Genomic DNA, 84,545 nt, shown 5'->3' on the forward strand with positions numbered 1-84,545 from the left:
GACCGGGAACCGGAACTCGCCGCCGTCGGTGGTGGCGGACGCGATCGGGAAGGCGGTGACCGCCGCGAAGCCGAAGACCCGCTACGCGATGGGCTTCGGCGCCAAGCCCTTGATTACGGCCCGCAGCCTTCTCGGTGACCGCCAGTTCGACGCTGTGATCAGCCGGGCGATCGGGCTGCCGCGCAGCTGAGGGCCTGCGAGCCCGGTCCGTCAACCGTTAGAGGTGCGCATCCCTGACCTCCGGCGGAGTGGCGCCCTGGAGGACCCAGCGGTTGCCATCCGGATCGGCGAAGTGGGCAAACAACACGCCACCCATGTCCTGGACGTCGCTGATGTCCGCGCCCCGGCGGAGGAGTTCGTCGCGCGTGGCGCCCATGTCCGGCACCACCAGCTGCAACCCCTCCAGGCTACCCGGCTGCATGGCTGTCATACCGGTGCCGATAACGATGGACGCGGCCGAACCCGGAGGCGTCAGCTGGACCACCCTCATTCCGGGAACGTGCTCCACATCGTGGTCGAGCACGAAGCCGAGCTTCTCCGTATAAAAGGACTTTGCCCTGTCCACATCGGACACGGGTACCTGCACAACCTCAAGGCGCATCTCCATTGGCCCACAGTACCTTTCGTTACTCCATGCTTCGGGCTGTGACCTCGCATCTCACCCCTGTCGGTGATGCTGCGCGGATCGGTTGGGCGCAAATGTCAGACCCTACTCCTAGTCTGAAAGTGTTCGGAAGAGGAGGGGCCGGCATTGGTTCCGCGAAGGAGGGGCAGCATGGAGGTTCAGCCGTTCGTCACTGACGACGAGGCGTGGGTTCCAGCTGTCGAGTTCACGGACCGGGAGGATTCGCTCCTGGCCGGGACGCTGAGCTTCCCGGCTCCTGCCTTCCTGACCGCCGATGGTGCGATCCGCGTGGTCCAGTCGGCTGACAGGCTGATCGCCTGGGCTACGGGCATGAAGCATGGCGCGCTTGCCCGGGTTGAGGAAGCTGTTGCGGAAGTGTAAGCGGCAACTTTAAACTGACCGGAGTCGGAAAATCTGAGTGACCGTTCGCGGCAAGGTTTTGACCCGTGGCGGCAAGCATTTTTGAACAGCATTTGGCCTCCTTTGGTGGGCTCGCGTGCCGGGGATTCCCTTGTCCATCCCCTCGTGTCGTTACGGGGAGAGCCCCTTCCTTCCGCGGTGAAATGGCGATGTCGATCGTCTGTATTTCACCCGTTATGGGAAGGAGGGGGCTCGTTGTGAAGTCTCCAGGAGAGTTCATGGAAATTTTAGCTGCTTATGATTTGACCCGGTCGTACCGGGATGCCGCGAAGATCTGCGGCGTTTCGCACAACACGGTTCGCTCTTATGTGAAAGCCCGCCAGGAAGGTGCGCAGGCGCCGGTGGCCCGGCAGCGCGGTCGGATGACCGACCCGTTCCTGCCGCAGATGATTTCCTGGGTGGAGCAGTCCCGCGGGAAGATCCGCGGCGATGTCGTGCATGAGAAGCTCCTGGCTTTGGGTTTCACCGGGTGTGAGCGCACGACCAGGACTACGCTGGCTGCATTGAAGGCGAAATACCGGGCCCGGAACGTGCGCGTGCACCGGCCCTGGACGCCCGAGCCGGGTCTCTGGCTTCAGTATGACTACGGCGACGGGCCCGTCGTTGATGGGGTGAAGACCGTGCTGTTCGTGGCCTGGTTGGCCTTCTCCCGGTTCCGGATCGTGATCGCTTTGCGGGACAAGACGATGCCGAGCGTCTTCGCCGCCCTGGACCGGTCGTTCCGCCTGGTCGGCGGGGTCACGACCTACGTACTCACGGATAACGAGAAGACCGTCACGATCGAGCACATCGCCGGGATCCCCGTGCGGAACGCGCAGATTGTGGCGTTTTCCAGGCATTATTCGACGTCCATGCAGACGTGCATCCCGGCCGACCCTGCCTCCAAGGGCGGGGTGGAGAACGCGGTTAAGATCGCCAAAGCCGACCTCGTCCCCAAAGAGACGAACCTGCTGCCCGAGTACGGGTCCTTCGCCGAGCTGGAAGCGGCGTGTGAGGCGTTCATGGAGGAGGTGAATTCGCGGGTGCACCGGGCCACGCTGGAGGTCCCCAAGGACATGCTCCGGGTTCTCGAACGCCCCCGCTTGCACCCGGTCCCGGAAACCCCGGTGACAGCAAGTTTCGGCCAGACCCGCCAGGTCCCGCCGAACATGCCCATGATCACGTTCGAACAGTCCCGGTACTCCGTCCCACACATCCTGATGGGTGAAATGGTGTGGGTGCGCGGGACCGAGACCGAGGTCGTCATCGTCCATGTCGGGGTTACCGGCCCGGTCGAGGTTGCACGGCACAAACTCACCCGCCCAGGCACTCCGGCGATCATTGACGCCCATTTCCCGCCGGCCCCAGCCGGGGCCCTGGAACGGGTCATCCGCCCGACCAACAAGGCCGAGGAAGATTTCCTGGCCCTCGGCGCCGGCGCAGCGCTCTGGCTCAAGGAAGCCGCCGCGGCCGGGACCGGGAAGATCCGGCACAAAATGGATCGTGCCGTCACCCTCGCCAAGGTCCTGGGCACCGACGAGGTCGACAAGGGCCTCGGTTCCGCCGCGGTGCATCAGCGCTTCACCCACGAGGACCTGCTCTCCATCATCAATACCGCCGGCGGTAAAAACCACACAACCAGCACCCGCACCGTCACCGACCAAGGCCAATGGCTCAGCCAGGGCACCAGCGGCTGGGCCAACTTCGGCACCGCCGCGCCTGCCACCACCGCGCCTGACACCACCAGTGATGAAGACTTTGAAGGAGCCACCGAATGAGCGCGACAGCCCTTGCCCCCAGCTCGCTATCGGACCCGGCGGTCGAGAACGTGATCGGGTTGATGCGCACGACCCGGATGCCGCACGCCCGCGCCGTCGTCGCCGACGTCTTGGCGACCGCGAAAGCCCAGCGTTGGGACCCGACAGAGGTCGTGCGCGTCCTGCTGGAGGCCGAAGCCACAGGCCGGAACGCCTCGATGCTGGCCACCCGCCGCAAGCGCGCAGGCTTTCCCTCCGGGAAGATCTTCGATGTCTGGGACGAGGCCCTTTCCACCCTCCCGGCGGCGACAACATCGTTCCTGCGAACGCTGGAGTGGGTGCGGCGGCGGGAGAACCTGATTGCCTGCGGGCCCTCCGGCACGGGCAAGACCCTGCTGCTGGAGTCCTTGGGCCAGCAGGCCATCGATCAGGGCATGTCCGTGTCCTGGCTGAGCATGGAGGACCTCGGCGCTCTCGTGCGCCGGCACCGGATCGATGACAGCGTCAACAAAGCCATCACCCGCGCCACGAGCGTGGATTTGATTTGCGTCGATGACATCGGCCTTTTGCCGGTGTCGGCGGACGCGGCCGAGGGCTTCTACCGGGTTGTCGAGGCCTCCTACGAGAAGCGCTCTCTGGCGATCAGCTCCAATATCCACCCGTCCGGGTTCGATGAGCTCATGCCCAAAACCATTGCCACCGCGACCGTGGACCGGCTCCTCCACCACGCCCACCTCTGCCAAACCAGCGGCGAGTCCGTCCGGCTCATGCAAGCCCAAAACGGGAAAGGAACCTGCCCCATGAGCTAACCCAAAACCCCGGTCAGGCGCCCCGCCAACCCGGCACGCCCGGGGCGCCTGACCCTGTCCAAAAATACTTGCCGTGCCCGGTCAATCACCTGCCGCCAGCGGGCAGACCAACATGCCGCGTCCGGTCATTTCTAAGTTGCTGTTGACAGGAAGAAGCTCCCATGCGGCAGGAGAACCAGCCGCTACGGTTTGGCGGTGACGAGGCCCATGCGCTTGCTGTCACCGAAGTGTCGACTGCCTGTGCCCTCTCGGAGGGCACGGCTGCGCGCTTGCTCAATGATGCGGCGGAGCTGACCACGTCCTTTTGGGAGGTCCTTGAAGCCTTGGAGGCCGGCGAAATTTCCGACGCGCATGCCCGGATCATTGTCGAACAAGCCCGCTCCCTCCCTGACGGGAATGCTGAAGGGTTTGCATCGATTGCGCTACGGCGCACGCGGACCCGGCGCGGACGCAGGCGCACTCCCGCTGAATTGCGCGCCTGTCTGCGGCGGTTGCGCGAACAGCTTCACCCTGAAAGCCTCGCGGCCCGCAAGGAGGCGGCCCGGCGTGAGCGCGGCGTGTGGTTCAGGGCCGAGCCGGACGGCATGTGCACGCTCACGGCGTTCCTCACCGCGGAGGTTGGAATGGCGATCTATGGCGGACTCGATCGTGATGCACGGCTGGCCAGCGCGCGGGCCGCGGAGCTCAGGGACATTCCGGGGCACAGCGCTGCTACTGTTCCCGGCCCTGCACCTGGAACCGGCACTGCTGCGGATCCGCCTACGCTGTCGGAGATTCGCGCCGAGGCGTTGGCTTACCGCCTCTTAGGGGGTCCTGAACTGGGCGGGCCTGACAAGCTTTTTGGTGGCCCAGACGGGGTGGAATCAGGGGTGTTCCGCCCTGAGATTGTCGTGACTATTCCGGTCGGACAGGTTATGGGCGGCACCCCCGATTCCGACGGCGGTGCCGCATCCGCTGAACCTGAACTTGGAACGGCTGAACTCGAAGGTTATGGCCCTCTTGATGCTGCAACGGCCCGGCATTTGGCGGCCCTGGCACCTACTTGGCACCTGCTCTTCACGGACAGTACTACCGGGCAGGCATTGGGCGTGGGGCGCCGGGCATATCGTCCGCCGAAGGCGCTGCGCCGGTATCTGCAGTGCCGCGACGGGACCTGCCGGTTTCCGGGATGCACCCGCCGGGCCAGTGTCTGCGAGCCCCACCATACCATCGAGTGGCAGGACGGCGGGACTACCGACCCCGGCAACCTGGCAATGCTCTGCCGCAGGCACCACGCGCTGAAGTCCATCGGTGCGTGGAGCTACAGACACTCTTCAACCTCCGGGGACCTTGAGTGGCGCTCACCGCTGGGCAGGAAGTACACCACAGAACCAGCGGACCTCGGAAAAGTCCTGTATCCGCTCCAACAGCCAGAGCCACCGCCGTTTTAGGCACAACTATGCAGGCCTCGGACTTGCGCCGCTCCGGTTCCGAGGCGGCCGCCTTGCTGGCCGCGCTACCCGTCCTCGTCAGGCGCGAGGAACTTCATCAGCGTCTCCATGAGATGGAGTGTCTTCCGGCCCGGGTCAAGGAGGGACTGGATCCGGAGGCCGTCCATCATTGCCATGACCATGGTGACTTTGTCATCCGCGCTGAGTTCCTCGCTGTCCTGTGCGGTGGCGAGCCGTGTGCTGGTGAAGTGGTCGCGCATCTTCTCGCGGCGTGCAATGAAGAACTCATGCGCAGGGTGGCTTGGATTGGTTGCGGCGATGGTGATAGCCAACCAGTTCCGTTGCTGGTCCGGATGGGCAAACTCGTCCTTGAGGATGGTGGACAGTACCTGTTCCCTGGGGACCTTTGATTCGATGATGCGGCGTGCGGTTTCCGAATCGTCGGCATCGCGCTGCGCGAGGGCGGCCAGGAGAAGTTCATCTTTGGTGGCAAAATGGCGGAGCAAGGCCGCGTGCGTCACGTTCGCCCGGGCAGCGATATCCCTCAGGGAGGCCCGTTCGTAGCCGTGCTCGGCGAAACTTGCTGACGCTGCCCTGACGATCTCGGCCCGGCGGGCAGGAGTTGTTGCGTATGGGCCGCGGCGTCGTGTGACGGCCTTTTTCCCAATCTCTCGCTCGGCAGTGGTGCTCACGGACATCGTCTCTTTTCTTCGCTTGGTCTTTTCTTCCCTGGCTATTGCCAATTGTAACCACCGTGGCTACTATTTCTCGAAGAGTAACCACGGTGGTTACTATTTACGTGGTTTCGACACAGCTGTCGTCCGAGCGTCTGCGGTGCTGCGGACGGGAGCCATCCAATTAAGGAGTCATAGGTGACTACGAACGAACACGAGGCTTCTGGCTTCGCTGGCGGCATTGCGGCCGCCCAGCCGGTGCCCGGCAACCAAAATCCCGGCGAAGCTTCCGACGGCGTTTCGACCGTCCCTGAGGAACCCCAGACACCGGTGAGCCGGGGGTACGTTTTCTGGCTGATGCTCGCCAGCTTCGGGGCATCAATGGCGATGATGGTGCCACTCTCCTACGGCATCGCGGTCCGAATCAGCGAACTCGCCCCAGGGCAGGAAGAGGTTCTGGGCTACATCACCGGCACCGCGCAGCTGATCTACCTTGTCATCAGCCCGTTGATCGGGATCTGGAGCGACCGCACCCGATCGCGGTTTGGCCGGCGCACACCCTTCATCTTCCTGGGCACGGCGATCGGCCTGACCGGCCTGATCGTGATGGGATCAGCGCCGAACCTGCTGATCGTGGGCGCCGGCTGGGTGCTGGGCATGTCGGGATGGTCTATTTCCGGCGGCGCGATCCAGAACCTGATGGCTGACAAGCTGCCCGAGCAACAGCGAGGAAAAGTTTCCGCACTCACGGGGCTGATGACCCAGATCGCCCCCGTGCTGGGCATTGGAGTGGCCTACGCAGTCTCGTCCAACACCCTGCTGGTGTTTGTTGTTCCGGGTGTGATCGGGGCCGTGCTCCTGGCATTGTTCCCGATGATCAAGCCTGAGGGAAGCTCCAAGGACCTTGCCGTTACCTCCCAAGTGACTGCAAAATCCGTGGTCACCAGCTACGGCTTCAACGTCCGTAAGTACCCGGACTTCGCCTGGAACTGGTTGGGCCGGTTCGTGTTCTTTATGGGCCTGTACTTCAACACCACTTTTGGCACCTTTTTCTACGCCCAGCGCCTCGAGCTCCCTGTGCGGGAGGTCGCCGGTGTCGTCGCAACGATCGGCATGCTCGGCGTCGTTGCAGCCGCCGGGGGCGCGCTGCTGGGCGGGTTCCTGTCGGACAAGCTTAAGCGCCGCCGCCTGTTCGTGCTTATCGCGGCCGTTCTCTTCGTCGCGGGCGCAGTAGCCGAGGCCTTTGCCTGGTCCCTGCCCCAGCTGATCATCGGTGCCGTCCTCATGCAGACTGCCATCGCCGTCTTCGCAACAGTCGACCAGGCCATCATTTTTGCCATCCTGCCGAACCGTACCGAAACCGGGCGGTACATGGCGGTCGTGGCCTTCGCGCAGAAAATCCCCAGCGCCGTCGCCCCGCTCATCGCGTCCCTTGTCATCACCCTGGGAGCCGTCGGTGCAGAGAAGAATTACACGCTCCTCTACCTCACCGGTGCCGTCCTTGCCCTGCTGGGCGGGGCAGTGATCGCGCTCAAGGTCAAGGCAGTCCGCTAGGCGCTGTGCACCAATTCAAGGAAGAAGGACCACACATGGGCGGAGTGCCCTACGATCTGACCGTTGACAGTGGCGGGGACCAGTTCCCCGTCGCGGGGCCCGCCCCCAGGCTGTCGTGGAAATCCACTGCTGGCGCCGAGTTTGAGCTCGAGGCGCTCATCGACGGGGTACTGCAGCAGTCCGCCACAACCACGGCCCACCTGTACGTTCCGTGGCCCTGGGAGCCGTTGCGCAGCCGGCAGCGGGTGCAGTGGCGGGCCAGGGTCACGGGAATCAATGCCGGATGGTCTGACTGGTTTGCGTTCGAAGTCGGACTCCTCGACCCGGACTGGACCGCCTCGTGGATCTCCCCAGTGGAGAACGATGATCCTGGTTACGGTCGACGCCCTTCGCATATCCTGGCCACTCACTTCGAGCTGCCGGGCGCCGTGAAGTCAGCCAGGCTCTACGCCACGGCACTGGGCCTCTACACAGCGGCGGTGAATGGCGAACGGACGGGCACCGCCGAACTGTCCCCCGGGTCGACGTCGTACGACCGCACGCTCTACGCGCAGGCCTTCGACGTGACATCCTCGCTGAGGCCTGGACGCAACCGGGTGGACATTGAATTATCTGACGGCTGGTATCGCGGCCAGGTGGGCGCCTTCCGGCTGCCGGCCGGCTGGGGCACCACCCTGGGAGCGCGTGCTGAACTGCACATCGAGCTCAACGACGGAACCCGCCAGGTTATCCTCACGGACGGAACCTGGACGAGCACACCCTCGACGACGACCCGCGCCGACCTGATGGACGGGCAAAGCGTTGATTTCGGCAAGCATGATGAACCACGGGTAGAAGTACTCGTGGACCAGGTCGAGGCGCCACCGATCGAATGGTCGCCGGCACCACCGGTACGAGTCATTGACTCCCGTCCGCCGGAACAGATTGACGAGGTCAGGCCGGGCGTGTGGGTGGCCGACTTCGGCCAGAACGCGTCCGGGTGGATCCGGCTCGAGGACCTCGGACCAGAGGGCACGCGCACAGTGATCGAGTACGGCGAACACGTAGGCCCGGACGGGGACCTCTCAACCGCCCACCTCGATTCCCGCCGCCCCGGCGAGCGGGCAATAACTTTCTCGCAGCGCGATGAAGTGACTGCAGGACCCGCCGCAGCAGTCTTCGAGCCCCGCCACACCGTCCACGGCTTCCAGTACGCCCGGATTAGCCGTCTCGGCGCCGCTTTGGATCCGTCCACGCTGACCATGCAGGTGGTTCACACCGACCTGCGCCTTACCGGCGAATTCTCCTGCAGCAACGAGGACCTCAACCGCCTGCACCGCATCGGGGAACGGAGCTTCCTCGGAAACGCCGTGGATGTGCCGACCGACTGCCCCACCCGTGAGCGGTTGGCGTGGACGGGCGATTACCAGGTGTTCATCTCCACCGCCACGAGACTGCGGGACGTGCTCGGATTCAGCCGGAAGTGGCTGCGGTCAGTCCGCGACGACCAGCTCGAGGACGGCCGCATCGCCAACTTTTCCCCCGACGGCCGCCGCATCAAGAACAACCTGGATGAACAGTTCGCGATGATGACCGGCTCCGCCGGGTGGGGAGATGCGATTGTCACCGTCCCCTGGGCACTTTACGAAGAATACGGGGATGAAGCGGTGCTCGCCGAGAACTGGGACGCCATGGACCGGTGGGTACAATGGGCCCTCGACAAGGCACGCACCACCCGCCACCACGCCCGCGCCCAGACCCCAACCGAGCCCTTCGAGGAGTACCTGTGGGACGGCACCTTCCACTGGGGGGAATGGACCGAGCCGAAGAAGCGCGACGCCGACGGGAAACTAATCGACCCCGTCCAGGACAACCCGATGGCCTGGTTCATGGAAGACAAGGGCGAGGTGGGCACGGCCTACCTTCACCGCTCCGCGTCAATACTTTCCCGGGCAGCCCACGTCCTGGGCCGCACCGACGACGCGGCAAAGTATGCAATCATCGCCGATTCCGTCCGCCAGGCGTGGCAAGCTGCCTACGTTCTCGAGGACGGCACTACTGCCACGGACAGCCAGGCCAGCTACGTCCGGGCGCTCTCGTTCGGCCTCCTCCCGGAAGATGCCCGCGTGCCAGCCGTGAACCGGCTTGTCGAGCTGATCCGGCAGGCAGGCACACATCTGGGGACAGGCTTCCTTTCCACGGGGGACCTCCTGCCGGTTCTCGTTGAGGCCGGGCGGGAGGACGTCGCGTACGAGCTGCTCCTGCAGCGCAGCGCGCCGTCGTGGCTGTACATGGTGGACAGGGGCGCCACCTCCATCTGGGAATCCTGGGAAGGCATCGACCGCGAGGGCAACGCCCACGACTCCCTGAACCACTACAGCAAGGGCACTGTCCTCCGGTTCCTTCACGAATATACGCTCGGCCTGCGGCAGGATCCGGGGTCGGTGGCATGGCAGTCCATCGTCATTGCTCCAACCCCTGGCGCGGACTTGACCTGGGCGGGCGGGTCGCACGAGACACCCAACGGAACCATCAAGGTCCACTGGCAGCTCGATGGCGGAGAACTCCGGATCGACGCCTATATCCCGGCTGAAACAAAAGCCCGAATCGTTTTCCCCGACGGAACCGAATACTCCGCCGGCCCGGGCAGATACCGGGCGGCAAGAGCCGTCCCTTCCGCCAACACCCACCTAACCTACGCAACCTAGAGGACCACATGACTACTTTTCCCGACGGCTTCCTGTGGGGCGCCGCAACTGCCGGCCACCAGATTGAAGGCAACAACGTCAACAGCGACTGGTGGGCACGCGAGCTCACCATGCCGGGCATGGAGCTCTCCGGCGACGCCTGCGACAGCTACCACCGCTACCGCGAGGACATCGCCCTCCTCGCCGACGCCGGCCTGACCTCCTACCGGTTCAGCCTCGAGTGGTCCCGGATCGAACCGGTCCCCGGACACTTTTCCAAGGCCGAGCTTGCCCACTACCGCCGGATGATTGAGTACTGCTTCGAGCGGAACGTCACGCCCGTGGTTACGCTGCAGCACTTCACCACACCTCAGTGGTTTGCGAACGACGGCGGCTTTCTGGCTTCGGATGCGTCCGAAAAGTTCCAGCGCTACGTCACCGCTGCCACGGAAATCCTGGACGGGGTGGAATGGGTGGTCACCATGAACGAACCCAATATGCAGGCGGCCATCATGACCGCCATGCGCCGCATGCAGCAGAACCAGAGTGCCCAGTGGCAGAGCCCCACTGTCGAGGCCGAAGGGGAGAAGAAGCAGACGCACAGCGACTTCCTCACCTACGCGGATCCCGAAATCGGGCGCACCTTCACTGCCATCCACCGTGCCGCCCGTGACATTGTCCGGGCACGTACCAACGCCAAGGTCGGTTGGACCATTGCCGCCGGCGCACTCACTCCGGCGCCCGGCGGGGAGGAAAAACTCCTTGAGATCCGGTACGGCAAAGAGGACGTCTACTGGGAGGGGAGCCGTGGCGACGACTTCGTCGGCGTCCAGGCCTACTCCAGCCAGGAAGTGGACGCCAACGGCCTCGTCCCGCACCCGCCGCACCCCGACAACACGCTAGTGGGTACCGCGTACCGCCCGGACGCGCTCAGCATGGCTGTCCGCCACGCCTGGGACGTGACCGATGGTGTTCCGGTCCTCGTCACCGAAAACGGCATTGCCACCGCTGATGACGAACAAAGGATCCGATACACCACCGAAGCACTCGTCGGCCTCCACGACACCATCGCTGAGGGCATCGACGTGCGTGGCTACCTGCACTGGTCACTCCTGGACAACTTCGAGTGGGGACACTGGGAGCCCACGTTCGGTCTGATCGCCGTCGACAGGGACACCTTCGTCCGGACTGCGAAGCCGAGCCTTGCCTGGCTGGGCGGCGTGGCCCAACACAACGCACTGAACGCCAGGGTCCTCTCATGACAACGGCTTTCGCCGACGTCTCCGCCGCGCCCCTCGCTGAGCTCCTGTCCCTGGCCGGCCGGAAGGCGGTGGTCACGGGCGGTGCGCAGGGGCTCGGCAAGGCCATCGCCCTCCGGCTGGCAGAAGCGGGCGCGGACGTCCTCATCGGCGACATCAACGCCGAAAGGGCGCAGGCCGCGGCCGACGAAATCAGCGAACGCTTTCCCGTGCGGGCGCTCGGCGTCGCCATGGACGTCTCAGGCTCCGAATCCGTCCGCGCCGCCGCTTCAGCCGCAGCCACGGAGTTCGGTGGAATCGATATTTGGGTGAACAACGCGGGTGTCTTCCCCAGCGTTCCGGTCCTGGAAACACCGGATGACACCTGGGAGCAGGTTTTCGCGGTGAACACCCGTGGTGTCTTCAACGGTTCCAGGGAAGCCGCCCGGCATATGGCCGGTGCCAACCGGGGCGGAGTCATCATCAACATCGTCTCCACCGCCGCATTCAGCGGGACAGCGACCGGGCTCTGCGCTTACGTCGGATCCAAGCACGCCGTCCGCGGCATGACAAAGCAGATGGCCCTTGAGTTCGCCCCCCTCGGGATCCGCGTCCTCGGGGTAGCACCCACCTTCGTGCCCACCGAAGGCAACATGGCCGCGGCAGCCGCGCATCCGCCCAGCGAATCGGGAACGGCGATGGCCGTCATGACCAACAGCCTCATCGGCCGGATGGGCACCCCGGACGACATCGCGCGCGTTGTCCTCTTCTGCGCGAGCGACCTCTCCACGATCATGACCGGAAGCACCCTCCTGGCCGACGCCGGGCAGACCATCTGAGCCTCAGGAGGTGCCGCCGGTAGGGCACTCAACCGAAAGCGTTAGCCCCGTCAGGCCAGGCGCTCGCCGGTGACAACGGCCAGGTGGTCCAGGAGCGCGTTCTGGAACCGCTCGTCGCGGGCTGCGTGATGCGGCTTCTCGCGGGTCTGGTGAAACCAGTAGCCGCCGCTGGTGAGCGCCGCCGGGTCATCGCTGGTGGCGAGCCACTCCTGGGTCAGGTGGCCAAGTCGCAGGTCATCGGGCGCCCCCGCGCCGCCCATGCGGGTGGGCACCCAGCCGGGATCGACGGTGTTGCTGAGGACGTCCGGCCATAAACGGGCGACGGCGGTTGCCAGAGCTGTGAGGTAGAGCTTGCTGTCCGAGTAGCTCACCTTTCCCGTGCCCGCTTCGAGCCTGCTGAGATCGGCGTGTCCGCCGCGGTGCATCCCGCTGCTGAGGTAGACCAGCCTCTGCGGGCGTTCGATGAGCGCGGTGAGGAGATACGGGGCCACAACATTCACCTGGAAGATGTCCGGGCTGTGCAGGACTCCCGCGTTGTGAACGACGGCATCCACGCGGCCGATCTCGTTGACTTGCCGGGCGATATCGCGCGTCTGTTCCAGGTCCGCCAGGTCCCCCACCACGGCTTCGGCGCCGCCGTCCACCAGATCCTGGACGGCATACAGCCGGACGGTGCTCCGTGCATGGACAACAACATCGTGCCCGCTCTCCAGAAGGGTCCGGGCAGTGGCCCGTCCCAGCCCGTCAACGGAGCCAGTGACAAAAACACGCATGCCTACACCCTATCGGTCGGGTCGGTGATACTTGTATACATCTATACAAGTATGATCAGTGCCGGAGGTCGAACATGACTGATTTACCGGCACGGAATACCGGCGCACATTTTGTTTACGCGGAACTCAAGCGGCAGATCCTCAGCCTTGAGCTGAAGCCGGGGGAGCGGATTTTTGAGCCTGCAATGGCTTCCTCCTTGAGAGTGAGCCGTACGCCGCTGCGCGAGGCCATCAGGCGGCTCATCTCAGAGAACCTCCTGGAGCAGCAGCCCACCGGGGGTGTCCTGGTGCCCAGCCTGGACGAGGCAGCCATTTCAGAGTTGTACGAGGTCCGGGCGGCCATGGAGTCGTTAATGGCACGGAACGCCTGCATCAAGGCCACGCCTTCTGACATCGAAGCGCTCCGAGGCATCCTTGCACGTAACGCTGCAGTGGTGGAATTCGCCGATGACGCAATGCGGCAGGGCATGGCGCTTCACAGCAGGCTCGCGGAGATTGCCGGAAATTCCTGGGCCCGCCGTTTCCATGACCAAGTGTCAAACCACATGGAGCGGTACCGGCACTTCACCAACAGCACCCAGGAACGGCGCGACCAAGCCCTGGTCCAGCACCGGGCATTGGTGGACGCCGTGGCCGCAGGCGATCCGGACAACGCTGCGAAGATAGCTTTCGAGCACGTCATGGGCGCCCGTGATGCCGCGGTGCGTGCCATTTCGGGCAGCCGCCTGGGCATCTCATGATCGGCGAACTTGGACGCCGCACAACAACTTCCCTCCTGGTCCATTCCGCGCTGATCCAGGCCGTGACCTTCCTGGTCCGGCCCGCGGCCACCTACCGTGCGCTTGAACTGGACGTTCCCGGGTTTGCCCTGGGCCTTCTGGCTGCCAGCTATGCTGTTTTTCCCTTGCTGCTCGCGGTCCCGACGGGCGGCCTGGTGGACCGCTTGGGTGAGCGCCGCCTGATGGCCATCGGGTCCGCCATCGTTCTTGCCTGTTCTGCTTTCCTGCTGCTGTGGGGCTCGTCAATCGTCACCTTGGTGATCGGAACCGCGCTGCTGGGTGCGGGACAACTCGCATGCGTTGTTGGGCAGCAGGCCGTGGTGGCCAACAACGCTGCCCCAGCCCGCATGGACGCAGCCTTCGGTTACCTGACTTTCGCCGCCTCCCTGGGCCAGGCCCTCGGACCCCTGGCGATCTCTTTCGTGGGTGGTGCCTCCATTCGCCCCGACACGCAGGCGATCTTCTTCCTGTCGACGTGCATGAGCCTGGCACTCTTCGTGACCACGTTTGGTGTGGCAGCACATGTCAGCGGCGCGAAAAGGAAGGCAATTGCAGTTGACGGCAAGACCGGCAACGCACTCTCACTGCTCAGGACCCCTGGCGTCGCCCGCGCATTGGCCACCAGCGCCACCGTGCTTGCCGTGGTGGACCTGACCATGGTGTACCTCCCGGCGCTCGGATCCGAACGCGGGCTTACTGCGGCAACAGTGGGGGCCATGCTCACTGTCCGTGCAGTGTTTTCCATGGTTTCGCGGATCATGCTGGGCCGGGTGTCCCGCAAGCTGGGCCGCATGAGGCTCCTGGTGCTGAGCCTCGCACTGTCCACCGTCGCCTTGGCCGTGGCGGCGGTTCCCATGCCGGCTTGGCTGTTGTTTGTTGTGATGGCCGTTCTCGGGCTGGGGCTTGGCATCGGCCAGCCGCTGACCATGTCCTGGCTTTCGGCGCAGGCCCCCGCGGGGCAGCGCGGACGGGCGTTGGCCCTTAGGCTCGCGGGGAACCGGGTGGGCCAGGTGGTCCTGCCGAGTGCCATTGGGGTGGTTGCGGCAGGGCTTGGTGCCGGGGGTGTTTTCCTTGCTTCAGCCGTGGTGGTGGGCGGGACACTGCTGCTGCTCCGCGGCGTGAAGTTGGACTAAGGCGTGCACTCGGACTAGCTACGGCAGCCGGCCCGGCCGCAGCAGCGAAGGCAGCCCGGCCTGCCCAGGATCCAACGGAACAGGGCTGACCAGTACCGCCGGGCCGCGGTGCAGGTTACCGCTGGTGAGTGCCCGGCAGCGGATGCCGCCCCTGCCCCTCATAGCGGCGTGGGCTCCCGGCGCCAACACCTCGTTCATCCAGGCGCACGGATGAGCGGGCCGCCCGCCGTGGAACTCCACTACGGAATCCCCGGACTCCAGCGCGAAGTCCTGGCGCAGCAGCGGAGCCAGGTGGGCCCCGCGCAGGATCACGTTCCGCCGGGTGGCCAAGGGATCAAACGGCCCGGTCTCCAGTTCCGCGGCCATGGCTTCGAGGGCCTCGACGGCGAACAGAGTCACCGCAGCATCCATGTGCGCCGCCTTGCCGAAAAAGCGGTCGCCCACAATGCCCTTCCCGGCTATCACCTCCGCCGTTTCGGCATCCGTAGTTGGCACGTCCGCTGCGCCGTCCTTAGCCCGGCCAAAATAGGCGTGCGCAGGCGAGACCAGCAGGTGCAGGATCTCGACGTCGTACCTATAGGTCTCGGTCATGCCGCCTAGGCACCAACGTAAGCCGCGAGGTGCTTACCGGTGAGGGTGGAGGCGGCAGCCACAAGGTCAGCGGGCGTACCCTCGAAAACGATCCGCCCGCCGTCGTGCCCGGCTCCCGGCCCGAGGTCGACGATCCAGTCGGCGTGCGCCATCACGGCCTGGTGGTGCTCGATGACAATCACGGACTTGCCCGAATCAACCAGCCGGTCCAGCAGGCCCAGCAGGTTCTCCACATCCGCCAGGTGCAGGCCGGTGGTGGGTTCATCCAGGACGTAGACGTCGCCCTTTTCGGCCATCTGGGTGGCGAGCTTGAGGCGCTGGCGCTCGCCGCCCGAGAGTGTGGTGAGCGGCTGGCCGAGGCTGAGGTAACCCAGGCCCACATCTTCGAGCCGCGCAAGGATGGCCCGCGCCGCCGGGGTCTTGGCCTCGCCCTCGGCGAAGAAGGCAGCTGCCTCCGTCACGGACATCGCCAGCACGTCCGCGATGTTCTGGCCTCCCAGCGTGTACTCCAGCACCGAAGCCTGGAAGCGGCGGCCCTCGCAGTCCTCACACGGTGACTCCACGGTGGCCATCACGCCCAGCTCGGTGAAGATGACACCGGCACCGTTGCAGGTGGGGCAGGCACCCTCCGAGTTCGAACTGAACAGCGCCGGCTTTACCCCATTGGCCTTCGCGAACGCCTTGCGGATGGGCTCCAGCAGGCCCGTGTAAGTGGCCGGGTTGCTGCGGCGGGACCCGCGGATGGCGCCCTGGTCGATCACCACCACACCCTCGCGCTTTGCGACGGAACCGTGGATGAGGGAGCTCTTGCCCGAGCCGGCCACCCCGGTGACCACCGTGAGGACACCGAGGGGGATGTCGACGTCGACACCCTGCAGGTTGTGCGTCGAGGCACCGCGGACTTCCATTGCGCCTGAGGCCTTCCGGACTGCAGCCTTCAGGGCCGCGCGGTCTTCCAGGTGCCGGCCGGTGATGGTGTCGCTGCTCCGCAGCCCCTCGACGGTGCCCTCAAAGCAGACGGTTCCGCCCTTGGTGCCGGCCCCGGGACCAAGATCGACGACGTGGTCGGCGATGGCAATCGTCTCAGGCTTGTGCTCCACCACGAGCACGGTGTTGCCCTTGTCCCGCAGCTGGAGCAGCAGCTGGTTCATCCGCTCGATATCGTGCGGGTGGAGCCCAATGGTGGGTTCATCGAAGACGTACGTGACGTCGGTGAGCGAGGACCCGAGGTGCCGGATCATCTTGGTGCGCTGGGCCTCGCCGCCGGACAGCGTGCCGGCCGGCCGGTCGAGGCTGAGGTAGCCCAGCCCGATGTCGGAGAACGAGTCGAGCAGGTGCTGGAGGCCTTTGAGCAGGGGAGCCACCGAGGGGTCCTTGAGGTCGCGCACCCACCCGGCGAGGTCGCTGATCTGCATTTGGCACAGCTCGGCGATGTTCTTGCCGTTGATCTTGGAGGACAGGGCCTGCCGGGTCAGCCGGGTCCCTTCGCAGTCCGGGCAGGTCTGGAAGGTGACGGCACGCTCCACGAAGCGGCGCACGTGCGGCTGCATCGCCTCGGGGTCCTTGGACAGCATCGACTTCTGGATTTTGGGGATGATGCCCTCGAAGGTCAGGTTGACACCCTCCACCTTGATCTTCGTGGGCTCGGCGTACAGCATCGTGTCCAGCTGCTTCTTGGTGAATTTGGCGATCGGCTTGTCCATTGGCAGGCCCATGCCTTCGAACAGCCGCCCGTACCAGCCGTCCATGGAGTAGCCCGGGACAATTAGCGCGCCCTCGTTGAGGGACTTTTCGTCGTCGTACAGGGCTGTGCGGTCAATATCGCTGACTGCACCCATGCCCTCGCAGCGCGGGCACATGCCGCCGAGGTAGACGGCCTGCTGGACCACGGCTTTTTCCACCCGGCCGTCACTCTTCTCCGTGGACATCACACCGCTGGCCTTGCGGGTGGGCACGTTGAAGGAGTAGGCCGTGGGCGGGCCGACGTAGGGGGTGCCGAGCCGGCTGAAGAGGATGCGCAGCATGGCGTTCGCGTCGGTGGCGGTGCCCACGGTGGAGCGCGGGTTCGCGCCCATCCGCTCCTGGTCCACGATGATCGCGGTGGTCAGGCCTTCCAGGAAGTCCACCTCGGGGCGGGCCAGTGAGGGCATAAAGCCCTGGACGAACGCGCTGTAGGTCTCGTTGATCATGCGCTGCGACTCCGCGGCGATGGTGGCGAAGACCAGGGAGCTCTTGCCGGAGCCGGACACACCCGTAAAGACTGTCAGCCGGCGCTTGGGCAGCTCAACGCTGACGTCCTTGAGGTTGTTTTCCCGCGCGCCCTGGACGCGGATCAGGTCGTGGGTGTCGGCGACGTGCAGCCCGTTCGCCCGGGGATCGGTGTTCGTGGCGGTACTGGTGTCCGTGCTCATCGGGTCTCCATCTGTTGGGTTCCAATCCTCCCAGCTCAGGGCTGCTGGTTGATGCGGACGGTGTTGCCTGCGGGGTCGCGGAAGGCGCAGTCGCGGATGCCGTAGGGCTGGTCGACGGGTTCCTGGACGACGTCGGCCCCGGTCGCCTCCACTCTGGCGAACGCGGCGTCCACGTCCGGAGCGGACAGGATGACGGTTGCGAAGGTGCCCTTCGCCATCATTTCCGCGATGGTGCGGCGTTCGTCGTCGGTGATGCCCGGGTCCACCGCCGGCGGGTGCAGGACGATGGAAACGTCGGGCTGGCCAGCCGGGCCCACCGTAATCCAGCGCATGGTCCCGCGGCCTACGTCGTTGCGGACCTCGAAGCCCAGGGCGTCGCGGTAGAACGCCAAAGAGGCGTCGGGATTGGTGTGCGGAAGGAAACTTGAGCTGATGGTGATGTCCATGGCAGTCATGCTAGTAGCGGCTCGGGCGCGGGCGCTTCTCGATTCCTGACCGGTCTGGTGACCTGTTTTGCCACGCACGCCGGGATGCCCGCCGTCGATGCCGCGGCTTCCTGTTTATAGACGCTTGGGGGCATCCCCACGAGCTCGGTGAAGCGCGTGCTGAAGGTGCCCAGGGAGGAACAGCCGACGGCGAAGCACACCTCCGTCACGGAAAGGTCACCGCGGCGCAGCAGGGCCATGGCCCGTTCGATGCGGCGGGTCATGAGGTAGCTGTAGGGCGATTCCTGGTAGGCGAGCCTGAACCTGCGGCTGAGGTGCCCGGCTGACATGTGGACGCCCCGGGCGAGGGATTCGACGTCCAGCGGTTGTGCATACTCCCGGTCGATGCGGTCCTTGACGCGGCGGAGATCCCGGAGCTCACGCAGGCGGGCGTCGGAGATGGGGCTGGTGGTCACCTTTCAGATGGTGCTACGCCCCGGCGGAGTTGTCCAGAGTTGCGGACCCGGCCGAAACAGCACAATGCCGGGCAGGGAACGCTTTCGCGGACCCTGCCCGGCACGGGCGCAAGCTGGCGCCCTGGTTAGGAAGCGGATTCCTGCGCCTGGAGTTCCTGCACGTCCCCGGTGAGGACGGTCAGCTCGACGCCGGCGGGCCGTTCCGCGGTGCTGCTGATGCGTACCGCGGAACCGGTATGGGCTGATTCGAGCACTGACTCCATGACCTCAAGGACATGGAAGGCCAGGGTGCCGCCCGCGCGGGGCTCGGCGCCTTCCGGGGTGGCGGCAAGGTCCGCGATGCCGAAGCCGCGTCCGGAGTCGACGTATCCCGCGGACGCCGGGAGGGTTTCCCAGCCGTCGGCGCCCAGGGAGAACAGCTGGACCTCGCCATCAAAGTGGTTCGGGTCCGGCACCACGAGCGATCCGCGTTCACCGTGGATCTCGATGTTCGGGGACTTGGACTTGACGGCGTCGAAGCTCATCAAAAGGGTGGAAAGCGCACCCGAGGCGTGGGTCAGGACGCCGGTGACGTGCGAGTCGATGGCAACGGGGACCTTTTCGCCCTGCCGGGGTCCGGAACCGATGGTTCGTTCATTGCGGGTGTGGCTCGCTGTGCCCATCACCGAGACGACCGGGCCCAGCAGGGTCACCAGGGCGGTGACGTAGTAGGGGCCCATGTCCAGGAGCGGGCCGCCGCCGGGCTGGTAGTAGAAGTCCGGATTCGGGTGCCAGCGCTCGTGGCCTGGTGTCACCATGGTGGCGGAGGCGGAAATGGGGGCGCCGATCAGCCCGTCGTCGATCGCCTTGCGGGCGGTCTGGATGCCGGTGCCAAGTACCGTGTCAGGCGCACAGCCAACGACGACGCCTGCCTGGCGCGCTGCGTCCAGCACCTCGCGTGCCTCGGCAGTTGTTGCGGCGAGGGGTTTCTCGCCGTATACGCTTTTGCCCGCGGCGACGGCCTTCAGTGCCACCTCGCCGTGCGCGGCCGGGATGGTGAGGTTCAGGACCAACTCGATGTCGTCCGCCGCCAGGAGCTCGTCCACCGAGACGGCGCGGACGCCGTCGTATTGCTCCGCCACCGCCTGGGCCCGCGCCGGGTCCAGGTCCGCTACCGCTACAAGCTCGATGTCCTCAAGCTTCCGGAAACTGGCCAGGTACTGCGCGATGATGGCTCCGCAGCCGACAATTCCTACTTTCAACGGCTTGCCCACAGCAGGCCCCTTTCGATGATGGTGCGGACGTTGGTGTCCTGGAGGATTTCGACCCGGTGGCCGGGGGTGGCGACGAAGATGCGGCCCTTGCCCCATTGGCGGGTCCAGATGGCGGGGGAGGTGACTTCGCGGTTCCATGGGTCCCATTCCCGGACCTTTTGGGTGGTGGTGGCGAGGACGTCGATGTAGTCGTCGGAGAGGACCCAGTACTGTTCGGTGACCAGGTCGAAGTCCTTGATGCCGTGGGTGATGGGGTGTTCCGCGGCTGCGGGCAGCATGTTCACGGTGTAGGGCACGTAGTTGTCCGACTGCTCGCCGATGCACTCGTCCGGGTGCTTGCCGGGGTGGCAGGCGAACTGGCCGCCGATCAGGTGGAGGTAGTCGGAGTTGTTGCGGTAGGAATCGGCGATCCCGCCGTGCCAGCCGGCCAGGCCGGTGCCGTTTTCCACCGCCGTCCGCAGCCCGGCGAACTCGTCCTTTTCGATGGTGGTCATGGTCATGCACTGCATGATCAGGTCCACGCCTGCCATGTAATCGGCATCGGCGTACACCTTGGGGGACTCCTCGACGCGGACGTCGTAGCCGTTGTCCTTGAGGTAGGGAATGAACAGTTCGGTGGCCTCGTACGGCTGGTGGCCGTCCCAGCCGCCGCGGACCACCAGGGCATTCTTGCGATCTGTCATTAAGGAGTTCCTTTGTTTATCCACCGGCACGCTGAGGGCCGGCGGGAGGATTGGGTCAGCGGCTGGCGAACGCGGCGTCGAAAGCCGCTGCGGGCGGGGCAATCCGGGCGAGCTCCTGGACCATGGCCAGCGCCTGGGGTGCACCGATGAGCCTGTCCATTCCGGCGTCCTCCCATTCGATGCTGGTGGGGCCGTCGTAGCCGATGGCGTTCAAGGTCCTGAAGATCCGGTTCCACTGCACGTCGCCGTGGCCTGCCGTGACGAAGTCCCAGCCGCGGCGGGGATCCGCCCACGCGAGGTGTGAGCCCAGCCGTCCGTTGCGGCCATCGAGCTGGCGGACGGATTCCTTCACGTGGACGTGGAGGATGTGTTCGGCGAAGTCCTGCAGGAACATCACGGGGTCCAGGTCCTGCCAGATGAAGTGGGAGGGGTCGAAGTTCAGCCCGAAGCTCCTGCGGTGCCCGATGGCTTCCAGGGTGCGTTTGGTGGTCCAGTAGTCGTAGGCGATTTCGGAGGGGTGGACCTCCAAGGCGAACCGGACATCCTGTTCCTCGAAGACGTCAAGGATGGGGTTCCAGCGGTCCGCGAAGTCCCGGTAGCCGGCGTCGATCATTGACTCGGGGGCGGGCGGGAACATGGCGACGGCCTTCCAGATGGACGACCCGGTGAACCCCGTGACGGTCTTGACGCCGAGGCGGGCAGCGGCCCGTGCCGTGTCCTTCATCGACTCGGCGGCCCGGGCGCGGACTCCCTCCGGATCGCCGTTGCCCCAGATTTCCGCGGACAGGATGCCCTGGTGGCGTTCATCGATGGGATCGTCGCACACGGCCTGGCCGGTGAGGTGGTTGGCGATGGCGAAGACCTGGAGGTTGTTCTTTTCCAGGATGTCCAGCCGGCCCTGGAGGTAGTTGTCGTCCTCCGCAGCCCGGCGCGGGTCCAGGTGGTCGCCCCAGCAGGCGATTTCCAGCCCGTCGAAGCCCCACTCGCCGGCGAGCCGGGCCACCTCCTCGAACGGCAAGTCGGCCCACTGGCCGGTAAAAAGCGTGATGGGTCGTGTCATAGGTGTTCCTTCTCCTGTATTCACGGTCCTAAACGTTTTGCCACTGGCTGGAGTTGGCGGCGCTGGACTCCACGGCTGCCAGGACGCGCTGGACCTGCAGGGCATCGGCGAAGGACGGTTCCGGCTGCCGGCCTTCTCCGATGGCCGTGACGAGGTCCACCACCTGGTGGGTGAAGCCGTGTTCGTACCCCAGCCCGTGGCCCGTGGGCCACCAGTTCCCCACGTACGGGTGCTCGGGTTCAGTGACGAAGATCTTGCGGAAGCCGGCGTCGTGGGATTCGGCTGCGTCATAGAAGGACAGGACGTTCATGTCCTCGAAGTCGAAGGACAGCGACCCCTTGCTTCCGTTGACCTCCAGGCGCATGGCGTTCTTACGGCCCAGCGCGTAGCGGGTTGCCTCGAAAACGCCCACCGCGCCCGCGGAGGCTGCACCGCCGTCGAACTTTGAGTCTTCAAAGCGGGCACTGAAGATGGCAGCATCGTCCACTGTGACGCTGCCGCGGGGAGTGTCGCTGCTGAGGTCGCCGTGCCCGCCCAGGCCCACGAGGTCTCCGGCGAGAGGACGCTCCGGGACGAACGTTTCGAGCAGTGCCGAGACTCCGGCGATGTTCTGCCCGGTTACCCATTGGGCGGCATCGATGCTGTGCGCTCCGATATCGCCCAGGGAGCCGGACCCGGACTTGCTCTTGTCCAGCCGCCAGGTCATGGGGGCATTCCCGTCCGAGAGCCAGTCCTGCAGATATTGTGCGCGGACGTGCCGGATGTCGCCGAGCCGGCCCTGTTCCACAAAGCGTTTGGCCAGTGCCAGGGCGGGGGTGCGCCGGTAGCTGAAGCCGCACATCGAGGCTATGCCCTGCTTGGCGGCGGTTTCCGCCGCAAGGGCCATCCTCTCTGCTTCCTCCACGGAATTGGCCAGCGGCTTTTCGCACAGCACATGCTTGCCGGCCTCCAGGGCGGCGATGGCAATTTCGGCGTGGGTATCGCCCGGCGTGCAGATATCGATCAGGTCGATGTCGTCCCGTTCGACCAGGCACCGCCAGTCTGTCTCCACCGACTCCCAGCCGAGCTTGTCCGCGGCGGCCCGGACGCCGTCGGCATTCCTTCCGGCCACCGCGGCCAGCTGGGGCTGAAGCGGCAGATCAAAGAACCGCGGTGCGGTGCGCCAGGCGTGGGAGTGGGCCGCACCCATAAAGGCATACCCCACCATGCCCACGCGCAGGGGTTTGGATCCGGTCATGAAAGTTCCTTTCTACTTGCTGAAGCCAGCGGTGAGGCCGGCCAGCAGCTGGCGGCGCGCGACGACGTAAATCACCAGAAGGGGGAGCGTGGCCAGGACCACGGAGGCCAGGATGGCGGGGATGTTGACGCTGAACTCTCCCTGGAAAGTCCAGAGCGACAGCGGCAGGACCCTGGTGGCGGGGCTTTGCGTCAGGATCAGCGGGAAGAGGAAGCCGTTCCAGACATGCAGGGCGTTATAGATACCCACAGTGATGACGGCCGGTTTGGTCATGGGGAGGACGAGCCGCCACATCATGGCCCAGTCCGAGCAGCCATCCAGCCGCATCGATTCGAACAACTCGTTCGGGACATCGCGCATGAAGTTGGACAGGATGAGCACGCTGACCGGGATGGCAAACGCCACGGACGGCAGGATCAGGGCGAGCAGGGTGTCATACAGGTGCGCCCGGGTGATCATCCAGTAGATGGGGATGATGGTGGCGTGGAGCGGGATGGCCAGGCCGAGTAGGAACAGGTTGTTCGTCATGGACAGGAACCGGCCCCTGCCGCGGACGATTGCGTAGGCGGCCATAAAGGACACCAGCAGGGCCGGAAGCACCGTGCCAAGCGTGACGATCAGGCTGTTGGTGAAGTAGCGGACAAAATTGTTCTCCAGTACCAGCTTGTAGTTGTCCAGCGTCGGCTCCGTTGACGGAAGCATCGGGTTGGACGTAAAAAAGCCTGCCTGGTTCTTGAAGCTGGTAATCACCACGTAGTAGATCGGGACGATGATGATCGCGAGCCAGAGCCAACCTCCCAGGCCGCCCAAAAGGTTCGGACGCAGCCGTCCCGGCCCCTTGGTGCGGGTGACAGGTGCTGCTGCGACGCGGCTGGCGGCCGGGGAAGGCGGAACCGGGAGTTGTGTTGTGGACGCCATCAGGCACCTTCCAATTGGCTTGCATTACGGTTTTTGCCGCCCAGGCGCTGCAGCAACAAAGCCAGTCCGAGGCCGATGACAACGAGCATCACGCCCAGGGCGCTCGCGGCTCCCATGTCGTTGGCCTTGAACCCCGTCAGGTACATATGCAGCGGGAGCAGCCGGGTGCTGTAACCGGGGCCTCCGCCGGTAAGCACAAAGATGAGGTCGAAGTACGCCAGGCTTCCTACCACCATCAGGGTGGACGACGTGATGATCGTGTACTTCAGCTGGGGCAGCGTGATGCTCCAGAACTGCCGGAACCGTCCGGCGCCGTCGATTTCTGCTGCCTCATAGAGCGACGCCGGGATCTGCCTCACGCCGCCCTGGTAAATCAGCGTGTGGAAGGGGACAAACTGCCAGGCGATGACGAAGACCACCACGAACAGCACCAGGTCCGAATTCCCGAGCCAGTCCTGGGCCAGGGCAGGAAGCCCGAACCCCGGGCCCAGGCCGAAGTTCGGATCCAGCAGGGCCTTGAAGGCGATGGCAACTGCGGCGGAGGAGAGCAGCAGGGGCAGGAAGTAGAGTACGGCCAGGGCGGCACGGTATTTTTGGGCGCCCGCCGTGAAGACGCCCAGGAGCAGGCTGACCGGCGCCTGGACGATGAACGAGAAGAACATGATCTTGGCCGTCACTACCAAGGCGTTGCCTGTCACGGGATCGGTCAGGACCGTGGTCCAGCTGGACAGTCCGTCCAGTTTGATTTCGCCCAGGCCGTTCCAGCTGGTGAAGCTCAGGAAGACCACCCCGATGAGCGGGACCACCGCAAATACGAGGAAGAAGATCAGCGCCGGAGCGGCCAGCCACCCCGAGGGGCCCGCGTCGCGGACCCCTCGGCCAGCAGTAACTGGAGATGCCACGGTTCCTACTTCCCCACCGTGGCGTTCATCATGGTGATGAACTGTTCCGGGGTGATCTTCTTCAGGAAGATCTGGTCCAGGTTGGAGAGCATCGCATCACCCTGCGCCGGGCTCAGTGCCTGGTCCCAGGAGAGCGTGAAGCTGGGGGCGTTCTTGGCCAGCCCGTAGACGAACGTCAGGAAATCCTTGTCCGGCGAGGCTTCGAGTTTGCTTTCGATGCCTTGGACAACCGGCACCGCGCCGGAGTTGATCAGGGCATCGGTGTTGGCATCGGTGAACATCCCGTCCTTGACGTAGTCCAGGGCGGCCTTCTTCTGGGCGTCCGTAGCTTTGGCGGAGATGGACCAAAAGTTGGACGGGTTGCCCACAACGTTCGCGGGATCACCCTTGCCGCCGGACACCGTGGGGAACGTGGTGTAGCCCAGTTTGCCGCTCTTGACGAAGTCCGCAGCATCCTTCTTCATGCCCTGGTAGATCCAGCCGCCCTGCAGGATCATGGCTGACTTGCCCGTGTACATGAGAGCCTGGTCAGCGTTGCTGTCCGCTGCAATGGATGAGAAGCCGTTGATGAATCCGCCGGCGTCAACAAGCTCCTGGATCTTGGTCAGTGCCTCTTTTACTGCCGGGTCTGACCAGGCGCCGGGCTTATTGGCCGCAATGTTGGCGAAGACCTCCGGTCCGCCGATGCGCTCCACAAGGTACTCAAGCCACATCAGGTCCGGCCACTTTGACTGCCCGCCGAGCGAGAACGGGGCGATGCCGACGTCCTTGAATTTCGGCACGAGGGCCATCAGTTCGTCCCAGGTCTTGGGAGGCTGCGCGCCCGCCTTGTCGAAGGCTTCCTTGTTGTAATAGAGGACCACCGGCTGCACGTTGTTGTTCGGCAGGGCGTAGGTTTTGCCGTCCACCTCGCCGTTCTTCAATACAGAGGGAAGGTAGCGGTCCTTGACCTCCGGGTTGTCCTTCAGGAAACCGGACAGGTCGTCCACCTGACCGGCGTCCACGTACGACTTCAGTACGCCGCCGCCCCAGCCGTAGATGAAGGTGGGGCCTTCGCCGGCACCGACGGCGGTGCGGACCTTGGTTTTGTAAGCATCGTTGGCGAAGAAGTCGAGCTTGATCGACTTGTCCGGATTTGCCTGGTTCCAGTCGTCCACGGACTTCTGCAGGACCGGCTGATTGCCGCCGGTAAGGCCCCACATGGTGGCCGCGTCACTGCTCACGTTTGAACCGGCAGGACCTGCAGAACCGCAGGCGGCCAGGCTGATTGCCACTCCCGCAGCGGAAATTGCCATGGCTGCCGAGCGCAACTTTCGAATGTTCATTTCGCTTCCGTTCATCCTCCGGGCTCAACGCTGGGTCCCGGTAACGTGTAACGCGGGCATGCACTTCGGCTTCGAAGCAGATGCCCGCATCAATTCGGTTCTGGGCCGCACTGGCAAAGTTCGAAACTTTTCGAAAAGCTTGCGACCGGTGAAGCAAATCTAACGGTGAGGCGCATCACAGTCAAGGGGTCATTCTTGCGATATTGGTGTTGAAACTACTGGACCGTTGACGCCGGTGCTCTGTTAGATGCAGTATTGGACCTATCGAAACATTTCGAAAGACAGGACTGACCCTTGGCTACAAATGTGCGGCCGGAAAAAACCACCCTGGCAGCTGTTGCCCTGCAGGCCGGGGTTTCAACGCCCACGGTTTCCAAAGTGGTGAACGGCCGGGAGGACGTGGCGCCTGAAACCCGCGCCAGGGTCCTTGCCGCGCTTGAACAGGCCGGGTACCAGTCGCCCCTGCAGCGCCGCACCGCAACGAAGACCAGCACTGTCGTGGAGGTGGTGGTGGACGTGCTCACCGCCGCCTACACCGTTGAAGTTCTTGACGGCATTTTGCAGTTCGCCGCGAAAGCAGGCGTTGAAGTCCTCATCAGCGCCACCGGGCCGGCCGCATCGGGCATGGCTTCCACCGCGCAAAGCCCTGAGCGGCGTGCCCAGCGGATGGTGGACGAGGGCAGGGCGGGAATGATTGTGGTGACATCAGCCTTCGGCGAGGCGCAACTGCAGGCGTTCCGGCGCCGCAAGCTGCCCGTCGTCGTGATCGACCCGCTCAACCCGCCCCCGGCGGACGTGGTCAGCGTCGGTGCCACCAACTGGGCAGGCGGCAAGTCCGCAACCGAACACCTGCTGGAACTCGGGCACCGGCGCATCGCCTACATCGGCGGCATCGAACAGGCTGAATGCAACCAGGCGCGGCTGCACGGCTATATGGCCGCCCTGACGGCACACGGCGTCCCGGTGGATCCCCAGTACATCGTTTCCGGCGGCAGGTTCCGCCGCGACAGCGGAACCGCGGGGCTGCAGGCCCTGCTCAAACTTGACCAGCGGCCAACGGCCATCTTTGCCGCGAGCGACAGCATCGCGCTGGGTGTCCTGGGCGAAGCAGCCCGCCAGGGAGTCAGGATCCCCGAGCAGCTGAGCCTCATTGGGTTCGACGGCACAATCCAGGGCGAGGAGTCGGTCCCGGCCCTCACCTCAGTGTCCCAGCCGCTCGAGGAAATGGGCCGGACCGCATTGCGGTCATTGCTCCGCCAGGCCCGCGGCGAGGTCCTGGATTCCCGCCGCGTTGAGCTGGCCACGCAGGTGATCGTCCGCGACTCCACCGCACCGCCCGCGGCTTGAGCCCGGCCTTTCGAAAGGAACATCGATGTCATCCACAACCAGTCCCAACGGTGAGCTGACCGTCCTTCGAGCGGGGGACTACGAGGCAACTGTTGCGAGCGTGGGGGCGGGGCTGGTGACCTTGTCCTTCCGGGGAACGGACCTTGTCCTGCCGTTCCCGCCGGAGGAACTTCCCCCGGCCTATGCCGGAAAGGTCCTCATGCCCTGGCCGAACCGGGTGGCCGGCGGCGCCTACAGCTTTGGCGGGCAGCGTTTTGAACTGCCGGTGAACGAGGCGGGCACCGGCAGCGCGTTGCACGGGCTCGCGCTGTGGAACGCCTGGCAGGTTGAGCGGCGCTCGGACGCCGAGGTAGTGCTGACGCACCTGCTGCACGGCGAACCCGGGTACCCCTTCCAGCTCGCGCTGACGGCCCGTTACGCCTTGGACGGGGAGAGCGGCTTGTCCATTGAGCTCGGCGCCAGGAACCAGGGAGCCGCCTCCGCCCCTTATGGCTGCGGCTCGCACCCCTACATCACCATAGGCGGAGAGGACATCTCCACGTGTGAGCTGACCTTCCGCGCGGGCAAGGTTCTGATGACGGATGAAAAACTCCAGCCCACCGAGCTCCGGGACATCGCGGGCACGGAGTTCGATTTCTCCCAGGCCCGCCTACTGGCTGCGCAGCAACTCGACCACGCCTTCACTGCCCTCCCCGACGGGACATGGGACGTCACGCTCCGGCACCCTGCCCTGCAGCTCTCGGCGGTAGTGGAATCAACGGGTACGGATGCGCCCTGGCTGCAGCTCTACTCAGGGGAGCTGCGGGGCCGGAAAGGGCTCGCTGTTGAGCCCATGACCTGCCCGCCCGATGCCTTCAATTCCGGCCAGGACCTGGTTGTCCTGGCGCCGGGACAGTCACACTCGCTAGCCTGCAGGATCCACGCTGTGCAGGGCTGAAGGCGGCAGCCGCAGAGGTGGAGTTAACCGCCCCTTTCGGCAGGTATGATTATCCCGCCGACCAACAAACGAGGTCCTCGCCCTCCCGGGCTCGAGTCAACGGTTTGTCCGGCACAACCAACCTTCAAAACCCTCATCACCCCTGCCCGGCTACGGCCGGCAGACATCCCTGAAAGGACACCATGGAACTGCTGTGGGAAATCGCCGGCTGGGCCGGCGCGGCTGCGATCCTCAGCGCCTACCTCGCCGTCTCCATGGGCTGGCTGAAGGCCGGCAAAGGTTTCCAGACTGCAAACCTGTTCGGCGCCGTCGCCTTCATCATCAACGGCACTGTCCACGAGGCCTGGCCTTCTGTGGTGACCAACGTGGCCTGGTTCCTGATCTCCGCCGTCGCCCTTTTCCGCATGCGCTCAGCGGCTCCCCAGCCAGTGGTGCCGGCTGAGGAGCCGCAGGTTCAATTCCCCGGCGTCCCGGACACCACCGGCCAGCTTGCCGTTGTGGAGGTCCTTACCGGTTCCGTTTATAGTGACGCAGACGTGCACCGGGCGCCCACGGACTGCGCGACGGTGGTCAGGCCGGCTGGGGTGCCCTGCTGACCACGGCGTCATTTGCCTGAGTGTTACGCAGCTGTGCCTGGCGGCCCAGCCAGCGTGCGCTCTCCTTGGGTGTCCGTTCCTGGGTCTCCCGGTTCACCGCGATGAGGCCGAACTTTGGTCCGTAGCCGAACACCCACTCGTAGTTGTCCAGGGCTGTCCACGCGATGTAGCCGCGGACGTCGATGCCGTCCGCCAGGCAGGACGCCACGCAATCTACGGCGACGCGGAGGTACTCCACCCGCTGCGTGTCGTCCTCGGTGGCCAGGCCGTTTTCGGTGACGATCACCGGGATGCCGGCAATGCGGTGCGCTTCCCGGATGGTCACTTCGAGGGCCTGGGGGTAGATTTCCTCGCCCATCTGGTTCGTTGCGACGCCGTCCGGGGCCGGCGCATGCCCGTCCGGGCCATAGACTGTCCGGCCGTAGGTCTGGATCCCCACAAAGTCATCACCGCGGGATGCCTCCAGGAAGCGTTCGTTGACGCCGCGGCGGACCTGGTCAGCAAGTTCCGCCCCGCCGTCGATGGACTGGATGTCCGAGTTGGCAAGGGTCCAGCCGACCAGCAAGTCCGGCCGGTGCGCCTTGATGGCTGCGGTGCCGGCGCGGTGCGCCGCCAGCTTGACGTTGAAGCCGGCGTCCGTGGAGCAGAACTGGAACGGCGCCACCGTGCTGGCCTCCACCCCCAGCCGTTCGGCGGCTGCAGCCCACACGGGTACGGAGCCGCGGTTCTCCGGCGCCTCGCCGCCGATCCCAAAGGACTCCAGCAGCCATGGCAGATTCGGTTCGTTGAGCGTGCAGGCCACACCGATGAGGTCGCCCAGGTGCGCCATCACCCGGTCGCAGTATCGAGCAAAGAGCTCCGCCGTCCGGGGGCCTTCCCAGCCGCCGAGGGCGAGTAGCCAGCGCGGGGACGTGAAGTGGTGGAACGTGACCACAGGCGTGAGGCCGTGCTCATGGCACGCCTCCAGCATCCGGCGGTAATGGTTGAGTTCGGCTTGCGAGAAGAGCCCCTCCTCCGGCTCGATACGCGCCCACTCGATCGAAAAGCGGTAGCTGGTGAAACCCAGGCCCGCGATCAGGGCGATGTCCTCGCGGTAGCGGTGGTAGTGGTCCACGGCATCACCTGACGGTTCTGAGAACATGCTGCCCGGGAGGTGCTCGAGGAACCAGGTGTCGCTGTTGACGTTGCTCCCCTCCACCTGGTGGCCTGCGCTCGCGACGCCCCAGAGGAAGTCCTGCGGGAATGCTGATGCGGTGGTCATGTGGTTCCTTTCGGTTCAGCGCCGGCAAACGGCGCACGGGGCCTCTCTGCCCTGGCTTTCCATCCTTGCCCGCCGCGTGACCGGGGCCACAATACTTTTTCAATGAATGACATTCTCGTGTGAGTGCCCAGCGCTACCGGCTGATGCTTGGAAGGAGCCGGCCAGCAGCCAGCCCCCACAATCGTTCTCCTCCGTTGTCACATCAGAATGCAAAGGCGCACCATATGAAACTTCTGCACTCCACCGCCCGTGCGGGCTCCGCCGTTCTGGCCGGGGCGCTCCTGCTGGGATCGCTTACCGCCTGCGGCGGCGGTTCCGGCCAGGCCGCCGCCAAAGTGGATACCAGCACCCTGACACTCGCCATTGACAGCGACTCGGCATCCTTCGGCTTTGACCCGCTGCGCGTCTCAGCTGCGCAGCGCCAGTTCTTCGAGGGCCTCTACGAAAGCCTGATGACGCTTCAGCCGGACGGCTCGGCAGGCCCGGGCCTGGCCAAGGAGTTCAGCTACAACGCGGACAACACCGTCCTGACGCTGACACTCAAGGACGGCGTCACCTTTACGGACGGGTCCACGCTCGACGCCGAACTGGTCAAGCAAAACCTGGACCGCCGCTCCGATCCCGCCCTCAGCGCCTACTCCGCCGTCACCAAGGGCGGCGCACAGGAAATCACCTCCGTCGACGTGGTCAGCCCCACCCAGGTGGCCCTGACCTTCGCCAAGCCGCAGCCCGGCTTCGAAAAGAACCTGGCCTCCACCACCGGCATGATCGTCGGCAAGAACGGCGTCACGGACAGCGCGAGCCTCGCTGCCACCCCGGCGGGCTCTGGTCCCTACACCCTGGATCCTTCCACCGTGAAGGGCAACAAGTACGTCCTGGTGAAGAACGAAAAGAGCCCGGAGGCCGCAAAGTTCGCCTTCGACAAAGTCATTTTCAGCGTGGTCCAGGACCCCCAGGCCCGGGCAAACGCGCTGGTGTCCGGCCAGGCTGACGTGGCCATGCTGACCTCTTCCACCGTTGACTTCGCCAAGTCCAAGGGTGTGGGCGTGTCCCAGATCGGCGGCACCGTCAACACCATGATTTCCTTCGACAAGATCGGCAAGACCGCCCCTGCGTTCGCTGAAGAGAAGGCCCGGCAGGCCATCCAGTACGCCATCAACCGCCAGGCCCTGGTGGACGCACTGCACAAGGGAGACATCCCCGCCTGGAACGCGCTGCCCAAGGACTCCGCAGGCTTCACCAAGGACCTTGAGACCAGGTTCGCCTACAACCCGGACAAGGCCAAGAGCCTGCTGGCTGAAGCGGGCTACCCCAACGGTTTCGAGTTCACCATCATCGCCAGCGCCCAAACCCAGACGGACCTGCAGGCAGTCCAGAAGGACCTCGCCGCCGTCGGCATCACCATGAACGTCAAGATGTCCTCCTCCACGGATGAAGCCTTCGCCGCCGTCGCCACCACCCCCCTCGGCTACGCACCCCTGAACTGGGACAACCCCGTCGGTGTGATGTACGGGGCAATCCTCAACGGCTTCACCAACGTGCAGAAGGCCACCGACGAGCAGCTCAGCGCCGCCACCGGCGAGCTGGCCGCCGCCAAGGACGACGCCGCCGTCAAGGCAGCAGCCACCAAGCTGAACACCCGCCTAATGGAATCCGGCTGGATGATCCCGCTGTACGAGGCACTCACCAACCAGGGCTACAACACCAAGAAGGTGGCCCCGGTGGAGTTCGCCGGCACCAACGCCTACCCGCTCCTCTCGTCCTACAAGCCGGCCAGCTAATTCCCGCACCTGCCGGGCGGGCACTCCCCAACAGGAGGGCCCGCCCGGCAAGGCCTGACCGATGGAGGTCACCATGGCACTATTCATCACCAAGCGCCTGCTGATGGCACTGGCCACCGTGCTGGTGGTTGCGGTGCTGGCATTCCTGCTGGTGCACGCAATGCCCGGCAGCCCCGGCGCCGTGTCCCTCGGGGCAGGCGCCACCCAGGAAGCCATTGATGAGGTCAACCAGCGGCTCGGCTGGAACGATCCCCTCCTGGTGCAGTTCATCAGCTGGCTCGGTGCCGCAGTCCAGGGCGACTTCGGAATTTCGCTCATTGACGGCCGCTCCGTCAGCGCAGACCTGGCCGGCAGGCTTCCGGTCACCGCGTCCCTCGCTGCCGGAGCCACCCTGCTCAGCGCCGTTCTCGGTATTGCGCTCGGCGTCACCGCAGCCGTCCGCGGCGGCATGATGGACCGCGTCATCGGCGGTGTCTGCGGCATGGCGGTGGCACTCCCGGCCTTCTGGATCGGCATCATTTTTGTTTACCTCCTGGCAGTCCAGTCCTCCGTTTTCCCCGCCACCGGCTACGTCCCGTTCGAGGTCTCGCCGCAGGATTGGGCGCTGTCCCTGGCGCTGCCGGTGATCACCCTGGCCGTGGGCGGGGCGGCGTTCATCGCCCGCCAGACCCGCGCTTCCATGCTCGAGGCGCTGCAGCAGGAACACATCCGGACGCTCCGGGCCACGGCTACCCCCACCTGGAAGATCCTGTATGTGCACGCCCTGCGTTACGCCAGCCTCCCCATCGTGGCCGGCATCGCGCTTCAGTTCATCCAGCTCTTCGGCGGTTCAGTCATCGCCGAGCAGTTGTTCGCCATGCCGGGCCTGGGCCAGGCCGTCCAGAACTCCGTCAGCACCCATGACGCCCCGTCCGTGCAGGGCGTGGTGGTGATCGCCACCGTGGTGGTGGTCGCCGTGAACCTGGTGCTGGAACTCGCCACCAAGTTCCTCGACCCGAAGTTGCGTGCCTCATGATCCCCAACGTTGCCCCCGCACCTGCAGACTCAGCGGAGCCGACGGCGGCTGCCGTCCTTCCCAAGGCATCCCGCCAAAGCGCGGTGAAGAAATTCTCCGGCAGCAAACTGTTCAGTTCACCGGCCAGCGTCGCCGGGGTTATCTGGCTGGCCGCGCTGGTGGCCGCCTCGCTGACCGCGCCACTGTGGCTGCCGTTCAGGACCGAGGACCAGGATTTCACAGCCGTTCTGTCCGGACCCACCGCCGCCCACTGGCTCGGCACCGACGAACTCGGCCGCGACATCCTCAGCCGCATCTTCGCTTCAGCAGCCGGCACGCTGGGGACGTCCATGATCACGGTGATTGTCGCCGTCGGGCTCGGAACCCTCCTGGCGATGCTGGCGGCAGCCGCCGGTGCCCGCGTGGAGAACGTCATCAGCCGCGTCACCGAAATCATGATGTCGCTGCCCGGCACTGTCATCATCCTGGCCGTCATCGGTGCCGTGGGAACCAACATCCCGCTGATCATGGCGATCCTCGGCGTACTCATTTCCGCAGGGATGTACCGGGTGATGCTGGGCCAGGCCAAGTCCCTGCAGTCCCAGCTGTACGTGGATGCAGCCAAGGTGGACGGCGTCAGCACGGTGGGCATCAGCCTGCGGCATGTGCTGCCCGGACTGACGAACACTATCGTGGTGCAGTCGGCCCTGATCTTCGCCGTTGGCATGCTCATCCAGGCCGGCCTGGCATTTATCGGTTTTGGTCCGCCCATTCCCGAACCAAGCTGGGGCGGCATGATCCAGGGCGCCTCCCAGCATGTTTACGACGCACCCTGGCTGATGGTCCCCACCGGCGCCGTGCTGGCATTGACGGTCCTGGCCGCCAACGCCATTGGCAACGCCCTCGGCAAGTCACCCAATGCCACCGCCTCGCACCTGCCGTCGGCTGCAGCACGCCGCCAGCGGACCACGTCCGTGAAAAAAGCCGTGGCCGCGAATGCCGCCGCTGCTCCGTCTGCCGACGCTTCGGCCCGGAAGGACACGCTAAGCGTCCGCAACCTCTCCGTTGGCGTGGACTCCGCGGGAGCAGGCAATGGCGTCCGCCTGGTCACCGATGTCTCCTTCGACGTCGAACCGGGCACCGTGCTGGGCCTGGTGGGTGAGTCCGGTTGCGGCAAAACCATGACCGCGCTGTCCCTCCTGGGCCTGCTGCCATCCGGGGTTTCCGTGACCGGCGGGCAGATCCTCTGGAACGGCAGGAACCTGGCCGCGGCAACCGAAAAGGACATGGAAGGCATCCGCGGACGCGAGGTCGCGCTCATCTCGCAGGAACCCATGCGCGCCCTGGACCCGATGTTCACCGTTGGTTACCAGCTCATCTCCGCCATCCGGCGGCTCCGGGGGATGGGCAGGGCTGAGGCGAAGGTTGAAGCCCTGAGCCTGCTGGAAAAGGTGGGCATCGTGGATGCCGAACGCATCCTGAAGACCTACCCGCACCAGATCAGCGGCGGCATGGCCCAGCGTGTTGCCATCGCCCTGGCGCTCTCCGGCCGTCCCCGCCTGCTCGTGGCGGACGAACCCACCACGGCGCTGGACGTCACCGTGCAGGCCGAGATCCTGTCGCTGCTGCGCAGCCTGGTGAAGGACACCGGCATGTCGGTGGTGATGGTGACCCACGATCTTGGTGTGGTGGCCGATCTTTGCGACCAGGTGGCCGTGATGTACGCCGGCGAGGTGGTGGAAAACGGCCGGACAGACAGCATCCTGGACAATCCCCGCCACCCCTACACCCTCGCCCTGCTGGCCGCGGACCCCCACGCCAACCACGCCGCTGACATGCCCGAGCGCCTCGCCACCATCAACGGCCAGGTTCCCCAGCCCAAGGACTGGCCCAGCACCTGCCGCTTCGCCGCCCGCTGCCAGTTCGCCGGCTCCGCCTGCCTGGTCCCCATCCCGCTGCTTCCCTCCGGAACCGCTGACGGTGTGGTGCGCTGCGTCAAAGCGGACGAACTCGCCGTCGAAGGCCTGGACTGGGTGGCCACCGACGTACCCAGCCACCACGTCCTCAACCTCGTTGAAGCCCGAACTGCTGAACACAGGACTGTTGAAAAGGATCACGCATGAGCACCGCAACCTCGATCCGCCCGGAAGCACCGCTGCCCGCTGCCGCCCAGCCGCTGCTGGAGGTCAAGGACTTAGTGGTCCGCTATGGGCGCGGGCGCAAGGCAGCCGCCGCTCCCGCCGCCGTCGACCGCGTCAGCTTCAGCATCGCCCCCGGTGAGACGGTGGGGCTGGTGGGGGAGTCCGGCTCGGGCAAGTCGACCATCGGCAAAGCCATCCTGGGCCTGCAGAAGGTCGCGGGCGGTTCCGTCACCTACCAGGGCAAGGACATTACGTCCGCCGGCGCGGCCCAGCGCAGGGCGTTGGGCGGGGAACTGCGGGCCGTCTTCCAGGACCCCAATTCCTCCCTGAACCCCCGCAACACCGTCGGCTCCTCACTCGCGGAGCCGCTCCGGCTCCGCGGCGTGGGTGCGGCCGTCGCCCGGCAGCGCGCAGGGGACATGCTGGAACGCGTGGGCCTGCCCCGGGATGCCGTGGACCGGTATCCCAGCCAGTTCTCCGGCGGCCAGCGCCAGCGCATCTCGGTTGCCCGTGCCCTCATCTGCGACCCGAAACTGGTGGTCTGCGATGAAGCCGTGAGCGCCTTGGACCTCTCAACCCAGGCCCAGGTGCTGAATCTCCTGGCCGACCTGCGTGACGAGCGGAGCCTGGGCTACCTGTTTATCGCCCACGACATCGCCGTAGTCCAGTTCCTGGCGCAGCGCGTGGTGGTGCTCTACCGCGGGCAGGTGATGGAAAGCGGACCTGCCGCCGCCGTTACCGAAAACCCCAAGCACCCCTTCACCCAGGCCCTCGTGGCGGCGTCCCCCGTGCCGCGGCCCGCGGAGCAGGCGGCGCGCCGGCAGGCCCGGGAGTCCCTCGGCGTCCGGACGGGGGCGGCCGCCACCCCCGGTCCCGGCGGCTGCCCCTTCCGGCTCCGCTGCCCGCTGGCTACGGACCTCTGCGCCGCCGAACGCCCCGCCCTTCGTACTGTGGGCGGGTCCGACGTCGCCTGCCATTACGCTACATAACCTTTCAACTCTTGCCCCTCCCCGCCGTCGATTTCCGGCGGCCAAAACGAAATGGACTCCCACCACATGCCACTGGCACCCTGGCTCGCCGCCATGATCACCCCTGCCGAAGACTTCGACGGCGCCCCGCTCCTGCGCAAGGAATTCCAGTTGGCGGAGGGACACGGCGCCGTGGCCAAGGCCACCCTGCGCGCCACCGCCTTCGGTGTCTACGAGGCACTGATCAATGGGGTTCCGGTGGGCGAGGATGTGTTGAGCCCCGGGTGGAGCTCCTATGAATGGCGGCTCCGCTACCGCAGCTACGACGTCACACACCTGGTGCAGCCGTCATCAGTGATCGGCGTATCGCTGGGCAACGGCTGGTATCGCGGACGCCTGGCATGGCACGGCATGTCCAACCTCTATGGGGACCAGCTGGGTTTCTTCGGGCAGCTGGACATCGAGTTCGAGGACGGGCATGTCCAGGTCATCGGCTCGGATTCCTCCTGGCAGTCCGGCCCCTCACCCACAATCGCGAACGACCTCTACGACGGCCAGACCATCGACGCCCGCCGGCACCAGCCCGGCTGGACCGAACCGGATTTCGACGGCGTCGGCTGGACAGGCGTCCGCGAGCTAAAGTTCGACGCCGGCCGGTTGGCAGAGCCGGTGGGCCCGCCCGTGGTGCGTGCCGGCGTCGTCAAGCCTGTAAAGGTTTTCACCTCACCCAGCGGCAAGACCTTGGTGGATTTCGGCCAGAACCTGGTGGGCTGGCTGCGGTTCACAGTGCAGGGAGAAGCAGGTGCTGTGATCACCCTGCGCCACGCCGAGGTGTTGGAGGACGGCGAGCTGGGCGTCCGGCCGCTCCGGTCCGCTAAGGCCACGGACACCTTTATCCTGTCCGGCGCGGAGGATTTCTTTGAGCCGACCAAGACCTTCCACGGCTTCCGCTACGCCGAGGTTTCCGGCTGGCCCGGCACCTTCACCGAGGATTCGCTCGAGGCTGTTGTGGTGCACTCCGAACTGGAGCGCACCGGCACCTTCGAGTGCTCCAGCGAGCTAGTCAACCAGCTGCACCGCAACGTTGTCTGGGGGCTGCGGGGCAACTTCCTGGACCTGCCCACGGACTGCCCGCAGCGGGACGAGCGGCTCGGCTGGACCGGTGACATCGCGGTTTTCGCACCTACAGCAGCCTTCCTGTACGACGTCAAAGGCTTCCTTCAGGACTGGCTTCTGGACCTTGCTGCCGAACAAAAAGCGGCTGACGGACTGGTGCCCATCACCGTTCCGGACGCGCTGAAGTACTGCCCCCAGCCTGCCGAATTCCCGTCGCCGGAGTCATCCGCGCTGTGGAGCGAAGCCTCCGTCTGGGTGCCGTGGGCGCTGTGGGAAGCCTACGGCGATGACACGGTCCTGAGGAACCAGTACGAATCGATGACCTCACACACCCGGCGGGTGGAAGGCCTGCTGTCTCCCACCGGCCTCTGGGACCAGGGCTTCCAGTTCGGCGACTGGCTGGACCCGGACGCCGATCCGGACAAGCCCTGGGACGCAAAGGCGGACACCGGCGTGGTGGCCACCACCTGTATGTTCCGCACCGCTTCCATCACCGCCGAAGCAGCAAGGCTGCTGGGACACCTCGAGGACGCCGAGTACTTCGAGCAGCTGGCGGCAAGGGTCCAGGCCTCGTTCCTGGAGCACTATGTGGGTGCCGACGGCACCATCCGCAGTGACTGCACCACTGTCTATGCGCTCGCTATTGCATTCGGCATCCTTCCCAGCACCGAGCACATCGACTTCGCGGGCGAACGCCTCGCCGAGCTGGTCCGGAAGAACAACTACCGCGTGTCCACGGGTTTCGCGGGCACCCCGTTCATCACCGGCGCCCTCACGGACACCGGCCACAGCCAAGAGGCCTACCGCCTGCTGCTGGAAGAAGGCTGCCCGTCCTGGCTCTACCCGGTGACCATGGGCGCCACCACCGTGTGGGAACGCTGGGACTCGATGCTGCCGGACGGCACCATCAACCCGGGCGAGATGACCAGCTTTAACCACTACGCCCTGGGCGCTGTGGCCGACTGGCTGCACAGGAGTGTTGGCGGCGTCAGCCCGGCGGCGCCGGGGTACAGCAAGGTCCGGATCGCGCCTGTCCCGGGCGAAGGCATCGACTGGGCCAAGACCTCGCTAAAGACGCCGCACGGAACCGTCCGCGTGGAGTGGAAGCTCGACGACGGCGCCCTCCACCTTGAGGCGACCGTACCTCAGGGAGTGGAGGCCGACGTCGTACTTCCGGGCGGTGAGCGCCGGAGCGTCAGCGGCGGGACGTACCAGTTCACCTCGCCTGCCGCGCTGGCCGTCCCGGCAGGGGCGTAGGGGCTTTGGCAGCCATGACGGAGGGACCGGGGGAACTGCTGATCGTAGACAACGACTTCGGCGGCGACCCTGACGGACTCGTCTCCCTGGCACATATCCTGTTGCGCCGCGGCCCGGAAGCCAGCGTCCTGGTGACCACGTCACCGCTGGACCCGGGGCTGGCTGAAACGGCAGGTGCTGACCCTGCGGCGACAGCCAGTCACGGGCTCCACCTCGCTGAGCACCTGGTGGAGCTGATGGGGCTGAACGATGTGCGGGTGATCCCGGGCGCGGAGGCCACCGGGACCACTACCGGGCAGCTCAACCCTGCAGCCCGCGCAATTGCCGGCGAGTCCGCAGGCTTCGAGAGGACCACGGTTCTTTGCGGGGGACCACTGACAAACGTCGCTGCTGCCCTTCGTCTGGACCCTTCACTTGCCGGCAGGGCAACCCTGGTCTGGGTGGGCGGGACTTTGGTTGACGCGGGCCGGGGAGAATACAACTCCCAGACCGATCCTGCAGCAGCCGCGGAAGTCCAGGCGTCCGGCATGCCGCTTGTCCGGATCCCTTGCGAGGAGTACACCCGAATGAGCGTTTCGGTGGACGCAGTCAAGAATGACCTGGCTGCCGCATCCGCCGTCGGCTCATGGCTGGCGGAGCGGCTCCTGGACGTGCCGCCCTTTGTGCAACTGGGGGCCACGCTGATTCTCGGCGATAGCGTTTTGGTGCCGTTTGTTCCCGCCTTCGATGCGCTTGCCCCAGGGGTTGCCGCGGGAACAGTAGTGCATCACCACGTCAATCCTGCCCGGTTGTGGGGCGACCTTATCCAGGGGCTGGCGGGACGAGCCGGTTAGTCCATACCTGCTGCAGGCACAGCGGATTTTGGCCTCTGGATCGTGTTGTTGCCGCATGGTACTTTGACCCTCTTACGTCGCTTACCGGAAGCGATCCAGGAGGAGGCCAGCTCATGAGTGATACCAATTCCGCCGGAACGAACGCGGACGTCGTGGACATCCTGACCAGCGACCACAAGGACATGGTCGCATTGATCGGTCAGATCAAAAGCACGCAGGATGGCACCGCGCGCAGGGACCTTGCGGACACCCTGATTGCCGAAGTCATGCGCCATGCCGTCGCGGAGGAAATGTACGTCTATCCCGCCATTGAGGACCACGTGCCCAACGGAAAAGAAGAGGTGGAGCACGACAAGAAGGAGCACGACGACATCGTCAAGCTGATGAAGCGGCTGGAAAAGGTTGATTCCTCCGACCGGGAGTTTATGGAACTCGTGGGTGAGCTTGAGGGACAGCTGACCCATCACGCCAACGACGAGGAGAGCGAACAGTTTCCAAAGCTCCGCCTGCACATTCCCCGTGAAAAACTCGTTGATTTGGGGCAGAAAGTAGAGAAAGCGAAAAAGCTGGCACCCACCCGGCCGCACCCCAGCGCCCCGCATTCGGAGCTGTTCCACAAGACGGTGGGACCGGGCGTTGGCATGGTGGACCGGCTCCTGGACAAGCTCACTCATCGTCAGACAGGCTCGAAGGACCACTGACAGGCTACTTATGACTTCCGGGCGGGTTGCCTTGGTGGCGGGGCCAGCCGCGCATAAGTTGGCAGGAGTTCTTTGTATACCAGCCGACACCAGGAGGGGTCATGAGCGACGGCGCCATGGACAGCACCAGCCCAACGAACAGGCCGGCAGCGGCCGCGCAGCAGCAGGCAGCGTCAAAGGCCGGCCACGCCGACCGGATTGATGACGACGGCGGCCGCCCCGCCAAGTGGCGCATCATCGGGCCCGGCCTGGTGGTCGCCGCCACCGGCGTGGGCGCTGCTGACATGGTGGCCACTTTGGTGGCGGGCTCCCGGTACGGTTACGGCCTGTTCTGGGCTGTCATCGTTGGCGTGGTCCTGAAGATCATCCTCGTTGAAGGCGCCGGACGCTACACGCTGGCAACCGGAAAAACGATCTTCGAGGGTTGGCGTTCCCTCGGCAAGTGGACCACCTGGTACTTCGGGCCCTACATCATGATCTGGGGCTTCGTCTACGGAGCCACTGCCATGTCCTCCGCCGCCCTGCCACTCGCGGCCGTGTTCCCGGTCCTGCCGCTGTGGGCGTGGGCCATCCTGATGGGTCTGGCCGGTTTCGCGATGGTGTGGTGGGGCAAGTACGCCACCTTCGAGAAGATCACGGCCGTGCTGGTGGGCATGATGTTCGTGACCGTAGTGGGCCTGGCCATCATTGCCGCGCCAAACATTCCGGAAATGCTCACCGGCCTGATCCCGATGATTCCCTCGACCGACGGCGGCATCTTCTACACGCTCGCCCTGGCCGGCGGTGTGGGTGGAACCATCACGCTCGCCGCCTATGGATACTGGCTCCGCGAAAAGGGCTGGTACACCCCCAAGTGGATGAAGGTCATGCGGATCGACAACTCCATGGCCTACGTCATGACCGGGATCTTCGTGATCGCCATGCTCATCGTGGGTGCCGAGGTGGTCCGCTCCGCCGGTGTTTCCCTCAGCGCAAGCGATGAAGGGCTGCTGGATCTCTATGACGTCCTGAAAGCGGAGTACGGCGACGTGGTGGGAACGGGGTTCCTCGTCGGTTTCTGGGCCGCATCGTTCTCCTCCATCATCGGCGTCTGGAATGGCGTTTCCCTGATGTTCGCCGACTTCTGGGGCAATATGCGCGGCAAGGAATCCGGACACCCCGATACCCGGGTGGGCGGCAAATACTTCAAGTTCTACATTCTGTGGCTCACGTTCCCGCCCATGATCCTCTTCGCCCTGGGCCAGCCCATCGGCCTGATCCTGCTCTACGGTGCTTTGGGTTCACTGTTTATGCCGTTCCTGGCACTGACCCTGCTCGGCCTGCTCAACGGCAGGCGGATCCCCAAGGCCTGGGCCAACAAGCTGCACTCCAACATTGCGCTGGGAGTGTGCGCCCTGCTGTTTGTCGTCCTGGGCATCCGCCAGTTCTGGACTTCCCTTTCGCCGCTCTTCGGCGGGTAGGGAAGGCGGGGCAGTGCAAGGGCGTTGCCGGAGAAGCCGCATCGAGTGAGAGAGCGTTGCCGGAATAGCCGCATCGAGTGAGAGAGCGTCACCCCTCGGAGTGGGTCCGGACGTCCGGGCTGACCTCCGCGTGGTGGCCCAGGTTCCTGGACACCGCACGTGCCGTCGCCCGGACCGCCGGAGCGAGCACGTTGGGCGGGGTGGAACCATCGGGCACCACGATCGACAAGGCTGCCACCACGGAACCCTGTGCGTCGAACACCGGCGACGCCACGGATACGGTCTTTGACGGGTACGAGCGCCGGATCATGGCTATCCCTGTCCGGCGGACATCGGACAGGGTGCGGCGCAGCTGGCCTTCCGGCATGTTCTCCACCCCGGGTTCACTCTCCGGCGGCTTCCGCAGGGTGGCTTCCTGGAACTGCTGGTCGGCGCCCGCCAGCAGCACCAGCCCAACGGCGGTGGACCGCAGCGGGGCGCGCCCGCCCACCCGGTACGCCACTTCCGTTGCGTCCTTCGAGGAAAGCCGTTCAATCAGCACCGCCTCCTCATTATCACGCACGGCCAGCAGGACGTGATGGCGGGTCACTTCGAAAAGGTCCTCGAGGTAGGGCAGCGCGATCTCACGCACGCCGTGGCCCCGCGGCGACAGTGAGGCGACTTCCCACAAGCGAACCCCCACGACGTAGCGGCCGTCGTCGAGCCGTTCCAGTGCGCCCCAGGCAACCAGCCGGGCTATCAGGCGCAGGGCTGTGGGCGCCGGCATCCCTGCATGGCGTGCGAGCTCGGACAGGGTCAGTGCCCGACGGCGGTCGGAAAAGACTGCGAGCAGGCTCAGCGCCCGGTCGATGACAGGTTCGCCCTGCTTGGGCCGCTTCCCGCGGGCGGGAGTGCTGTCGGTGTCCGGGGTGACAGTCATGGCGAAGGGTCCTTGTGCCGTTGGGGGTTTCGGACGGGAGTCCGTGAGCTGGAACACAATATCATTCCAACCAATGAAAGATGGCTGTGGAAGGCTTGCTGCCGGAAACGAAGCTGGAATCTCAGTTGTCCCACGTTCAGGAGCCTCCTGCATGACCTCCATCAGTCTCGACGCCGACGTCGGGGAAACACTTCCGGCCCCGTACGCGCCAACCCGGCTTCGCGTGGAGCACCTCCGGGAGGCCATGGGTATTACCAGTACGGCGCCGCGGCTCAGCTGGACTCCGCCGGCGGGCGCCATCTCGCAGGTTGCCTACCGGATCACGGCCAGCAACGGCTGGGACACCGGCCGGGTCGAGTCTGCCGACCACATCCTGGTGCCGTATGCCGGCCCGGCGCTGGAGTCGCGCAGCGGGTTCGAGTGGCGGGTGCGGACCTGGACAACGAACGCGGACAGCGCGGAAACACAAAGCGCCTGGTCCGAGGCGATGGCTGTGGAGCTCGGACTCCTGCACACCGCCGACTGGACAGCGCAGTGGATCGGCCCCGACGAACAGGTTGTCCCGGCTCCGGGAGAACGCCCCGGTTACGCCCTGGACAAGGCTTTCAGCCTGGACGCAGCCCCTGAATCCGCCCGTGCCTACGCCACCGCCCACGGCATCTACGAGCTGTTCCTCAACGGACAGCGGATCGGCGACCAGCAGCTCACCCCCGGCTCCACCAGCTACAACACCCGCCTGCAGGTACAGGCGTACGACATCGCGGCGCTGCTCCGCCCCGGCATCAACACCCTCCGGGCCGTCCTCACCGACGGTTGGTACCGAGGCACCTTCGGGTACACGCGCGACGCCGATATGTACGGCACCCGCACCGCCCTCCTGGTGCAGCTGGAGATACTGTCCGCGGGCAGCAGGACGGTTATCGGCACCGATGAGTCCTGGCTGGTATCGCCAACGGAGATCCTCACCGCCGACCTGATGGCCGGGCAGCGGGTGGACTTCCGGCGGCCGGGCAACGCGGCAGCAAACGGAAGCGGCGTACAGCACGCGAGGGCCGCCGTCGTCCGCAACGGCAGCTACGAAACCCTGACCGGCCCGGTGGCGCCGCCCACCCGGATCGTCGAAGAGCTGACGCCGGTATCCGTCACCCGGCTCAGCAGCGGTCATCAGGTGGTGGACTTCGGCCAGAACATCCACGGCTGGGTGCGCCTCACCAGGCTTGGCGCGCCGGGAGAGACGGTCACGCTCGCCTACGGCGAGGCGCTGGATTCCGGCGGCGACGTGGGCCAGGACCATCTGCGGCCGCACGATTTCCGCAACCCCGGCCAGTTCCTGGCAGCGGGGCAGGTTGACGAGGTGTCGGCGTCGGGCGCTCCGGGGGAAGTGTTTGAACCGCGGCACACCACCCACGGCTTCCAGTACGTCTCCGTGCAGGGCCTCTCCCCGGATCTGACGGCGGAGGACATCACTGCCTGCCTGGTCCAGACCGACCTGGAGCCCCTGGGCACCTTCACCTGCAGCGATGAGCGCCTGAACAAACTCCACGACATTGTGCAGTGGAGCTTCCGGGACAACGCCTGCGAAGTTCCCACCGACTGCCCGCAGCGGGAAAAGGCGGGCTGGACCGGGGACTGGCAGCTGTTTATACCCACTGCTGCATATCTCTTCGACGTTGCAGGGTTCTCCCGGAAGTGGCTCAACGATGTCCGGGCTGACCAATGGGCGAACGGCGTCGTCGCCAATATCTCGCCGTCGCCCGGTCCGGACGCCACTTCTGTGGACTTCATGGCCTTCGTTAACGGCTCCGCCGGCTGGGGCGACGCCATCGTGATGGTGCCCTGGGAGCTGTACCTGGCCACCGGCGACGCCGGAGTCCTCGCCGAGAACTGGGAAGCGATGAAGCGCTGGCTGGACTTTGTCCGGACCACCGCAGAGTCCCGCCGGCACCCGGACCGTGCGGCCGCCAGCCAGGTTCCAGCTCCGCACGAACAGTACCTCTGGGACACCAGTTTCCACTGGGGCGAATGGATGGAACCGGACGGCCCTGAGCCGGACCTGTTCGCCGCCCGTTCCGCAGACCACGGCATTGTGGCCACCGCCTACTACCGGAACACCACGGCCCTGATGGCGAAGATTGCGCGGGTTCTGGGCCACGTGGAGGAAGCCGCCGCGCTCGCCGGACTCTCCGAGAACGTCCGGCAGGCCTGGGAAAGGGAATACCTGGACCCGGCCGGACACGTCACCCAGCCCAGCCAGGCCAACTGCGTCCGCGCGCTCGCGTTCAACCTTGCCGGTCCCGGGCAGCGCGCCGCCGTCACCGCCCAACTGGTCTCGCTGATCAGGGCGGCCGGCACCCACGTGGGGACCGGCTTCCTGGCCACGCCCTACCTGCTGCCCGTCCTCGCCGACAACGGCGAACCGGACCTGGCCTACGAGCTGCTGATGCAGGACTCGGAACCTTCCTGGCTGGTGATGGTGGACCGCGGCGCAACCACCATGTGGGAGCTGTGGAACGGCATCGATGCCGGGGGCAGCCCGCACCAGTCCCTGAACCACTACAGCAAGGGCGCCGTGGTGTCCTTCCTGCACCGCTACACTGCAGGACTGAGGCAGGCTCCCGGGAGCGCAGGCTACGAGAGGATCATCATCGAGCCGCGCCCCGGCGCCGGGCTAACGTCCGCGGCCACCTCGCATCAGGGACCTCACGGCCTGATTGAGGTGGAGTGGACAGCGTGCGACGGCGGGCTGCAGCTTCGCGCCACCGTCCCCTTCGGCACCACCGCCGAAGTCCGGCTCCCTGGCCAGCCTGCCGTCGCCGCCGGACCCGGAAAGCATCACTTCACCGCCACCGGCGGAACCCACGCAACACCCGAGCTTGCAAGGAGCGCACCATGAGTGTCAACGAAGCCACCGCCTACGAAACCGAACCCCTCGACCCCGCCCGGCCAGGGGGTGTGGACGTACCCCCGTTCCCCGTCTTCGACGCTCCGGGCGTCCCGCAGGAGGTCTCGGACGCTTCCGCGGTGCACCGCGAAGTCACCTATGCGCGGGCTATCGGGTTCCGCCCACTCAAGATGGACATCTGGCTTCCGCGGCAGGCGATGGGACCGGTGCCGCTGGTGGTGTGGGTCCACGGCGGTGCCTTCCAGCTGGGTGACCGCCGGGAGCTGCCGCCCACCTTTGCGCCGGACTCGGTGTTCCGCCTGCTGAACGAGGCAGGAATTGCCTGCGCCACCGTGGACTACCGGCATTGCCTGGAGGCGCCCTTCCCGGCACAGCTGCATGACCTGAAGGCGGCAGTCCGCTACCTGCGGGAATTCGCAGGGCAGCTCGGCATCGATCCGGAACGGTTTGGCGCCTGGGGTGAATCCGCGGGCGGCCACCTCGTGGCATTGCTGGGCCTGACCGGAAGCAGGGAGGACCTGCACGGCGGGCTCGGGGCGCAGGGGCACTCAAGCGGCATCAGCGCCGTCGTCGATTTCTACGGCGTCTCCTCGCTCGTGGACATCCCGCCCATGAACACTCCGGAGGGCCTGTTCCCGCCGGCCTTGACTGCCGCCGTTCCGGCGGGGATGCCGATGCAGCCGGAATACATGCTGGTGGGTGGCTCAGACGATCCGGTTCTCCTGGCCGCGGCTAGCCCGGTCAGTTACGTGACCGCCGGTGCACCGCCGTTCCTGCTGATCCACGGCGACAGGGACGGCCTGGTGCCGCATTCGCAGACCGACATCCTGGCAGCCGCGCTTGCGGACGCTGGAGTGGCGCACGAGGTGGTCACCATCAAAGGCGCGGACCACTGCTTCTTCGGCGCGGAGGACCAGCTGGATGCCATCCTCGCGGCCGCCGTCGGCTTTTTCACAGAGAAGCTCCGGCCATGACAGCCCGGCGGCAGGAGCCACCCGCTCCTGCCGATGACGTAGCGCTGGCGCCCGATGCCGGATTCGCCGAGTACTTGGCGGCACCGGAGGGTCCGGACGCACCATCCGGACAGGTGGGCCCGGACGTTCCCATCCGCACTGTCACCACTGAGGGCCGGCATGGTCCGGTGGCCATCCGAATCTACGGGGAGCCGGCCGCCACGGCTGGAGCGGCGCTGGTGTGGCTTCACGGCGGGGGCTTTGTCAGCGGCAGTGTAGACATGCCGGAGTCGGACTACCTGGGCCGGGTGCTGGCCTCCTTGGGGACCCCGGTGCTGTCGGTCGATTATCGGCTGGCGCGCGACGGCGTGCACTTCCCGGTGCCCCACGAGGACGCATTGACCGGGTGGTTCTGGGCCCGCAGGAATGCCTCGCGGCTGGGCCTGGATCCGGAACTGCTGTGCCTTGGCGGAGCGGGCGCTGGCGGAAACCTGGCCGTGGGTGCCGCACTGTACCTGACCGACGCCGGAAAGCCGCTCCCCGCGAAGCTCCTGCTGGCCTATCCCTTCCTCCACGCCGAGTTGCCCGCTCCTGCGGGCGGGCTGGATGAAGATGTGATGGCCACGCTGCCCAGGCATCTCCGTTTCACGCTTGAAGACTGTCTACGGAATGCCGAGAACTATGTGGGCGGGCCGGTGAGCATGGCGTCCTCCTATGCCATGCCCGGCTACGCCGACCCGTCGGGGCTGCCGCCGACGGCCATCGTCGCCTGCGAGTACGACGACGTCCGCGGTTCCTCGGAGCTCTTCGCTGCCAATCTCGGGCAGGCCGGCGTTCCGGTGTCCTATTTCCTGGCCCGCGGCGCCGTCCATGGCCACCTCAACCATGCGGCAGGCAGCCCGGAGGCGCAGCCCGTCCTGGATTTCCTGGCCCAGGAGCTGGCCTCAGCGAAGCTGTTTCACTCAGTGAAACCAGCCACGCGGGACGGACTCCCGGTGGGCCAAAGTTGAGTAGTGACGCGGTCCACACCGGTGGCCCGGCGCATGAAGGGAATGGCGCGGTAGGACATGGAGTCAACGATGACGGCAGGGAAGGTTCTCAAGGGGATCGAGTTCGCTCATCCCGGGGGCTCGGCTCCGCTGCTGCTCGATCTCTACCTTCCCCCGACCTCGAAGCAGCCCGGGTCCTCACCGGCGGTGGTCCACTTTCATGGCGGCGGCTGGCGCGTGGGCGGCCGGTCCTCCCTCGGCCCCCAGGTGGACTCCCTGGGCCTCAGCCCGATCGAGCGCCTTGTGGAGGCCGGTTTCGTGGTGGCTTCGGCCGACTACCGCCTGAGTTCCGTGGCGCATTTCCCTGCCCAGTTGCTGGACGCAAAGGCCGCAGTTCGCTGGCTTCGGGCGCATGCCGCCAGCTACAACGTGGACCCGGACCGCATCTACGCCTGGGGTGATTCGGCGGGAGGCCACCTGGCCAGCCTGGTGGGACTGACGGCAGGGTCCGCAGAATTTGGCGACGAGTCGGCCGGCAACGCAGGCATCAGCGACACCGTTGCCGCCGTCGCCGCCTGGTATCCGCCCACCGACCTCCTCCGCATGGGCGGACAAGCCCTGCCCAACGCCCTCGCCAGCGCTGACGATCCGGGCTCCCGCGAGGCACTCCTCCTCGGCGCCCAACCGGCCGACGCGCCGGAAAAGGCAGCAGCTGCCAGCCCGCTGACCTACGCCGGGAATCACGCCCCGCCGTTCTTCCTGGCGCATGGCACGGGGGACCGGTTTGTCCCGCCGGCCCAGTCCGCCACGCTCGCTGCGGCGCTGGAAGCCGTGGGCACCGACGTCGAACTTTTGCTGATCGAAGACGCTGACCACATGTGGCAGCTGCCGGGGCAGGACCCCTCAGCTGCCATAAAAGCCACAGACGCCACCATCGATTTCTTCCGCCGCCAGGCGCGCAAGCCCTGACCTAAGACAACCCCGGCACGTCAGCCGGGGCAAGACCTGAAAGGCCCTCCTATGCAGTTTGTTGGCATCCATCACCACGGCGAATCGTGGGCCGCGGCCCTGGTGGATTCGCACCTTGTCCCGCTTGCACCGGTTTCAGAATTCTGGACCGATCCCGCCGGCTGGCAGGACAAGGCGGCCACCCTAACGGCCGACGCCGGCACCTCGCTTGAGCGCGGAAGCGTCACCGAAGTGCCGCTCGTCCCCGCCTCCGCCCGCGTGATTTGTGTGGGACTGAACTACAAGGCGCACGCCGCCGAAGGCAGCTACAAGGACCAGGACCTGCCTGCGTACCCCACCCTGTTCGGGCGCTGGACGGCGTCGCTCTCGGTGGGCAACGTCCCCGTTCCCGTGCCCGCCGGCGAAGACGGGCTGGACTGGGAAGGCGAAGTGGCTGCCTACATCGGCCGGCGCGTGGAATCGGCAGACGAAGCCGAGGCTGCGGACTCCGTCTTTGGCTACTCCACCTTCAACGACCTCACCGCACGCCGCGCGCAGAAACTCACCACCCAGTGGACGCTCGGGAAGAACGGGGACTTCACCGGACCGCTGGGACCCCTGGTCAGCCGGGACGAGGTGGGTGACCTCCGGGACGGACTGCAGGTGCGGACCCGCGTCAACGGCACCGAGGTCCAGAACGGCAACACCCGGGACATGGTCTTCTCCGTCCCGGCCATCATCTCCCTGATCAGCCAGACCCTGACGCTCCACCCCGGAGACGTCATCGCCACCGGCACCCCCGAAGGCGTGGGGTATGCCCGCACCCCGCAGTGGCTTCTGCAGCCCGGCGACACCGTGGAAGTGGAAATCGACAAGCTCGGAACCCTGGCCACTCCCGTGGGCGAGCTGTCCCTGCGGAGCCGTGCCTGATGGTCACCCATCACTTCGCCTCCCCGGACAAGCTGCCGGCAGAGACGCAGATCCTGATCTCCGGCGGCGGACCCAGCGGCCTTTTCCTGGCACTGGACCTGGCCTCCCGCGGCATCCCGAGCCTGGTGGTGGAACCGCGGGATTCGGTGGACCACGCCCGCCCCCGGGCCAAAACCACCAACGCCCGCACCATGACCCACCTGCGCCGGCTCGGGCTGGCGAACGCATTGCGGGCCGCTTCTCCGCTGCCCGTGGACTATTCGCAGGATGTCAGCTTCTGCACCGGCCTCACCGGACTTGGGGCGCACGAACTGCGCAGGTTCCGGAACGCCTTCCAGCTGGTGCCTGGCCGCTACGGTCCCCAGCCGGAGTGCGGCCAGCAGGTCCCGCAACCCGTGCTCGAAGAAGTGCTGCGCGCTGCCGTTGCGGAGTCGCCGTTGGTGACGATGCTGACGGGTTGGAGGGTGGAGACGGTGGAGGCCGTTGACTCCGGGCCGCTCGAGGCTGGCCAGGCAGTGGTGTTGATCGACGCTTCCGGCACCACGCACCGCATCGTCGCTGACTTCGTGGTCGGAGCCGACGGCGCTTCCTCCGTCGTGCGACGCAGCCTCGGGGTCCGCCTTGAAGGCGGTTCCGCTGCGTTGTCCAACATCAGCATCCTGTTCACGTCCGAGGGGCTCGCCGCCGCCGTCGAACTGGACCCGGCCGTCCAGTACTGGGTGGTCGGCGCGGACACCTCCGGAATGGTGGGACCGATGGACCTCGAGGGTACGTGGTGGGCCATCATCCAGGGTGTGGATCCGCAGGAGACGGTGGATGAGGCCGAGGCGGCTGCTATGGTCCGTTCGCTGGCGGGTGCCGAGGTGGATATCAAGGTGCTGGCCACGGATCCCTGGACGGCACGCATGCTGCTGATGCCCCAGTACCGCCGCGGGGGAGTGTTCCTGGTGGGCGACGCCGCGCACCTCAATCCCCCGTGGGGCGGGCACGGCTTCAACACCTGTGTGGGGGACGCCGCAAACCTTGCCTGGAAGCTCGCCGCCGTGCTGGCAGGGTGGGCAGGCGCAAACCTGCTGGACAGCTACGAAGCGGAGCGCCGCCCCGTGGCTGCCCGCACCATCAGCGACGCCGCCACCAACGGCAAGGCGCTCGCGTACCACTTCGCAGACCCGGAGCTCCTCAACGACGGCGCTGCGGGCGCCGCAGCACGGGAAGCGGCCCACGAAGCCCTGGCGGTAAAACAAAGCGAGTTCGACTCCCTGGGCCTGGTCCTCGGGTACGCGTACGGGGACTCGCCGGTGGTGGTCCCGGACGGATCGCCCGTTCCGGTGGAGGATCCCGTGGTCTACGTTCCGTCGGCCAGTCCGGGCGCCCTGCTGCCGCACGCCTGGCTGGACGATGCCACCTCCGTCTACGACCTGTTGGGCAACGGCTTCACCCTGCTTGTTGACGCTGCGGCGCTGGCCGGCGGGCCAGCCACCAAAGTCTTTGCTCCCGTGGTGCGTGCCGGGAACCGGAACGGTATCCCGGTGGCGATTGCCGCCGTCGGGCCTTTCGATGACGGGACGGAACCGTCCGAGCTGTGGGGCGCCCACGCGGTGCTGGTCCGCCCGGACCAGCATGTTGCCTGGCGGGGGAGCTCGGCAGAGGCGGCAGCGGCCGCCCTTGCCGTGGCTGCGGGCTGGCCCTTGCCGGAAGACCAGCAGCAAGAGCAGCACATCGAGCAGGAAGGGAAGGCCCGTGTCCGCGTCGTCGTTCCGTGATTATCTTTTTGCCCCTGACCACCCGCGCGTGGCGGAGATCCGCGGCCTGGACGCGCGGGAGTACGCGGAGGCGGCTACCAGGGATTCCTTTGCCGGGCCAATGATCGAGGGCTGGAAGAAGCTGTATCCGCAGCCTTTTACAGGCATCACGAACGACGGCGTCCTCCGTCCCGGGCTGTACCCGCTGGCTCCGGCGCGGGCAGGGGAGGAGGCGCCTACCGCACAGATGGTGGCCGCGGCCCGCAAGCTCCTGGACGCCCTGACCCTGGAGCAGGCGTCCAGGTTGAGCTACGCCGTGGACGCGCCCGAATGGCAGAGCTGGGCCAACCCTGAATTTATGCAGCACGATACCGGCCTTCGCCTCGATGAGCTGGAGGGCCCGGTGCGGGACGCCGTGTTCGCCGTGGTGGAAGCGTCGCTCAGCCCGGAAGGCTTCGAGCTGGTGCGCAACCTCATGCGGATCAACGGCTTCCTCGGCGAGCTGGTGGAGCTGCCGCTGCTGATGAATGAGTTCAGCTACAACTTTGCCCTCTACGGGGACCCGTCCGAGACGGTGCCGTGGGGCTGGCAGCTGATCGGCCACCACGCCGCGCTGAACTGCCTGGTGGCCGGAACGCAGCTGGTGATCTCGCCGGTGTTTATGGGTGCGGAGCCGGATGTCATCGACGCCGGGCCGTACCGGGGCGTGGCGGTGTTCAAGGAGCGCATCGCGTTGGCCCGCGGGCTGATGGCGGCGCTGCCTCCTGCGTTACGGGCCGAAGCTACCGTGTATGAGGCAATGGTGGATCCCGCGATGCCTGAGGGGCGCCTCCATGCGGGGGACGAGCGGCACCTCGGCGGGTGCTTCCAGGACAACCGGGTGATTCCTTATGAGGGCATCCTGGTGGCGGACATGCCGGCGGAAGCCCGGGCCATTCTGGACGCCGTGGTGGACGACTTCATCGCGTACCTCCCGGACGGGCCGCGGGCAGCCCGGCGCCGCGAGATCCAGGAGTACTACCACGAGAGCTTTTTCAGCTGGATCGGCGGGTGGGAGGGGCAGGAGGCCTTTTATTTCCGGCTGCAGAGCCCGGTGGTGGTGCTGGAGCTGGACCACCACACGGGAGTTTTCCTCAGCAACGACGAGCCGGCGCCGTTCCACATGCACACCGTGGTCCGCACCCCCAACGGGAACGACTACGGCCGGGAACTGGTGAAGCAGGCGCTCTAAACCGGCGACCTCGCCCTGCGGTTTGAGCGCAAGGAAGGCCCGGACTTTTCGAAAAGTCCGGGCCTTCTTTACTGCTCCCGAAACGCTAGGAGATTTCCAAGGCGATCCGGCGCTGGGGCGGGGGACCCACCACTGTCAGGTCCATCTCGGCCTGGGCACGGCCGAAGCCTTCCATGTCCATGTAAGGCTGGCCGCCCTCGGTGTACATGTAGTCCTCGGTGGGCTTGTTGAAGTACTCAAAGAAGCCGTTGAAGACAGACGGCGTGAGGAAGCCCAGCATCTGGGTGTTGTGGGAGTCCAGCGCGAAGGAGTGGATGGTGCCGGCCGGGGCGTGCACAAAGTCGCCCTTGGTCAGCAGCATCTCCCGGCCATTCGCGTAGAGCCACATGCGGCCCTCGGTAACGAGGAAGTTCTCGGTGTGCTGCTCGTGGAAGTGCAGCGGGATGTAGGGCGTCTTGGCGCCCTTGGTGTGCACGGCGAAGTAGTTCGAGCCGGTGTTGGCGGGCCGGGACAGGTAAGTGAAAATCGTCTGGTAGCTGACCAGCCGCTCACCCTCGTGCGCACTGAGGAAGTAGGGGCTTTGTGTGGGCGGCAGGCCGGCGTCGTGCTTGAAGGACGGTTCCACCCGCTCAACGTCCGGGAACGTGATGCCGAACTCGGCGCCAACCTCTGCCTGTTCCTGGAGGCTGGCCGTATGGCCGGCACGGACGGGCGGGATGTGGGAGTCGATGGGCGTGCCGACGCGCTCGTAGTAGGCCTCGGCGCCGCCGGGCGTCATCCAGTTGAGGAAGCGCGTGTAGTGGCTGGCCATGCGGTAGGCGTGGGGCGTGTTGGGCGGGATGACCACCGAGTCACCGGGGGTGAGGATACGGCTTTCGCCGGGGAGCCAGACGTGCAGGATACCGTCGAAGACATAGAGGGTCTTGTGTTCCACCGCGTGGCTCACGAACGGCGATTCCGCACCCATGCCGCCCGAGATGTAGGCGGCGCTGAAGATTCCGCCGGTGTCCGCCGCGCGGGCGATGACGGTCACGAGCTGGCTGTTGATCTCGTAGCGGGCGCCTTCGCCTGATGCCATGTAGTAGGGGACAGCTTCGCCGGGCAGGGTGTTGGCCACCGGCAGTTGCTGGTTCATTTCCTCCACGCTGAGGGACATGGTTCCTTCTTTCCAGTCGTCCGGCTGCGCCGGAATGTGACCTCCATCATGGCGTGCTATTACTCCGGCCTGGAGCCGGAATTTCATTGGGTGAAAGGCCAGTGTGCTGCTTCAGCCTTTGCTGGGATGCTGGCAGACATGCCTACACCACCAGGAGTACCAGCCGGATGAGCCTTGCCACCACCGTCACCCTCGCCGAAGGAACGGTCCGGGGAACCGCGCTTTCCATCCACGGCGTCGAGGTCCGCCGCTTCCTCGGCATCCCTGACGCAGGTTCCTCCGCCGGGGAGCGCCGTTTCCTGCCACCGGTCCCCGTTCCTGCCTGGGCGGGTGTGCTGGATTGCACGGCGCCTGGCCCTGCGGCGCCGCAGAATCCGGAAACTCCTGCTCCTCCGGGCCGGACGGCCAGGACCTGGAGCGAAAGTGATTGCCTGAACCTGAACGTCTGGGCACCTTCTGCGGGCGGCAGGCAGCTGCCCGTGATGGTGTGGATCCACGGCGGCGCGTACTTGTATGGCTCGGGCAGTGACGGTATGTACGACGGCGCCAATCTCGCGGGTGCCACCGGCACGGTTGTGGTGACCATCAATTACCGGCTGGGCGCGTTGGGCTTGCTGCATCTGGTTGAGCTCCTGGGTCCGGAGTATGCGGACTCCTCCAACCTCGCGCTTCTCGATCAACTGGAAGCATTGCGCTGGGTCAGGAAGAACGTTGCCGCGTTCGGCGGGGACCCGGGGAACGTAACGATCTTCGGGGAGTCGGCGGGTGCTGCCGCCGTTGGGACCCTGCTGGGAATGCCTGCTTCCCCTGGCTTGTTCCGTCGGGCGATCATGCAAAGCGGCACCGCTGAGAGGTACCGCAGTGCCGGGGAGTCCTCCCGCATCAGCCTCCAATTCCTGGAATTGTGCGGGCTGGATCCGGCTGGCGCAGGCGAACTCCTGACACTTCCGGTGGAGCGGCTGCTCGAGGCGCAGGAGAAGCTGGACCAGCGGGCTGGGGCGGAAACGTTCGCGGTTTCGCTGCCTTTCAAGCCCACCGTGGGGACACCCTCCCTTCCGGTGCCTCCGCTCGAGGCGATCCGGAACGGCCTGAACGCTGACGTGGACCTGCTGATCGGGACGAACCTGAACGAGGGGTCCTTCGCGGTGGAAATGCGCCCGAAGAACCCCACGGAGCCTTCGTACGAGGGCCGGGCCGCCTCATTGCTGGCGGAGGCCGGTGCCCCTGGGCGCGAGGCGGAGTATGGGCAGGCGCTTGCCTCGGCGTTGAAAGGTGAACCCAGTGGAAAGCAGCTGCTGGAAGCGGCCATTTCCGACGTCGTATACCGGCAGCCCAGCAACCGGCTGTTTGATGCCCGCCACGGCTCCGAGGGTAAGACCTTTTCTTATCTCTTCACTTGGCGGAGTCCTGCCATGGGCGGGAAGCTGGGGGCTTGCCATGCCCTGGACGTCCCGTTCGTGTTCCGGCAGCTCGGGTCGCCTGAGGCCGAGTTCCTCACGCGGGGGAGGGCGCCGGAGAGTTTGGGCGACATGATGAGCACTGCTTGGGCGCTCTTCGCGTCTGCTGGCCAGCCCGCGGCTCCCGGTTTGCCGGATTGGCCGGAGTGCGGGCCCAGCCGTAGAACGATGATTCTGGATGAGCTGCCCCGTCTGGAAGAGGACCCCCGCCGGGACCTGCGCCAGTTCTGGGCGGGGGTCTGAACCGGCTGTACCCTACGCCTTCGTCAGCCGGTACCGCTCGATTTGTTTGAGCCGCCGCAGGAGGCTGTCGCGGCGCGGGTGCGGGACGGCGTCGGCCGCTTCGGCCGTGAGGTCAATGTGTTTTGTGCCGTACTGCCACAGCAGCAGGTCATCGAGCAGCCGGTCCGGACCGGGGGAGTAGCGGTGGTCCAGGGCCTTGCGGACTTCGGTGATGCGGTTGGCGCTCAGCAGCCCGGCGAGCTGCATGGTCTGGTTAAGTCCGTGTGCGGCGAGGAGCTCCGCGGCCCAGCCCCAGTCGTCATCCACCTTGCGGTCCACATGCGGGAGCAGGGTGCGCCACACGTCGCGGATCCGGTTGGGTGTCAGCGGCGCGGCGCCCTCGCCCTCAGTGTCCCAAAAGCTGCGCACTTCCTCGTACCGTTCATGCAGGTCCGCGAAGGCCGTTTCCACCGTTTCCAGCATCGCCGCCGTGGCCGTGAACTGCCGGTCGAAGTGCGGCGTCCAGGCGCGCGGGTCCTCGGCCTTGAACCGGATGTCGTGCTCGATCTCGCTCCAGGCGTGCGCAAAAATCGTGCGGATCTGGCATTCAAAGAAGTAGCTGCCGTTGGGCTGGGCATCCGGGTTGAAGACCTGCTGGTACTCCTTGACGGCCTCGTTCTGGATGGTCCGCAGGATCAGGTGCCGGCTGGAATAGCCGTAGGTGCCGGACTCGATGGAGCCGATGTCCTTCTCCCGGTCCCCGCGGCAGTCGAACAGCTGCCGCTGCCGCTTGATGATGTTGGCCACCGCGGCATTCTCGGCCGGCAGCTTGGTGATCACCCTGATGCCCACCATGTCATTCAGCGTCCGGAACGGGTCCGGGAACTTCAGCACCGGCGGACCGCCCGGCTCCAGCGGCTCCTCGATCCGGGAAATCTTCTCCTTGAACGATTCCACCGTTTTGGTGCGCCCGGTGACGAACAGCGGGGTGACCTCACTGTCCTTCAGCATGTCCCGCATCAGCAGCAGGACATCCCGCGTTACCAGTTTCAGGGCAGGCCGGACGCGCTCATAGATCTCCACGTTCTGCTGTACAGATTCGCGCAGGATAGGGTCCAGGCTGTCCCAGTTACTTGGCATAGTCCCAGCTTACGGCCGGGCACAGACAGAACGACGGCGGCTGGAACCGTCAGCGTTCCGCGGCAACAGTGGATCCGCGCACCACGAGTGAACTCTCCAGCGTGGCCCCGGTCTGCTCCAGTACCTTTCCCTCCATCAGGCGGCGCAGCTGCTCCCCGGCCTTAAGGCCCAGCGAAGTGGCGGGCAGGTGGACGCTGGTGAGGCCGGGATTGCTCGTGGCCGAATAGGGGAGGTCATCAAAGCCGGCCACCGCCAGCTCCTCGGGTATCCGCACCCCTGCCACGCGCGCCTCCTGCAGCACGCCGTAGGCGTGGGTATCGGTACCGCAGACGACGGCGGTCACCCCCTCGCGCTGCCACGCCGGCCAGGCGGATGCGAACGCGGCGGCCGCCGTGCCGACGTCGATGGTGGTGCTGATGATGCGGTCCTGCCCTACGCTGATGCCGCGGGCCGCCGCCTCCTCCAGGAAGGCTTTCCGCCGCAGGGCAAAGGTTTCCGTGCCGGTGACGCTGTCCACGTACGCCGCCTCCCGGTGCCCGGCGTCGGCGAGGTGCGCTGCGAGTTCCCGCGCTCCGCTGGCCACGTCCAGGTTCACCGACGGCGCGTACGCCTCCAGCCCGGGAGCGTCCAGCAGGACTAGCGGCGACGGCGACGCGAGGTCTTCGAGGAAGCCGGCGCTGGGCGCGTCCACCAGCAGCCCGGCCGGACGCAGGGACATCAGCCGCCGGACGTCGTCGGCCTGGGGGAACTCGCCCGCCTCGGTGACCGACAACAGCAGCTGGTACTGCGAACCCAGGGACTCCCGCACTCCGGCGATCACCTTGGCGAAGAACGGGTTGGAGATGTCCGGCGCCACCAGGATCACGATGGAGCTCACGCCTTTGGCGAGGGAACTGCCGATGCCGTCCACCACGTAGCCGAGTTCGGCGATGGCCTCCCGGACCCTGGAAACGTTGTCCTCGGAAACACGGCCCGCAGTCTTGCCGTTGGCCACCAGCGAGACGGTGGCGGTGGAGACGCCGGCACGGGCAGCGACCATCGCCGCCGTGATCCGCCGCGAACGCGCGGGCTGGTGCGACTGTTCCGCGAATTCCATACTTTGATCGTAGTAGGCGATGGACCAGCTTCAGGTCAGCCGGAGGACAGCACTACCCGTCGAGGCCCAGTTCCTTGATGACCCCTGCCACCCGGCGGCGTTGGTCCACGCTCAGCCCCTGGATCGGCAGGGGCAGGCAGGCCCCCGGAGCCAGTCCGAGCTGCTCCGCGATGGCGGCGACCACCCTGATGCTCCCGCCGAATTCGGCAAACAGGTTCCACAGCGGCGCAAGCCGCCCGGACTCGGCCAGGGCGTCGGCGATTCGGCCCTCCCGTGCAGCCCTGGTGATTCCCAAAGCAAGGGCTGGCAAGGTGCCGCCGATGACGGAGCACCAGGCATCGCACCCGGCCGCCAGCCCGGCGGCGGCGTGTGCATCACCGGAGACGCCGATGGTCACCGACGCCGGGACAACAGCACGGATCTCCTGGAGCCGGGCCGCTGCCTGCTCCAGGCCGCCCGGCACGCCCGGTATCTTGATGGACGCGATCCGCGGCAGCGCGGCGATCCGCCCGTAGAGCTCGGTGCTGAACGTGAAGTGGGTGGTCCCCGGGTTGTCATAGACAACGACGGGCAATGACGTGTGCGCCGTGACCGTCCGGAAGAGTTCAAACACGTCGTCCTCCGTCAGCGGTTGATACGTCATCGGCGCAAGCAGCAGGCCGGCAGCGCCGGCCAGCTCGGCGTTCTCCGCGTTGGCCAGCACCTGCGACGTCCGCAGCGCCCCGATCCCAACAATCACCGGGGTGGAACCGGCATGCTCCACCGCCAGCCGGGCAACACGGCTCCGCTCCTCCCCGCTCAGGTAAGCGTAGGAACCGGTGGAGCCAAGGGCCGTGATGGAATCAACGCCCGCCCAGTGCAGCCGTTTCACCATGCGGACGAACGAAGCCTCGTCCACGCCATCGTGAGCCAGTGGGGTGAGCGGAAACGCGCTCAAGCCAGTGAACATCGGCTCAACCCACAAAGTCGAGATCGGCGGGGCTGGCTGCCTGCTTCCTGGGCGAACGGCGCCTGCCACCGCGCTGCGCCGCGGCACCGGCCAGGACCACCAACAGGATTCCCGCCACCTGGATGGCAGAGGGTTGCTGATGCAGGATGAGCAGTCCGAGGAGGACGCCGACGGCGGGTTCGAGGGCCATCAGCGTTCCAAACGCGGTGGGTGTCATCCTGCGCAGGGCCAGCATTTCCAGCGCGAACGGCAGCACGGGCAACAGCAGGGCCAGCCCGGCGGCGGCAGCCAGAATGTCAAGGCTGAGGTGGCCTGCGGCCTGCGGGATTCCGACGACGGCGGCCGTCACCGCTGCGATGGGCACCGTGAGGGTGAGCGCGCCGATGCCGGTGAACCGGTCGCCGATCCGCTGGGTGAGGAGGATGTAAAAGCCCCAGGCGACGGCTGCCAGGGCGGCGAAGGCGACACCGGCCGGATTGAAGTCGCCCTGCCAGGGCTGGGTCAGCAGGACCACGCCCACCAGCGCCAGCGCAGGCCAGGCGAGGGCCTTCCGGTTGTGGCTGCGGATGGCGGCCACCGTCAGCGGACCCAGAAACTCAATGGCGACGGCGGTCCCGAGCGGTATGTGCTCCACCGCGGCGAGGAACCCGATGGTCATCACGCCAGTGGTAATCCCGAGGCCGAGCAGCGGCAGCACGTCCGGACGCCGGATGGAGCGCAGCGGCGGTCGGCCAATCGCGAGCAGGATGATCGCTCCCATGCTCAGGCGCAGCCACGCGGTGCCGGCCGGGCCCACGTCCTCGATCAGGCCCACGGAGAGGGCTGAGCCCAACTGGACCGAGAGGATTGCGGTGACGGCCAGCCCCCACGGCGGTACCGGAACGTTTCGCTTGAGCATGTCAGTTTCCTTCGGTGGTTGATGGGTCCGTGGCGTTAACTTCCGGGCGGTGCCCTGAGCCAACGCCCGGTTCGAAGACCGCCAGCGAGAACGTGGCCGGTTCGTTGGCCGGGTTGGCGTATGAGTGCTCGACGTCGCCAGGGAAGGAGACGGCGTCACCGGCCTCAAGGACGAAGGTTTCGCTGGCAACCACAACCGTGACGGATCCCCCGCGGACCTGGAGCAGTTCCTTGGTCCCGGCTGCGTGGGCTTCGCTCTCGTGCCGGTCACCGGGCGTTAGGGTCCAGTCCCACAGCTCAACCACGTCGGGGGACTCAGTTCCGGCCACCAGCACGCCGCGGCCGCCGGAGGCAGAACTCCAGAGGGCTGCGCCGTTGCCGCTCCGGGTGACCGTCACGGGCCTGGGCTGCGGCGAGTCCACCAGGGCCGGCAATCCGATGCCCAGGGCGTCACTGATTCGAAGCAGGGTCCCCACGCTGGGATTCGCAGCGCCCTGTTCGACGTTGACCACCATGCGGCGGCTCACTCCCGCGGCTTCTGCCAGCTGGTCCAGGGTCCAGCCCCGCGACTGGCGTTCCTGCCGGACCCGGCTGCCGATCGCCGCCGCCAAGGCTGATGTGCTTTTATCCATTAGTGCATCATACTGCACCTTTAGTGCACTTCTAGCATGCGCCGGAAGGAGGGGGAGTGTGGGTTGAGGGAGCCCTTCCTTAGGGGGACGCCAGGTGGGACGATGCCCTTATGAGCGATATAAGCGGAGGGGGCACGCGCGATCTTGGTCCCCACCAGCATGCGCATGCGGCACCCAGTACCCAGCAGATGAGGACCGTCGGGCAGCGCCGGCGGGACGCCGAGGAGAAGTTGGAACACCACCTTCAGGAAGCACGCCAAAAGCACGAACATCACGCCGTTGAGGGCGAGCCGGAGGTGGGGCTGGCCGGCACCGTCCAGCCTTAGTACGCCATTCCGCGAAACGGACCGAAAGGAGAACCTGCAGCCCCATAGACTGCGGGCATCAAGCGCTTGACCTGCAGCTACGTCAAGCGCTTGACGTGATGCTGCTAACGGTGCCATGATCTTTCCTGAACGCTTTCGCTCCCCGCGCTGCGGCTAATACACCCGGCGCGGGCCCCAATGACGTGGAGATCATCGTGGAACCCACCGCCCAGTCCCTCAGGGGGCATTCCCCCGACCGCAAGAAAATCATTCTCGACTGCGACCCCGGGCATGACGACGCTGTGGCGTTGCTGCTCGCGCACGGCAACCCGGACATCGAACTGCTGGCCGTCACCACGGTGGTGGGAAATCAGACCCTCGAAAAGGTCACCCGCAACGCGCTGGCCGTCGGCACCATCGCCGGCATCGCCGGTGTTCCCTTCGCCGCCGGCTGCGGGCGCCCCCTCGTCCGCAGCATCGAAACCGCCCCGGACATCCACGGCGACAGCGGCATGGACGGCCCCGCCCTCCCCGAGTCCACCATCGAGCTGGACCCGCGGCACGCCGTCGACCTCATCATCGACACCGTGATGGCCCACGAACCGGGAACCGTCACCCTGGTGCCTACAGCCGGCCTGACCAACATCGCCATGGCGGCCCGCAAGGAACCGCGCATCGTGGAACGCGTAAAGGAAGTTGTCCTGATGGGCGGCGGCTACCACGTGGGCAACTGGAGTGCCGTGGCCGAATTCAACATCATCATCGATCCCGAAGCCGCCCACATCGTCTTCAACGAAAAGTGGCCGGTGGTCATGGTGGGCCTTGACCTCACCCACCAGGCGCTCGCCACCCCGGACGTGGTGGAAAAGATCGCGGCAATCGGCACGAAGCCGGCGAAGTTCGTCACGGAACTGATGGACTTCTTCGCCCATACCTACAAGGACGCCCAGGGCTTCGACTCCCCGCCGGTCCACGATCCCTGCGCCGTTGCCTATGTCATCGACCCCACCATCGTCAGCACCCGCAAGGTGCCGGTAAACATCGAGCTGCAGGGAACCCTGACGCTCGGCATGACGGTGGCGGACTTCCGTGCGCCGGCGCCGGCTGACTGCCACACGAGCGTCGCCGTCGACCTCGACCACGAGAGATTCTGGAACCTCGTCACCGACGCACTGGCCGCCATCGGTGAGCCCCTCGGCCGTGAGGGCGGCAGCATCGCCAACGCGGCCGACGTCGAACGCCGGGAACCTGCCCACCTCACCGCCGGGGGCGTCAAGTAATGGCTGCCACCATTCTCGAACCCAAGGCAACCCGCGGCAACGTCACCGCCCTGATGGTCGCCCTGCTGGCGGCCTGCGTGGCCTTCCAGCTCAACGCTTCCATGCTCAGCCCCGCCCTGGTGACCATGGGCGAGGAGCTCAACACGGACCAGGCCGTCATTGGCCTCTCGCAGACATGGTTCTTTACCGCGGCCGCCCTGTTCTCCCTGTTCCTGCCCCGCCTGAGCGACATTGTGGGCCGCAAAAAGATCCTGGTGGGCATGATGCTGCTCATGGCCGTCGGATCGGTCATCGCAGCCCTCGCCCCGGACGTCACCTGGCTCTTTGTTGGCCGCATCATCCAGGGCGTCAGCGGCCCCACCGTGCCGCTCTGCCTGATCATGCTGCGCTCCGCAGTGAGCAACCCCCGCAAGTACGGGACGCTGATGGGCCTCATTACGGCCGTCAACGGCGGCGTGGCCGGCGTCGACTCCTTTGTAGGCGGCTACTTCGCCGAGCACTTCGGGTTCCGCAGCATCTTCTGGCTCATGGTGGTGCTGGCACTGGTGGCCACCGCACTGATCGCCTTCCTGGCCGGCGAAAGCAAGCCGGCCGCCGGCACGCGGATGGACTGGCTGGGCGTGTTCTTCATCGTTGTTGCCGTGGGTGCGCTGCTGACTGCCCTGAACGAAGGCGCCAAGCTGGTGGGCGCCTTCTCGTCCGGCACCCTGATGCTGAGCCTTGCGCTGGTACTGGTGTCCGCCGTCGCCTTCTATGCCTTCTGGACCGTGGAGAAGCGGGCGAAGCAGCCGATGGTGGAAACCGTGCACCTGCGCCAGCGCTCCACCTGGGCGCCGCTGCTGACCACCACCCTGACCATGACCGGCATTTTCGCCGTCATCAACGGAATCGTCCCCGCCTACGTCCAGGCGGCCGACGGCTTCGGCATCGGGCCCACCGAAATGTCGCTGATCATCCTCACCCCGTACGCCCTGCTGGGGTGGATTGTGGGGCCGCTCAGCGGGAAGCTCGCCCCCGTGCTGGGCTACACCAAGGTGCTGCGGATCGGCCTCCTCGGCAGCATCGCGGCGCTGGCCATCATGGCGTTCTTTGGCCTGGGCAGCCTGCCCCTGATGATCGCCGGCACGGTCTTGCTGGGCATCATGTACGCCGGTACGGTCAACATCATGCTCAACGGACTCGGCGTTGTCCTCTCGCCCGCGGGGAACCCCGGCTTCCTGCCCGGCATGAACGCCGGCGCCTTCAACCTCGGCGCCGGCCTCAGCTTCCTGGTGCTCCCCGCCGTCCTGGTGGCCACCTCCGCCCTGGGTGACGCCAGGGCCTCCTACCTCACGGTGATCGTGGTGGGCCTCGCCCTCACTGTGGCGGCCTTCGCCGCCTCGCTGCTGATCCCCAAACCGATTGAAGCCGAGGTGGCCGAATGAACGCAGCTGCCGTAAAGAACGGCCGGATCGTCGTTGTTGGCTCCCTGAACGCGGACCTGACCATCTACTGTGAACGCCTCCCGCTCCCGGGCGAGACCGTGCATGGCAACGGGTTCGCCGTGAACCCGGGCGGCAAGAGCGCCAACCAGGCGGTGGCCGCGAGCCGGCTGGGCGGGATCGTCAGCCTTGTCGGCGCGGTGGGGGAGGACCCCAACGGCGACATGCTGCTCTCCTCCGCGGCCGGCGCGGGGGTGGACGTCGGGCATGTCCGGGCGTCGCGTGAGCCTACGGGTGTCGCGGTTATCGCCGTGGACGCCAGCGGCGAGAACAACATCATCATCTCCGCCGGTGCCAACGGCACGCTCTCACCGGCGGACGTGGCGGAGGCCTCGGACGTTCTGGACGACGCCGCCGTCGTCTGCCTCTGCCTGGAAGTCGGCATGGAGACGGTGCTGGCAGCGGCGCAGGCAGGGCACGACGCCGGCGCAGCAGTTCTGCTGAACCTCTCGCCGTACGGTGAGGTTCCGGAGGCGCTGACTGGCCTCACCGATGTCCTGCTGGTCAACGCCCATGAGGCCGCGCTGTTCCTGGGTGACGGCGCCGCCGTTCCCGGCCCGGAGGCGGCCGCCGGGGAATGGGACAAGGTTCGGATGCGGTTTGTGGAGCGGGGGATCCGGCAGGTCCTGGTGACGCTCGGTTCGCAGGGTTCGGTGGTGCTGGATTCGCTGGCCGCCGAGGGCCGGCAGGTGGTGCGGATCGCGCCCACGAAGGTGAAGGCCGTGGACACCACCGGGGCGGGCGATGCCTTCACGGGGGCCGTTGCCGTCCGGCTCGCCGCCGGCCATGCGCTCGCCGACGCCGCTGCCTTTGCCTCGGTGGCTGCTGCCCTGGCCACCACCCGGAAGGGAACGCAGGCTGCGTACCCGGAGGCGGCTGACGTGGCGCGGCTGCTCGGGAGATAGCCGCCCTCGGTGGGGCCTTGAGGAAGGCCCCACCCGGTCGGATCAACTGCGGGACAGGTCTTTGCTGAGCCCTGCGCTGGTGCCGGCGGCAGCCATGGCGTGCGGGACCGCCAGGAGGGCAACCACGGCCAGGGCACCCGCTGCTGCGAAGACGTAGAAACCCCACGGGTAGGCGATGCCGGCGGCGACCAGGCCGCCTGTCACAGCAGGTCCCGCGATGGCGCCGACGCGGCCCACGCCGGCAGCGAACCCGAGTGCCGTTGCGCGCAGGCGGGCCGGGAACAACTGGCTGACCCAGGCGTAAACGAGGACCTGGGAACTGAAGACAAACACTCCTGTAACGAACACGAGGGCGTTCAGCAGGACCGCGTTGTCCACCTTGATGCTCAAGAGGCCAAGGCACACCGCCGAAAGGCCAAACCACAGCAACACGACGGGTTTGGTTCCGTGCTTGTCAGCCAGGATGCCGGCGATGATGAGTCCGGCAACAGCGCCGAGGTTCAGGACAAGTAGCAGGGAAAGCCCTGCGCTGACAGGGTATCCAGCGGAAGCCATCAGTTGCGGAAGCCAGGTGTTCAGGCCGTATACCAGCAGCAGCCCCATGAACGACGCCGCACCGATCGCCGCGGCAATCAGGGGGTAGGGCTTTTTCACCAGGTTCCGGAACCCGGTCTGCTCCTCTGTCCGGGCAGCCCGGGCTGCGGGCAGGGTCTCGGGCAGTTTGAACCACAGGAACGGCAGGAGGACCAGGCCGGAAACGCCTCCCACCACGAACATGATGCGCCAATCAGGAATGACGATCATCGCCAGGAACGCTGTGGCCACCGCACCGACGTGGTACCCAGTCATCGTGCGGGTGGTTGACTTACCGGCGGAACCTGCCGGGGCATAGTCGTTCATGTAGGCAAGGGCGGCCGGCAGGCATGCCCCAAGCCCGGCCCCGGCCAAAAGCCGAAGAGCCCCAAAAACGGCAACATTCGGAGCCCACACCACAGCGAGGGTTAGCAGCGAGAACCAGAGCACGCAGGCAACCAGCAGGTTCCGGCGCCCGAAGCGGTCCGAGAGCGGTGCGATAAAGAGCGCCCCCAGGCCCACGCCCACGAGGGATATCGTGGCGACGAAAGTAGCGCCCACCGCGTCAAAGCCAAGCTCGCCGGTCTTGATCAGGGTGGGAATGACGGTGCCGAGCACCACGAGGTCAAAGCCGTCCAGGACCATGGCCAGCCAGCAGAGCCACACCGGCCAGCGGGACGGGCGGGCAGAAGGGGAAGTTGTCATGGAATCCTCATTGATTTAGGGAAAAGAAGTGAAGCGCAACCAAACGAGAGCTCTGCCACAGCCATCCGTGACCCACGGCATGCCCTTGTCCGTCGACAAGAGTACAGCCATGTTCATTTCACGCACAAAAGTTCGCTTGTCGAACACTAGGGTTGGGAGTCGCTGCGGCGGGTAGTCTCGGCTCATGACTGGCTTCCGTCGTCGGACCTTCCTCGTCGGCGCAGCTGCGGCAGGCGCCGGCCTCGCCGCCTGCGCAGGGGTGCCGCCAAGCGGCCAGCCACCCGAAAGAGCAGCGGAGGACCCCATCAACGAAGCAGCAGTCCAACGGCACCGGTACCAGTACGGCGATGACCCGAGCCAGTGGGGCGAACTGTTCCTTCCGGAGCTGCCTGATGACGGTAAGCCCCGCGGCGTGGTGGTGGTCATCCACGGCGGCTACTGGCGCTCGCGGTACGGTGCGGAGCTGGGGGAGCCGCTGGCAGCGGACCTTGCTGCCCAGGGGTTGGCTGCCTGGAACCTGGAGTACCGCCGTGCGGGAAACGGCGGCGGCTGGCCGCACACCTTCCAGGACATTTTGGCGGGCGTCGACAAGCTTGGCGAGCTCGCCGGTCCGTATCCCCTGGACCTGACCAGGGTGGTGGCGCTTGGCCATTCGGCCGGCGGGCATCTGGCGGTGTGGGCGGCAGGGCGGGACCGATTGGGCGGGCTGGGGCTGGAGGCCGAGCACTTAGAAGCGGGCGCGAGTACTGACGGCGTCCGCCTCACCGGGGTGGTGAGCCAGTCCGGGGTGCTCAACCTGGCCGAAGCCGAAAGGCTCAACCTCAGCAACGGTGCGGTGGCCAACCTGCTGGGCGGCCCGTCGTCGGACTTTCCTGGCCGTCACCGGTACGCGGATCCGATGGCAGCGTTGCCCCTGTCCGTTCCCGTTTACACGGTCCACACAACGGGGGACGAGGACGTGCCGCTTAGCATGTCGTCGTCCTACGTTGAGGCGAGCCGGACCGGGTCCACTCCCGCACAGCTGGTCACGGTACCCGGGGACCACTTCGCATTGATCGATCCCGAAGCGCCCGCATACCTAAGGTGCCGGGAGCTGGTCCAGGAGCTCCTGCGCTGAGCGGGGCGGCGGGCAGAAGCGGCGGATTGTCCTGCCGTACAGTGGCGGCCATGGACATTCCCTGGCTGCAAGGCACCTGGACGCACCCGCCCGTTTCCGCCGTCGAGCGCGGAACGGACCTGCTGGTCACAGCGAAGGAGGGCAGTGATGCGTGGCGGACCACCTCGTACGGCTTCATCCATGACAGCGAGCATGCGCTGCTGGCGCCGTTCCCGGACGGATCGGCGGTGGAGGTGGAATTTACTGCAGCATTTTCGGAGCAGTTCGACCAGGCCGGTGTTTTTGTGCGGGTGTCAGCTGAGCACTGGATCAAAGCGGGTGTGGAGTTTGCGGACGGCGCGTGCCAGCTGGGGGCAGTGGTCACCGACGGGAAGTCCGACTGGTCCCTGGCGCCGGTGCCCGCGTGGAGCGGATCCCGCGTCCTCATCCGGGTCAGCCGGAGCGGTGATGCCCTAACCATCCGGGCGGGGGCAGCCGGCGGGCCGCTCCAGCTGGTCCGGGTAGTATCGCTGGATCCGGCTGCGGAAGCCAGCGCCGGGCCCTTCACCTGTGCGCCCACCAGGGCCGGCCTTACCGTGCCCTTCCACGCCTGGCGGGCCATGGAGCCGGACGGCGCCCTGCACTGAGCGTTTGTCCCGCCCACGTCACGGACCGCCGCCGAACGGCCTCTTCTGGCAGAGTATGACCATGCTCACTGTTATTGGCGAAGGCCTTGTTGACGTTGTCCAGCGCGCCTCAGGAATTGAAGCGCACGTGGGTGGCAGCCCGCTGAACGTTGCGGTGGGCCTGGCCCGCCTTGACCACCCTGTGCAGTTCATCGGCCGGTATGGCCGGGACGCGTACGGCGATTCGGTCGCGGCACACCTGCGCTCCAGTTCCGTGATGCTTCCGCTCGGCCCTGATGAACTGCCCACCAGCGTGGCCACCGCCCTGATCGACGACGACGGCGCCGCCACCTACACGTTCGACCTCACCTGGGAGCTCCCCGGCATCGCCGACCGGCTTGCCTTTATGCTGCAGGGCACCACCCTGCTGCACACCGGATCGATCGCGACCATGCTGGCGCCGGGTGCCACGGATGTCCTCGCCGCCGTCGAATACGCCCACCCGCGCGCCACCATCAGCTTCGACCCCAACTGCCGGCCCAGCATCATCACGGATGTGGATTACGCGCGCCGCCACGCGGAGAAGTTCGTGTCCCTGGCGGACGTGGTGAAGGCATCGGACGAGGACCTGGCCTGGCTCTACCCGGACCTGGACGTGCTGGACGCCGCCCGCCGCTGGCTTGACCTGGGCGGCAATGAAGGGCCCGCCATGGTGGTGGTCACCCGCGGAGCCGACGGACCATGGGGAGTGACCAGGGCGGGCGAGGCGCAGGCCGAGGCCCCGCGGGTTGAGGTGGCAGACACCGTGGGCGCGGGCGATTCCTTCATGGCGGCGCTGCTCTCCGGCCTGGTGGACCGCGGCCTGGACGGCGCCCAGAACCGCAAGGACCTGCGTGAACTTCCCGCTGAGGGCCTGGCCGAACTCCTGGCTCATGCTGCCAAGGCGGCCGCAGTCACGGTGTCACGGCCCGGTGCCAACCCGCCCACCAGGGCTGAGCTGAACGGGGCGTCCGGGGAGAGTTAGGCAGAATACTCACAAACTTAGGTGTGAAACCGACATAATGCTGTTACGCTGGTTTTGCACCTAGAGAGAGTGAGCAATGATGCTTCTCGAAAGAGACCTCATCCAGTCCGTCGGCTTCCGCAACGTCACCGAAGGCGGGCGCGTGACCGGCTTCCAGTTCCGCGTCCGGATGCCTTCCTACCGCGGCATGGCCGCGTCGCTGATCGACGGTATTGCAGTCCGAGTGGGCAACCTCGTGGACGTCGGCCCTGGCGTTCCGCTGTGGACTTTCGGCGGGCGGACCTACACCCTGCAGCAGCTCTGGGAGAGCGACGGCGTCCGGTGGCCCCTTGAGGAGGCGGCAGTGGTCACCGTTCCGCTCGACGGCGGCCTGCCGCAGGGCGTCCATGAACTCGCCATTGAACTGCGGCTGCGGATGTCCTATATACCTGTCGAGCACCAGCCCACCACCCACCGGGTCAGCCGGAAAGTAACGTTGGCACCGGAAGGCGGCGACGGTACCTTCCGCTACGGCGTTTCCCTTTACAGCTTTATGGGCGATTACGGCACCGTGATGGACCTGGAAACCGCCTTGGCCGCCGTCGCTGACGTGGGCGCCACCGGCGTCGAAATCCTCGGCGAGGGCCACGTCCCCGGCTACCCGGAACCTTCCCCGGCGTGGATCGACAACTGGTTCAGCCTGCTCGAGAAGTACTCGCTGGAACCGACGAACTACGGCTCCTGGATTGACACCCGGCTGCACCCGGGCCGGACCATGACTGCTGCCGAAGGTTCGGAGGCTCTGCAGCGGGACCTCAGGCTTGCGCACCGGCTTGGCTTCGGCTTCGTGCGGCCCAAGATCGGCGTTGTCTCCAGTGACCTGGTTCCGGACCCGATCTGGACGGAGTCTGTGGAACGTTCCCTCGACCTGGCCCACGAGCTGGGAGTTATCATCTGCCCCGAGATCCACTCGCCCACGCCCATCAAGCACCCCGTCGTCGAGGACTACATCGGCCTCATTGAACGGACCGGAACCAAAAACTTCGGCCTGCTCATCGACACGGGAATCTTCCAGGACCGGCCTATCCCGCTGCGTGAAGGGGAGACCCGCGAAACCCGGCCCGCGTTCCTGGACGGCATCGGCGTCGATCCCGCCGACTTCGCGGACATCGCCCAGTACGTGGTGTTCATTCAGGCGAAGTTCCACGACATCAACGAGCAGCTGGAGGACCAGCAGATTCCCTGGCGCCCGGTGCTGAAAGCTCTCAAAGACTCGGGCTACACCGGTTATCTCTCCAGTGAATACGAAGGCGAACGCACTCCCTGGCGTGCCATGGAGCAGGTGCGGCGGCAGCACTCCCTCATCCGCCGCATCGCGTCCGAACTTCCCTGATCCCTTCCATCCCACGAACAAAGAGAACAACCATGCCAAACGGACTCCTTGACGATTCAAGCCTCCGCGCCCACCCCGAGGGTTTCGCGCTGGCCCTCACCCTGCCGTGGTACCGGAGCCTGTGGCTCTCCTCGGTCTCAGCCCTGCGGCTCACTGTTGACGGCCAGGCAGTTCCCACGGAGGACCTGTCCCTTGAACTGGGCGGTGTCCGCTACACCCTTCCCGACCTGCCGGCGCAAAGCGAAACCCTTTGGTACCTGCAGGAACACCCCCTGCTCATCGCGAACCGGGACACCCCTCTGGCCCTGGGCGAGCAACACACCATCCAGCTTATTGGGGAGCTGCGCCTGCCCTACATGCAGATCGCCCCGGGCCAGGACGGCGGTCCCGGCATGTACGTCCCCAACTTCGTGAACCAAACGCTGGAGCTGACCGTCACGGACAGGGCTGCCGCGGTTCCGGAACTCACGACGGCGCTCACGCCGCCTCCGCCGAAGGCCACCGACGATCCGTTCTCGCTGGGCCTCACCCTGTACTCAGCCAGTGCCGAGTTCCGGGCCGGCTGGTACGACTTTGACGGCCTGCTGAACCGCGTGGCGGAACTGGGCATCGGCCCGGGAATCGAAATTGTGGCATCCCAGGTGCTGCCCACTTATCCGCACGTGACCGATGACTTCGCCCGTTCCTGGCAGGAGGCCTTCGACAAACACGGCTTCACCGCCAGCTCCTTCGGCGCGAACCTGGACATGGGGCGCCGCCGCGACCGCGACATGACCCCGGACGAGGAGTATGAGTTCACGCAGACGCTCTTCCGCGGCGCCAAGAAGCTGGGCTTCCCGCTGGTCCGCATCCAGAGCGCCAAGCCTGAACTGCTGCGCCGGCTCCTGCCGCTCGCCGAGGACCTGGAGCTCAAGCTGGCCTACGAGATCCACGCACCGCTGGGCCCCAACTCGCCCGAGATCATGAAGGTCCGCGACGTCTACGCCGAGCTTGACTCACCACTGCTGGGGTTCGTGGCGGACTTCTCCTCCACGATGCACAGCATGTCGCCCACGCTCCTGCGGGCCGTCCGCCGAGCCGGGCTCGACGACGAAGCCATCCAAAAGCTGCAGGCGATCTGGGCCACCGACGCCCCGATGCGGGCAAGGCAGGAGGAGTTCATCAGCTACCTCCGCGGACGGGACTTCGATCCGGCCCGCCTCGGTTCCTTCGCGCACCTTGCCTTCAACATGCACGGCCGCGTCAGCCCGAAGGACTGGGCGGACATCATGCCGCAGATCATGCACGTCCACGCGAAGTTCTACGACATCGACGAGCAGGGCAACGAGCCGGCCATCGACTATCCGGAACTCGTGCGGGTATTCGTCGAGGGCGGGTACCGCGGCTACTGGTCCAGCGAGTGGGAGGGCCATGCCTTCGCCGAGCTCGGCGAGGTTGATCCGCTGCTGCTGGTCCGCAAGCAGCACGACCTCATCCGCAAGAGCATGCGGTCGGCGCTGGCACCAGCCTGACCCTGACCGATTGCCTCAGTGCCCGTCCGTTCCAACGGCGGGTACTGAGGCGTTTAAGGGCGCAAAGGCGTTTAAGGGCAGGCAGGCGTTCGAGCACTCACGGCGTTTACGGGGCTTCCTTGGCCGCGGCCGCTGCGACGATCTCGCCAGCCTCTTTAAACAGGTCCCGCATCCACTCGTGCTCCGAATCCCGGTTGTGCACGGGATGCCACCACAGGGCGTTGACCAGCTGCATGGCATCGAAGGGCAGCGGCAGGATCCGCACCCCGCCCACCCGCAGTGCGAACGGCACCAGTGCGGCCTGAATGAGCGCGATGCGGTTGGTGCCCACCACAAAGTGCGGCAAGGACTGGAAGCTCTCCACCACTACGTCCACGCGGGGCTCAACGCCGAGCTGCATGATCTGGCGTTCCGCCGAGGTTGACGCCGAGCGGGTTTGGTAGGTCATCACCCAGGGAAGCTCGGCGATGTTCTCCATGGTGATTTTCTCGCCGACGGCGTTATTCGAGGAAGAGACGACGGCGACCCAACCGTCCCGCCACAGGTCCAGGTACGGCGGCCCGGTCAGGAAGCCGTGCGGAATCACCATGCCGTCCACCGAACGCAGGCGGTTGGCGGCATCCTCCACCACCATCGGGTTGTGCAGCATAAACCGGAATCGGACCCCGGGGGCTCGCTCGGCGGCAAGCTCGGAAACCACCCGCCCGATGGTGGTAAAGCCATAATCGGAGCCGTAGATGGAGAATTCCCGCTCTGATTCGCTGGGCTCCCACGTGGCCTGGCTCTCGAAAACCCGGCGAGCGGCCTCAAGTGCTGTGGTTGTGTGTTCCGCCAGGCGCAGCGCGAAGGGAGTGAGTTCGTAGGCGTTGCCGCGGCGGGCCAGGATGGGATCCCCAAAATGGGACCGGAGCCGCGCCAGCGAAGCACTCAGTGCCGGCTGGCTCAGATGGAGCCGCTCGGCCGCCCTCGTCACGCTCCGCTCGGTAATGAGGGCATCCAGCGAGATCAGCAGGTTGAGGTCGAGCCGGGAAAGCAGGACATTATTCGTCACGGCACGGCGATCTTTCAACGGTGAACTTTCGTCCCGCCAGTGTATCAGCGGCATCAATACGAGCCGTGTGGTGCATCACATTCTCCAATGCAGGGGGAGCTTCCGCAGACCCCCGTGAAACTTATGTCTCCTATCGGCAATACTTATGTGCTTTTTCTGCACATCTCCTGCATACTGATGAGTGACCGGGGTCACGGCTCCCGGATATTTTTCGACAACGAAGTCAGAAAGGCTGGACATGACACAGCACCGTCGCTATTCGGGCCTGAAGGTCGGCGCCCTCGCCGTCCCCACCATCGCAGCCCTCGTCCTTGCCGGCTGCTCGGCCCCCGCCGGCAGCAACGCCTCCTCCGGCGGCTCGAAGGAATTTTCCCTGTCCTTTGCTACCTCCAACACCATCGAAAGCCCCTTCCAGGTCCTGGGGGAGAAGTACATGGAGGCAAACCCGGACGTGAAGATTACGTTCAACCCGCAGCCCAACGACTCCTATGACCAGACCCTCCGGACCCAGCTGCAGGCCGGCAACGCCTCGGACATCGTGGTGACTTCGCCCGGCAGCGGCCAGGGACGCAGTATCCTGCCGCTGGCGGAGGCCGGGTTCCTTGAGCCGCTGGACGATGCCGCCAAGGAGCTCCTGCCTGAAGGGAGTGCCAGCACCTTCGGCCCGGAAGGCAAGGTTTTCGGCCAGGCTACGGCCATCACCGTGTCCGCCCTGGTCACGAACGAGACTGCGGCTAAGGCTGCCGGCGAGTTCCCCGCGGACTTCGCGGCTCTTGAAGAGCAGTGCAGAACCCTCGAATCGTCCGGGAAATCCCTCTTCGCCCTTGCCGGTGCAGCGCCTCCCAATACGGGCCTTACCGCGATGTCGCTGGCAGCCTCCCGCGTTTACGGGGAAGACCCCCAGTGGAACGAAAAGCGCGCGGCCAAGGAAGTCACCTTCGCAGGCTCGGAGGGATGGAAATCGGCACTCGAAGCAGTCAACACCCTGAAGGACGCGGGCTGCTTCCAGAAGGGCGCCGCAGGTGCCGGTTTTGACGCCATCACCAAGGGCCTTGCCAGCGGTACGTCTCTGGCAGGATTTATCCCGGCCACGAGCTGGAAGCAGCTGCAGTCCGCTGCTGCCGGCTCCGAATTCGGCGTGCGCGCCCTCCCGGCCGAGAGCCCGGACAAGAGCTTCGTCTACGCCAGCGCCAACTACGCCTTCTCCATCAACGCGGCCGCCAAGAACAAGGAGGCGGCCAAAGCCTTCCTTGCTTGGGCGGCTGAACCTGAGCAGACCAAGGCTTTCGCGGAAATCGACGGCGCCCTTCCGGTCACCGGCCTGGACACCTACGACTTCGACGGCGGCGCCTACAAGAACATCGGCGACCTGATCAAGGACGGCAAGTACGGCCCCCTGCCCAACAGCCAGTGGCCTAACTCCGCCGTGTACGACGCGCTGGCCACAGGGGTCCAGGGCATCATCACCGGCCAGAAGAGCCCTGACCAGGTCCTGCAGGCCATGGACGCCGCCTGGGGCCAGTAAGCCGTTCCCATCAACGTTCCGACCACTCAAAGGGACAAGCAAGGAATACCATGACTGCGACGATGCAACCGAAAAGCGAAGCAGCAGAAGCACCCCGGCGAGGCAGGCGCACTCCGGGGGCGGGGCAGAACACCCGCTCCCGGGGCCGCGGCCTGGAGTTCGGACACTGGTGGTGGGCCCTGCCGGGAATCGCCCTGGTGTTTGCCATCCACTACGTGGCAACCGGGATCGGCGGATTCTTCGCCTTTACCAACTGGACGGGCATCGGCTCGTTCAAAATCACCGGCTGGGCCAACTTCGAGGCCATCTTCAAGGACCCCACAAAAGTGGGGGCCCTCTCCAACACCCTTTTCCTGGCCTTTGGCTCGGTTCTCCTGGGCAATATCGCCGGACTGGTCATTGCGTTGGGCCTGAACCGGGTCCTCAAGACGCGCTACATCCTCCGGACCCTCTTCTTTATGCCGGTGGTGCTCAGCCCGCTGGCGACGGCCTACATCTGGAAATACATCTTCGACTTCGACGGTCCGCTCAATGCCTTCCTTACGGCAATAGGTGCCGGCGACCAGGCGAAGCCGTGGCTGGCCGACCCGCAATGGGCCATTTGGACCGTCCTGGTGGTGCTTGTCTGGTCTTCAACCGGCTTTGCCATGGTGATTTTTATGGCCGGCCTGGCCGGTGTCCCGGTGGAAGTCGAGGAAGCGGCCGCCATTGACGGTGCCAACCTGTGGCAGCGGTTCCGGAACGTTATCCTGCCCGCCATCCGTCCCGCCGTCGCCATCGCCACCACGCTGGGAATCGTCCAGGGACTGCGCGTCTTCGACCCCATCATGGCGCTCACCGGCGGCGGCCCCGCAGGGGCCACCGAAACGCTGGCCACCCAGGTCTACAAGCAGGCCTTTGCGCTCGGGAACTTTGGGGGCGGTGCCGCCCTGGCCCTGGTGCTCGCCGCCATCATCCTGATCTTCGCCGTACTCCAGCAGCGGCTGACGCGTTCGAACCCTGAGGACTAAGCCATGTTCCGCTACACCAAACTCACCCTGCTCCGCGAAGTCGGCCTGTGGGCACTCGCCCTGCTGTTCCTGGCGCCGTTCTACTTCCTGGTGACTACCGCCCTGAAGCCGGACACCGAGTTGTTCACCACCTCGGCCCTGGCTCCGCCAACAAGCCCTGACTTCAGCAACTTTGTCGACGTCCTGACCGCCACCGGCAACTCCAATGTGATGATGGGCCTGGTCAACAGCCTCATCATCACTGCGGGCAGCATCGTGGGTCTCATTGCACTGGGCTCCATCACCGGATACGTCATCTCACGGAGCACCCGGCGCTGGAGCAAGGGCGCGTACTACCTCTTCCTGGTGGCCATCATCCTCCCCGGCCAACTCGGCGCCGTCCCCCTGTACATGGGTGCGCGCGCCCTGGGACTCACCGGATCCGCCTGGGGCCTGATTGTCCTCTACACCGGCATGCTCCTGCCCCTGTCGATCTTCCTCTACGCAAATTTCTTCCGCGGCCTCGGCACAGATTATGAAGAAGCGGCAACCATCGACGGCGCCAGCAAATCCCAGATCTTCTCCAAGGTGGTGTTCCCCATGATGGCTCCCGCCACGGGCACGGTGACCATCTTCGCCGGGCTCATTGTGTGGAACGACTTCTTCACGTCGCTGATCTTCCTGGGCGGCTCCGCCAACCAGACGCTGCCGGTAGCCATGTACTACTACATCGGCTCCCTGGTATCCCAGTGGAACTCGATTTTCGCCATTGTCATCGTGTCCATGATCCCCATCCTTGCCCTGTTCCTGTTCGCTCAGAAGCGCTTCATCCAGGGATTCTCCGGCGGCCTGAAGGGCTGACCCGCACAGGTTGACCACCGCTCAGCGTTTCGACCGCTGCGCGGCGGTCTTTCACACCCAAAAACCGGTGGATCCGGGCGCTGACGCCCCAAAATTTCAGCTCAACTTCAACTTCAAGGAGAAATCCATGTACCAGCTTGCGCCCAATATCGACCTCCTGTTCTCAGAAGCAGGCGACAGCGCCGCAAACCGGGTCCGCGCAGCAGCCGCCGCCGGCTTCGACGCCGTGGAGATGTGGGGCCCCACCGGCAAGGACATTCCCGCCCTCAAGGAAGCCCTCGAGGAAACCGGAGTCCAACTCACCGCCCAACTGGCCGAACCCCGCATGCAGTTCATGATCCCGCCCAAGGACCACGCGCCCTTCTATACCGGCCTCGATGCCGGCGTCGAGGTGGCCCAGCAGCTCGGCTGCCCACGGATTGTGGTGGGCAGCGGCACCGGCTTTGGCGGCCGCAAGAGGCAGGACCAGCTGGACGAACTGATCGAAATCTTCACCCGCGGCGTGGCGCACATCGAGGGTTCGGGCATCACCCTGGTCCTCGAGCCGGTGAACACCCGTGTGGACCACCCCGGAGCCCTCCTGGACCGGACCTCGGAAGCCGTCTACATCGCCAGGGGCGTGGGGTCACCGAACTTCGGTGTCCTCTACGACCTCTACCACTCCACCATCGAGGGCGAGGACGTGGCCGCCGAACTGGCCAACGCCGGGGACCTCATCAAGTACGTGCAGATCGCCGATGCTCCGGGCCGCGGGGAACCCGGGTCGGGTTCCATCGACTGGCCTGCCCGGATCGCGGACCTGCAGAACAGCGGCTACGCCGGCCCGATCGGGCTGGAGTACTACCCGACCATTGACTCGGCAAAGTCCGTCCGGCGCATCCAGGAACTGGTGGCGGGCCATGGCCGGTAGCCGCTACCCCGCCCGCGTCGACGTCGCCATCGTCGGCAGCGGTCCCACAGCATCGGCGTACGCACGGATCCTCAGCGAGGAAGCCCCCGGCGCCACCATCGCCATGTTCGAAGTGGGCCCCACCGTCAGCAATCCGCCCGGGGCTCACGTGAAGAACATCGGGGATCCAGACCGCCGGAGCATCGCCCAGCGCGCGTCCGAGGGACCGGGGGCAGGGGCCGCAACGATCACCTCCCCCGGCGCCGCCAAGAGTGGAGAGCGCCGGGCCAGGGCAGGCACGTACCTCCTGCCGGACGGTTACGCCTTCCCCGGAGAGGACGGTCTGCCCGTCGCCGCCATGTCCAGCAACGTGGGCGGCATGGCGGCGCACTGGACCGCCGCCTGTCCCCGTCCCGGAGGCACGGAGCGCATTCCGTTCCTGCCGGACCTGGAGCAGCTTCTTGACGACGCCGACCGCCTGCTGGGCGTCACCACGCACGCCTTCGACAACGCACCCTTCTCGGACCTCGTCATCAACCGCCTGTCGGCCGTCCTGGACGAGGGCCGCGACCCTGCATTCCGCGTCCAGCCCATGCCGCTTGCTGTCCACCGGCGGGAGGACGGCGGCCTCGTGTGGTCAGGCTCCGACGTCGTGATGGGGAATGTCACCCGCGAAAACCCCCAGTTTGACCTCTTTGACGAGTCGCTGGTGACCCGTGTGCTGGTGGAGGACGGGATTGCCTCCGGCGTCGAAGTCCAGGACCGCCGCAGCGGCGAAACCCATCTCGTGGCCGCCCGCTACGTTGTGGTGGGAGGGGATGCGCTGCGCACGCCGCAGCTGCTGTGGGCTTCCGGCATCAGGCCCGACGCCCTGGGCCGCTACCTCAACGACCAGGCGCAGGTGGTGTTCGCGAGCAGGCTGCGCGGCGTTTCCGCCGAGCACGTGACGCGGGCTGCGGACGGTGCCCTGAGCGAGCAGAGCGGCGTGGCGTGGGTTCCCTACCTGGACGAGGCGCCGTTCCACGGCCAGATCATGCAGCTGGATGCGTCCCCGGTCCCGCTGGCCGACGATGATCCCATTGTTCCCGGATCGATTGTGGGGCTGGGCCTGTTCTGCGCAAAGGACCTGCAGCGGGAGGATCGGGTGGCGTTCGACGACGACGCGCGCGACGCCTACGGAATGCCCGCCATGCGCATCCACTACCGCCTCACCGAGCGGGACCACGAGGTGGTGGAGCGCGCGAAGCAGGAAATCGTCCGCCTGGGCAAGGCGCTGGGTGAACCGCTCGACGAGCGTCCGTTCGTGATGCCCCCCGGAGCGTCCCTGCATTACCAGGGCACGACGCGGATGGGTGAAACGGACGACGGCGGGAGCGTCTGCTCTCCCGACAGCCAGGTCTGGCAGGTCCCCGGCCTCTTCGTGGCCGGCAACGGCGTCATCCCCACCGCCACGGCGTGCAATCCCACGCTGACGGCGGTGGCGCTCGCCGTGCGGGGGGCCCGAAAAATCGCAGGAGAACTGGCAAGCACTTTACTTATGTCTGAATCAGACAATAGAATGATCAAATAATGAAGAAGTGGGAGCGTGTGGCCCTTTCGTTCAATCACAGGCATTTCATTCACCGGCAAGGCATGCCGCAGACAAGGAGGTCTCGATGATCGCCGATCGCATAATCGAGCAGGGAACACTCAGTACCCAGGACGGCCGTACCGCCGTCGAAGTCCGCATCCCCTGGTACCGCGCCCTTCCGGGCTCATGCATCGCCGGGGCAGCACTGACTGTTGACGGCGTCGCCGCCCCCGAGGACACGCTGCGCTGGACCATGAACAACCGGACGTTTCGGTTTGAGGAGCTCGTGGACGAGACCGGCGAGTGGTGGTTCCCACTGGATTCGGCCATCCTCTCCGGCGACCTCCTCCTCCAGGATGCCGATGCAGAACACGAGGTCCGCGTGGACCTGAAGCTCTACATCCCGTACATCATCACCGACCACGGCGTCCTGCACATCGAAGAGCACGACACCAAGACCATGAAGGTGGCACAGCGATGAACAGCCTCGGCACACCGATCCAGGGCGTCACCCTTTACAGCTTCACCCGCGCCTCCCATGCACGGCAGTACGACCTCGACGGCCTGATCCGTAAAGTGGCCGCCGAAGGCTTCGGCCCGGGGCTTGAGGTCATCGGATTCTCCAGCCTCCGGGGCTTCCCGGACCGCATCGACGACGCTTTCGTGGGCCAGTTCCGGGACCTGGTGGCTGAGGTGGACCTGGTCCCCACATCACTCGCAGTCAACGTTGACACCGGGATCCGCCGGGACCGGCTCATGAACCACGACGAACTGGTCGAATACATGCGCAAGCAGATCGAGGTGGCAGCCAGGCTCGGCTTCCCGATTGCCCGCGTGCAGATCTCGCTGACACCCGACGCCATGGAAAGCCTGCTGCCGGTGGCCGAGAAGTACGGCGTCACCCTTGCCCTCGAAGTCCACGCCGACCAGCACGGCGCCCACGAGCGCGTCCTTGCCCTCCGCGACCGCTACGAAAAGCTCGATTCCCCGCTGCTGGGCTTCACCGCCGACTGGGGCGCCACCGTCACCGGCTTTGCCCCCTCCCTGCTGGAGGCCTACCGCCGTCGTGGTGCGTCGGAGGACCTGCTCCGGCAGGTTGTTGAGCTGTGGAACGGCTTCTATGCGGAAGGCCCGCCCAACACGCAGAAGGTCCACGGTGAGCGCTTCGGTGCCTTCATTGGCCTGGCCGCCCGCAACGGCCGGCCGGACCTCGGCATCGACTTCGGCATCAACGGAACGGGACTGTTTGGCCCCGCACCGCTGGACACCTGGCTGGAAATCATGCCGTGGGTCCGCCACGTGCACGGCAAGTTCTTCGGCATCGACGAGAACGGCGAGGAGCCCTCGGTTCCGGTGCGCGGCCTGATCCGCCAGCTCGTAGAAAACGGCTACACCGGTGCCATTTCCAGCGAATACGAAGGCTGGCACTGGAACAACTGGCAGGACCCGTTCGACATCATCCGCGCCGAGCAGGCCGTACAGCGCTCTGCCGCGGCTGATGCCGGCTCGGCCATGATCACCGACGCCTCAGAAGCGCGCCGCATCCTCAGCAGCCACCTCGCCCAGCCCGTCCGCGGCTGACAACGAAGGAAACAACAGACATGTCAGAAGGCATCGCAGGCTCGGGCATCGAGCTTGGCATCACACTCTATTCACTCACCTCCGAGTTCGCCGCCGGGCTCTACACGCCGGAGACGCTCATCAAGGCCGTCGCCGATGAAGGCCTCGGCCCCGGCGTCGAGTTCAACATCGCCCAGATGCTGCGCACCTACCCCGATGTGGACGAGGACTTTGTCCGCTTGTGGCGGGACAGCATGGACCGCTACGGCCTGACCCCCAGCGCCGTGGGTACCAACCTGGACATGGGCCGCCGTAAAGACCGGGACATGACGCCGGACGAGGAGTATGACTTCTTCGCCAGGCAGCTCAAGACCGCCAACACGCTGGGCTTCAACAAGATCGTCATCCGCTCCGCCGGCAAGGAACTGCTCCGCCGGCTGCTGCCGCTGGCCGAGAAGTACGACCAGAAGCTCGGCTATGAGATCCACGCACCGCAGGGCCCGAACGATCCCAAGATCCTGCAGATCCGCGAAATGTATGAGGAGCTCGGCAGCGACCGGCTGGGCTTCACCGCTGATTTCAGCTCCACCATGCACAGCCTTTCGCCCACCCTCTTCCGCACCCTGACCCAGATGGGGCTGCCCGAGGAGCACTTCGCCGTCATGCAGGACATCTGGCGCAAGCCCCTGCCCATGCAGGAGCGCAACCAGGAGTTCGAGGACTACCTGCGCGAAAACAACTTCGATCCAGCCCGGTTGGGCCCCTTCACCCGGCTGGCGTTCAACATGCACGGACTGGTCCCGCCGGAGGAATGGCTGGACATCATGCCGCAGATGTTCCACGTCCACGCGAAGTTCTACGACATTGACGAGAACGGCAACGAGCCCGCCATGGACATTCCGCGCATCGTGCGGCAGTTCGTCAAGGGCGGCTACACAGGATTCCTCTCCAGCGAATGGGAAGGCCATGCCTTCGCCGACCTGGGCGAATCGGACCCCATCGACCTGGTCAAGAAGCAGCATTCGCTCATGCGCCGTGCCATCGAAGAATCCGTTGATGCAACTGTTTCCAACCCGTCTCTCGTCGAGACTGCGAAGTAAGGAAAGCCATGGCAACCCACAACTCCCTGTTCCAGGACGCTGACGTCCGCAGGCACCCCGAGGGCATTTCGGTGTCCGTCCAACTGCCCTGGTACCGCAGCCTCTGGCTGTCCGCCGTGGAGGATGTCGCCGCCACAGTCAACGGCGTGGCGATCCCCAAGGAAGCCCTCCGCTTCGAACTCCAGGGCCAGTCCTACTCCATCGCGGAACTTCCCGAACAATGGGAAACGCTGTGGTTCGTCGCCGACAAGCCCGATGTGATCATCCCACTGGACCGCATCCCCGATGCCGGCGAGGAAATCGACGTCGAAGTCATCCTCACCCTCCGCCTGCTCTACATGCAGATCGCGCCCATGCGCTACGTCGGAAACCGGGTGGCGGTTGAGCGCAAGGTAGTGCTGGCATGACAACCCTTCGGGTGGCCATGATCGGATATGGCTTTATGGGCGCTGCCCACTCCCAGGGCTGGCGGACGGCGCCCCGTGTTTTTGACCTGCCGGCGGAGCCGGAAATGGCGGTTGTGGTAGGCCGGAACGCCGAAGCGGTGGCCGCCGCCGCCCACAAGTGGGGCTGGGCCGAGTCAGCCACGGACTGGCGCGAGGTGATCGCACGGGACGATATCGACGTCGTCGACATTGTCACCCCCGGGGATTCCCATGCAGAGATCGCGATCGCAGCGCTGGAAGCGGGCAAACACGTGCTCTGCGAGAAGCCGCTGGCCAACACGGTGGCCGAGGCCGAAGCGATGGCCGAAGCGGCGGAGCGGGCGGCAGCAAAGGGCATCCGGGCGATGGTGGGGTTTACGTACCGCCGCGTCCCGGCCGTCACTTTCCTGCGCAACCTCATCGCCGAAGGCGCCGTGGGAACCATCAACCAGGTGCGTGCCTCCTACCGGCAGGACTGGCTCGTTGATCCTGAGATGCCGTTGGCCTGGCGCCTGCAGAAGGAGCACGCCGGTTCGGGCGCGCTGGGGGACATCGGGGCCCACTCCATCGACCTGGCCCAGTTCGTGACCGGGCTGGACCTGGAGAAGGTGTCCGGCACCATCGACACCATCGTGAACGAGCGTCCGCTTCTTGACTCGGGTTCCGGGCTCTCCGGCACTGCCGGTGTGGGCAAGGGCCAGGTGACGGTGGATGATATCGCCATCTTCACCGGCCGCTTCGAATCGGGTGCCCTGGCGTCGTTCGAGACTTCGCGCTTCGCCACCGGACGGAAGAACGCGCTGCAGATCGAGGTCTCGGGGGACAAGGGCGCTCTTGCCTTTGACCTCGAGGACCTCAACAGCGTCCAGTTCTACGACCGGACAGCACCTGCGGACCGCCAGGGCTTCCGGAAAATCCTGGTCACCGAGGCGGAGCATCCCTACGTCTCCGGGTGGTGGCCGGCAGGCCACATGCTCGGCTACGAGCACGGGTTCTCGCACCAGGTCAAGGACCTCGTGGAGGGCATTGTGGCCGGCACTGATCCGCATCCCACCTTTGCTGACGGGTTGAGGGTGCAGCGGGTGCTCGACGCCGTAGAGCGCAGTTCCGGCAATGATTCCGCCTGGACCCGCGTCGCCGCCGGCGTCCCGGCGCAAGTTTCGTAGGAGGGGAAATAATGGCACGACCTATCACTCTGTTCACCGGCCAGTGGGCCGACCTGCCGTTCGAGGAAGTGGCGCGGCTCGCCGGCGAATGGGGCTACGACGGGCTCGAAATCGCGTGCTGGGGTGACCATCTGGACCCCTGGCGCTGGGATGACGACGCCTACGTCCAGGGAAAGCTCGACATCCTGGAACGCCACGGCCTCAAGGTGTGGACAATCGCCAACCACCTCAAGGGCCAGGCCGTCTGCGACGACCCCATTGACGAACGGCACCGCGGCATCCTGCCGGACGTTGTGTGGGGCGACGGCGATCCTGAAGGAGTGCGCCGCCGCGCCGCCGAGGAACTGCAGAACACTGCGCGGCTCGCCGCCAAGCTGGGCGTGAAGACCGTGACAGGGTTTACGGGCTCGTCCATCTGGAAGTACGTTGCGATGTTCCCGCCTGCCTCCGAAAAAATGGTCGACGCCGGCTACCAGGACTTTGCCGACCGGTGGAACCCCATCCTCGACGTCTTCGACGAGGTGGGCGTCCGGTTTGCCCATGAGGTGCACCCGTCCGAGATTGCGTACGACTACTGGACCACCCAGCGGGCGCTGGAGGCCATCGGGCACCGCGAGGCCTTCGGGCTGAACTGGGACCCGAGCCACATGGTGTGGCAGGACATCGACCCCGTAGGGTTCCTCTGGGACTTCAAGGACCGGATCTACCACGTGCACTGCAAGGACACGAAGAAGCGGCTCAGCAATGGGCGCAACGGCCGGCTCTCATCCCACCTGGCATGGGCCGATCCGCGCCGCGGCTGGGACTTCATCTCCACCGGCCACGGCGACGTTCCCTGGGAGGACGCGTTCCGGATGCTGAACTCCATCGGCTACCGCGGCCCGCTGTCCGTGGAGTGGGAGGACGCCGGAATGGACCGCCTGGCCGGCGCCCCCGAAGCGCTGGCATTCGTCCGCAGGCTCTCCGGCTACGAGCCCTCGGCAGCGGCCTTCGACGCCGCCTTCAGCACTCAGTAGCACCACCCAGCACAACACAGGTCACAGCAGAACGGCCGGCTCCGGAACTCCGGGGCCGGCCTCAGTTGTTTTGCACGTTAGGTCGGGAAACCCTCCATCACCTCCCGCAACGAATCGGGGCACCCTCCATCACCTCCTGCAACAAATGCGAGCACGCGCCATCACGTCCTGCGACGAATCGGGCAACCCTCTATCATCTTTGGGTTTGCCCGGGGCTGCCGCACGCACACGACCGGGGAGGACTCCAGTTGAACTTCATCAGGAGGTGATGGGGCGTTGCGGGGAAAGCTGCGGGAGGTGATGGAGCGTTGCCGGGAAAGTGGCGGGAGGTGATGGAGCGTTGCTTCAACCGCCGACGCCGAGGGCAGCTGGCGCCCCCTGCGCAAGGGCCGCCTCGGCCAGGGCCAGGTGTCGCCGCGTCATGTCGGTGGGGTCGACCTGCAGCCACTCGTGGCCGCCCCATTCGCTGGTCAGCGTGCCGCTGAAGCCGTTACGGCGCAGGAGGCCGCCCAGGTCCCGCAGCGGCTGCGAAACCCGGCCGCCGTCGTCGTCCAGGTCCCAGAACTTCAGATGGAAGGCGCCCACCAGGGGCAGGATGCCCTGCAGGTCCGCGGCGTCACTGCGGCCAAAGCGGATCAGCAGGTTCATAAAGAGGGTGTGGATCCGCGGCGGCACGTTTCCTGAGCGGAGCAGGGCGGTGACGGCGTCGAAGGTGGCGGGATTCCGCCAGTCGTTCTCCAGGCGCGCCAGCAGATCCGTGGAAACGCCGCCCTGCCGCAGCTCCTCAAGGTAGGTGACCGGAAGGGCCGGCATCAGCATGCTGATGTCCACGAGCACCCGCACGTGGTCATCACCGAGCGCGGCGATCGCCTCCAGTGCAGGTTGGACGGCGGGGCTTCCGGGGGCCTGTTGCCCCTGTATTTCCTCGTACAGCACCAGGTCGAGCTCGTGCAGGAGAGGCTGGAGCCGCGTAAGCAGTTCCGCCCCCGCCTGCCCGATCGGGAGCCGGACTCCGCGGGCTCCAACACGGTATGCGGCATGGATCTGGGGGACCAGGAAATCCAGGCGCTCCTGAAGCGAGCGGCGGTCTGTGGGTGAGGTGAAGTCGTCCAGGCTGGCCCCCACGATGCTGACAGATGCGCCCTTTGCCGCCAGGGCATCCCGCAGTCCGTCCACCTCGTCGTTCTGCGGAGCGGGAAAGGAACGCCACATTAGCCCCGGCTCGAGCTCTACTGTCTTCACCACCGAGTCAGCGATGCCGGTGACGATGTCCTGGGCAGAGCGGCGGGCGGCGATGATGTCCGGGGTCCAGTTGAAAGAGCTGGCGCAGAACGTCCAGTCGCTTGGAATTTCGGGAGCCATAGGGCGTCTTCCCCTTTATGCTTATTAATGACAAACTTATGTCAGATTCAGGATAAAGGATGGAAGTCATGTTGGAAACCGCCTTGCGTGAAGATGCGCTGACCGCCACCCGGGGAGGCTTTGAGCTCCGGATTGGCTTGCCGTGGATCCGTTCGATGCCATTGTCCAGCGTTGCCGGCCTGTCAGTTGACGTCGACGGCGTTCCGCTGGCGCCAGGGGAGTTGGCGGTGGTGCTCGGGTCCCGCACCGTGCCGCCTGATGCGCTGCAGGCAGAGTCCGGCTGGTGGTTCGTCCAGGACAGGCTCGTCCTGGCGGGCCGGCGCGAACTCCCGCGCGGACCGCACGCCGTTGCCGTCGCCTTCCGGCTGATGGTGCCCTACCTGCAGGCACGTCCTGGCTCTCCGCTGGTCCTGCCATTTCGCCTGGAGGCCCGCGTGGAGCTTGACCGGGCGCCTGTCCCCAGTGTGTCCCGCGATGTGGCCTGACGAGGTCCGGGCCCCGCCGCGGCGGAACCCTAGGTGTATTGACCTGAGAGGTTGGTGACGCGGCTGGCCGGTGGCTGACCTTTGAGTGAGGTGTGGCCTCGATGATGATTGTAGTGATGGAGCCAGTCGGCGAAAGCGGCAACACGCTCGGTCTCT

The 84,545-nt window shown here is 66.0% G+C and carries 76 protein-coding genes and 1 pseudogene (1 of these 77 running past the window's edge); 51 read left to right on the top strand and 26 right to left on the bottom strand.

What is annotated here, in order from left to right; all coding sequences use genetic code 11:
* Positions 1–190 carry the 3' portion of an oxidoreductase gene (locus M8J71_RS09135; protein WP_256247590.1) on the top strand. Its footprint begins 644 nt before the window's first position, so 190 of the gene's 834 nt are visible here — the last part of the coding sequence; its start codon lies beyond the left edge, outside the window; its stop codon occupies positions 188–190.
* 27 nt (positions 191–217) lie between these two features.
* Here M8J71_RS09135 and M8J71_RS09140 read toward each other — a convergent pair whose 3' ends face one another.
* On the bottom strand, positions 218–607 hold the full coding sequence (locus M8J71_RS09140) for a VOC family protein (RefSeq protein ID WP_256247591.1): 390 nt from the start codon (positions 605–607) through the stop codon (positions 218–220).
* Between the two features lie 168 nt (positions 608–775).
* Between M8J71_RS09140 and M8J71_RS09145 the strand changes: the two genes are divergently transcribed.
* The 4 genes from M8J71_RS09145 to M8J71_RS09160 all read left to right on the top strand — a co-directional run bounded on the left by M8J71_RS09145 (position 776) and on the right by M8J71_RS09160 (position 5,020).
* On the top strand, positions 776–1,006 hold the full coding sequence (locus tag M8J71_RS09145; protein WP_256247592.1) for a hypothetical protein: 231 nt from the start codon (positions 776–778) through the stop codon (positions 1,004–1,006).
* Positions 1,007–1,242: 236 nt separating this feature from the next.
* Entirely contained in the window at positions 1,243–2,802 is a 1,560-nt protein-coding gene (gene istA, locus M8J71_RS09150; protein WP_308292952.1) for an IS21 family transposase, read from the top strand.
* Positions 2,799–3,590 carry an ATP-binding protein gene (locus tag M8J71_RS09155; RefSeq protein WP_305478904.1) on the top strand — a complete coding sequence of 264 codons (792 nt, stop codon included), beginning with the start codon at positions 2,799–2,801 and terminating at the stop codon, positions 3,588–3,590. The genes istA and M8J71_RS09155 overlap by 4 nt, the downstream gene beginning before the upstream one ends.
* Before the next feature lie 161 nt (positions 3,591–3,751).
* Positions 3,752–5,020 carry an HNH endonuclease gene (locus M8J71_RS09160; protein WP_256247594.1) on the top strand — a complete coding sequence of 423 codons (1,269 nt, stop codon included), beginning with the start codon at positions 3,752–3,754 and terminating at the stop codon, positions 5,018–5,020.
* 65 nt (positions 5,021–5,085) lie between these two features.
* On the opposite strand, the gene M8J71_RS09165 is transcribed toward M8J71_RS09160, so the two are convergent.
* A complete protein-coding gene (locus tag M8J71_RS09165) occupies positions 5,086–5,712 on the bottom strand; it encodes a TetR/AcrR family transcriptional regulator (protein ID WP_256247595.1) in 627 nt (208 codons plus the stop codon).
* A 180-nt stretch (positions 5,713–5,892) separates the two neighbouring features.
* On the opposite strand from M8J71_RS09165, the gene M8J71_RS09170 reads away from it, so the two are divergent.
* The 4 genes from M8J71_RS09170 to M8J71_RS09185 are packed head-to-tail and all read left to right on the top strand — an operon-like array spanning position 5,893 to position 11,991.
* Complete coding sequence (locus tag M8J71_RS09170) at positions 5,893–7,248, top strand: MFS transporter (protein WP_256247596.1); 1,356 nt, start codon at positions 5,893–5,895, stop codon at positions 7,246–7,248.
* Between the two features lie 35 nt (positions 7,249–7,283).
* Positions 7,284–9,935 (top strand): alpha-L-rhamnosidase, encoded by a 2,652-nt coding sequence (locus M8J71_RS09175; RefSeq protein WP_256247597.1) that lies wholly within the window; start codon positions 7,284–7,286, stop codon positions 9,933–9,935.
* Positions 9,936–9,943: 8 nt separating this feature from the next.
* Positions 9,944–11,176: a glycoside hydrolase family 1 protein gene (locus tag M8J71_RS09180; protein ID WP_256247598.1), complete on the top strand. Its 1,233-nt coding sequence runs from the start codon at positions 9,944–9,946 to the stop codon at positions 11,174–11,176.
* A complete protein-coding gene (locus M8J71_RS09185) occupies positions 11,173–11,991 on the top strand; it encodes an SDR family NAD(P)-dependent oxidoreductase (RefSeq protein WP_256247599.1) in 819 nt (272 codons plus the stop codon). The genes M8J71_RS09180 and M8J71_RS09185 overlap by 4 nt, the downstream gene beginning before the upstream one ends.
* Before the next feature lie 50 nt (positions 11,992–12,041).
* Here M8J71_RS09185 and M8J71_RS09190 read toward each other — a convergent pair whose 3' ends face one another.
* The gene (locus M8J71_RS09190; protein ID WP_256247600.1) at positions 12,042–12,764 is read right to left on the bottom strand and encodes an SDR family NAD(P)-dependent oxidoreductase; all 723 of its coding nucleotides are present in this window, start codon (positions 12,762–12,764) and stop codon (positions 12,042–12,044) included.
* Positions 12,765–12,838: 74 nt separating this feature from the next.
* Here M8J71_RS09190 and M8J71_RS09195 point away from each other — a divergent pair, with 74 nt between their 5' ends.
* Both M8J71_RS09195 and M8J71_RS09200 read left to right on the top strand, forming a co-directional pair.
* Positions 12,839–13,504 (top strand): GntR family transcriptional regulator, encoded by a 666-nt coding sequence (locus M8J71_RS09195; RefSeq protein WP_256247601.1) that lies wholly within the window; start codon positions 12,839–12,841, stop codon positions 13,502–13,504.
* A complete protein-coding gene (locus M8J71_RS09200; RefSeq protein ID WP_256247602.1) occupies positions 13,501–14,676 on the top strand; it encodes an MFS transporter in 1,176 nt (391 codons plus the stop codon). Before M8J71_RS09195 ends, M8J71_RS09200 begins: the two co-directional genes overlap by 4 nt.
* Positions 14,677–14,694: 18 nt before the next feature.
* Here M8J71_RS09200 and M8J71_RS09205 read toward each other — a convergent pair whose 3' ends face one another.
* The 11 genes from M8J71_RS09205 to M8J71_RS09255 all read right to left on the bottom strand — a co-directional run bounded on the left by M8J71_RS09205 (position 14,695) and on the right by M8J71_RS09255 (position 25,957).
* The gene (locus M8J71_RS09205) at positions 14,695–15,267 is read right to left on the bottom strand and encodes an MOSC domain-containing protein (protein ID WP_256247603.1); all 573 of its coding nucleotides are present in this window, start codon (positions 15,265–15,267) and stop codon (positions 14,695–14,697) included.
* Positions 15,268–15,272: 5 nt separating this feature from the next.
* Complete coding sequence (locus M8J71_RS09210; RefSeq protein ID WP_256247604.1) at positions 15,273–17,678, bottom strand: ATP-binding cassette domain-containing protein; 2,406 nt, start codon at positions 17,676–17,678, stop codon at positions 15,273–15,275.
* Positions 17,679–17,713: 35 nt separating this feature from the next.
* Entirely contained in the window at positions 17,714–18,133 is a 420-nt protein-coding gene (locus M8J71_RS09215; protein ID WP_256247605.1) for a VOC family protein, read from the bottom strand.
* The gene (locus M8J71_RS09220) at positions 18,130–18,579 is read right to left on the bottom strand and encodes a helix-turn-helix transcriptional regulator (protein WP_256247606.1); all 450 of its coding nucleotides are present in this window, start codon (positions 18,577–18,579) and stop codon (positions 18,130–18,132) included. The genes M8J71_RS09215 and M8J71_RS09220 overlap by 4 nt, the downstream gene beginning before the upstream one ends.
* Before the next feature lie 125 nt (positions 18,580–18,704).
* A complete protein-coding gene (locus tag M8J71_RS09225; protein ID WP_256247607.1) occupies positions 18,705–19,832 on the bottom strand; it encodes a Gfo/Idh/MocA family protein in 1,128 nt (375 codons plus the stop codon).
* Positions 19,817–20,515 carry a ThuA domain-containing protein gene (locus tag M8J71_RS09230; RefSeq protein ID WP_256247608.1) on the bottom strand — a complete coding sequence of 233 codons (699 nt, stop codon included), beginning with the start codon at positions 20,513–20,515 and terminating at the stop codon, positions 19,817–19,819. The genes M8J71_RS09225 and M8J71_RS09230 overlap by 16 nt, the downstream gene beginning before the upstream one ends.
* 55 nt (positions 20,516–20,570) lie before the next feature.
* On the bottom strand, positions 20,571–21,575 hold the full coding sequence (locus M8J71_RS09235) for a sugar phosphate isomerase/epimerase family protein (protein ID WP_256247609.1): 1,005 nt from the start codon (positions 21,573–21,575) through the stop codon (positions 20,571–20,573).
* Positions 21,576–21,603: 28 nt separating this feature from the next.
* The gene (locus M8J71_RS09240) at positions 21,604–22,812 is read right to left on the bottom strand and encodes a Gfo/Idh/MocA family protein (RefSeq protein WP_256247610.1); all 1,209 of its coding nucleotides are present in this window, start codon (positions 22,810–22,812) and stop codon (positions 21,604–21,606) included.
* 12 nt (positions 22,813–22,824) lie between these two features.
* Positions 22,825–23,730 (bottom strand): carbohydrate ABC transporter permease, encoded by a 906-nt coding sequence (locus M8J71_RS09245; RefSeq protein WP_256247611.1) that lies wholly within the window; start codon positions 23,728–23,730, stop codon positions 22,825–22,827.
* Positions 23,730–24,632, bottom strand: a complete 903-nt coding sequence (locus M8J71_RS09250; protein WP_142058499.1) for a carbohydrate ABC transporter permease — start codon at positions 24,630–24,632, stop codon at positions 23,730–23,732. Before M8J71_RS09250 ends, M8J71_RS09245 begins: the two co-directional genes overlap by 1 nt.
* A 5-nt stretch (positions 24,633–24,637) precedes the next feature.
* Positions 24,638–25,957, bottom strand: coding sequence for an extracellular solute-binding protein (locus M8J71_RS09255; protein ID WP_256247612.1), 1,320 nt, complete (start codon positions 25,955–25,957; stop codon positions 24,638–24,640).
* Between the two features lie 294 nt (positions 25,958–26,251).
* On the opposite strand from M8J71_RS09255, the gene M8J71_RS09260 reads away from it, so the two are divergent.
* The 3 genes from M8J71_RS09260 (at position 26,252) to M8J71_RS09270 (ending at position 28,837) form a co-directional block, all read left to right on the top strand.
* Positions 26,252–27,304: a LacI family DNA-binding transcriptional regulator gene (locus M8J71_RS09260; protein WP_256247613.1), complete on the top strand. Its 1,053-nt coding sequence runs from the start codon at positions 26,252–26,254 to the stop codon at positions 27,302–27,304.
* Between the two features lie 25 nt (positions 27,305–27,329).
* On the top strand, positions 27,330–28,241 hold the full coding sequence (locus tag M8J71_RS09265) for an aldose-1-epimerase (RefSeq protein ID WP_256247614.1): 912 nt from the start codon (positions 27,330–27,332) through the stop codon (positions 28,239–28,241).
* Positions 28,242–28,423: 182 nt separating this feature from the next.
* The gene (locus M8J71_RS09270; RefSeq protein ID WP_256247615.1) at positions 28,424–28,837 is read left to right on the top strand and encodes a CBU_0592 family membrane protein; all 414 of its coding nucleotides are present in this window, start codon (positions 28,424–28,426) and stop codon (positions 28,835–28,837) included.
* Here M8J71_RS09270 and M8J71_RS09275 read toward each other — a convergent pair.
* A complete protein-coding gene (locus M8J71_RS09275; RefSeq protein WP_256247616.1) occupies positions 28,812–30,098 on the bottom strand; it encodes a glycoside hydrolase family 1 protein in 1,287 nt (428 codons plus the stop codon). The two genes, M8J71_RS09270 and M8J71_RS09275, sit on opposite strands and share 26 nt — an antisense overlap.
* Before the next feature lie 224 nt (positions 30,099–30,322).
* Between M8J71_RS09275 and M8J71_RS09280 the strand changes: the two genes are divergently transcribed.
* From M8J71_RS09280 to M8J71_RS09315, 8 genes are all read left to right on the top strand, one after another.
* Positions 30,323–31,879: an ABC transporter substrate-binding protein gene (locus tag M8J71_RS09280; RefSeq protein ID WP_256247617.1), complete on the top strand. Its 1,557-nt coding sequence runs from the start codon at positions 30,323–30,325 to the stop codon at positions 31,877–31,879.
* 61 nt (positions 31,880–31,940) lie between these two features.
* Complete coding sequence (locus M8J71_RS09285) at positions 31,941–32,894, top strand: ABC transporter permease (RefSeq protein ID WP_308292953.1); 954 nt, start codon at positions 31,941–31,943, stop codon at positions 32,892–32,894.
* Positions 32,891–34,996 carry a dipeptide/oligopeptide/nickel ABC transporter permease/ATP-binding protein gene (locus tag M8J71_RS09290; RefSeq protein ID WP_256247619.1) on the top strand — a complete coding sequence of 702 codons (2,106 nt, stop codon included), beginning with the start codon at positions 32,891–32,893 and terminating at the stop codon, positions 34,994–34,996. Before M8J71_RS09285 ends, M8J71_RS09290 begins: the two co-directional genes overlap by 4 nt.
* Complete coding sequence (locus M8J71_RS09295) at positions 34,993–36,003, top strand: oligopeptide/dipeptide ABC transporter ATP-binding protein (RefSeq protein WP_256247620.1); 1,011 nt, start codon at positions 34,993–34,995, stop codon at positions 36,001–36,003. The genes M8J71_RS09290 and M8J71_RS09295 overlap by 4 nt, the downstream gene beginning before the upstream one ends.
* A gap of 66 nt (positions 36,004–36,069) precedes the next feature.
* Positions 36,070–38,355 (top strand): glycoside hydrolase family 78 protein, encoded by a 2,286-nt coding sequence (locus M8J71_RS09300; RefSeq protein ID WP_256247621.1) that lies wholly within the window; start codon positions 36,070–36,072, stop codon positions 38,353–38,355.
* Between the two features lie 14 nt (positions 38,356–38,369).
* Entirely contained in the window at positions 38,370–39,188 is an 819-nt protein-coding gene (locus tag M8J71_RS09305) for a nucleoside hydrolase (RefSeq protein ID WP_256247622.1), read from the top strand.
* 113 nt (positions 39,189–39,301) lie between these two features.
* Entirely contained in the window at positions 39,302–39,889 is a 588-nt protein-coding gene (locus M8J71_RS09310; protein WP_256247623.1) for a hemerythrin domain-containing protein, read from the top strand.
* Positions 39,890–39,990: 101 nt separating this feature from the next.
* Positions 39,991–41,349, top strand: coding sequence for an Nramp family divalent metal transporter (locus M8J71_RS09315; protein WP_256247624.1), 1,359 nt, complete (start codon positions 39,991–39,993; stop codon positions 41,347–41,349).
* An 88-nt stretch (positions 41,350–41,437) separates the two neighbouring features.
* Here M8J71_RS09315 and M8J71_RS09320 read toward each other — a convergent pair whose 3' ends face one another.
* Complete coding sequence (locus tag M8J71_RS09320; RefSeq protein WP_256247625.1) at positions 41,438–42,268, bottom strand: IclR family transcriptional regulator; 831 nt, start codon at positions 42,266–42,268, stop codon at positions 41,438–41,440.
* 151 nt (positions 42,269–42,419) lie between these two features.
* Here M8J71_RS09320 and M8J71_RS09325 point away from each other — a divergent pair, with 151 nt between their 5' ends.
* From M8J71_RS09325 to M8J71_RS09355, 7 genes are all read left to right on the top strand, one after another.
* Positions 42,420–45,161 (top strand): alpha-L-rhamnosidase, encoded by a 2,742-nt coding sequence (locus M8J71_RS09325; RefSeq protein ID WP_256247626.1) that lies wholly within the window; start codon positions 42,420–42,422, stop codon positions 45,159–45,161.
* A complete protein-coding gene (locus M8J71_RS09330) occupies positions 45,158–46,144 on the top strand; it encodes an alpha/beta hydrolase (protein WP_256247627.1) in 987 nt (328 codons plus the stop codon). The genes M8J71_RS09325 and M8J71_RS09330 overlap by 4 nt, the downstream gene beginning before the upstream one ends.
* On the top strand, positions 46,141–47,133 hold the full coding sequence (locus tag M8J71_RS09335) for an alpha/beta hydrolase (protein WP_256247628.1): 993 nt from the start codon (positions 46,141–46,143) through the stop codon (positions 47,131–47,133). The genes M8J71_RS09330 and M8J71_RS09335 overlap by 4 nt, the downstream gene beginning before the upstream one ends.
* A 69-nt stretch (positions 47,134–47,202) precedes the next feature.
* On the top strand, positions 47,203–48,081 hold the full coding sequence (locus tag M8J71_RS09340; RefSeq protein ID WP_256247629.1) for an alpha/beta hydrolase: 879 nt from the start codon (positions 47,203–47,205) through the stop codon (positions 48,079–48,081).
* Positions 48,082–48,132: 51 nt separating this feature from the next.
* Positions 48,133–48,990, top strand: a complete 858-nt coding sequence (locus M8J71_RS09345) for a fumarylacetoacetate hydrolase family protein (protein ID WP_256247630.1) — start codon at positions 48,133–48,135, stop codon at positions 48,988–48,990.
* Entirely contained in the window at positions 48,990–50,753 is a 1,764-nt protein-coding gene (locus tag M8J71_RS09350) for an FAD-dependent monooxygenase (RefSeq protein WP_256247631.1), read from the top strand. The genes M8J71_RS09345 and M8J71_RS09350 overlap by 1 nt, the downstream gene beginning before the upstream one ends.
* Positions 50,731–51,963 (top strand): DUF3500 domain-containing protein, encoded by a 1,233-nt coding sequence (locus M8J71_RS09355; protein WP_256247632.1) that lies wholly within the window; start codon positions 50,731–50,733, stop codon positions 51,961–51,963. Before M8J71_RS09350 ends, M8J71_RS09355 begins: the two co-directional genes overlap by 23 nt.
* Positions 51,964–52,048: 85 nt before the next feature.
* On the opposite strand, the gene M8J71_RS09360 is transcribed toward M8J71_RS09355, so the two are convergent.
* Complete coding sequence (locus tag M8J71_RS09360) at positions 52,049–53,119, bottom strand: quercetin 2,3-dioxygenase (protein ID WP_256247633.1); 1,071 nt, start codon at positions 53,117–53,119, stop codon at positions 52,049–52,051.
* Positions 53,120–53,286: 167 nt separating this feature from the next.
* Between M8J71_RS09360 and M8J71_RS09365 the strand changes: the two genes are divergently transcribed.
* Positions 53,287–54,819, top strand: coding sequence for a carboxylesterase/lipase family protein (locus M8J71_RS09365; RefSeq protein ID WP_256247634.1), 1,533 nt, complete (start codon positions 53,287–53,289; stop codon positions 54,817–54,819).
* Between the two features lie 12 nt (positions 54,820–54,831).
* Here M8J71_RS09365 and M8J71_RS09370 read toward each other — a convergent pair whose 3' ends face one another.
* From M8J71_RS09370 to M8J71_RS09390, 5 genes are all read right to left on the bottom strand, one after another.
* Positions 54,832–55,938: a GTP pyrophosphokinase gene (locus M8J71_RS09370; protein WP_256247635.1), complete on the bottom strand. Its 1,107-nt coding sequence runs from the start codon at positions 55,936–55,938 to the stop codon at positions 54,832–54,834.
* Positions 55,939–55,987: 49 nt separating this feature from the next.
* Entirely contained in the window at positions 55,988–56,977 is a 990-nt protein-coding gene (locus M8J71_RS09375) for a LacI family DNA-binding transcriptional regulator (protein ID WP_374114833.1), read from the bottom strand.
* 109 nt (positions 56,978–57,086) lie between these two features.
* Positions 57,087–57,983 (bottom strand): dihydrodipicolinate synthase family protein, encoded by an 897-nt coding sequence (locus tag M8J71_RS09380; RefSeq protein ID WP_256247637.1) that lies wholly within the window; start codon positions 57,981–57,983, stop codon positions 57,087–57,089.
* 4 nt (positions 57,984–57,987) lie between these two features.
* Positions 57,988–58,881, bottom strand: coding sequence for an EamA family transporter (locus tag M8J71_RS09385; protein WP_256247638.1), 894 nt, complete (start codon positions 58,879–58,881; stop codon positions 57,988–57,990).
* 1 nt (position 58,882) lies between these two features.
* A complete protein-coding gene (locus M8J71_RS09390) occupies positions 58,883–59,512 on the bottom strand; it encodes a helix-turn-helix domain-containing protein (protein ID WP_256247639.1) in 630 nt (209 codons plus the stop codon).
* A 110-nt stretch (positions 59,513–59,622) separates the two neighbouring features.
* On the opposite strand from M8J71_RS09390, the gene M8J71_RS09395 reads away from it, so the two are divergent.
* The 4 genes from M8J71_RS09395 to M8J71_RS09410 all read left to right on the top strand — a co-directional run bounded on the left by M8J71_RS09395 (position 59,623) and on the right by M8J71_RS09410 (position 63,483).
* Positions 59,623–59,838 (top strand): hypothetical protein, encoded by a 216-nt coding sequence (locus M8J71_RS09395; RefSeq protein WP_256247640.1) that lies wholly within the window; start codon positions 59,623–59,625, stop codon positions 59,836–59,838.
* 194 nt (positions 59,839–60,032) lie between these two features.
* Positions 60,033–61,097: a uridine-preferring nucleoside hydrolase UriH gene (gene uriH / locus M8J71_RS09400; RefSeq protein ID WP_256247641.1), complete on the top strand. Its 1,065-nt coding sequence runs from the start codon at positions 60,033–60,035 to the stop codon at positions 61,095–61,097.
* Positions 61,097–62,521: a uridine transporter UriT gene (uriT, locus tag M8J71_RS09405; protein ID WP_256247642.1), complete on the top strand. Its 1,425-nt coding sequence runs from the start codon at positions 61,097–61,099 to the stop codon at positions 62,519–62,521. Before uriH ends, uriT begins: the two co-directional genes overlap by 1 nt.
* Positions 62,518–63,483: a ribokinase gene (locus M8J71_RS09410; RefSeq protein ID WP_256247643.1), complete on the top strand. Its 966-nt coding sequence runs from the start codon at positions 62,518–62,520 to the stop codon at positions 63,481–63,483. The genes uriT and M8J71_RS09410 overlap by 4 nt, the downstream gene beginning before the upstream one ends.
* Before the next feature lie 42 nt (positions 63,484–63,525).
* Here M8J71_RS09410 and M8J71_RS09415 read toward each other — a convergent pair whose 3' ends face one another.
* On the bottom strand, positions 63,526–64,761 hold the full coding sequence (locus M8J71_RS09415; RefSeq protein ID WP_256247644.1) for an MFS transporter: 1,236 nt from the start codon (positions 64,759–64,761) through the stop codon (positions 63,526–63,528).
* Positions 64,762–64,945: 184 nt separating this feature from the next.
* On the opposite strand from M8J71_RS09415, the gene M8J71_RS09420 reads away from it, so the two are divergent.
* The 5 genes from M8J71_RS09420 (at position 64,946) to M8J71_RS09440 (ending at position 70,390) form a co-directional block, all read left to right on the top strand.
* Entirely contained in the window at positions 64,946–65,878 is a 933-nt protein-coding gene (locus tag M8J71_RS09420; protein ID WP_256247645.1) for an alpha/beta hydrolase, read from the top strand.
* A 50-nt stretch (positions 65,879–65,928) separates the two neighbouring features.
* Positions 65,929–66,504, top strand: a complete 576-nt coding sequence (locus M8J71_RS09425; protein ID WP_256247646.1) for a DUF1349 domain-containing protein — start codon at positions 65,929–65,931, stop codon at positions 66,502–66,504.
* A gap of 61 nt (positions 66,505–66,565) precedes the next feature.
* Entirely contained in the window at positions 66,566–67,507 is a 942-nt protein-coding gene (locus tag M8J71_RS09430; protein ID WP_256247647.1) for a carbohydrate kinase family protein, read from the top strand.
* A 79-nt stretch (positions 67,508–67,586) separates the two neighbouring features.
* On the top strand, positions 67,587–68,879 hold the full coding sequence (locus M8J71_RS09435) for a C-glycoside deglycosidase beta subunit domain-containing protein (RefSeq protein WP_256247875.1): 1,293 nt from the start codon (positions 67,587–67,589) through the stop codon (positions 68,877–68,879).
* Positions 68,880–68,911: 32 nt separating this feature from the next.
* Positions 68,912–70,390, top strand: coding sequence for a C-glycoside deglycosidase beta subunit domain-containing protein (locus M8J71_RS09440; protein ID WP_256247648.1), 1,479 nt, complete (start codon positions 68,912–68,914; stop codon positions 70,388–70,390).
* 106 nt (positions 70,391–70,496) lie between these two features.
* Here M8J71_RS09440 and M8J71_RS09445 read toward each other — a convergent pair whose 3' ends face one another.
* A complete protein-coding gene (locus M8J71_RS09445; protein WP_256247649.1) occupies positions 70,497–71,441 on the bottom strand; it encodes a LysR family transcriptional regulator in 945 nt (314 codons plus the stop codon).
* 238 nt (positions 71,442–71,679) lie between these two features.
* Between M8J71_RS09445 and M8J71_RS09450 the strand changes: the two genes are divergently transcribed.
* The 11 genes from M8J71_RS09450 (at position 71,680) to M8J71_RS09500 (ending at position 82,542) form a co-directional block, all read left to right on the top strand.
* Positions 71,680–72,966, top strand: coding sequence for an ABC transporter substrate-binding protein (locus M8J71_RS09450; protein WP_256247650.1), 1,287 nt, complete (start codon positions 71,680–71,682; stop codon positions 72,964–72,966).
* A gap of 50 nt (positions 72,967–73,016) precedes the next feature.
* Positions 73,017–73,976 carry a carbohydrate ABC transporter permease gene (locus tag M8J71_RS09455; RefSeq protein ID WP_163167109.1) on the top strand — a complete coding sequence of 320 codons (960 nt, stop codon included), beginning with the start codon at positions 73,017–73,019 and terminating at the stop codon, positions 73,974–73,976.
* A 3-nt stretch (positions 73,977–73,979) separates the two neighbouring features.
* Entirely contained in the window at positions 73,980–74,816 is an 837-nt protein-coding gene (locus tag M8J71_RS09460) for a carbohydrate ABC transporter permease (RefSeq protein WP_256247651.1), read from the top strand.
* Between the two features lie 127 nt (positions 74,817–74,943).
* A complete protein-coding gene (locus tag M8J71_RS09465; RefSeq protein ID WP_256247652.1) occupies positions 74,944–75,726 on the top strand; it encodes a TIM barrel protein in 783 nt (260 codons plus the stop codon).
* Positions 75,716–77,275 (top strand): GMC oxidoreductase, encoded by a 1,560-nt coding sequence (locus tag M8J71_RS09470; protein ID WP_256247653.1) that lies wholly within the window; start codon positions 75,716–75,718, stop codon positions 77,273–77,275. The genes M8J71_RS09465 and M8J71_RS09470 overlap by 11 nt, the downstream gene beginning before the upstream one ends.
* A gap of 85 nt (positions 77,276–77,360) precedes the next feature.
* The gene (locus M8J71_RS09475; RefSeq protein WP_256247654.1) at positions 77,361–77,756 is read left to right on the top strand and encodes a C-glycoside deglycosidase beta subunit domain-containing protein; all 396 of its coding nucleotides are present in this window, start codon (positions 77,361–77,363) and stop codon (positions 77,754–77,756) included.
* Positions 77,753–78,856, top strand: a complete 1,104-nt coding sequence (locus tag M8J71_RS09480; RefSeq protein ID WP_256247655.1) for a sugar phosphate isomerase/epimerase family protein — start codon at positions 77,753–77,755, stop codon at positions 78,854–78,856. Before M8J71_RS09475 ends, M8J71_RS09480 begins: the two co-directional genes overlap by 4 nt.
* Positions 78,857–78,876: 20 nt before the next feature.
* Complete coding sequence (locus tag M8J71_RS09485) at positions 78,877–79,935, top strand: sugar phosphate isomerase/epimerase family protein (protein ID WP_256247656.1); 1,059 nt, start codon at positions 78,877–78,879, stop codon at positions 79,933–79,935.
* 8 nt (positions 79,936–79,943) lie between these two features.
* Complete coding sequence (locus M8J71_RS09490; protein WP_256247657.1) at positions 79,944–80,342, top strand: C-glycoside deglycosidase beta subunit domain-containing protein; 399 nt, start codon at positions 79,944–79,946, stop codon at positions 80,340–80,342.
* A complete protein-coding gene (locus M8J71_RS09495) occupies positions 80,339–81,526 on the top strand; it encodes a Gfo/Idh/MocA family protein (RefSeq protein ID WP_256247658.1) in 1,188 nt (395 codons plus the stop codon). The genes M8J71_RS09490 and M8J71_RS09495 overlap by 4 nt, the downstream gene beginning before the upstream one ends.
* An 11-nt stretch (positions 81,527–81,537) precedes the next feature.
* A complete protein-coding gene (locus M8J71_RS09500) occupies positions 81,538–82,542 on the top strand; it encodes a sugar phosphate isomerase/epimerase family protein (RefSeq protein ID WP_256247659.1) in 1,005 nt (334 codons plus the stop codon).
* Positions 82,543–82,887: 345 nt separating this feature from the next.
* On the opposite strand, the gene M8J71_RS09505 is transcribed toward M8J71_RS09500, so the two are convergent.
* Positions 82,888–83,904: a sugar phosphate isomerase/epimerase gene (locus M8J71_RS09505; RefSeq protein ID WP_256247660.1), complete on the bottom strand. Its 1,017-nt coding sequence runs from the start codon at positions 83,902–83,904 to the stop codon at positions 82,888–82,890.
* 68 nt (positions 83,905–83,972) lie between these two features.
* On the opposite strand from M8J71_RS09505, the gene M8J71_RS09510 reads away from it, so the two are divergent.
* Positions 83,973–84,389 (top strand): C-glycoside deglycosidase beta subunit domain-containing protein, encoded by a 417-nt coding sequence (locus M8J71_RS09510; protein ID WP_256247661.1) that lies wholly within the window; start codon positions 83,973–83,975, stop codon positions 84,387–84,389.
* Positions 84,390–84,418: 29 nt separating this feature from the next.
* Here the strand turns inward: M8J71_RS09510 and M8J71_RS09515 are convergent.
* Positions 84,419–84,545 (bottom strand): annotated as a pseudogene (locus M8J71_RS09515) (IS481 family transposase); the annotation flags it as partial.

It is taken from the genome of Pseudarthrobacter sp. R1 (genome assembly GCF_024494415.1).
Classification (GTDB): domain Bacteria; phylum Actinomycetota; class Actinomycetes; order Actinomycetales; family Micrococcaceae; genus Arthrobacter.

What these genes read in the sequence shown, in the direction of transcription:
- M8J71_RS09140 (WP_256247591.1), bottom strand. Translation starts at nt 607, where the DNA reads ATGGAGATGCGCCTTGAGGTTGTGCAGGTACCCGTGTCCGATGTGGAC.
- M8J71_RS09145 (WP_256247592.1), top strand. Translation starts at nt 776, where the DNA reads ATGGAGGTTCAGCCGTTCGTCACTGACGACGAGGCGTGGGTTCCAGCT.
- M8J71_RS09155 (WP_305478904.1), top strand. Translation starts at nt 2,799, where the DNA reads ATGAGCGCGACAGCCCTTGCCCCCAGCTCGCTATCGGACCCGGCGGTC.
- M8J71_RS09160 (WP_256247594.1), top strand. Translation starts at nt 3,752, where the DNA reads ATGCGGCAGGAGAACCAGCCGCTACGGTTTGGCGGTGACGAGGCCCAT.
- M8J71_RS09175 (WP_256247597.1), top strand. Translation starts at nt 7,284, where the DNA reads ATGGGCGGAGTGCCCTACGATCTGACCGTTGACAGTGGCGGGGACCAG.
- M8J71_RS09180 (WP_256247598.1), top strand. Translation starts at nt 9,944, where the DNA reads ATGACTACTTTTCCCGACGGCTTCCTGTGGGGCGCCGCAACTGCCGGC.
- M8J71_RS09185 (WP_256247599.1), top strand. Translation starts at nt 11,173, where the DNA reads ATGACAACGGCTTTCGCCGACGTCTCCGCCGCGCCCCTCGCTGAGCTC.
- M8J71_RS09190 (WP_256247600.1), bottom strand. Translation starts at nt 12,764, where the DNA reads ATGCGTGTTTTTGTCACTGGCTCCGTTGACGGGCTGGGACGGGCCACT.
- M8J71_RS09195 (WP_256247601.1), top strand. Translation starts at nt 12,839, where the DNA reads ATGACTGATTTACCGGCACGGAATACCGGCGCACATTTTGTTTACGCG.
- M8J71_RS09200 (WP_256247602.1), top strand. Translation starts at nt 13,501, where the DNA reads ATGATCGGCGAACTTGGACGCCGCACAACAACTTCCCTCCTGGTCCAT.
- M8J71_RS09205 (WP_256247603.1), bottom strand. Translation starts at nt 15,267, where the DNA reads ATGACCGAGACCTATAGGTACGACGTCGAGATCCTGCACCTGCTGGTC.
- M8J71_RS09210 (WP_256247604.1), bottom strand. Translation starts at nt 17,678, where the DNA reads ATGAGCACGGACACCAGTACCGCCACGAACACCGATCCCCGGGCGAAC.
- M8J71_RS09215 (WP_256247605.1), bottom strand. Translation starts at nt 18,133, where the DNA reads ATGACTGCCATGGACATCACCATCAGCTCAAGTTTCCTTCCGCACACC.
- M8J71_RS09230 (WP_256247608.1), bottom strand. Translation starts at nt 20,515, where the DNA reads ATGACAGATCGCAAGAATGCCCTGGTGGTCCGCGGCGGCTGGGACGGC.
- M8J71_RS09235 (WP_256247609.1), bottom strand. Translation starts at nt 21,575, where the DNA reads ATGACACGACCCATCACGCTTTTTACCGGCCAGTGGGCCGACTTGCCG.
- M8J71_RS09240 (WP_256247610.1), bottom strand. Translation starts at nt 22,812, where the DNA reads ATGACCGGATCCAAACCCCTGCGCGTGGGCATGGTGGGGTATGCCTTT.
- M8J71_RS09245 (WP_256247611.1), bottom strand. Translation starts at nt 23,730, where the DNA reads ATGGCGTCCACAACACAACTCCCGGTTCCGCCTTCCCCGGCCGCCAGC.
- M8J71_RS09255 (WP_256247612.1), bottom strand. Translation starts at nt 25,957, where the DNA reads ATGAACATTCGAAAGTTGCGCTCGGCAGCCATGGCAATTTCCGCTGCG.
- M8J71_RS09265 (WP_256247614.1), top strand. Translation starts at nt 27,330, where the DNA reads ATGTCATCCACAACCAGTCCCAACGGTGAGCTGACCGTCCTTCGAGCG.
- M8J71_RS09270 (WP_256247615.1), top strand. Translation starts at nt 28,424, where the DNA reads ATGGAACTGCTGTGGGAAATCGCCGGCTGGGCCGGCGCGGCTGCGATC.
- M8J71_RS09275 (WP_256247616.1), bottom strand. Translation starts at nt 30,098, where the DNA reads ATGACCACCGCATCAGCATTCCCGCAGGACTTCCTCTGGGGCGTCGCG.
- M8J71_RS09280 (WP_256247617.1), top strand. Translation starts at nt 30,323, where the DNA reads ATGAAACTTCTGCACTCCACCGCCCGTGCGGGCTCCGCCGTTCTGGCC.
- M8J71_RS09285 (WP_308292953.1), top strand. Translation starts at nt 31,941, where the DNA reads ATGGAGGTCACCATGGCACTATTCATCACCAAGCGCCTGCTGATGGCA.
- M8J71_RS09290 (WP_256247619.1), top strand. Translation starts at nt 32,891, where the DNA reads ATGATCCCCAACGTTGCCCCCGCACCTGCAGACTCAGCGGAGCCGACG.
- M8J71_RS09295 (WP_256247620.1), top strand. Translation starts at nt 34,993, where the DNA reads ATGAGCACCGCAACCTCGATCCGCCCGGAAGCACCGCTGCCCGCTGCC.
- M8J71_RS09300 (WP_256247621.1), top strand. Translation starts at nt 36,070, where the DNA reads ATGCCACTGGCACCCTGGCTCGCCGCCATGATCACCCCTGCCGAAGAC.
- M8J71_RS09305 (WP_256247622.1), top strand. Translation starts at nt 38,370, where the DNA reads ATGACGGAGGGACCGGGGGAACTGCTGATCGTAGACAACGACTTCGGC.
- M8J71_RS09310 (WP_256247623.1), top strand. Translation starts at nt 39,302, where the DNA reads ATGAGTGATACCAATTCCGCCGGAACGAACGCGGACGTCGTGGACATC.
- M8J71_RS09315 (WP_256247624.1), top strand. Translation starts at nt 39,991, where the DNA reads ATGAGCGACGGCGCCATGGACAGCACCAGCCCAACGAACAGGCCGGCA.
- M8J71_RS09320 (WP_256247625.1), bottom strand. Translation starts at nt 42,268, where the DNA reads ATGACTGTCACCCCGGACACCGACAGCACTCCCGCCCGCGGGAAGCGG.
- M8J71_RS09325 (WP_256247626.1), top strand. Translation starts at nt 42,420, where the DNA reads ATGACCTCCATCAGTCTCGACGCCGACGTCGGGGAAACACTTCCGGCC.
- M8J71_RS09330 (WP_256247627.1), top strand. Translation starts at nt 45,158, where the DNA reads ATGAGTGTCAACGAAGCCACCGCCTACGAAACCGAACCCCTCGACCCC.
- M8J71_RS09335 (WP_256247628.1), top strand. Translation starts at nt 46,141, where the DNA reads ATGACAGCCCGGCGGCAGGAGCCACCCGCTCCTGCCGATGACGTAGCG.
- M8J71_RS09340 (WP_256247629.1), top strand. Translation starts at nt 47,203, where the DNA reads ATGACGGCAGGGAAGGTTCTCAAGGGGATCGAGTTCGCTCATCCCGGG.
- M8J71_RS09345 (WP_256247630.1), top strand. Translation starts at nt 48,133, where the DNA reads ATGCAGTTTGTTGGCATCCATCACCACGGCGAATCGTGGGCCGCGGCC.
- M8J71_RS09350 (WP_256247631.1), top strand. Translation starts at nt 48,990, where the DNA reads ATGGTCACCCATCACTTCGCCTCCCCGGACAAGCTGCCGGCAGAGACG.
- M8J71_RS09360 (WP_256247633.1), bottom strand. Translation starts at nt 53,119, where the DNA reads ATGTCCCTCAGCGTGGAGGAAATGAACCAGCAACTGCCGGTGGCCAAC.
- M8J71_RS09365 (WP_256247634.1), top strand. Translation starts at nt 53,287, where the DNA reads ATGAGCCTTGCCACCACCGTCACCCTCGCCGAAGGAACGGTCCGGGGA.
- M8J71_RS09370 (WP_256247635.1), bottom strand. Translation starts at nt 55,938, where the DNA reads ATGCCAAGTAACTGGGACAGCCTGGACCCTATCCTGCGCGAATCTGTA.
- M8J71_RS09375 (WP_374114833.1), bottom strand. Translation starts at nt 56,977, where the DNA reads ATGGTCGCTGCCCGTGCCGGCGTCTCCACCGCCACCGTCTCGCTGGTG.
- M8J71_RS09380 (WP_256247637.1), bottom strand. Translation starts at nt 57,983, where the DNA reads ATGTTCACTGGCTTGAGCGCGTTTCCGCTCACCCCACTGGCTCACGAT.
- M8J71_RS09385 (WP_256247638.1), bottom strand. Translation starts at nt 58,881, where the DNA reads ATGCTCAAGCGAAACGTTCCGGTACCGCCGTGGGGGCTGGCCGTCACC.
- M8J71_RS09390 (WP_256247639.1), bottom strand. Translation starts at nt 59,512, where the DNA reads ATGGATAAAAGCACATCAGCCTTGGCGGCGGCGATCGGCAGCCGGGTC.
- M8J71_RS09395 (WP_256247640.1), top strand. Translation starts at nt 59,623, where the DNA reads ATGAGCGATATAAGCGGAGGGGGCACGCGCGATCTTGGTCCCCACCAG.
- uriT (WP_256247642.1), top strand. Translation starts at nt 61,097, where the DNA reads ATGGCTGCCACCATTCTCGAACCCAAGGCAACCCGCGGCAACGTCACC.
- M8J71_RS09410 (WP_256247643.1), top strand. Translation starts at nt 62,518, where the DNA reads ATGAACGCAGCTGCCGTAAAGAACGGCCGGATCGTCGTTGTTGGCTCC.
- M8J71_RS09415 (WP_256247644.1), bottom strand. Translation starts at nt 64,761, where the DNA reads ATGACAACTTCCCCTTCTGCCCGCCCGTCCCGCTGGCCGGTGTGGCTC.
- M8J71_RS09420 (WP_256247645.1), top strand. Translation starts at nt 64,946, where the DNA reads ATGACTGGCTTCCGTCGTCGGACCTTCCTCGTCGGCGCAGCTGCGGCA.
- M8J71_RS09425 (WP_256247646.1), top strand. Translation starts at nt 65,929, where the DNA reads ATGGACATTCCCTGGCTGCAAGGCACCTGGACGCACCCGCCCGTTTCC.
- M8J71_RS09430 (WP_256247647.1), top strand. Translation starts at nt 66,566, where the DNA reads ATGCTCACTGTTATTGGCGAAGGCCTTGTTGACGTTGTCCAGCGCGCC.
- M8J71_RS09435 (WP_256247875.1), top strand. Translation starts at nt 67,587, where the DNA reads ATGCTTCTCGAAAGAGACCTCATCCAGTCCGTCGGCTTCCGCAACGTC.
- M8J71_RS09440 (WP_256247648.1), top strand. Translation starts at nt 68,912, where the DNA reads ATGCCAAACGGACTCCTTGACGATTCAAGCCTCCGCGCCCACCCCGAG.
- M8J71_RS09450 (WP_256247650.1), top strand. Translation starts at nt 71,680, where the DNA reads ATGACACAGCACCGTCGCTATTCGGGCCTGAAGGTCGGCGCCCTCGCC.
- M8J71_RS09455 (WP_163167109.1), top strand. Translation starts at nt 73,017, where the DNA reads ATGACTGCGACGATGCAACCGAAAAGCGAAGCAGCAGAAGCACCCCGG.
- M8J71_RS09460 (WP_256247651.1), top strand. Translation starts at nt 73,980, where the DNA reads ATGTTCCGCTACACCAAACTCACCCTGCTCCGCGAAGTCGGCCTGTGG.
- M8J71_RS09465 (WP_256247652.1), top strand. Translation starts at nt 74,944, where the DNA reads ATGTACCAGCTTGCGCCCAATATCGACCTCCTGTTCTCAGAAGCAGGC.
- M8J71_RS09470 (WP_256247653.1), top strand. Translation starts at nt 75,716, where the DNA reads ATGGCCGGTAGCCGCTACCCCGCCCGCGTCGACGTCGCCATCGTCGGC.
- M8J71_RS09475 (WP_256247654.1), top strand. Translation starts at nt 77,361, where the DNA reads ATGATCGCCGATCGCATAATCGAGCAGGGAACACTCAGTACCCAGGAC.
- M8J71_RS09480 (WP_256247655.1), top strand. Translation starts at nt 77,753, where the DNA reads ATGAACAGCCTCGGCACACCGATCCAGGGCGTCACCCTTTACAGCTTC.
- M8J71_RS09485 (WP_256247656.1), top strand. Translation starts at nt 78,877, where the DNA reads ATGTCAGAAGGCATCGCAGGCTCGGGCATCGAGCTTGGCATCACACTC.
- M8J71_RS09490 (WP_256247657.1), top strand. Translation starts at nt 79,944, where the DNA reads ATGGCAACCCACAACTCCCTGTTCCAGGACGCTGACGTCCGCAGGCAC.
- M8J71_RS09495 (WP_256247658.1), top strand. Translation starts at nt 80,339, where the DNA reads ATGACAACCCTTCGGGTGGCCATGATCGGATATGGCTTTATGGGCGCT.
- M8J71_RS09500 (WP_256247659.1), top strand. Translation starts at nt 81,538, where the DNA reads ATGGCACGACCTATCACTCTGTTCACCGGCCAGTGGGCCGACCTGCCG.
- M8J71_RS09505 (WP_256247660.1), bottom strand. Translation starts at nt 83,904, where the DNA reads ATGGCTCCCGAAATTCCAAGCGACTGGACGTTCTGCGCCAGCTCTTTC.
- M8J71_RS09510 (WP_256247661.1), top strand. Translation starts at nt 83,973, where the DNA reads ATGTTGGAAACCGCCTTGCGTGAAGATGCGCTGACCGCCACCCGGGGA.